General features: G+C 63.2%; 93 protein-coding genes and 1 tRNA gene. 28 read left to right on the top strand and 66 right to left on the bottom strand.

Annotation, left to right across the window (positions count from 1 at the left end):
* The 13 genes from VFF99_RS02430 to rfbB all read right to left on the bottom strand — a co-directional run.
* Positions 1-926: oligosaccharide flippase family protein (locus VFF99_RS02430; protein WP_325014648.1), on the bottom strand; the 926-nt coding region annotated here is incomplete at its 3' end.
* A gap of 21 nt (positions 927-947) precedes the next feature.
* Positions 948-2,135 (bottom strand): glycosyltransferase family 1 protein, encoded by a 1,188-nt coding sequence (locus tag VFF99_RS02425; RefSeq protein ID WP_325014646.1) that lies wholly within the window; start codon positions 2,133-2,135, stop codon positions 948-950.
* 8 nt (positions 2,136-2,143) lie between these two features.
* On the bottom strand, positions 2,144-2,998 hold the full coding sequence (locus VFF99_RS02420) for a glycosyltransferase family 2 protein (RefSeq protein WP_325014644.1): 855 nt from the start codon (positions 2,996-2,998) through the stop codon (positions 2,144-2,146).
* Positions 2,988-4,148 (bottom strand): glycosyltransferase family 1 protein, encoded by a 1,161-nt coding sequence (locus tag VFF99_RS02415; protein WP_325014642.1) that lies wholly within the window; start codon positions 4,146-4,148, stop codon positions 2,988-2,990. Before VFF99_RS02415 ends, VFF99_RS02420 begins: the two co-directional genes overlap by 11 nt.
* Before the next feature lie 49 nt (positions 4,149-4,197).
* Positions 4,198-5,139, bottom strand: a complete 942-nt coding sequence (locus VFF99_RS02410; protein ID WP_325014640.1) for an NAD-dependent epimerase/dehydratase family protein — start codon at positions 5,137-5,139, stop codon at positions 4,198-4,200.
* A complete protein-coding gene (gmd, locus tag VFF99_RS02405) occupies positions 5,123-6,166 on the bottom strand; it encodes a GDP-mannose 4,6-dehydratase (protein WP_325014638.1) in 1,044 nt (347 codons plus the stop codon). The genes VFF99_RS02410 and gmd overlap by 17 nt, the downstream gene beginning before the upstream one ends.
* A 190-nt stretch (positions 6,167-6,356) precedes the next feature.
* On the bottom strand, positions 6,357-7,646 hold the full coding sequence (locus VFF99_RS02400; protein ID WP_325014636.1) for an ABC transporter ATP-binding protein: 1,290 nt from the start codon (positions 7,644-7,646) through the stop codon (positions 6,357-6,359).
* A complete protein-coding gene (locus VFF99_RS02395) occupies positions 7,646-8,431 on the bottom strand; it encodes an ABC transporter permease (protein WP_325014634.1) in 786 nt (261 codons plus the stop codon). Before VFF99_RS02395 ends, VFF99_RS02400 begins: the two co-directional genes overlap by 1 nt.
* A gap of 11 nt (positions 8,432-8,442) precedes the next feature.
* Complete coding sequence (locus VFF99_RS02390) at positions 8,443-9,852, bottom strand: mannose-1-phosphate guanylyltransferase/mannose-6-phosphate isomerase (RefSeq protein ID WP_325014631.1); 1,410 nt, start codon at positions 9,850-9,852, stop codon at positions 8,443-8,445.
* A 61-nt stretch (positions 9,853-9,913) separates the two neighbouring features.
* Positions 9,914-10,795, bottom strand: coding sequence for a dTDP-4-dehydrorhamnose reductase (gene rfbD / locus VFF99_RS02385; RefSeq protein ID WP_325014629.1), 882 nt, complete (start codon positions 10,793-10,795; stop codon positions 9,914-9,916).
* On the bottom strand, positions 10,792-11,343 hold the full coding sequence (rfbC, locus tag VFF99_RS02380; protein WP_325014627.1) for a dTDP-4-dehydrorhamnose 3,5-epimerase: 552 nt from the start codon (positions 11,341-11,343) through the stop codon (positions 10,792-10,794). The genes rfbD and rfbC overlap by 4 nt, the downstream gene beginning before the upstream one ends.
* 1 nt (position 11,344) lies before the next feature.
* Positions 11,345-12,232, bottom strand: a complete 888-nt coding sequence (gene rfbA / locus VFF99_RS02375; RefSeq protein ID WP_325014625.1) for a glucose-1-phosphate thymidylyltransferase RfbA — start codon at positions 12,230-12,232, stop codon at positions 11,345-11,347.
* Positions 12,229-13,308, bottom strand: coding sequence for a dTDP-glucose 4,6-dehydratase (gene rfbB / locus VFF99_RS02370; RefSeq protein WP_325014623.1), 1,080 nt, complete (start codon positions 13,306-13,308; stop codon positions 12,229-12,231). Before rfbB ends, rfbA begins: the two co-directional genes overlap by 4 nt.
* Before the next feature lie 218 nt (positions 13,309-13,526).
* Between rfbB and VFF99_RS02365 the strand changes: the two genes are divergently transcribed.
* Positions 13,527-14,351: a symmetrical bis(5'-nucleosyl)-tetraphosphatase gene (locus VFF99_RS02365; RefSeq protein ID WP_325014621.1), complete on the top strand. Its 825-nt coding sequence runs from the start codon at positions 13,527-13,529 to the stop codon at positions 14,349-14,351.
* Here the strand turns inward: VFF99_RS02365 and VFF99_RS02360 are convergent.
* From VFF99_RS02360 to VFF99_RS02335, 6 genes are read right to left on the bottom strand one after another with little or no spacing between them, the layout of a single operon-like run.
* Positions 14,330-15,094 carry a lysophospholipid acyltransferase family protein gene (locus VFF99_RS02360; protein ID WP_325014619.1) on the bottom strand — a complete coding sequence of 255 codons (765 nt, stop codon included), beginning with the start codon at positions 15,092-15,094 and terminating at the stop codon, positions 14,330-14,332. The genes VFF99_RS02365 and VFF99_RS02360 overlap by 22 nt on opposite strands.
* A 5-nt stretch (positions 15,095-15,099) precedes the next feature.
* Positions 15,100-16,386, bottom strand: a complete 1,287-nt coding sequence (locus VFF99_RS02355; protein WP_325014617.1) for a dihydroorotase — start codon at positions 16,384-16,386, stop codon at positions 15,100-15,102.
* A gap of 3 nt (positions 16,387-16,389) precedes the next feature.
* Positions 16,390-17,349 carry an aspartate carbamoyltransferase catalytic subunit gene (locus VFF99_RS02350; RefSeq protein WP_325014615.1) on the bottom strand — a complete coding sequence of 320 codons (960 nt, stop codon included), beginning with the start codon at positions 17,347-17,349 and terminating at the stop codon, positions 16,390-16,392.
* Complete coding sequence (gene pyrR, locus VFF99_RS02345) at positions 17,342-17,848, bottom strand: bifunctional pyr operon transcriptional regulator/uracil phosphoribosyltransferase PyrR (protein WP_325014613.1); 507 nt, start codon at positions 17,846-17,848, stop codon at positions 17,342-17,344. Before pyrR ends, VFF99_RS02350 begins: the two co-directional genes overlap by 8 nt.
* Positions 17,835-18,224: a Holliday junction resolvase RuvX gene (gene ruvX / locus VFF99_RS02340; RefSeq protein WP_325014611.1), complete on the bottom strand. Its 390-nt coding sequence runs from the start codon at positions 18,222-18,224 to the stop codon at positions 17,835-17,837. Before ruvX ends, pyrR begins: the two co-directional genes overlap by 14 nt.
* Positions 18,225-18,227: 3 nt before the next feature.
* Entirely contained in the window at positions 18,228-18,893 is a 666-nt protein-coding gene (locus VFF99_RS02335; RefSeq protein WP_325014610.1) for a YqgE/AlgH family protein, read from the bottom strand.
* A gap of 86 nt (positions 18,894-18,979) precedes the next feature.
* On the opposite strand from VFF99_RS02335, the gene VFF99_RS02330 reads away from it, so the two are divergent.
* Entirely contained in the window at positions 18,980-20,449 is a 1,470-nt protein-coding gene (locus VFF99_RS02330) for a deoxyribodipyrimidine photo-lyase (protein ID WP_325014608.1), read from the top strand.
* 58 nt (positions 20,450-20,507) lie between these two features.
* Here the strand turns inward: VFF99_RS02330 and VFF99_RS02325 are convergent, their stop codons facing one another.
* From VFF99_RS02325 to VFF99_RS02300, 6 genes are all read right to left on the bottom strand, one after another.
* Complete coding sequence (locus VFF99_RS02325; protein ID WP_325014606.1) at positions 20,508-26,402, bottom strand: Hpt domain-containing protein; 5,895 nt, start codon at positions 26,400-26,402, stop codon at positions 20,508-20,510.
* A 101-nt stretch (positions 26,403-26,503) separates the two neighbouring features.
* Positions 26,504-28,819: a methyl-accepting chemotaxis protein gene (locus tag VFF99_RS02320; RefSeq protein ID WP_325014604.1), complete on the bottom strand. Its 2,316-nt coding sequence runs from the start codon at positions 28,817-28,819 to the stop codon at positions 26,504-26,506.
* Between the two features lie 54 nt (positions 28,820-28,873).
* Entirely contained in the window at positions 28,874-29,410 is a 537-nt protein-coding gene (locus tag VFF99_RS02315) for a chemotaxis protein CheW (RefSeq protein ID WP_325014602.1), read from the bottom strand.
* 48 nt (positions 29,411-29,458) lie between these two features.
* Positions 29,459-29,824 carry a response regulator transcription factor gene (locus tag VFF99_RS02310; RefSeq protein ID WP_325014600.1) on the bottom strand — a complete coding sequence of 122 codons (366 nt, stop codon included), beginning with the start codon at positions 29,822-29,824 and terminating at the stop codon, positions 29,459-29,461.
* 24 nt (positions 29,825-29,848) lie between these two features.
* Positions 29,849-30,250 carry a response regulator gene (locus tag VFF99_RS02305; protein ID WP_325014598.1) on the bottom strand — a complete coding sequence of 134 codons (402 nt, stop codon included), beginning with the start codon at positions 30,248-30,250 and terminating at the stop codon, positions 29,849-29,851.
* A 179-nt stretch (positions 30,251-30,429) separates the two neighbouring features.
* On the bottom strand, positions 30,430-30,582 hold the full coding sequence (locus VFF99_RS02300) for a rubredoxin (RefSeq protein ID WP_040042419.1): 153 nt from the start codon (positions 30,580-30,582) through the stop codon (positions 30,430-30,432).
* Between the two features lie 87 nt (positions 30,583-30,669).
* Between VFF99_RS02300 and VFF99_RS02295 the strand changes: the two genes are divergently transcribed.
* Positions 30,670-31,500, top strand: a complete 831-nt coding sequence (locus VFF99_RS02295; protein ID WP_325014597.1) for a hydroxymethylpyrimidine/phosphomethylpyrimidine kinase — start codon at positions 30,670-30,672, stop codon at positions 31,498-31,500.
* A gap of 25 nt (positions 31,501-31,525) precedes the next feature.
* Positions 31,526-32,809, top strand: a complete 1,284-nt coding sequence (hemL, locus tag VFF99_RS02290; RefSeq protein ID WP_325014595.1) for a glutamate-1-semialdehyde 2,1-aminomutase — start codon at positions 31,526-31,528, stop codon at positions 32,807-32,809.
* A 264-nt stretch (positions 32,810-33,073) separates the two neighbouring features.
* On the opposite strand, the gene corA is transcribed toward hemL, so the two are convergent.
* From corA to mpl, 10 genes are all read right to left on the bottom strand, one after another.
* A complete protein-coding gene (gene corA, locus VFF99_RS02285; RefSeq protein WP_325014593.1) occupies positions 33,074-34,039 on the bottom strand; it encodes a magnesium/cobalt transporter CorA in 966 nt (321 codons plus the stop codon).
* 18 nt (positions 34,040-34,057) lie between these two features.
* Positions 34,058-34,312, bottom strand: a complete 255-nt coding sequence (locus VFF99_RS02280) for a hypothetical protein (RefSeq protein ID WP_325014592.1) — start codon at positions 34,310-34,312, stop codon at positions 34,058-34,060.
* Between the two features lie 20 nt (positions 34,313-34,332).
* On the bottom strand, positions 34,333-34,737 hold the full coding sequence (locus VFF99_RS02275) for a DUF4124 domain-containing protein (RefSeq protein ID WP_325014590.1): 405 nt from the start codon (positions 34,735-34,737) through the stop codon (positions 34,333-34,335).
* Between the two features lie 22 nt (positions 34,738-34,759).
* Complete coding sequence (mtgA, locus tag VFF99_RS02270; protein WP_325014588.1) at positions 34,760-35,455, bottom strand: monofunctional biosynthetic peptidoglycan transglycosylase; 696 nt, start codon at positions 35,453-35,455, stop codon at positions 34,760-34,762.
* The gene (gene aroE, locus VFF99_RS02265) at positions 35,455-36,276 is read right to left on the bottom strand and encodes a shikimate dehydrogenase (RefSeq protein WP_325014587.1); all 822 of its coding nucleotides are present in this window, start codon (positions 36,274-36,276) and stop codon (positions 35,455-35,457) included. Before aroE ends, mtgA begins: the two co-directional genes overlap by 1 nt.
* On the bottom strand, positions 36,277-37,170 hold the full coding sequence (locus VFF99_RS02260) for a cell envelope integrity protein TolA (RefSeq protein WP_325014659.1): 894 nt from the start codon (positions 37,168-37,170) through the stop codon (positions 36,277-36,279).
* A gap of 73 nt (positions 37,171-37,243) precedes the next feature.
* Complete coding sequence (locus tag VFF99_RS02255) at positions 37,244-39,229, bottom strand: ribonuclease catalytic domain-containing protein (RefSeq protein ID WP_325014585.1); 1,986 nt, start codon at positions 39,227-39,229, stop codon at positions 37,244-37,246.
* On the bottom strand, positions 39,226-39,828 hold the full coding sequence (locus VFF99_RS02250) for a chorismate--pyruvate lyase family protein (RefSeq protein ID WP_414691492.1): 603 nt from the start codon (positions 39,826-39,828) through the stop codon (positions 39,226-39,228). The genes VFF99_RS02255 and VFF99_RS02250 overlap by 4 nt, the downstream gene beginning before the upstream one ends.
* Positions 39,825-40,406, bottom strand: a complete 582-nt coding sequence (locus VFF99_RS02245) for a YqiA/YcfP family alpha/beta fold hydrolase (RefSeq protein WP_325014583.1) — start codon at positions 40,404-40,406, stop codon at positions 39,825-39,827. Before VFF99_RS02245 ends, VFF99_RS02250 begins: the two co-directional genes overlap by 4 nt.
* The gene (mpl, locus tag VFF99_RS02240; RefSeq protein WP_325014581.1) at positions 40,406-41,773 is read right to left on the bottom strand and encodes a UDP-N-acetylmuramate:L-alanyl-gamma-D-glutamyl-meso-diaminopimelate ligase; all 1,368 of its coding nucleotides are present in this window, start codon (positions 41,771-41,773) and stop codon (positions 40,406-40,408) included. Before mpl ends, VFF99_RS02245 begins: the two co-directional genes overlap by 1 nt.
* A gap of 167 nt (positions 41,774-41,940) precedes the next feature.
* Here mpl and VFF99_RS02235 point away from each other — a divergent pair, with 167 nt between their 5' ends.
* From VFF99_RS02235 to VFF99_RS02195, 9 genes are all read left to right on the top strand, one after another.
* Positions 41,941-42,528 carry a hypothetical protein gene (locus VFF99_RS02235; protein WP_325014579.1) on the top strand — a complete coding sequence of 196 codons (588 nt, stop codon included), beginning with the start codon at positions 41,941-41,943 and terminating at the stop codon, positions 42,526-42,528.
* Positions 42,529-42,656: 128 nt separating this feature from the next.
* Positions 42,657-43,046 carry a TlpA disulfide reductase family protein gene (locus tag VFF99_RS02230; protein ID WP_325014577.1) on the top strand — a complete coding sequence of 130 codons (390 nt, stop codon included), beginning with the start codon at positions 42,657-42,659 and terminating at the stop codon, positions 43,044-43,046.
* A gap of 82 nt (positions 43,047-43,128) precedes the next feature.
* Positions 43,129-43,566, top strand: coding sequence for a type II 3-dehydroquinate dehydratase (aroQ, locus tag VFF99_RS02225; RefSeq protein WP_325014575.1), 438 nt, complete (start codon positions 43,129-43,131; stop codon positions 43,564-43,566).
* 80 nt (positions 43,567-43,646) lie between these two features.
* Positions 43,647-44,117, top strand: coding sequence for an acetyl-CoA carboxylase biotin carboxyl carrier protein (gene accB, locus VFF99_RS02220; protein WP_325014573.1), 471 nt, complete (start codon positions 43,647-43,649; stop codon positions 44,115-44,117).
* Positions 44,118-44,199: 82 nt separating this feature from the next.
* Positions 44,200-45,576 (top strand): acetyl-CoA carboxylase biotin carboxylase subunit, encoded by a 1,377-nt coding sequence (accC, locus tag VFF99_RS02215; protein ID WP_325014571.1) that lies wholly within the window; start codon positions 44,200-44,202, stop codon positions 45,574-45,576.
* A gap of 12 nt (positions 45,577-45,588) precedes the next feature.
* Complete coding sequence (gene prmA / locus VFF99_RS02210) at positions 45,589-46,494, top strand: 50S ribosomal protein L11 methyltransferase (RefSeq protein WP_325014569.1); 906 nt, start codon at positions 45,589-45,591, stop codon at positions 46,492-46,494.
* A gap of 5 nt (positions 46,495-46,499) precedes the next feature.
* Positions 46,500-47,648, top strand: a complete 1,149-nt coding sequence (locus VFF99_RS02205) for a DUF3426 domain-containing protein (protein WP_325014567.1) — start codon at positions 46,500-46,502, stop codon at positions 47,646-47,648.
* A gap of 77 nt (positions 47,649-47,725) precedes the next feature.
* Positions 47,726-48,658, top strand: a complete 933-nt coding sequence (locus VFF99_RS02200; RefSeq protein ID WP_325014565.1) for a carbohydrate kinase family protein — start codon at positions 47,726-47,728, stop codon at positions 48,656-48,658.
* 36 nt (positions 48,659-48,694) lie between these two features.
* Positions 48,695-49,153: a glycine zipper 2TM domain-containing protein gene (locus VFF99_RS02195; protein WP_325014563.1), complete on the top strand. Its 459-nt coding sequence runs from the start codon at positions 48,695-48,697 to the stop codon at positions 49,151-49,153.
* Positions 49,154-49,168: 15 nt separating this feature from the next.
* On the opposite strand, the gene VFF99_RS02190 is transcribed toward VFF99_RS02195, so the two are convergent.
* The 13 genes from VFF99_RS02190 to VFF99_RS02130 all read right to left on the bottom strand — a co-directional run bounded on the left by VFF99_RS02190 (position 49,169) and on the right by VFF99_RS02130 (position 63,908).
* The gene (locus VFF99_RS02190; RefSeq protein WP_325014561.1) at positions 49,169-49,477 is read right to left on the bottom strand and encodes a DUF167 domain-containing protein; all 309 of its coding nucleotides are present in this window, start codon (positions 49,475-49,477) and stop codon (positions 49,169-49,171) included.
* Positions 49,474-50,016, bottom strand: a complete 543-nt coding sequence (locus VFF99_RS02185) for a YggT family protein (RefSeq protein WP_325014559.1) — start codon at positions 50,014-50,016, stop codon at positions 49,474-49,476. Before VFF99_RS02185 ends, VFF99_RS02190 begins: the two co-directional genes overlap by 4 nt.
* Before the next feature lie 99 nt (positions 50,017-50,115).
* Positions 50,116-50,697 carry a histone H1-like DNA-binding protein gene (locus tag VFF99_RS02180; RefSeq protein WP_325014558.1) on the bottom strand — a complete coding sequence of 194 codons (582 nt, stop codon included), beginning with the start codon at positions 50,695-50,697 and terminating at the stop codon, positions 50,116-50,118.
* Between the two features lie 243 nt (positions 50,698-50,940).
* Positions 50,941-51,081 (bottom strand): hypothetical protein, encoded by a 141-nt coding sequence (locus tag VFF99_RS02175; RefSeq protein WP_325014556.1) that lies wholly within the window; start codon positions 51,079-51,081, stop codon positions 50,941-50,943.
* Between the two features lie 140 nt (positions 51,082-51,221).
* Positions 51,222-52,403: a ribonucleotide-diphosphate reductase subunit beta gene (locus VFF99_RS02170; protein ID WP_325014554.1), complete on the bottom strand. Its 1,182-nt coding sequence runs from the start codon at positions 52,401-52,403 to the stop codon at positions 51,222-51,224.
* A gap of 105 nt (positions 52,404-52,508) precedes the next feature.
* Positions 52,509-55,421 carry a ribonucleoside-diphosphate reductase subunit alpha gene (locus VFF99_RS02165; protein WP_325014552.1) on the bottom strand — a complete coding sequence of 971 codons (2,913 nt, stop codon included), beginning with the start codon at positions 55,419-55,421 and terminating at the stop codon, positions 52,509-52,511.
* A 356-nt stretch (positions 55,422-55,777) separates the two neighbouring features.
* Positions 55,778-56,380, bottom strand: a complete 603-nt coding sequence (gene ampD / locus VFF99_RS02160) for a 1,6-anhydro-N-acetylmuramyl-L-alanine amidase AmpD (protein WP_325014550.1) — start codon at positions 56,378-56,380, stop codon at positions 55,778-55,780.
* The gene (locus tag VFF99_RS02155) at positions 56,377-57,855 is read right to left on the bottom strand and encodes a sigma-54 dependent transcriptional regulator (protein ID WP_325014548.1); all 1,479 of its coding nucleotides are present in this window, start codon (positions 57,853-57,855) and stop codon (positions 56,377-56,379) included. The genes ampD and VFF99_RS02155 overlap by 4 nt, the downstream gene beginning before the upstream one ends.
* Positions 57,856-57,888: 33 nt before the next feature.
* Positions 57,889-59,565, bottom strand: coding sequence for a sensor histidine kinase (locus VFF99_RS02150; protein WP_414691493.1), 1,677 nt, complete (start codon positions 59,563-59,565; stop codon positions 57,889-57,891).
* A 22-nt stretch (positions 59,566-59,587) separates the two neighbouring features.
* The gene (locus VFF99_RS02145) at positions 59,588-59,836 is read right to left on the bottom strand and encodes a PP0621 family protein (RefSeq protein WP_325014546.1); all 249 of its coding nucleotides are present in this window, start codon (positions 59,834-59,836) and stop codon (positions 59,588-59,590) included.
* Positions 59,833-60,642: a cytochrome C assembly family protein gene (locus VFF99_RS02140; protein WP_325014544.1), complete on the bottom strand. Its 810-nt coding sequence runs from the start codon at positions 60,640-60,642 to the stop codon at positions 59,833-59,835. The genes VFF99_RS02145 and VFF99_RS02140 overlap by 4 nt, the downstream gene beginning before the upstream one ends.
* 94 nt (positions 60,643-60,736) lie before the next feature.
* Positions 60,737-62,059 (bottom strand): sigma-54 dependent transcriptional regulator, encoded by a 1,323-nt coding sequence (locus VFF99_RS02135; protein WP_325014542.1) that lies wholly within the window; start codon positions 62,057-62,059, stop codon positions 60,737-60,739.
* 4 nt (positions 62,060-62,063) lie between these two features.
* Positions 62,064-63,908 carry a sensor histidine kinase gene (locus tag VFF99_RS02130; protein ID WP_325014655.1) on the bottom strand — a complete coding sequence of 615 codons (1,845 nt, stop codon included), beginning with the start codon at positions 63,906-63,908 and terminating at the stop codon, positions 62,064-62,066.
* A 391-nt stretch (positions 63,909-64,299) separates the two neighbouring features.
* Between VFF99_RS02130 and ffh the strand changes: the two genes are divergently transcribed.
* Entirely contained in the window at positions 64,300-65,667 is a 1,368-nt protein-coding gene (ffh, locus tag VFF99_RS02125) for a signal recognition particle protein (protein WP_325014540.1), read from the top strand.
* Between the two features lie 416 nt (positions 65,668-66,083).
* Positions 66,084-66,620, top strand: a complete 537-nt coding sequence (locus VFF99_RS02120; protein ID WP_325014653.1) for an SWIB/MDM2 domain-containing protein — start codon at positions 66,084-66,086, stop codon at positions 66,618-66,620.
* A 75-nt stretch (positions 66,621-66,695) separates the two neighbouring features.
* Here VFF99_RS02120 and VFF99_RS02115 read toward each other — a convergent pair whose 3' ends face one another.
* Positions 66,696-67,265, bottom strand: a complete 570-nt coding sequence (locus tag VFF99_RS02115) for a lytic transglycosylase domain-containing protein (RefSeq protein ID WP_325014651.1) — start codon at positions 67,263-67,265, stop codon at positions 66,696-66,698.
* Positions 67,266-67,320: 55 nt separating this feature from the next.
* Positions 67,321-69,045, bottom strand: coding sequence for a proline--tRNA ligase (locus VFF99_RS02110; protein WP_325014538.1), 1,725 nt, complete (start codon positions 69,043-69,045; stop codon positions 67,321-67,323).
* A 198-nt stretch (positions 69,046-69,243) separates the two neighbouring features.
* Between VFF99_RS02110 and VFF99_RS02105 the strand changes: the two genes are divergently transcribed.
* Together VFF99_RS02105 and VFF99_RS02100 are read left to right on the top strand one after the other, a co-directional pair.
* Positions 69,244-69,828: an RNA pyrophosphohydrolase gene (locus VFF99_RS02105; protein WP_325014537.1), complete on the top strand. Its 585-nt coding sequence runs from the start codon at positions 69,244-69,246 to the stop codon at positions 69,826-69,828.
* Positions 69,828-70,367: a CNP1-like family protein gene (locus VFF99_RS02100; protein WP_325014535.1), complete on the top strand. Its 540-nt coding sequence runs from the start codon at positions 69,828-69,830 to the stop codon at positions 70,365-70,367. The genes VFF99_RS02105 and VFF99_RS02100 overlap by 1 nt, the downstream gene beginning before the upstream one ends.
* A 19-nt stretch (positions 70,368-70,386) precedes the next feature.
* On the opposite strand, the gene proB is transcribed toward VFF99_RS02100, so the two are convergent.
* The 4 genes from proB to rplU all read right to left on the bottom strand — a co-directional run bounded on the left by proB (position 70,387) and on the right by rplU (position 73,397).
* Positions 70,387-71,505: a glutamate 5-kinase gene (proB, locus tag VFF99_RS02095; RefSeq protein WP_325014533.1), complete on the bottom strand. Its 1,119-nt coding sequence runs from the start codon at positions 71,503-71,505 to the stop codon at positions 70,387-70,389.
* Between the two features lie 50 nt (positions 71,506-71,555).
* Positions 71,556-72,665: a GTPase ObgE gene (gene obgE / locus VFF99_RS02090; RefSeq protein ID WP_325014531.1), complete on the bottom strand. Its 1,110-nt coding sequence runs from the start codon at positions 72,663-72,665 to the stop codon at positions 71,556-71,558.
* A 125-nt stretch (positions 72,666-72,790) separates the two neighbouring features.
* Entirely contained in the window at positions 72,791-73,048 is a 258-nt protein-coding gene (rpmA, locus tag VFF99_RS02085) for a 50S ribosomal protein L27 (RefSeq protein WP_325014529.1), read from the bottom strand.
* A 37-nt stretch (positions 73,049-73,085) separates the two neighbouring features.
* Positions 73,086-73,397 (bottom strand): 50S ribosomal protein L21, encoded by a 312-nt coding sequence (gene rplU, locus VFF99_RS02080; protein WP_325014527.1) that lies wholly within the window; start codon positions 73,395-73,397, stop codon positions 73,086-73,088.
* 239 nt (positions 73,398-73,636) lie between these two features.
* On the opposite strand from rplU, the gene ispB reads away from it, so the two are divergent.
* From ispB to yacG, 9 genes are all read left to right on the top strand, one after another.
* Complete coding sequence (gene ispB / locus VFF99_RS02075) at positions 73,637-74,626, top strand: octaprenyl diphosphate synthase (RefSeq protein WP_325014525.1); 990 nt, start codon at positions 73,637-73,639, stop codon at positions 74,624-74,626.
* A gap of 43 nt (positions 74,627-74,669) precedes the next feature.
* Positions 74,670-74,746: transfer RNA gene (locus tag VFF99_RS02070), tRNA-Pro, on the top strand.
* A 64-nt stretch (positions 74,747-74,810) separates the two neighbouring features.
* A complete protein-coding gene (locus tag VFF99_RS02065) occupies positions 74,811-76,076 on the top strand; it encodes an HlyC/CorC family transporter (protein ID WP_325014523.1) in 1,266 nt (421 codons plus the stop codon).
* A 139-nt stretch (positions 76,077-76,215) separates the two neighbouring features.
* Positions 76,216-77,946: a type IV-A pilus assembly ATPase PilB gene (gene pilB / locus VFF99_RS02060; protein ID WP_325014521.1), complete on the top strand. Its 1,731-nt coding sequence runs from the start codon at positions 76,216-76,218 to the stop codon at positions 77,944-77,946.
* Between the two features lie 13 nt (positions 77,947-77,959).
* A complete protein-coding gene (locus tag VFF99_RS02055) occupies positions 77,960-79,189 on the top strand; it encodes a type II secretion system F family protein (protein ID WP_325014519.1) in 1,230 nt (409 codons plus the stop codon).
* A complete protein-coding gene (locus VFF99_RS02050) occupies positions 79,189-80,055 on the top strand; it encodes an A24 family peptidase (RefSeq protein WP_325014518.1) in 867 nt (288 codons plus the stop codon). Before VFF99_RS02055 ends, VFF99_RS02050 begins: the two co-directional genes overlap by 1 nt.
* 1 nt (position 80,056) lies before the next feature.
* The gene (gene coaE, locus VFF99_RS02045) at positions 80,057-80,674 is read left to right on the top strand and encodes a dephospho-CoA kinase (RefSeq protein WP_325014516.1); all 618 of its coding nucleotides are present in this window, start codon (positions 80,057-80,059) and stop codon (positions 80,672-80,674) included.
* A gap of 124 nt (positions 80,675-80,798) precedes the next feature.
* The gene (zapD, locus tag VFF99_RS02040; RefSeq protein ID WP_325014514.1) at positions 80,799-81,554 is read left to right on the top strand and encodes a cell division protein ZapD; all 756 of its coding nucleotides are present in this window, start codon (positions 80,799-80,801) and stop codon (positions 81,552-81,554) included.
* A gap of 8 nt (positions 81,555-81,562) precedes the next feature.
* The gene (yacG, locus tag VFF99_RS02035; RefSeq protein ID WP_325014511.1) at positions 81,563-81,748 is read left to right on the top strand and encodes a DNA gyrase inhibitor YacG; all 186 of its coding nucleotides are present in this window, start codon (positions 81,563-81,565) and stop codon (positions 81,746-81,748) included.
* 7 nt (positions 81,749-81,755) lie between these two features.
* On the opposite strand, the gene VFF99_RS02030 is transcribed toward yacG, so the two are convergent.
* The 10 genes from VFF99_RS02030 to nirB all read right to left on the bottom strand — a co-directional run bounded on the left by VFF99_RS02030 (position 81,756) and on the right by nirB (position 94,859).
* Positions 81,756-83,312 (bottom strand): sigma-54-dependent transcriptional regulator, encoded by a 1,557-nt coding sequence (locus VFF99_RS02030; RefSeq protein ID WP_325014509.1) that lies wholly within the window; start codon positions 83,310-83,312, stop codon positions 81,756-81,758.
* Positions 83,313-83,380: 68 nt separating this feature from the next.
* On the bottom strand, positions 83,381-83,911 hold the full coding sequence (locus VFF99_RS02025) for an Rrf2 family transcriptional regulator (protein WP_325014508.1): 531 nt from the start codon (positions 83,909-83,911) through the stop codon (positions 83,381-83,383).
* The gene (locus VFF99_RS02020; RefSeq protein ID WP_325014506.1) at positions 83,908-85,203 is read right to left on the bottom strand and encodes a D-amino acid dehydrogenase; all 1,296 of its coding nucleotides are present in this window, start codon (positions 85,201-85,203) and stop codon (positions 83,908-83,910) included. The genes VFF99_RS02025 and VFF99_RS02020 overlap by 4 nt, the downstream gene beginning before the upstream one ends.
* A 19-nt stretch (positions 85,204-85,222) precedes the next feature.
* Entirely contained in the window at positions 85,223-86,371 is a 1,149-nt protein-coding gene (gene alr, locus VFF99_RS02015; RefSeq protein ID WP_325014504.1) for an alanine racemase, read from the bottom strand.
* 263 nt (positions 86,372-86,634) lie between these two features.
* Positions 86,635-87,054 (bottom strand): NUDIX domain-containing protein, encoded by a 420-nt coding sequence (locus VFF99_RS02010; protein WP_325014502.1) that lies wholly within the window; start codon positions 87,052-87,054, stop codon positions 86,635-86,637.
* A 7-nt stretch (positions 87,055-87,061) separates the two neighbouring features.
* Positions 87,062-87,937, bottom strand: coding sequence for an ATP-binding protein (locus tag VFF99_RS02005; RefSeq protein WP_325014501.1), 876 nt, complete (start codon positions 87,935-87,937; stop codon positions 87,062-87,064).
* A gap of 10 nt (positions 87,938-87,947) precedes the next feature.
* Positions 87,948-89,186 (bottom strand): bifunctional glutamate N-acetyltransferase/amino-acid acetyltransferase ArgJ, encoded by a 1,239-nt coding sequence (argJ, locus tag VFF99_RS02000; RefSeq protein ID WP_325014499.1) that lies wholly within the window; start codon positions 89,184-89,186, stop codon positions 87,948-87,950.
* Between the two features lie 107 nt (positions 89,187-89,293).
* A complete protein-coding gene (locus tag VFF99_RS01995) occupies positions 89,294-92,062 on the bottom strand; it encodes a molybdopterin-dependent oxidoreductase (RefSeq protein ID WP_325014497.1) in 2,769 nt (922 codons plus the stop codon).
* Positions 92,059-92,412 (bottom strand): nitrite reductase small subunit NirD, encoded by a 354-nt coding sequence (gene nirD / locus VFF99_RS01990; RefSeq protein ID WP_325014495.1) that lies wholly within the window; start codon positions 92,410-92,412, stop codon positions 92,059-92,061. The genes VFF99_RS01995 and nirD overlap by 4 nt, the downstream gene beginning before the upstream one ends.
* A gap of 11 nt (positions 92,413-92,423) precedes the next feature.
* Positions 92,424-94,859, bottom strand: a complete 2,436-nt coding sequence (nirB, locus tag VFF99_RS01985; RefSeq protein ID WP_325014494.1) for a nitrite reductase large subunit NirB — start codon at positions 94,857-94,859, stop codon at positions 92,424-92,426.
* Positions 94,860-95,091: 232 nt separating this feature from the next.
* On the opposite strand from nirB, the gene VFF99_RS01980 reads away from it, so the two are divergent.
* Positions 95,092-96,306 (top strand): nitrate/nitrite transporter, encoded by a 1,215-nt coding sequence (locus VFF99_RS01980; protein ID WP_325014492.1) that lies wholly within the window; start codon positions 95,092-95,094, stop codon positions 96,304-96,306.
* A 90-nt stretch (positions 96,307-96,396) separates the two neighbouring features.
* Positions 96,397-98,100, top strand: a complete 1,704-nt coding sequence (locus VFF99_RS01975) for a bifunctional protein-serine/threonine kinase/phosphatase (RefSeq protein ID WP_325014490.1) — start codon at positions 96,397-96,399, stop codon at positions 98,098-98,100.
* A 52-nt stretch (positions 98,101-98,152) separates the two neighbouring features.
* Here VFF99_RS01975 and VFF99_RS01970 read toward each other — a convergent pair whose 3' ends face one another.
* Positions 98,153-98,968, bottom strand: coding sequence for an ABC transporter ATP-binding protein (locus VFF99_RS01970; RefSeq protein WP_325014488.1), 816 nt, complete (start codon positions 98,966-98,968; stop codon positions 98,153-98,155).
* A 10-nt stretch (positions 98,969-98,978) separates the two neighbouring features.
* Positions 98,979-99,686 carry a nitrate ABC transporter permease gene (ntrB, locus tag VFF99_RS01965; RefSeq protein WP_325014649.1) on the bottom strand — a complete coding sequence of 236 codons (708 nt, stop codon included), beginning with the start codon at positions 99,684-99,686 and terminating at the stop codon, positions 98,979-98,981.
* Between the last annotated feature and the right edge of the window lie 121 nt (positions 99,687-99,807).

Genomic DNA, 99,807 nt, shown 5'->3' with positions numbered 1-99,807 from the left:
GCCGAAATCAGGCGGATGCCGCGCTGGTACAGGGCCGCCAGCGGCACCTCGGTCCTGGCGTCGAGGTTGCCGGCAAACTTGGGAAACAGGACGCCGGCCAGGGCTGCCGGAATGACCATCGTGCGCAACAGCACTTCCTGCGAGGTGACATACCAGGCGACGGCGGCTGGGGACGCCAGGGCGGCCAGCACGAAACGGTCGGAGTACAGCATCAGCGGGCCGATGACATTGGAGACGGTGATCCAGCCGCCCTCCTGGAAGAACAGCCCCTGCCCGGCCAGCCTGGCCCGCACCGGCCCGACCAGGATGCCGCGCTCGGCCTGCAGGCAGGCCCACACATGCGCGGCAAGTGCGACGACCCGTCCGAGCACGATGCCGACGATCATGGCATCGAGCGTCGGCATGAGCAGGGCGGCCACCGCCGGGGCGGCATAGGTCCATGCGCCGAAGACGGTGCGCATGAGGTTGACCCGGGCAAAGCGATGCACGCCCTCCAGCGCGCCGCGCAGCCAGTTGGTGGCGAGCGTGACGGGGATGCCGAACGCGATCCAAGGCCAGCTTGCCGCCAGTTCGCGCCCCAGCTCCCCCTCCGGGAGATAAGCGCCGAATACTGCGCGCGCCGCAAGGAACAGTACGGTCATCGCCAGCAAGGCCGGCACCGCGCGCCACCAGAAAAAGCCGCGCAGGTCGAGCAGCTCCGCTTCAATCCGTCCCTGTTCCTTCGCTTGTGCGACGCGCCGCGTCACCACCCGGCTCAGCCCGAAATCCAGGAAGCTGAAATAACCGACCAGTGCCCACACCACGCCCAGCGCGCCCAGGCGCTCGACGCCGGCAAAGTGCGCAATCACGGGGACCGATACCAGCGCCACCGCCATCGGCAGCGTGTGTCCGAGCAGGTTGAAAATGAAAAAGCGCAAGGTGTGCATGGCGGCGCGCCTGTGCCCGTGTTACTCGTTCAACTGACCGAGCCGGGCCGCCGCCTCGCGCCGGCCGAGGAGGCGGCGATAGAAATCGAGGGAAATGGCGGTCGTGCTTTCCCAGGTGAATGCGCGGCTTTGCACCCGACCGCGCTCGGCCAGCTCTGCCCTCGCCTGCGCATCGGCGAGCAGGGATTGCATGGCATCGGCGATCTGGCCGACGTCGTTGGGATCGACCTGGATGGCACCCTTGCCTGCAACCTCGGGCATGGAGGAAATATTGCTCGTGATCGTCGGCACGCCGGCCGCCATGCCCTCCAGCACGGGGAGGCCGAATCCTTCGTAGAACGAGACGTAGGTGAACAGCAGCGCCGACTTGAGCAGCGCATGCTTTTCGGCTTCGTCCACGTAACCGGTCAGGACGATGCGTTCGCGCACCGGCGATGCATCGATGTAGGCCAGCAGGCTGTCATAGTCCCAGCCGAGCTTGCCGGCAATGACCAGCTTCAGCTCCGGATGGTTCGGGGCGCAGCGCTCGAATGCCTTCACCAGCCCGAGGATATTCTTCCGCGGCTCGATGGTGCCGACGTACAGGATGAAGCGGTCGAGCTGGAAGCGTTGCCGCAGTTCCTCGATCATGCGCGCATCCGCCGCTGCCTGCAGGCGTGCAAGATCGGCGCCGAGCGGAATCACGCAGCGCTGCGCCTCGCAGTGCGGGAAAAAGCGCATGAAGTCGTGCATGGTCGATTCGGAGATGAACAGCAATCCTTCGACCTTCGGCAGGCGCCGGATGAAGAACTGGAAGAACACCCGCTTAGCCGGCACATGCAGTTCGGGAAACAGGAAGAAGGACATGTCGCACACCGTCACGATGCGCTTGAAGCGGCCGAAGGACAGCAGCGGGAAGCTGTAGTGCAGCGAATGCGTGGCGCCGATGCCGCGGGTGATGGCGAGCACGGGCATGATCAGCTGCTCGAGCAGGACGCGGAACAGGAAGCGGCGGAACAGGCTTGCCTTCAGCACAATGGCGGTGGCGTTCGGGATGGCGCGCACGTCGCGGATGAGCGCGGCGTCGTCGTCGAGGACGAGGAAGCTGAGATGCGCCTCGCCGGCCTGCTCGCGCAGCCGTTGAACGTAGTTGACGGCGTAGATGCCGACGCCGGTGCGTTCGAGCGGGAGCTGGGTCAGGTCGATCAGCACGCTATCCACGCTATTCATTCCTCCTCCTACTTCCCGTCGGCCACGGGCGCGTGGTCGACCGCCTGCCGGGCGCCTTCGAGCGCGCGCAGCGCGGCACGGTTGACGGCCGCGCGTTCGGGATCGATGAACCAGCCCCACTTGTTGAAGTAGCGCACCGCCGAGCGGATGTGGCGCGTCAGCAGGATACTGCTCTTGTACGAGCCCTTCTGGTAGGCATGCGTGATCGATACCGCGGGGTAATAGACGGTGCGCGCCACGCGCCCCACGCGGCGCGACAGGTCCACATCTTCCAGGTACATGAAGTAGCGCTCGTCGAATCCGCCGGTCTTCTTCAGCACCGATGTCCGCAGGAACATGAAACAACCGGACAAGGCCGGCACTTGCATGGTCCGGTCGTAACCGCTGCGGCGCATCTCGTAGGTGTCGAGCCGGCCGCTGAGGCGGTACAGGGCCGGCACGAAGCGCCGCACCAGCAGGTCGCCCGGGTGCGGCAGCAATTTGCACAGATGCTGGCGGCGGCCGTCAGGATAGCGGATGTCGGGCATCACCAGGCCGGTATCGGGATGCGCTTCCATGTAGGCCAGCAGGCCGGGGATGACTTCGGGCCCGAAGCTGACGTCCGGGTTCACTACCATGTGGTAGGTCGATTCGGCGGCGATCGCTTCACGGATCGCGATATTGTGTGCGGCGCCGAAGCCCGGATTGTCGGGCCGGTGGATGTAGCGCGCGCCGTACTGTTGGGCCACAGCGGCGAGGCTGTCATCCCGGGAATTGTCGACCAGCGTGAGCGCGATGCCGGGTGTCGCGGAGATGCTGCGCAGCACGTCCGCGATCTGGTCAGGGGAATTGTGGTAACTCACCACCGAGCAGCTAATCGACATGGCTCATGATCTTCTTGTAAACCGCGATTGTCTCATGCGCAAACTTGCGCCAGGTGAAGGCGGTGGCGCGCACGCGTCCCGCATTCGCAAGACGGGTATGCAGGGCGTCATCTTCGATCAGCGCGCGCATGTGGCCGGCAATGCCGGCATCATCCATCGGCTCGACCAGGATGCCGGCTTCGCCCACCACTTCCGGCAACGACGCCCGGCGCGATGCAATCACGGGCACGCCGCAGGCCATGGCTTCCAGCGGCGGCAGGCCGAAGCCTTCGTACAGGGAAGGATAGGCGAACAGGCGCGCGCCGGAATACAGGGCCGGCAGCTCTGCCTGGTCCACATAGCCGAGCATCCGCACCTCGCCCCGCTCGATCATGTGCCGCAAGCCGTGCGAGAACTTGTCCATGCCCCAGCCGTTCATGCCGACGATGACGAGGGGCAAGCGCCGGCGCATGTCGTCCGGCAACCGAGCGAAGGCGGCGATAACGGTGGACAGGTTCTTGCGCGGCTCGAGGGTGCCGACGGTCAGGAGGTAATTGCCATAAGCCAGGCCGAACTTGTCGAGCACCGGCTGGCAGCGCGCTGCATCGAGCGGCGCGAATTCCGCGCCCACCCCGAGAAGGACGGTGGTGACCCGGTCGCCGGGCACGCCATAGTAGGACATCACTTCCTGGCGCACGAAGTCGGAATCGACCACGATATGCGACGCGTGCTCGACGACCCTGGGCATGAAGCGGTTCATTTCGCGCAGACGCTCGACCGGGTGGGTTTCCGGGTGGCGCACCCAGGACAGGTCGTGGATGGTCACGATGGATGGCCCCTTGAAGCGGTAGGCCAGGAAGGCCGGCTCGTGATACAGGTTGACCTTGTGCCGGCGCACGCCGGAGGAAAATCGTGTCTGCTTGAGAAAGCGGGTGATCAGGTGCGGATGCGGCATCATCCGCTTGATGGCATTGTTCAGCTCGCGCGCACCCGGCGCGGCAGCCGTGCGGATTTCCCTGTCCCAGGAAGTGCCGTAGAACAGCCAGGGCTTGTGCGGCAGGATTTGCTGCAGTTCGGTGATCAACCGATAGGTGTATTGTCCGACCCCCGTCAGGGGCGACAGGATCGGCACGGCATTGATGCCCACCCTTACACGGTTGAAGAGGTCCATTGTCGTTCTAATCGGTGCTCGCGGCCGCGCGGGCCGCATTCAGGTGTGTTCAGGCCGCGGTGCCGGCCTCGTACATCCAGCGCAGCGTTTCTTCCAGCGGAACGGGCTGCAGTCCGGGCACGAGCGCGCGCAGCCTGTCGGGCGAGCCGACCAGCGTCTTGACTTCCGACTGGCGCACGAAGGCAGGATTGACGCGCACGTCGATCTGGTAGCCGGCGATCTGCTGCATGGTGTCGAGGATAGCGCGCAGGGAAAACGGACGGCCGCTGCAGATATTGACGGTCTGCCCCGCGCAATCCTGTTCGAGCAGGCCGCGGTAGGCTTGCGCAACCATCCGCACGTCGGAGAAATCGCGCTCCACATCCAGGTTGCCCAGTTCGATGAGCGGTGCCCGCTGCACGAAATGGGACATGATCTTGGGCACCAGGAAGTGCGGCTCCTGTCCGACGCCGGTGTAATTGAACGGGCGCGTGATGACGATGGGCAGGCGGTCGTTCCAGGTTTTCACCATGAATTCCATGGCCAGCTTGCTCACCGCGTAATGGTTGACCGGCTGCGGCGGCTGCGATTCCGCAATCACGCCGGCCGTGGCGTTGCCATACACGTTGGCGCTGCTGGCGATGATCAGGCGGCGCGGCGACAGCTTCGCGTCGGCCATCGCCTGCAGCAGGTTCATGGTGCCGATGACGTTGACGCGATAGAAGGCATCCGCGTCGGCATGCTGCACGAAGCTGATCGCCGCCAGGTGGATCAGGTAGTCCGGACGCACGCGCTCCATCACGCGGCGGCAGTTGTCGGGCGAGGTGATGTCCAGCGTCACCTCGTGCGGACCGCGCGATCCGCCGACTACCGCACCGACCACCGTGTATCCCGCCGCTTCGAGCTCGGCGCGCACATACTTGCCGGTGAAGCCGTTGGCCCCGGTCAGCAGGACAGTGCCGCGCTGACCGGCAGCGGAGTTGGCCTTCGCTTGATCAGAAGGAGAAGCCACGCTCGTTTCTCCGCAGGTCAGCCTGTACCATCATCTGGCACAACTGCTCCAGCGTCGTTTTCGGCGCCCAGCCGAGTTTTTCCATCGCCTTGGCCGGGTTTCCGATCAGCAGGTCGACTTCCGCGGGACGATAGTACTTCGGATTCACGCGCACCAGGGTCTTGCCGGTAGCGGCGTCGACCGCCACTTCATCCTCGCCGCGTCCGCGCCATTCCAGCTGGTAGTCGGCGGCCTTGAAGGCCATCGAGACGAAGTCGCGCACCGTTTCGGTACGGTTGGTCGCCAGCACGAAGGTATCCGGTTCGTCGGCCTGCAGCATGCGCCACATGCCTTCCACGTATTCCTTCGCGTAGCCCCAGTCGCGCTTGGCGTCCATGTTGCCCAACTCCAGCACGTCGAGCTTGCCGAGGCGGATCTTGGCGACGGAATCGGTGATCTTGCGGGTGACGAATTCACGGCCGCGCAGCGGGGACTCGTGGTTGAACAGGATGCCGCTGCAACCGAAGATGTCGTAGGACTCGCGGTAGTTCACGGTGATCCAGTGCGCGTATAGCTTGGCCACACCGTACGGGCTGCGCGGATAGAACGGCGTCGACTCGATTTGCGGAATCGCCTGCACCTTGCCGAACATTTCCGAGGTCGATGCCTGATAGAAGCGCACCTTCGGATTGACGATGCGGATGGCTTCGAGCAGGTTCAGCGGGCCGATGCCGGTGATCTCGGCGGTCGTCACCGGCTGGTCGAACGACACGCCGACAAAGCTCTGCGCCGCGAGGTTGTACACCTCGGTGGCGCCGGTCGTCTGCAGCAGGCGGATGCTGGCGCTCAGGTCGGTGAGGTCGTACTCGACCAGATGCAGATTCGGGTCCTTGTCGATGCCGAGCTCTTCGATGCGCCAGAAGTTGACCGAGCTGGTGCGGCGATAGGTACCGTAGACCTTGTAGCCCTTCTTCAACAGGAGTTCGGCGAGGTAGGCGCCGTCCTGCCCGGTGATACCGGTGATGATCGCTGTCTTGGATGAAGTCATTTTCAGGTGAGGTTATGGTTGGATCTGGATTGGAAACCGGGTCCGGCGTGCTTCGCTTGCCCCGCGGGACGGCCGCGGAAGCATTCGCACAAATTAACGGATATAAATCTTTTGGTGATAATGGAAATCAAATTAGTTCAATAAACAACACAGCCGCGGACATGGGGCCAATCCCAGTTGCCGTGCGACACTATGCACCTCCGGCAACCGCCCGTACCTGGCCCGCATCTCCTGCACCCTCTGCGTTTTCCGCTGCCCGCTCGATCGCAATAGCCGGCGGAATCCACGCGCAGCCGACGAACTCCGGCTTGCTGAGGTTGGCGACGGTGAACACCAGTGCCAGGTCACGCCACTCGTAATTGTTGACGAGGTGGGTGTCCGTGCTCTCCAGGGCGGTGGCGATCGAATACGTGCCCGGGCCGAGGTTGAGCGGAAAATCGATGCGGTAGCTCAGGGTTTCGCCGGCCTTTACGTCAAATATGGGCTGCCTGGTCAGGTCGGTATTGGTGCCGTACACTGCCTGCCCCAGCCTGTCCTTGATCATGTAGCCGAGCACCAGGCGGGGAATGTCCTGGCGCACCAGCACATCCACCTGCAGCGTGACCGGCACGCCGACATCGAATACTTCCTGCGTCTCGCCGCGCGCATTGCGCAGTGCAATGCCGGTCACCGTCGCTTCGCCGGTCCCGGACAGCGTCTGCACCTTGCCATCCTCCAGTACCTGCTGCTGCAGGTTGAGATTGGCGTTTTCGCGCTCGGCCAAGCGGGCATTATAGTAGTCCATGACTTCTTCCGGCATGCCCTCCTTCACCAGGCGGCCGCCGTCGAGCAAGATGGCCCGGTTGCAGATCGACTGGATCGCATGCTTGTCGTGCGAGACGATGAGCAGGGTCGTGCCCGCCCTGCTGTAGGAACGGATGCGGTCGAAACTCTTGTGCTGGAAATAGGCGTCGCCGACCGAGAGGGCCTCGTCGACGATCAGCACGTCGGGGCGCTTCGCCGTGGCCACGCTGAACGCCAGGCGCATCTGCATGCCGCTGGAATAGACACGCACCGGCTGGTCGATGTATTCGCCGATCTCCGCGAAGGCTTCGATCTCGGGCATCAGCGCGGCGATCTCTTCCACGCTCATGCCCAGCAATTGTCCCGCCATGAACACGTTCTGCCGCCCGGTGAATTCGGGATGGAAGCCCATGCCCAGCTCCAGCAAGGCGGCAACGCGGCCGGTGATTTCCACGCTGCCGGTCGTCGGCTGGGTGGTCCCGGTGATCATCTTGAGCAAGGTGCTCTTGCCGGCGCCATTGATGCCGATGATGCCGACGGCTTCCCCCGGCTCCAGGCGGAAGCTGACGTCGCGCATCACCCACTTCAGGCGGTGGCGCGGCCCTGCGAAAGGGAGCACCCATTCGGCCAGGCGCGACCATCGGTTGTGGTATTGCTTGTATGCCTTGCCCAGGCCTTCAACACAAATGCGGCCCATTACAGTTCATCCACGATTTCACCAACGCGCTTGCGGAACATGCGGATGCCGACCACGCAAAAAAGTGCGGCGAGCAGCGCGGGAAACGCGAGGCTGTTCCAGTCCGGCCCTTTGGCGTGCACGAAAATATCCTGGTAGGCGGTCACCAGCGGCACCATCGGATTGAGATTGAAATAGGGAAGGATGGGCGCGGGCAGGATGGAGGCTGGATAGACGACCGGCGTCAGCCAGAACCAGAACTGCAGCAACACGCCGAAGAACTGACCTACATCACGAAAGAAAACATTCAGTACGCCCACAATGATACCAAGCCCGATTGCGAACGCGATCTGGATTAGCAAGACAGGAAAGACCGCCGCGAAGACTGTCCCCGGGAAGTTTCCGCTCACCAGCAGGAAAAGGACAAACAGGCCGAAGATGATGGCGAAGTTGATTCCTGCATTGAATACCACGATCACCGGCAGGCAGATGCGCGGGAAGCTGATCTTCTTGATCAGGTTGGCGTGTTCGAGGAACACGTTCTGCGCGCGGCTGACGATCTCGGCGAACAGTCCCCAGGTAAGCACCCCGGCACACAGGTAGATGCTGTACGCGAAGCCGCTGTCGACGCCCGGCAGCCGGGCGCGCATCACCTGCGAAAAGATGACCGTGTAGACCACGATCATCGCCAGCGGATTGAGGACCGTCCATGCTGCGCCCAACAGCGAATTCCGGTAGCGCGACTGGAACTCGCGCTTGACGCTGCCTGATATGAAGCCGCGATAGCTCCATATCGAGCGCAACATGCCTACTGCCATTATTTGACCCTGCCGTAGATATCTTCAAAGCGGACGATGTCGTCCTCGCCCAAATAGGAGCCGCATTGTACCTCTATCAGGGCCAGCTCCGTGTCGCCCACGTTGGTCAGGCGGTGCTTGTTCCCGGCCGGAATGTAGGTGGACTGGTTGGCTTCCAGCTGGATGGTCTGCTCGCCATTGACGACCTCGGCCTTGCCGGACACCACCACCCAGTGCTCGCTGCGATGATGGTGCATCTGCAGGGACAGCGATGCCCCGGGCTTGACGGCGATGCGCTTGATCTTGAAGCCCGGCGCATCCTGCAGCACGGTATACGTGCCCCAGGGGCGCGCCACGGTCTTGTGCGTCTTGTGCGCCTCGTGACCGGCGGCCTTCAGGCGGGCGACCACTTCGCGCACCTCCTGGCTCTTGGACTTGTCGGCGACCAGCAGCGCGTCCGGCGTGTCCACCACCAGGAGGTTGTCCAGGCCGATGATGGCGACGAGGCGGTCCTTGGTTTCGATGTGGGTATTGCGGCTGTCAATGACGATGGACTGGCAATTGTTGCTGGTATTGCCATTCGCGTCGGCGGGAATCGCTTCGGCGACCGCCTTCCACGCACCGATGTCGCTCCAATCGAAATCCCCCGGGATGACGGCGATGTTCTTCGCCTTTTCCATCACGGCGTAGTCGATGGAGATGTTGTCCAGCGAAGTGAATGCCGCCGGCAGTTCCATCTTGTCGCCTTCGGCCTTGGTGCTGCGCCAGACGTCGCGCGCCGCGGCAAGCAGCGTGGGATGGTAGGCCTCGAAGGCGTCGAGGATGGCGCTCGCCCGGAAGCAGAACATGCCGCTGTTCCACACGTAGTTACCCTGCTCGATGTACTTGCCCGCGGTGACCACATCCGGCTTTTCCACGAAGCGCTTCACGAGTTGCGCTTCGGCGCTGACCTTGTCGCCCATTTCGATGTAGCCGAAGCCGGTTTCCGGGCCGGTGGGCTTGATGCCGAACAGGACCAGGAAGCCGTCCTTGGCCAGGTTTTCCGCGTGGCGCACGGCGGTATAGAACGAAGGCGTGTCCTTGATCAGGTGGTCCGCCGGCAGGACGAGCATGCAGGCGTCGCTCTTCTGCTCCAGCGCCCACATGGCGGCCAGCGCGATGGCCGGGGCGGTGTTCCGTCCGCCCGGTTCGAGCAGGTACTGCGGCTTGACTTCCTGGCTTTCCAGCTCGTCGTGCGACAGGAAGTAGTAATCCCGGTTGGTCACGATCAGCGGCGGGGTGTTGCCGGATACGGCGAGCGCACGTTCATGGGTTTGCGTCAGCAGGCTCTTGCCGTCGCCGATGCGCATGAACGGCTTCGGATATGCCTCGCGCGATACCGGCCACAGACGGGTACCAGCACCGCCGGAAAGGATGATTGGAATCAACATGATGTGTTCTCGCAATGTTGGATTTTTCGGAATGGTTGTATTTGTTCGCAGCGCGACGTTGTCAGTCAAGGCACAGGCTTAATGCGTCGTCCCATTTGGGCAGCCCGCAGAATGTCTCCGTCAGCTTGCGGCAGGAAAGGACCGAATTGGCCGGCCTTCTCGCGGGTGTCGGGTAATCTTTCGTCCCGATGGGGACGACCGCCGGCTTCCGCTCGCAGGACCAGTGCGCCACGATCGCCTGCGCGAACCCGTGCCAGGTGGTCCGCCCCTGCGCCGTCAGGTGATAGAGTCCCGATTTCGATTGCCACAGGTCGAGGTCAATGCCGGCCCCCTGCTTTCCCGCGCCAAGCTTGGCGACGATATGGGCAGTCGTATCGGCAATGGTACGGCACCATGTGGGGGCGCCGTATTGATCATCGACAATTCGGAGTTCTTCACGCTCGGCCGCCAGGCGGCGCACGGTCAGCAGGAAATTGCGTCCGCGCTGGCCGTAGACCCAGCTTGTGCGCAGGATCAAATGCGGGGCGCCGCTGGCCTGCACGGCCTGCTCTCCGGCCAGTTTGGTGCGGCCGTAAACATTGAGCGGCATCGGCACGTCATCCTCGGTGTACGCGCCGTCCTTGTGGCCGTCGAACACGTAGTCGGTCGAGTAATGGATCACTGCCGCGCCCAGTTTCCGCGCTTCCTCCGCAATGATGCCGGGCGCCTCGCCGTTGATGCGCATGGCAATCTCGGGTTCGCTCTCCGCCTTGTCGACAGCCGTATAGGCGGCCGGATTGACGACCAGCGCGGGGCGCACTTCGCGCATCACCGCACGTATGGCATCGAAATCCGCCAGGTCCATCGCTTCCGCATTGACGGCTACGATCTCGCCGAGGCCTTGCAGGCTGCGCTGGAGCTCGTATCCCACCTGTCCGTCGCGGCCGGTCACGAGGATCTTCATTCGTACACCTCCGCATCGGCAAGCAAGGTTCCTTTCCGGTCCTTCTCGGACAGGACGGGTGCGCCGCTCAGGGGCCATTCAATGCCGATGGCCGGATCGTTCCACGCGATGCTGCGCTCGTATTCCGGCGCCCAGTAATCGGTGGTCTTGTACAGGAAATCGGCGGACTCGCCGGTGACGACGAACCCGTGGGCGAAGCCGGCGGGCACCCACATCTGCCGCTTGTTTTCGGCGGACAGGATGGTGCCGAACCATTTGCCGAAGGTCGGCGAGCTTCGGCGCAGGTCGACGGCGACGTCAAACACCTCGCCTGCAACGACCCGCACCAGCTTGCCCTGCGGCTGGCGCACCTGGTAGTGCAGTCCGCGCAGCACGTTTCTGGAGGAACGCGAGTGGTTATCCTGGACGAAGCGCACGGCCTCCGGCGCGCCAATGGCTTCCTGGAAGCGGCGCTCGTTGTAGCTTTCGACAAAGAAACCGCGCTCGTCGCCGAACACGCGCGGTTCGAGGACGAGAAGATCGGCGATGGGAGTCCGGACGATATTCATCTCAGAACACGCTGTCGGTAAGGATGCGCAGCAGGTATTGGCCGTATCCGCTCTTGCTCAGCGGATGCGCCAGTTTCTCGAGCTGCTCGGCCGAGATGTATTTCTTGCGGAAAGCGATCTCTTCAGGACAGGCGACCTTCAAGCCCTGCCGCCGCTCGATGGTGGCGATGAACTGGGCGGCATCCAGCAGCGATTCGTGCGTGCCGGTGTCCAGCCAGGCCATGCCCCGCCCCATCACCTCGACATTCAGGTCGCCGAGCCTGAGATAAGCCTGGTTGACGTCGGTGATTTCGAGCTCGCCGCGCGCCGAAGGCCTGATACCGGCGGCAATGTCGCACACCCGGTTGTCGTAGAAATACAGTCCGGTGACCGCATAATTCGATTTCGGCGCCAGCGGCTTTTCGACGATGCTCACTGCCCGCCGCTGCCGGTCGAATTCGACCACGCCATAGCGCTCGGGATCGTTCACATGGTAGGCGAACACCGTTGCGCCGAACTCCCGGCTATGCGCCATGCGCAGTTGCGCGTCGAAATCGTGACCGTAATAGATGTTGTCGCCGAGGATCAGCGCGGACGCCGCATCGCCGATGAATTCCCGCCCGATGATGAAGGCCTGTGCGAGGCCGTCCGGAGATGGCTGCACTGCATAGCGGATGCTGATGCCCCATTGGCTGCCGTCGCCGAGCAGGTCGGCGAATCGCGGGGTGTCCTGCGGTGTGGAGATGAGCAGGATGTCGCGCATGCCGGCCAGCATCAGCGTCGTCAGCGGATAGTAGATCATCGGCTTGTCGTACACCGGCAGCAATTGCTTCGATACCGATGTCGTCACCGGATACAGACGCGTGCCCGACCCGCCGGCGAGGATAATACCCTTGCGCTGCAGTGTCATGCTGCCCGCTCCTGCGCCGTGCCGCGGGCGCCGTAATTCTGCTCGACCCATTTGAGGTAGTCGCCGGACTGCACATTCCGCACCCAATCCTGGTGATCGAGGTACCACTGCACGGTCTTGCGGATGCCGGTCGAGAAAGTCTCCGCCGGTTTCCAGCCGAGTTCGCGTTCGATCTTGCGGGCGTCCATTGCGTAGCGGCGGTCATGGCCGGGACGGTCTGCCACGAAGGCGATCTGCGCCCGGTAGCTGCGGGATGCAGGTGCGAGTTCGTCGAGGATGTCGCACAGGGTGTGTACCACCTCCAGATTGCTCATCTCGTTCCAGCCGCCGATGTTATAGGTCTCGCCAAGGCGGCCATCCTGCAGCACCCTTCGCACGGCGCTGCAGTGGTCGCCCACATACAGCCAGTCCCGCACGTTCTTCCCGTCCCCGTAGACGGGGAGCGGCTTGCCGGCGAGGGCGTTGGCGACCATCAGCGGAATCAGCTTTTCAGGAAACTGGTACGGCCCGTAGTTGTTGGAACAGTTGGTCGTCAGCGTGGGCAGCCCGTACGTATGGCGATAGGCACGCACAAGATGGTCGGAAGCCGCCTTGGACGCGGAATACGGGCTGTTCGGCGCGTAGGCGGTCGTCTCGGTGAACGGCGGGTCCTGAGGGCCGAGCGAGCCGTACACTTCGTCGGTCGAGACGTGCAGGAAACGGAAGGAGTCCCGCTCCGCCCCGTTCAGGCTGGAGAAATAAGCACGCGCGGCTTCGAGCAGGACGAAGGTGCCGTTGACGTTGGTCGTGACGAAATCGCCGGGGCCGAGGATGGACCGGTCGACGTGGCTCTCGGCGGCAAAATGGACGATTGCGCGCGGCCGGTGGGTGCCGAGCAGCGCGGTCACCAGCGCGGCGTCGCAGATATCGCCGCGCACGAAGACATGACGCGCGTCCTGCTCAACCCCGCGCAGATTCTCGAGGTTGCCAGCGTAGGTCAGCTTGTCCAGGTTGACGACCGGTTCGTCTTTTCCTGCCAGCCAGCCGAGCACAAAGTTCGAGCCGATGAATCCGGCTCCGCCCGTCACAAATATCATTCAGGTATCCTGTACGCCACGACGAATCTCGCTAAACCTATGATTTTACTTGAAAAGTGTTAATGAATTTGTACGTGCTTTCAGGGGATTTGTATTTAAACAGGTATCGCCGCACGTAGCCGTAAGGATTTGTTACCCGCTCCGGAAGCACGGGAAGTTTCTTATAATGCGCGCTCAGCCCATTTCCATTGCCAAACGAATAATATTATCATTTTAGCATGACAATCTATGCCATCGGCGACCTACAGGGCTGCCAGTCCAAGCTTTCCGAACTGCTCGACCGCATCCGCGCCGAGTGCGCGGAGCCCAGATTTATCTTCCTCGGTGACGTGGTCAATCGCGGCCCGCATTCGCTCGCCACTTTAAGGCAAGTTCGCGAACTAGGCGATACCGCGAATATGGTACTCGGCAACCATGACCTGCACCTGCTTGCGGTGGCGCACGGCATCCGCAGGCCGCATCCGTCGGACACCCTCGACGACATCCTGCAGGCGCCCGACCGCGACGAACTGCTGGACTGGCTGCGCCGCCAGCCGATGGCCCTGCTCGAGGAGGGCAACCTCCTCGTGCATGCAGGCGTGCTGCCGCAATGGACGGCGCAGCAGACGATGGCGCTCGCAGGAGAAGTGGAAACCGTGCTGCGCGGGCCGGACTGGGTCGATTTCCTCCGCCAGATGTACGGCAACGAGCCGGCGCGATGGAATGACCGGCTGGAAGGCGCGGACCGCCTGCGCTGTATCGTGAATGCGCTGACCCGCATCCGCTTCTGTACGGCAGACGGTGCGATGGACCTCGCGGCATCGAAAGGTGTCGAAACCGCCCTGCCCGGCTACATGCCCTGGTTCGACGTACCCGGCCGCCGGACGGAAGACGTCACGGTGGTCATCGGCCACTGGTCGACGCTGGGACTGACGATACGTCCGAATCTGATCACGCTCGACACGGGCTGCCTGTGGGGCGGCAAGCTGACGGCGGTGCGTCTCGACAATCGTTCGGTACTCCAGGTGGACTGCCCGGAATATCAGCGGCCCGGCTCGATCTGATTCTCCACCAGGACGTCGCCGAGGACGGATGCAATAGCGGCGCGCGCGGCATCCGCCAGTTCACGGCGATGCGAGGCCTCGCTGGTGGCGATGGCGGGCAGAACCCTCAACTCCGCCGTCATGCCGCCGGCCTTCAGCACCGAAAAGATGCTCTGCACGAAGCTCATGTCGCCGACGAAATCGGCTGACGGGTGCAGACGGCCGTGTTTATCCAGGTAGCGCACCGCATACGGCTGCACCGGGACTTCCGCCTCGATCGCCGCCTCGAACAGGTTGGCATGGAAAGGCAGCAACGCGCCTTGCGGCGCAGTCGTCCCTTCCGGGAAAAAGGCGACGTGCTCCCCTGCATGCAGGCTTTCCACCAGACCCTGGTAGATGCGCCGCACGTCGCGCAGCTTGCCGCGCGCGATGAAAATCGTGCCCGTCTTTTCGCACAGCCAGCCGATGAGCGGCCAGCCGCGGATATCGGACTTGGCGACGAAGCGCGTGGGATGCAGGGAATTGATGACGAAAATGTCGAGCCACGACACATGGTTGGCCACCATCAGGGCACGCGGTGCGGGTTGCGCGTCCTGGTGATGCAGGATACGCACCCGCACGCCGCACAGCGCGACCAGCCGGATGGACCAGGCCTTGATGCGCGCGCGCCGCCCCGCCTCGTCGATCAGCGGAAACACCAGCGCACAGGTCGCCAGTCCGCGGAACAGGTGGATCAGGACACGCAGCAAGCGGATGGCCACCACGGCGATCAGCGCTCGAACGCGACGTGTCCCGAGACGATCGTCATCCTGACCTGACCGGTCAGCTCGTAGCCGAGGAAGGGCGTATGCTTGCCCTGGCTGGCGAGCGCTTTTGCATCCACCTTCCAGCGCGCCGACGGATCGACAATGCAGACATCGGCAACGCAGCCCGCTGCCAGACGTCCGCTGGCGAGCCCGGCGACGCGTGCCGCTTCCGAGGTCACCTTGGCAATTGCCTTGGCCAGCATCTGCGGCGAACTGTCGCGGCTATCCTCCACCCAGCGCAGCACCAGCGGCAGCAGCAGTTCCAGTCCGGTGGCGCCGGGCGAGGCTTCGCCGAACGGCAGCAGTTTTTCGTCATCGTCGACCGGTGTGTGGTCCGAGCAGATCACGTCGATGGTGCCGTCCATCAGCGCCTGGCGGATGGCATCGCGGTCGCGCTGGCTGCGCAGCGGCGGCGTCATGCGCGCGTTGGAGTCGAAGAAGCCGATATCCACGTCCGTCAGGTGCACATGGTGCGCGCCGACGTCGCAGGTGAGCGGCAAGCCTTCCTTCTTGGCCGCCCGGACGAGTTCGAGGCCGGCCGCCGACGAAAGCCGGCACAGGTGGACGCGCGCGCCGGTGGCCCGCATCAGTTCGAAGATGGTGTGCAGGGCAATGGTCTCCGCCGAAACCGGCACACCGGGCAGGCCGAGCCGGGAGGCAATCGGGCCGCTGTGCGCGATGCCGCCGCGGCCGAGGTGCGGGTCCTGCGGCCGCAGCCACACCGTGTAGCCGAAGGTGCTGGCGTACTGCATCGCCCGCTGCAGCACCGTGGTGTCGACAATCGCTTCCTCGGCCTGCGAAAAGCCGATGCAGCCGGCTTCGGTCAGTTCCGCCATTTCGGTCAGCGCCTGTCCCTTCAGCCCTACTGTCAGCGCGCCGAGCGGATACACGTGGGCCTGGTTCAGCCCCTTTGCACGGTGCTTGAGCATTTCGACCAGGCCGGGCTCGTCGAGCACCGGGTCGGTATCCGGCGGGCAGACGAGGCTGGTGACGCCGCCCTGCATGGCTGCCTGCATTTCCGATTCCAGCGTGGCCTTGTATTCGTAGCCCGGCTCGCGCAGGCGCGCGCTCAGGTCGACCAGACCGGGCATCACGATCATGCCGGTCGCATCGATGGTCTTGGTGGCGTTGAAGCCTTCCGGCGCCGTCCCTACGGCAAGCACCTTTCCTGCAGCGATGAACAAATCCTGTTGCGCATCGATACCGCTGGCCGGATCGATGAGGCGGCCATTCTTGATATGGAGTTTCATTGATTAATTTCCCGCCAAAATGCTCATCACCGCCATGCGCACCGCAATGCCGAAGGTCACCTGCGGCAGGATCACGGCCTGCGCACCGTCCGCCACCGCCGAGTCGATTTCGACGCCGCGGTTCATGGGACCGGGGTGCATCACGATGGCGTCCGGCTTTGCCAGTGCAAGGCGCTCGGGCGTCAGTCCGTAGCTCTTGAAGAATTCCTGCGCCGAGGGCAGCAGCGCGCCGGACATGCGCTCGTTCTGCAGGCGCAGCATGATGATGACGTCGACGCCCTTGAGGCCTTCGTTCATGTCATGGAAGACGCGCACGCCCATCTGCTCCAGCCCGCCGGGGAGCAGCGTGCGCGGGCCGATGGCGCGCACTTCGGGCACGCCCAGCGTGGTCATCGCATGGATGTCGGAGCGCGCGACGCGACTGTGCAGGATGTCGCCGACGATGGCCACCGTCAGGTTGGTGAAATCCTTCTTGTAGTGGCGGATGGTGTACATGTCGAGCAGCCCCTGGGTGGGGTGCGCATGCCGGCCGTCGCCGGCGTTCACGACGTGCACGTGCGGCTGGTTGGTGTCGATCAGGTGCTTGGCGATCAGGTAGGGCGCCCCGGACTGCGCGTGGCGCACGACGAACATGTCGGCGTGCATGGCCGCGAGGTTGTCGATGGTGTCGAGCAGGGATTCGCCCTTCGCGGTGCTCGATGCCGAGATGTTCAGGTTGATTACGTCGGCAGAGAGGCGCTTGGAGGCGATCTCGAAGGTCGTGCGCGTGCGGGTGGAGTTCTCGAAGAACAGGTTGAACACGCTCTTGCCGCGCATGAGCGGCACTTTCTTCACCTCGCGGTCGCTGACGCTGACGAAAGAGGAAGCGGTATCGAGGATATGGTTGATGACCGCTTTCGGCAGGCCTTCGATGGTGAGCAGATGCTGCAGCTCGCCGTGTTTGTTCAGTTGCGGGTTATGCATGGTCCACCGTGAGGGAGAATCGGCCGTCGTCGGCGCGGTGCAGCACGAGCTGCTGGTCATCGGACAGGTTCGCCGACTCGGCGACGAAATCGGCGGCGATCGGAAGTTCGCGGCCGCCGCGGTCGACCAGCGCCGCGAGCATGATCTTCGCGGGACGGCCGTAATCGAACAGTTCGTTGATGGCAGCGCGCGTGGTGCGGCCGGTATAGAGCACGTCATCCACCAGCAGGATGGTCGCGCCTTCCACCTCGAACGGGATCTGGGTCGGCTTGACTTCCGCGTGCAGCCCGCGCTCCGCATAGTCGTCGCGATAGAAGGACACGTCGATGAACCCCAGGCGGTCCTTGAGCTGCATCTCCTCGGCCAGGCGCTCGGCAAGCCAGGCCCCGCCGGAATAGATGCCGACGATGGCGACATGCTGCGCGTTGGCGAGGCCGCTCTTGACGCGGTCCGCAAGCGTCCTGTAAAGCGCTTCGGCGTCGAAATTAGGATTCGGCATAGTCATTGAAGTATTGTTGCAAAATTATTGCCGCGGACTGCGCATCCACCGCTTCCCCGCGCTTCTGCGCAATCACGGCTGAGGAATAGCGTTCGTCCACGAGTGCCGTCGCCACCCCGAACCTGCCGTTGAGCTGGTTGGCGAAGCGGCGGCAGCGGACCGTCATCTCATGCTCGGCGCCATCCGGATGCAGCGGCAGCCCGACCACGCAGCACGCAGGCCGCCACTCCTGGATGAGGGCGCCGATGGCGGCGAACCGGGCATCGTTGGTTTCTGCAGTGATGATGGAAAGTGGCTGCGCCTGCCGGATCAGGGTATTGCCGACTGCCACGCCGATGCGTTTCAGACCGAAGTCGAAACCGAGAACCGTTTCCACGTCTTATGCGTGCCCCGCTTCTCCTGCCAGCGTCATCGGATCGATGCCCAGCAGTTTCATGGCGGCGGCAAAGCGCTCCTCGACCGGCAGGTCGAAGATGATCGCCGGGTCGGCCCGGACGGTCAGCCAGCCGTTGCGCACGATTTCCTCTTCCAACTGTCCCGCGCTCCAGCCCGAGCAGCCCAGGCTCACCAGCAGGCGCTGCGGGCCTGTTCCGACGGCAACCGCTTCCAGCACATCCTTGGAAGTGGTCAGGGCGACGTCCTCGTTGACCTTCATCATCGATGTGTACGGACCGTGCGGCGAATGCAGCACGAAGCCGCGCTCCACCTGCACCGGGCCGCCGAACATCACCGGCTTTTTGTCGACCGGCACGCGGCCGGCCTCGATCTCCACGCTCAGGTCGATGCGGTCCAGCAGCAAGTCCAGCGTCATGTCCGTTGCCTTGTTGATGATGACGCCGAGCGCGCCTTCGTCATTGTGCTCGCACAGGTACACTACCGTGCCGCCGAAGATCGGATCGAGCATGGACGGCATGGCAATCAGGAAGTGGTCGGCGAGATTCAGCTGGGGCGACGGCGACTTGCCGGGCGACGCGGAAAAATCGGGAGTATCCTGGGTCGCGCCAGGTCTGGAAGAAAACGTGCGGGTCTTGCTTGGTTTCACCATAATGAGCATTTTAGCAGTTTTGGCAGGCCGCCCACCCGGGTCAGCACTTCAAAAGCCGAATTCCATCAATCGAATCAAGGTTCTGCATGCAAGGTTTCGACAAGACCCTCGTCTGGTTCCGCCGCGACCTGCGCGACTTCGACCATGCCGCGCTGCATCACGCGCTCGCGCGGAGCCGCAAAGTCTACTGCGCTTTTGTTTTTGACACGGAAATCCTCGATCGGCTCCCCCGGCGCGACCGGCGCCTGGCGTTCATCCATGCAGCCCTTGCCGAACTGGACACCGCCCTGCGCGCCGCCGGCGGGGGCCTGATCGTTCGCCACGCTCACGCGGTCGACGAGATCCCGCGCCTGGCAGAGGCATTGGGGGCAGATGCGGTTTTTGCCAATCACGACTACGAACCTTCGGCGGCGGCAAGGGATGTCGCAGTGGCAAGCCGCCTTTCGAAGGCGGGCCGCATTTGGCAGAGTTTCAAGGACCAAGTGATTTTCGAGCGCGACGAGGTTCTGTCGCAGTCCGGCAAACCTTTTTCGGTATTTACGCCGTACAAGAATGCCTGGCTGAAAGCGCTGCACGCGACGGAAGCGGCCAGCCTGCGTCCCTACCCTGCCGATCCGCTCCCGGGCCAGCTTGCCTTGCCGCCAGAGACGGCGAGCTTCCCCTCGCTCTCCGAGCTCGGCTTCGAGACCGTCGAACCGCCGCTGCCGGCAGGAATGTCGGGCGGACAGGCGCTGTTTGACGACTTCGCGGAAAGGATGGCCGACTACGATCGTGCACGCGACTACCCGGCGCTCAAGGGCCCGTCCTACCTGTCGGTCCACCTGCGCTTCGGCACGGTATCACTCCGCGGCCTGGTTCGCCGCGCCCTCGAAGAAATGCGCCTGGGAAGCGCCGGCGCTGCGACCTGGCTCAGTGAGCTCATCTGGCGCGACTTTTACTTCATGGTCCTGCACCACCATCCGCAAGTCGTCGACCACGCATTCAAGCCGGAATACGACGCGATCGAATGGGAATCCGGCCCGCATGCCGACGCGCTGTTCGAGGCCTGGTGCAGCGGCCGCACCGGGTATCCCCTGATCGACGCCGCCATGCTGCAACTCAACCAGACCGGCTACATGCACAACCGCCTGCGCATGGTGACGGCCAGTTTCCTGGTCAAGGATTTCGGCATCGACTGGCGCCGGGGCGAACGCTATTTCGCGGAAAAACTGAACGACTACGACCTGGCGGCCAACAACGGCGGCTGGCAGTGGGCAGCGTCGACGGGCTGCGATGCACAGCCTTACTTCCGCATTTTCAACCCGGTCACGCAATCGGAACGATTCGACCCGGAAGGCAAGTTCATCAAACGCTACTTGCCGGCACTGGCCGGCCTGCCGACGAAGAACTTGCATGCGCCTTGGCAAGCTCCGGCTGACGTTTTGCGGAGCGCCGGCATCGCTCTTGGCGAGCAGTATCCGTTGCCCGTCGTACAGCACGACGAAGCGCGCAAGCGCACGCTGGAGCGTTATGCCGTGGTGAAGAAAGCGAAACTTGCCGCCGGCGACGAAGACTGAGCCGGAAACAAAAAGGCCTGCGTTGCTACACAGGCCCTTTCGTGTTCAGGACTCCGGTTCAGCTGACTTGCGCTTCCTTCCCGACAAAACCTGCGATCAGCTTCAGCAGCTGGTCTTCCTGATAGGGTTTTCCGAGATATTCGTTGACGCCGATCTGCATCGCGTAGTTGCGATGCTTTTCCGCGGTCCGCGAAGTGATCATGACGATCGGGATATGCCGCGTCCTTTCATCGTCACGCACGTTGCGCGTCAGATCGAAGCCGTCCATGCGCGGCATTTCGATGTCGACCAACATCACCGCCGGCGTTACCGACTGCAATTGCTCCAGCGCATCCACGCCATCCTTGGCAAGCACCACCTGGTAGCCCTCGCGCGTCAGGAGGCGTTGCGTGACGCGCCGCACGGTGAGCGAATCGTCGACGACCATCACGATATCCTGCGTGCGCAGACCCTGGACCGGCGCAGAGGCCGGCGTGCCTGTGGCCATGTCGGCCACGGCGCCCATGCCTTCAGGCGCATCGGAAGCGATGATGCGCGGCGCACGGAGGTTCTCGTGGGCGGCGCGCTGTGCCAGCGGCACCGGGTTCAGGATGAGGACGATGTCGCCGGAGCCGAGCACCGTCGCGCCTGCCACGCCGATGAGACGCGCCAGCTGCGGGCCGATGTTCTTCACCACCACTTCACGGTTGCCGATGACTTCATCCACGTGCACCGCCACCCGCTCGTTGCCGCTCTTGAGGATCAGGAGCGGAGAGTAATGCTGCGACACCGGCGCCGCGGCCGAATCGCCGAGCAGAGCGGACAGGTAATGGATGGGCACGCGCTGTCCTTGCCACACCACCGCGCCATCGTTGTAGGCAGAGGCGAGCGCATTGGTCTTGAGCTGCTGTACCTGCTCGACCAGCACGGACGGCACCGCGAAGGTCTTGCCGCCGGTCGACAGCAGGACGACCTGCGTGACGGCGAGCGTCAGCGGCAGGTGGATCGTGAAATGCGTTCCCTTGCCCGCCTCGCTCCAGGTGGAGACGCGTCCGCCGAGTGCCGCGGCTTCCGAACGCACCACGTCCATGCCGACGCCGCGCCCGGCCAGTTCCGTGATTTCTTCCGCCGTCGAAAAGCCCGGGTGGAAAATCAGGTCGCTCACTTCCTCGTCGCTCATATCGCTGTCGTTGCTCAGCAGCCCGACGTGTCTGGCCTTGTCGCGGATGCGGCCGATGTTCAGGCCCTGTCCGTCATCCGAAAACTGGATCACGACCTCGTTGCCCTCCTGCCGGATTTCGACGAGGAGATCGCCGACTTCGTTCTTGCCGGCTGCGCGCCGCACTTCGCGGCTTTCGATGCCATGCACGATGGCATTGCGCAGCAGGTGTTCGAACGGGCCCGTCATGCGCTCCAGCACGCCGCGGTCGATTTCCACCGCGCTGCCGCGGATGTCGAGGTTGACGCGCTTGTCGACTTCCTTGGCCGCCTGGCGCGTCACGCGGAACAGGCGCTCGGAAATGCTTGCAAACTGCACCATCCGCACGCGCATCAGGTCTTGCTGCAGTTCGCGCGTCAGGCGGGCCTGCATGCCCAGGTCGTCGGAGGCGCTGTCCAGCGTCCGGCTCAGGTTCTGGTGCACCGATCCGACGTCGTTGACGCTCTCGGCCATCATGCGGGTGAGTTCCTGCAGGCGCGTGAAGCGGTCGAATTCCAGCGGATCGAATTCGCGGTCGCCGGCATGCGCCATGCGCGAGGCGATCTGCGTTTCCGCCTGCATTTCGATCTCGCGCAACTGGTCGCGCAGACGGGAAACATTCTCGGTCAGCTCGGTCAGCGATTGCTTCAGCGTGCCGACTTCGGTTTCCAGCTTGGACCGGGAAATCGAGACCTCGCCGGCCTGGTTCACGAGCCGGTCAAGAATGTCGGCGCGCACCCGGACCATCGGGACCGGCCCGGCGGGCGCGGCGACAGGGCGGGGCTGCGCCGGCATCGGCACGGCAGGTTTCCGATCCTGCAAGGGAATCAAAGGCGAAAGGACTACCGGTTGGGCCTGTGCCTCGCTGTCGTGGGCGGCTGGCCTCGCCTCGACTGGCGCCGGACTGGCAGCCTGCGGGTTCTGCAATTGCTCGAACATGTGCAGCGCCTGGTCATAGCGCACTTGCAAGTCCTCGATCGACGCCACCGAAGGCGCACCGAGGCGCATGATGTTCTCGATGCGCGTTTCCATGTCATGCAGATGCTGGCCGAGGCTCATCGCACCTGCCATGCGGGCGCTTCCCTTGAGCGTATGGAGCGAACGCAGCAGGGATTGCGCCGCCGCCAGCCGGGACGGGTCTTCCTGCCAGTCACGCAGTACGCCCGCCATCTGCGGCAGGATGTCACGCCCTTCCTCGAGGAATACCGGCAGAAGATCGGCGTCCAGTTCGTCCTTGAGCGCTAGCGCCGGGTCGATGGCCGAGTCGGGGTTTGCGTCCAGTACCGGGGTGCTGTAAGGAGCCTCCGGCTCGGGCGCGGCAGCGTCCTGCGTCACTGCGGCGGGTTCCTGCGGCATCACGTCTGCCGCCTGCTCCGGCTCCAGCCGCAGTTCGAACATGGGCTCACTAACCGCTTCGGCACCAGGCGAAGCTGGGATGGCCGGCGCTTCAGCCTCGGCTGCGCTCGCCGTATCTACCTGGGTCTGCGCGCGCAACTCGACATCCTGCCTCAGACCGGCAAGGATGCGCACGAACTCGGGCTGGTACACCGGCATCTCTCCGAGCGCGAAGCGTTGCAGCATCAACTTGATGCGTTCGACGCTTTGCTCCAGCGTGTCGAACTCATGCATCTCCAGGCGCACGGCGTTCCGCGACATGGACTGCAGGAAGAGCTCGAGCGCATGGGCGACTTCCTGGAGCGCCTTGAAGCCGACCGTTGCCGAACTGCCCGCCAGCGAGTGTGCAGCATGCACGCACTGGATGTTGACCTTGCGGTCCGGTTCGTGGCGCCATTCCGAGAAATCCTGCGCCAGGAGGCGGACGAGTTCGTCGGTCTCGGCGAGGTAGATGTTGTGCAGTGGAACGCTGATCTCGATGTCGCCGATACGCTTGACGTTGTCGTCGCGCCGCGTCTCGGGCGGATGCATGGTCGGGAAGTCGATGACATCGGCGATCTTCAAGACCGGTTCGGCAAACGGCGCAGGTTCCGGCACGATTTCTTCCGCGGCCGGCTCGGGCTGCATGTCGGCCGCGACCTCGAACATCGCAAGCTCGTCGTCACCCATGCGAATCTCTTCTGCCTGCGGCAGTTCGGCCACGGCCTCTTCGGGGATATCCGCTTCCTGCGCATCCTCCGGAGGTGCAGCGGCGAAATCCGGCATGGAATCCTCTGCCGGTGAAGCAGCCGACTCGGCCTGCGCCGTCGCTTCCGGTGCAGCGAAAATGGCGGTCTCGGCCTCTTGATAGGAGAACTGTCCGCCTGCCTTGACCTGCTCGGCGGCGCGCACGAGGGCATCCGGCGTCTGGCTGGACGTTCCCGTCAGCTTGAGGTTCTGTACCCACTCCCCCAGAATCTCGGCAGCCTTGTCCAAAAGTGCGTAGAGTTCGGCGTCGCCGCCGCGCGACTCGGACAGGCGCAGGTTGAGCACCTGCTCGATGCTCCAGGCGGCCTCGCCGAATGCAACGAGGCCCACCATGCGGCTGCTGCCCTTGAGCGTATGGAAGCAGCGGCGCAGCGTCGTGAGGTGCTCCTGGTTATGCGGCTGCATGCGCGATTCCGGCAACGTTTCGCGGACCGCACCAAGCACCTCCTCGGCTTCCGAGAGGAAAATCTCCAGCAGCTCCGCGTCGATGGCTTCGTCCGTCTCGGGCGCAACTACCGGCGGCAAGGGCTCGGCAGCCTGGACTGCGGGAACCGTCGCGGTAATGATCTGCGCGAGCGCTTCTTGCGATTCCGAGAAATCGGCGCGTTCGAGGATGTCGATGCCGGCACGGGCAAGGTCGTTAAGCTCGGGATTGTCGATCAAGGTCGCATCGAGCCTGATTTTTTCGAGCGATTCCTTCAGTTGTTCCTGCAAAAGCTGGTTGTCCGGTTCCGCCGTCAGTGACATCGCCAGCTCGGCCGACTGTTGCTGGTGGAATGCCAGTTCGTCCTCGACGGTCGGCAGCGCAGGCGCGGGCGCTTCCGGCTCCACGGGCGTGACCTCCGCCGGCGTGCTGCCGGCATCCACCACGACATCCATCTGGCCGTCGTTCTGCGCATCCTTCTCGATCAGGTGGGCGTGAAACGTGCCGGTGCTCTCGTCAAAGGCAAAGCGCTTTGCCGCGGTGCCGGTCGGCAGATGCAGGGATTCGATGAAGAAGCTGAGCGCACCGACGTTTTGCGCAACCCGCTGGAACGTTCCCTGCTCCGGTGCCTCCTCTTCATCCGCGTCGATGAAATGCTGGACGGCCGCACGCGTATGCTGGATGGTCCGGACGGCGTCGTCCTGGTCCAGCACCGCCAGCGCGCCTTCGATCTGGTGCAGGATGCCGTCGAGCTGGCCGAGCGTGTCCCGCTGCGATGGATCGCGGAAGTATTCGTCGAGCATCTTCTCGACCTGGCGCAGACTGGATTGCATTTCGCCGGCCAGCGCCGTCATGGTCTGCCGCTGCTGCGCTTCGCGCGACATGTCGTCCAGCCAGGGCGCGTTTTGCGCGGGCATCTCGCCGGAAACAACGGCCAGCAGGCGTGCCGTCATCGCATCGGCGCGCTCCGCGAAATTCTCGGGCAGGCGTGCGATGCGGCCCAGTGCATTCTCGACGAACAACAGGCCGGTGGCCATCTCCAGGCCGAGCATGTCGCCCGGCTTGGCGTGCGCGGCGTGGCGCGCAATACCCTTCAACTCCCGCAACAGCTTGGACAGCGGCGGCGAGTTCAGGCGTGTGCCGGCGTCGGCCAGCATATGCATCTCGTGTTCGAAGGAGTCCGCGAAACTGACATCGCCGCCGGCGATGCGGTTCCAGATATTCTTGGCCTGGGTGAGGCGCTCCTTGGCAGCGGCGAGCGCGTCCATGTCGATCTGGCCGTAACGCCTGGTGTCGTAATCCGGCGGCACGAGGCCGTCGAGCTGGTACACCTGGCGGATCTGTCTGGCGCGCGGAGATGGATCGGCCGTGCGGGCAATGAAGAACAGGGCATCGCGCAACAGGCGTTCCGCAATGCTCGGCGAACCCTGCGAGAGCCGGCGGATCTGGAGATTGATGCGCGCGAAGAGCTGCTTGACGTAAATCTCGTTCGGAATATGGCCGGCGGCCACTTCTTCCGCCAGCCCGTGCATGACCCACCAGAATGCGCGCGTCTGCTGGTTGCTCTGGACCCGTTCGATCTCCCCGATGATGTCGCGCATGGCTGCGGCATGGGCAAGCTCGGCTCCGCGCTCGGTGCTGCGCAGGAAGGGCAGCAGGGCTTTTTCGTAATGCTGCCGCATGACCATGTACTTTGACGGCCGCGCGGAACGCGCCTCATCCGCAGCGGGCAGCTGGGGACGGATCGCCAGGTTTGGAAAGAACAGGTCAGCGGGATGCACGCGCTCCGCGCCGCGCGCTTCCAGCAAGGCGCGGTAATAGGGGAACAGGCGGACCGGCTGGTGGGGCATGCCCGAGAGCAGCTCGTCGAGATATTCGATCAGGGCCTGGTAGCTGCCGTCGACGGCGACCGCCAGTTCCTTCGTCATCGCAAGCTGGCGGGTATCGACCCGCTCCAGCAGGTCTTCCACCGTTTCGGTGATGATCGCGATGCCGTCGACATCGACGATCTGCAGCGCGCCATGCGCCTGATGCAGGTAGGTTTTCGCCAGGCGCAGCGATGTCTGCTGCGCGTCGGCATCCTGGCCTGCTGCATCATGGAGAGCGGCCTTGGAGCGGTTGAGTGCTTCTCGGATTTCGCCGATCACCCAGGATAGCGGCCCGGTATCGAAACGGTCCGCCGTGGACTGGGCGGGAGAGGAGGTGGTCATGACAGCCTCGCGGTCAAATGGCGGCGTGCCGACACTGCGGCGCGCCGCCGGGCATTACTCTACTGGCAGGCCTTGCGGCCCGATTCCGGCAATGAACTTACTCAGGCCGTCACGCGGAAACGGGACACCGAGTTCTTGAGTTCCTCCGCCAGCTTGGACAGTTCGCGAATGGACTGCGCAGTCTGCTGCGTACCGATCTGCGTCTGCTCGGTCACGGTCAGGATGTTCTGGATACTCTGTGCCACGCCGTTGGCGGATGTCGCCTGCTGCTCGGTCGATGCGGAAATGCTTTGAATCAGTTCTGCGAGACGGTTCGACACGCTGCGGATCTCGGCCAGCGCTGCACCTGCCGCATCGGACAGTTTCGCGCCTTCCACCACGCCCTGCGTCGACTTTTCCATAGCGGCGACGGCGTCGTGCGTGTCGGTCTGAATGGTGCGGACCAGCGCGCCGATCTGCTTGGTCGCTTCACCGGAACGTTCCGCCAGCCGCTGCACTTCTTCCGCAACCACCGAGAAGCCACGGCCCGCTTCACCCGCGGAAGCCGCCTGGATCGCGGCGTTCAGTGCCAGCACGTTGGTCTGTTCGGTAATGTCGGAAATCAGTTCGGTGATTTCACCGATCTCCTGCGACGATTCGCCGAGGCGCTTGATTCGCTTCGAGGTTTCCTGGATCTGCTCGCGGATTTCGTTCATGCCCTTGATCGCGTCTTCCACCGCCCGGGCGCCCTGCTCCGCCGCAGCCACCGACTGGCGCGCCACCTCTGCGGATTCGTTCGCGGACTTCGACACGTCGGTAATCTGCGTCGCCATGTCGAGAACCGCCTGGCCGGTTTCCTGGATTTCGCGCGACTGCTTCTGGGATGCTTCGAGCAGTTCGTTGGAAATGTCCTGCGCCTGGTTGGATGCCGAGGTCACCTGTTCCGCCGTGCTCGTCACGCGGCTGACCAGTCCGCGGAGTTCTTCCACGGTGTAGTTCACCGAGTCGGCGATCGCACCGGTGATGTCTTCCGACACCGTTGCCTGGATCGTCAAGTCGCCGTCCGCAACTTCCTGCAATTCGTTCATCAGGCGCAGAATCGCCGCCTGGTTCTGGTCGTTAGCGCGCTTCGCCTCTTCTTCCTTCTGCAGTGCCAGCAGGCGCTGCTCGTCCGCTTCGCGGCGGCGCTGGTCCGCTTCCTTGGTGCGGTTGCGGCTGTCCTGCAGCAGCACCAGTGCAATGCCGACTGCGGCCACGACGGCGGCGACGGCGGCGGCCAGCATCAGCCAGAACGTCCAGTGCAGCGAGTCTTCCTCCGCACGGTAGGACTTCTGCAGGGCGGTGATGCGCTGCTTGAGGGTTTCGTTCTCCGCGAAGATGAGCTGCTCGGACTGCTTGGCGGCGATGAAGTTCTGGAGGTTGCCGAGGATGGTTCCCACCGACTGCTGGTATTCGGCGAACACGCTTTGCAGTTCGGTCAGCTTTTCACGGGTGTCCGCATCCTTGGTCGCCGTCAGGCGCAGCACGTCGCTGCCGTTCAGGAAGCCCTCGGTGATGTCGCGGAAGGTGTTGGTGTCCTTGCCCAGCAGGAAGGCGGTTTCGGGGTTCACGCCTTCGGAGGTCAGGAATTCGTTGGCGCTGCGGCCCAGGCGCTGGGTCAGCATGACCAGCTGGCCGGCGGCGGAAATCTCGCGAGGCGATGCGCCGCCCTGCGCCTTGAGCGTGGCGATCTGCTCGGTCAGTTCAAGGAGGACCGGGGACAGCGTGTTCAGCTTCTGCAGTGTCGTGCCGAAACCGGTCAGCTCCTTCTTCAGCTTCAGGATGGTATCCGCGGCCTTGTCGGAGTTCCCCCACACCTTCTGCGTCTCGGTGAGCATGACCGACATCTCGTCAGAGGGCGGCGCGATTTCGCGGCCCTGGTACTCGCCACCCTTGGACAGCACGGTCAGGTCGCGGTTGAATTCCTTGCGGCTCTCTTCCAGCTGCTTGAACGCCTCGAGGTTGCCCTGGATCGCGTTCGGTGCCGCCTTACCGATACGCTGCGAGTGCATCAGCGCGTCACCGGCAATTTGCGTCTGGGTGGAAGCCAGCGTCGAATGGTTGGTATTGAGCATCACGCCTACCACGCCAAGGACGATCGCGACGAGCAGGGTAAACAGCAGGGTGCGGACCTGTTGCTGCAGCGGCAGGTGGCCGATGAGCGGCAGCTTGATGTCGCCCGTCTTCTCGAGCGCGTCGCCGATGAAGGTTGCGTTCAGCGTGGATTCGGCGGACTGGGCGGGGCGTTCCCCGGCTGCCTGCGGATCTTGTGCCGCCATCGCCGGAGCAGCGTCCGGTTGCGGGACTGCAGCAACGACCGCAATGTCGATTGCAGGTCCGGCCACGTCAGCCGGCCCGTCGCTTTTTTCCTTGGCCAAGAAAGGTAGTTTGAACGCCATTACTGACTCTCCTCGTTATTCTGATTGTGTCGCAGGCAGATAGGTCGCTGGGTTTCAGATGCCCACGTGCAGGAACTGCGGGTCCTGCACGATTAATGAAAGGTCGAGTTCCGTCCAGACCTGGGACTCCCGATCGATGTATTGTCGTGCCGCCCACGGCGTTTTTTCGCGGTCTTGTTCATCCGCCTGGAGCGTCATTTCCGCCACGTTGCGCAAGCCCATCACGCGCGATACCAGCAAGCCGCTGTTGAATGAAAGCGCGGGGGCAAATGCGACGATGCGGCTCTCCTTGTCGACGGTCGTGGGCGCCATGCCGCAAAAGCGGGCGAGATCGATCACGCTGACGAGATTGCCGCGGATATTGGTCAGGCCCAGGAACCATTCCTGCGTCAGCGGCACCTCGGTGACCTGGCCGACGGAGACGATTTCACCGGCTTCCTGGAGATTCAGCAGCCAGCGCGTCTGTCCGATCATCACGCCAAGCTGGCTGGACTGGCTTGCCACGCCGCTCGCGGCCGCCTGCATGCGCTCCACCAGCTTTGTCTGGAATTCGCGCAGGCGGGTGCGGCGGCCGCCGCCGGCGTCAGTCAAAGCGGTTCCGGATGGGAGATCCAAGGATTGCCGGGTCATGGCGGGCACTTAGCCGAGCGCAGCGATCTTGGAGAGCAGTTCCTGGGGATCGACCGGCTTGACGATGTAGTCGCGCGCGCCTTGTCGCAATCCCCAGATGCGGTCGGTCTCCTGCCCCTTGCTGGTGCAGATGATGATGGGCACGTCCTGCGTCTCCGGATCACGGGCGATGGCGCGCGTGATCTGGAAACCGTTCTGGCCGGGCATGACGACGTCCATCAGGATGAGCTGTGGCTTGTCTGCCTTGACCTTCAGCAGGGCTTCTTCCCCGTTTTCGGCGGTGGAGACGGAAAAACCGTTTTTAACAAGAATGTCCGTCAGGAAATATCGCTCGGTCGGCGAATCGTCCACCACAAGAACTTTTTGTATGGGCATCTTGAACTTTCCAATCCTGAAAAATTACTTTGTAACAAGCTGGGTGGTGTACTCGCGGACAGTCTTCAGCAGGCTGTCCTTGGTGAATGGCTTGGTCAGGTAGGCGTCGGAGCCGACCATCGCCCCCCGGGCGCGGTCAAACAGGCCATCCTTGGACGAAAGCATGATGACGGGCGTAGCGTGAAATTTCGCGCTTTTCTTGATCAACGCACACGTTTGATAGCCGTCGAGACGCGGCATCAGGATGTCGCAGAAGATCAGCGCCGGCTTGTGATCGTTCATCTTGGCCAGGGCATCGAAGCCGTCGTCGGCAAGCACGACCTGGTAGCCGGCCTGGCCCAGGAAAATCTCGGCGGATCGACGAATCGTGCTGCTATCGTCGATCACCATGATTTTGAGGCTGGCGTTATCCGGGGATGTTGTCATGAAGTCAATCTCAGTAACCTTCCGCCCAATATACGACCCTAATGTAACAGAAAGCAAGATGCTTTATATCAACCTTCTGCCCAACCGAAAAGAGTCGTGGTTTTTCTGCGAAACTTACCAAAACTATAACATTGACGCGCGGAATTTTGCCAGCCGGATTTAGATATTTCTTTCTAGAATCAAATAGCTACCATCTCGAAGTCTTCCTTCCGGGCGCCGCACTCCGGACATGTCCAGTTCATCGGGACGTCCTCCCAGCGCGTTCCCGGTGCAATGCCCTCCTCCGGCAATCCGGCGGCTTCGTCATAGACCCAACCGCAGATCAAACACATCCAAGTCTTGAATTCCTCGTTATTACTCACAGTTGACTGCCCTTCAATCAAGTAAAATGCAAAGTCGATTATCTTAATCTACCCGCTGTGCAAAACCAAAATTCCCCGTTGATCCTGACGTTCGGCGCAACCGATCCGATCGGCGCGATGGGCATCCAGGCTGACCTCGCATCGTTTGCAGCAATGGGATGCCACGGACTGTCCGTCGTGACTTCCCTCCTGATTGCCGATACGGCCCGCGTGGAAGACGTGCAGGTGATCGATGCGGACTGGGTGGCCGACCAGGCCCGCGTGGTGCTGGAAGACATGCCGGTCGCCGCATTCAAGGTGGGCGCGATCGGCGGCATCGAGAACGTGACTGCAATCGCAGAGATCGTTTCCGACTATCCTGACATTCCGCTCGTCCTGGACCCGTTCCTGTCCGCCTTGCCCGACCAGGGGCCGGACAGCGAAGACCTGCTTTTCGCCATTCGCGAGCTCCTGATCCCCCAGACCACGCTGCTGCTTGCCTCGGCCGTCGAACTCTCCCGCCTTGCCGAAACCTGGCGCGAGCCGTCCGGGGACGAAACCTTGCCGATGGACGCCATGCATCTCATTGACTTGGGCTGCGAATACCTGTTCGTCACCGGCGCGCCGGGCGATGTGCACGGCGTGACCAATGCCCTGTTCGACGAATCCGGCATGCTGCGCAAGGATGACTGGCAGCGCCTCCCCGGCTCCTTCAGTGGGGCCGGTTCCACGCTGTCGGCAACCATCGCCGCCCTGCTCGCCAACGGCCTCGATGTGCCCGAAGCCGTATTCGAGGCGCAGGAATTCACCCACGCCGCGCTCGCCAACGCGCACCGCCTCGGCATGGGTAAACTCACCCCGGACCGCTACTTCTGGGCCAGGGAACCCGACCCGGCCTCCGATCAATAACCGAATAACCGTTTTTTCTTTTCGTATGACTTCCAAGAACGACACTCTGTTTGCCCGCGCACAGGTCAGCACGCCGGGCGGCGTCAACTCGCCGGTGCGCGCCTTCCGCTCGGTCGGCGGCACACCCCGCTTCATTACCCGTGCCGAGGGACCGTATTTCTGGGACGCGGACGACAAGCGCTACATCGATTACATCGGCTCCTGGGGCCCGGCGATCGTCGGCCATGCGCATCCCGCCGTCATCAAGGCGGTGCAGGAAGCCGCGGCGCGCGGACTGAGCTTCGGCGCACCGACCGAGGGAGAAATCGAGATGGCGGAAGAAATCTGCCGCATCCTTCCCTCGGTGGAGCAGGTGCGCCTGGTGTCGAGCGGCACCGAAGCCGCCATGAGTGCGCTGCGCCTTGCACGCGGCGCGACCGGGCGCGACAAGATCATCAAGTTCGAAGGCTGCTACCACGGCCACGCGGACTCCATGCTGGTGAAGGCAGGCAGCGGCCTGCTGACCTTCGGCAATCCGACTTCCGCCGGCGTGCCTGAGGATTTCGCCAAGCACACGCTGGTGCTCGACTACAACAACGCGCAGCAGCTTGAAGACACCTTCGCCAAGCTGGGCAACGAGATTGCCTGCGTGATCGTCGAACCGGTCGCGGGCAACATGAACCTCGTGCGCGCAACGCCGGAATTCCTGCAAGCGATGCGCAGGCTCTGCACGCAGCACGGTGCCGTGCTGATTTTCGACGAAGTGATGTGCGGCTTCCGCGTCGGCCTCGGCGGCGCCCAAAAACTGTACGGCATCACGCCGGACCTGACGGTGATGGGCAAGGTGATCGGCGGCGGCATGCCGGTCGCGGCCTTCGGCGGACGCAAGGACTTGATGAAATTCCTCGCGCCGCTCGGGCCGGTGTACCAGGCGGGCACACTGTCGGGTAATCCGGTCGCGGTTGCTGCGGGCATGAGCACGCTCAGGATCATCCAGCAGCCGGGCTTCTACGAAGCCTTGACGGCGCAGACGAACAAGCTGGTGCAGGGCCTGTCGGATGCGGCGAAGGATGCCGGCGTTGCCTTCTGCGCCGATGCTGTGGGCGGCATGTTCGGCCTGTATTTCGGCGAACGCGTGCCGGGCAGCTATGCGGAGATCATGACTTGCAACAAGGAGAAGTTCAACGCCTTCTTCCATGCGATGCTCGACCTTGGCGTGTATCTCGCGCCGTCCGCGTTCGAAGCCGGGTTTGTGTCGGCGGCGCATGACGACGGGGTGATCGACGCGACGATTGAAGCGGCGCGCAAGGCGTTTGCGGGCGTTCGCTGAGGCGCTGTTTAACGCCGCTGGATCCCGGCCTTCGCGGGGATGACGGGGTGAGAGGGGGCGGGGAGACGATTGTCGGTGCCCGCATGCGAGCGGAGCTGGTCGCGCACACCTCACCCCTCCCCCGTCATTCCGGCGAAGGCCGGAATCCAGTGTCGTTTACTCGAAGAATGGACAGTGCTCGCGCATCGAACGCCACTGGATCCCGGCCTTCGCCGGGATGACAACGCAATCTCCAATCGCGCTACGCGCTCTTGGACATCATCGTCACTTCAACCAGCCACGCTTGCGGAAGTAGAGGAACGGCGCTACCGCGCTCACGAGCATCAGGCCGAGGGAGAACGGATACCCGAACGACCAGTTCAGTTCCGGCAGGATGTTGAAGTTCATGCCGTAGATGCTGGCGATCAGCGTCGGTGGCAGGAAGGCAACCGAGGCCACCGAGAAGATCTTGATGATCTTGTTCTGGTTGATGTTGATGAAGCCGACGGTGGCGTCCATCAGGAAGTTGATCTTGTCGAACAGGAAGGCGGTGTGGCCGTCGAGCGATTCGATGTCACGCAGGATCTGCCGCGCTTCCTCGAACTGCTCCGCGTTCAGCAGGCGTCCGCGCATCAGGAAGCTGACCGCGCGGCGGGTATCCATCATGTTGCGGCGGATACGGCCGTTCAAGTCTTCCTCCTGTGCGATCGCATTGAGCGCGTCGGCAGCGTCCTGGTCGGTGAGTTCTTTCTGCAGCACGCGGCGGCTGACGTCTTCCAGGCTCTGGTAAATCCCCTCCAGCGCGTCCGCGGAATACTCGGCATCGGTCGCATACAGGTCGAGCAGCACATCCTTGTAGTCGGCGATGGAGCCGGGACGCGAGCGCGCACGCATGCGCACGAGGCGGAACACCGGCAGGTCGTCGTTATGGACGGAGAACAGCATGTTCTTGGCCAGGATGAACGCCACGGTGACGACGCGCGAGGGGCCGTCATCCTCTTCCAGCAGGAAGTCGGTGCGCAGGTGCAGGTCGCCATTTTCCGCTTCGTAATAACGCGCGGACGCCTCGATATCCTTGACCTCATCCTCGCCGGGCAGCGTCACGCCATAGATACTCTTGACCCAAGCGCGCTCCTCGTCGTTCGGATCGGTCAGGTCGACCCAGACCGGCGCCACATTTTCCAGGTCGTTGCGGGACTCGATGTTGACCTGGTTCAGGCGGCCGTTCTGCAAGACGAAAACATTAATCATGAGCTCTCCCGGCTGCATTCATGTTGTAAATGCAGCCATCCCCTCGCCGGTAGCGAGGGGTCGATTCAATTCAGGGAACGCGGCCATGAATTCGGCCTGGTCGCGCCGCCCACCAATGCGTTTGGCGAGAGGCGCAGGAGGGTGTTGCCGCCGCAGCGCTATCTCGCCGATCCACCGTTCGATGACGGTCGACTGTGTGTACTGGGACTCCCCAAGACGGGTCTCCGAAGACGAAAACAGCGCAAGTGTACTGATATCGATGGCGGCAGGCAAGCAGCAAGTCCTGCCCAAAATCAACGGTTGACGGCCTTGTCGATCAGCTTGTCGCGCATGCTCGGCGCCCCCTCCGCCTCGGGCGTGGACACGACCGGCACCTTGGGTGCTTCAAATCCCTTGCTGTCGTGGATCGACACTTTCTGGCTGGTCGGGTTGGCCTTGTCGCATTCGACGTTGGAATAGACGGTCTTGCCGTCGATGATGCATTTGCGGATCGGCGGCGCCTCGGTCTTCGCAACATTCTGCTGCGTCTGCTGGACGGCCTGCGCGACATCGGTCTTCGTCAGTTTTTTCCACGCTTCCGCAAAGTAATTGCGTTCGTAACGGGCGGACATCAGCCCCACCATCCCCGCCAGCGCCACCAATCCCACGACAACCGCGGTCCACAACAGGCTCAACCCCTTCTGGTGATTCAACTGCATGACATCTCCCTTGTTATTGGTTTTACGGCAGATCGGCCGCCCCCATGCGGCGCAGAATCAGTTCGGTGCGGCGCTGCAGGTAGGCCGAACCGCGGTTCTTGTCGTAGAAGCGCGGACGGGGCAGCATGACGGCGAGCCTCGCCGCCTGCGCCGGCCCCAGCTGGGCCGCGGAAACCCCGTAGTAGTGCTGGGCCGCCGCCTCGGCGCCAAACACGCCGACACCCCATTCCACCACATTCAGGTAAATCTCGAAAATGCGCTCCTTGTCCAACATGTATTCGAGCATGTAGGTGATCGCAACCTCCTGCGCCTTGCGCAGGTAACTGCGTTCGCCGGACAGGAACAGGTTTTTCGCGAGCTGCTGCGTGATGGTGGAACCCCCTGCCACGACCTTGCCCTTCTTCAGGTTCTTTTCGTAGGCCTTCTGCATGGCTTCCCAGTCCACGCCTTCATGCTCCGAGAAGTTGGAATCCTCGGCAGCAATGATGGCGCGCTTCAGGTGGTTCGAGATCCGGTTGTACGGCACCCACTTGTGCTTGAGCCGCACATTCGGATCCTTTTCGCGCAGGACGGCAAGCTGGCGGTCCATGAAACTGGTCGAGGACGGGTTGTGGTCTTTCCACCACCAGATCTGGGCCGCGAAGTACAGCTGCATCACCAGCACGATGGCGATGGGTGCGAGCACAAGCCACAGCAATAACTTGCGCAGGAATTTCATCAGAGCCGCGCGCGCAATTCCGCGTAGACAGGCACGGTATCCGGCCGGACGCCGCGCCACAGGAAGAAGGCTTCCGCCGCCTGTTCCACCAGCATGCCGAGGCCGTCGCGCACCGCGGCGCCGTGCGAGGCGGCGAAGCGCATGAAGACTGTCGGCTCCTTCGCATACATCATGTCGTAGGCGAAGGCCGTGCCGCCGAAAACAGACGCCGGCACGGGCGGCAGGTCGTCCGCCAGGCTGGCCGAGGTGGCATTGATGATGATGTCGAAAGCGCCGTCGATGCCCTCGAAGCTGCTGGCGGAAACGCGGGCATGCTGCGAAAACTGCGATGCCAGTTCCGTCGCCCTGGAGACCGTGCGATTGGCAATGACCAGCTCTGCCGGCTGCTGGTCGAGAACAGGGAGGATCACGCCGCGTGCCGCGCCGCCGGCACCGAGCAGGAGAACTCTCTTGTCGCGCATGGCAACGCCGGCATTGCGGATGATATCGGTCACCATGCCGATGCCGTCGGTGTTGTCGCCCGTGATCCGGTCCACCTCGAACTTCAGGGTATTGACTGCGCCGGCCGCCTGGGCGCGCGGCGTCAGTTCGGTGGCGAGCGCATGCGCTTCCAGCTTGAACGGGACGGTGACATTGGCGCCTTTGCCACCCGCGCCGATAAAGTTGTGCACGGCCTGTCCGAAACCGTCCAGCGGCGCGAGCAGCCGCTCGTACACGATGTGCTGCCCGGTTTGCGCGGCAAAGCGCGCATGGATGTCCGGCGACTTGCTGTGCGCAATCGGGTTGCCGATGACGACGTAGCGGTCGGGTGCGGCGCTCACTCAGCCACCTCCCTGCATCACTGCTTCCACCCCCTCGTCGCGGGTGAACTTGAAGCGGGTCGTCATCACCCAGACGTCATCGCGGTCGGAGGAACGCATCTTCTTGTCGAACGCGCCGAAGGGCGCAGCACGGCGCACGATCCGGCGCGCAGCTTCGTCCAGCGCGGGATTGCCGGAGGTGCGCTCGATCACGATGCCTTCGTCGCGATCCCTGGTGTAGATTTTCCCATCCTGGAAAATCGAGATCGACATCGTTAGTTCGCCGTAGATCTTCTTGCCGTCCTTCTGCGGGAAGTTGAGGGTGCCGACGTCTTCGATCTTCTTGCGCACGCTGTCGAAGTACATCGCGTACCCGACCTCGCGGGTGCTCGGCGAGATGAAGGTTTTACGCGGGCGCTTGTTCTCGTCTTCGATACGCTTGGAGATCTCGGCTTCGCGGCGGAGGATTTCCCGCGCGTTCTCGAGCGCGTCGCCCATGTCCGCCTGCGTCGGTGTTTCCTTCGGCTTGACGTGGTCCTTGACCGGCGGCGCGGCCTGGGCGTTTTTCTTGTTCAGTTGCGCCAGCATGCGCTGCTGGCGCTCGAGTTCATCGATGCGGCGCTGGATGGCTTTCATGCCCTCGCCATCTTCGGCCCGCCGCATGTCGGGCAGGGGCGACTTGGAACGGCCGGCTTCGGCATTGCCGCCGCCATCGAGATTGGCCTGCGCCAGCGCCTCGGCCTTGATCGGCTTGCGGTCGTGCTTGGCATTGACGAGGATGACCTCCAGCCCGGGGTCCATCGGCTTGAACTTGAAGGTATCCGGCGGCGCGAACCGCACTGCCAGCATCGCGCCGTGCAAGAGGATCGACGCCGCGACAGCGATGGACAACGTGCGGTTTTCAAAAAGGAGCATCACGCGGAAACGGGCTAGCGGTTGCGAACGCCTTGAATTTTACGATAAACCTCGCCGCAAATCGGCCAAGTTTTCATTCTTGTGCCGATTCCGCATTCGCCTCGGTTTCGGCAATGGCAATTTCGTCATCTTCGATCACCGCGGCCTCGGTTTCGGCGGTCGCCGTTGTCACTTCGATCAGGCGCGCCTCCACCGTCAGGTCGACCTCGTCCCAGCGGATCAGGTCGAGCCGGACCTGGGTGCCGCGCGCCGCCTGCGGCATGCCCGGCAGGCGGATGATGAGCGGGATGTCGACCAGGCGCAGCACTTCATCCTTGAGGACGACGGCGTTCACCTGCCGTGCATTTTCCTGGGCCAGCCAGCGCAGGCACCAGTAGCGTTCCATGCCGGACTGGAAGTCGGCATAGGCGGCATAGGCGGCGTCGAAGGCCGAGACGATGGCGAACAGGTCCGCATCTTTCGGCTTGAACGGCGCGACCAGCGGCGCGGTCACGCCGTGCTCCGCGCAGGCCAGGATCTGCCACTGGTTGACTAGGTCGGTGTAGCGGCGCAGCGGCGAGGTGCTCCAGGCGTACTGGTCCACGCCGAGGCCCTGGTGCGGCGCGGCGTGGGTAACCATGCGCACCTGCATCTTGGCGGCCCAGCCCCCGCCTCCGCCGCCCTGGCTGCGGTAAATGCCGGGGACGCCGTGGTCGTGCATCAGCTTGCCCCAGGTGCTGTTGGCGAAGATCATCAGCTCGGCGACGATCTTGTCCAGCGGCGCGCCGCGTTTGCGGCGGACGATACTCACCACGTCGTTTTCGACATAGAAGTTGAAATCGACGCGGTTGGCCTGTTCCGGTTTCAGGCCGAAGCTCTCGCGCTTGGCCATGCGCCCGCGTTCGAGCACCTGCGCCCACTGCCAGAGCAGTTCGATGTCGGCCTTGTGCGGATAATCGCCAGTGCCGGCGTTGAGGTTTTCCTCGGTCACCACGTCGTCGAGATCGTTATGACGCAGGTTGGCCGCGATTGGCACCGCCTCGGCGCGGGTCTCGGTGGACACCACGGTCCAGGTTGCGGGATCCAGCGTCGCGTAAAGCGAGAGTGCCGGGCAAGTCCGTCCCTCGGCCAAGGTGAAGGCCTCAACCAGCTCATCCGGCAGCATGGTGATCTTATCGCCCGGCATGTAGACCGTGGAGAGGCGCTGGCGCGCGATGGCGTCGAGGGCATCGTTGCGCTTGATGCCAAGGCCGGGCGCGGCGATGTGGATGCCGACCCGCAACTTGCCGTCGGGGAGGTGGACGACCGAAAGCGCGTCGTCGATCTCGGTGGTGGTCACATCGTCGATCGAGAAGGCCTGGACATCCGCAACGGGGAGCGAATCGACTGCCGGGATCGGCACGGCCGGGAAGCGCGTGCCTTTCGGGAAGTATTCGAACAGGAACTTCGACAGATGCAGCTCCTTTGGGGAAGTGATGCCGCCCGTGGCAAGCATGAGCCGCTGCGGCGACGTCTGCATCGCCGCGGCCGCTTCATCCAGCGCCTTGTACTCGATACTGTTTTTGTCCGGCTTGAACAACAGCTGCATCACGATCGGTTTGAACGCGTCGGGAAGCTGGTTGGCCTTGAGCTGTTCGACGTACTGCGCCTGCACGATCGCCTGCTGCTTTTTCTTTTCGATGCCGGCCAGCGCCGCCTTGAGCGAAGCCTCGGGCGCGGCCTTGTAGCGGCCCTTGCCCTTCTTGTAAAAGTAGATCGGCGAGTTGTGCAGCTTCAGCAACAGGCCGGCAGCTTCGTGCGGCTTCGGTTCGTGGCCGAAATATTCGCTACCGAGCTCGGCATAGCCGAACTCATCCTGGCCGGCGACTTCCCACAGGAAGTCGAGGTCGACCTCATCCGCGATCGCCTTCGCGTCGCTCAGCAATTGCGCGGGATCGGGCGAAGCGAACTGGAACAGGATGTCGCGCGCCTTGACCTTGGTCCGCTTGCCGGTCTGCATTTCGACCTGGTAAGCCTCGCCTTGCTGGGACAGTACGGTACCGGCCTTGAAGTCGCCGGATTCCTCAAAAAATAAATTCATCGATTGCCAAGCCTGTCAGCTGAATTGGGTTGCGTGCGCGGCGCCTTGAGTTCCGCGATCGCAGGCAGGAAGAGTTCTGTCACGAGCAGCACGCCATTCCTGCGGCGGTACAAGCAGCGCCGTGCGAAAAGCGGCGCGGCGAATTCATCGTTTCCGAGAGCGGCGCGGGCGCGCTCGACGAGCGGATGCTGGGCCCGCAGGCGCGCATACTGCAGCCGGCCGCGCAGCACCTTCGGATCGCCGAACAGCGTGGTGCCGAGCGAGCGTTCGCCGAGCGTGCCGAAAAACGGCCAGTCGGAAGTGGTGGCGCTGAGCGGCACGATCGTGTGCGCAAACACGACCGGACGGCCGTCGCATTGCAGCAGCACTTCGCGCTCCTGCACGTGGCTGCGGCGCCGCAGCTCCACCATCTCCGCTTCATCGGTCAGGCACAAACCGCGCTCCTGGCGCAGGCGCCGCACGCGGAAATGCTCGCTGCGCGCCATCAGTTTGCGGGTCAGCGACATCGTGTCGGTCAGCCAGCCGCGCATTTCGCGCGTCGGGTTGACGCCGTTGACGTGCGCGACCCAGCGCGCGTGCCCTACCGCGAACGGCTTCACGCAGAGTCTCCCGGCCGGACACCGCAGAACGCGAGCACCTCATCGAGGTACTGCGCAAACTCCGAAATGCCGTGGTCGCTGCCTTCGATGATGTGCTGCCGCGCGCCGGGGTAATGCGCCGTCATCTCGCGCCAATCGAGCACTTCATCGCCGGTTGCGGCGACCAGGAAGTAGCGTTCCGGGCGCGTAATGCGGCCGACAGCCAGCGCCTTCAATTCCTCGATGTACTCGCGCTTGAACTCGAAGGGCGCATCCGTGTGGTAAGCGGTTGTCACCCCGACGTATTTTTCGAGGTCGCGCGGCGGTTTGACCGCCGGGTTGAGCAACACCGCGCGGCAGCCGAACTTTTCGGCAAGCCAGGTCGCATAGTAGCCTCCCAGGGAGGAGCCGACCACGGTCGCACGCTCCCCGTGCGGCGCGATCAGTTGCTCGGCGAGCGCAATCGCTTCACGCGGGGAAGCAGGCAGCTGCGGGCACTGATATTCCGCCGCCCTGCCGAGGGCCGCCATGCGCTCTTCGATCAAGCGTGCCTTGAACGACAGCGGCGAAGAACGGAAACCGTGCAGGTAGAGAATCATTATGCAAGCGCGTCCAGGATCTTCTGGTGGACGCCGCCGAAACCGCCGTTGCTCATGACCAGCACATGATCACCCGGTTGCGCCGCCTTCACGATCGCCTGCACCAGCGTGTCGAGGTCGTCGTAGGCGCCTGCCTTCGCGCCCAGCGGCGCCAGCACTTCGCCCAGGTTCCAGCCGAGCGCATCCTTGCCGGATTTCGCGCCGTAGCCGAACACCAGGTCGGCGTCGGACAGGCTGCCCGGCAAAGCTTCCTTCATGGTGCCGAGTTTCATGGTATTCGAGCGCGGCTCCAGCACGGCGAGAATACGCTGGGTGCCGATCTTCTTGCGCAATCCGCCCACGGTCGTCGCAATTGCCGTCGGATGGTGCGCGAAATCGTCATACACGGTGATGTTGTTTACCGTGCCGCGCACTTCCATGCGCCGTTTCACGCTCTCGAAGCGGGACAGTGCCTCGATCGCCACGGAAGGCGGCACGCCGACATGGCGCGCAGCTGCGATCGACGCCAGCGCATTGAGCCGGTTGTGTTCGCCGGTCAGCGCCCACTCCACCTTTCCCTGCATCTCCCCCTTGAAACGGACGTCGAAGCTGCCGTCCTCGTATTCCTGCAGCGACCAGCCTTCTTCCGCGCCGAACCACTCGGCCTCGCTCCAGCAGCCGCGGGCAATCACGCGGCGCAGCGATTCCTCGCGCCCGTTGACCACCAGCCGGCCGACGTTCGGCACTGTCCGCACCAGATGATGGAACTGGGTTTCGATCGCGCCGAGGTCCGGGAAGATATCGGCGTGATCGTATTCCAGGTTGTTCAGGATCGCGGTCTTCGGCCGGTAATGGACAAACTTGCTGCGCTTGTCGAAGAAGGCGGTGTCGTATTCGTCGGCCTCGATCACGAAGAAACTGGAATCGCCACCCTTGCCCGACAGGCGCGCCGAGATGCCGAAGTTCATGGGCACGCCGCCGATCAGGAAGCCCGGGTCGTAACCGGCATGCTCCAGGATCCAGGCCAGCATCGACGAGGTGGTCGTCTTGCCGTGCGTGCCGGCCACCGCCAGCACCCATTTATTAGAGAGGATATGTTCGCCGATCCACTGCGGGCCCGAGGTGTATGCCAGGCCGCGGTTGAGGATTTCCTCCATCAGCGGATTGCCGCGCGAGACGACGTTGCCGATGACGAAGAGGTCCGGTTTCAGATCGATCTGCTCCGGACCGAAGCCTTCGGTCAGTTCGATGCCCTGCGCCTGCAGCTGGGTGCTCATCGGCGGATAGACATTCGCATCGCAACCGGTGACCTTATGTCCGGCTTCCTTGGCCAGCACCGCGAGTCCGCCCATGAAGGTGCCGCAGATGCCGAGAATATGGATGTGCATTGTGTTGTTTCAAAATGAATAAAAAACACTGACTGAATTCCGCCGCAACAGGTCAAATACCGTGCAGGCTGCCGAATTCGCAGAACCCGGCATTTTACCCGACCCGCGGTCTCGCGCCGTACAGAGTATCATCGAGTCCCATGAGCAATTTCACCACCAATACCGAGATGCTGCGCGCCGAGATCGCCGCCGCCGCAGCGCGCCTGATTGCCGAAGACGGTGCGGACTACGCCACCGCCAAGAAGAAAGCGGCCAGGCAAGTGCTGGGCAACGCGAAGGTTCGCGGCGAGATCATGCCGGATAACGCGCAGATCGAAGAAGAAGTACGTGTATACAATGAACTCTTTTTCGCCGACACCCAGCCGGCGCGCCTGCTGCACCTGCGCAAGCTGGCGGTGCGGCTGATGGACGACCTCGCCCGCTTTTCCCCCTACCTGACCGGCGCGGTCCTGAATGGGACAGCAGGAGAGCACTCGGATATCCATCTGCAGCTCTTCGCCGAGAGCGCAAAGGATGTCGAGATTTTCCTTCTTAACAAGAATGTGGAATTCGAGGTCTCGGAAACCGCCCACTTCAGCGGCCGCGGTGACGCGGTCGAGACGGTCAGTTTCATGTGGCACGGGGAAGGCGTGCACCTCGCCCTTTATGAGACGGACGACCTGCGCGGCGCCGTCAAACCCGGGGCGGACGGACGGCCCGGACGTGCAAATGGTGAGGCAGTACGGGCATTGATTGCGGAATCAGAGCAAAAATGAAGAAAAATACGATTCTTTTCGGCGGCGTTGCAATCCTGTTTGCCGCATTGGGCATTTTTTACGCAGACCGGAAGCTTTCGCCGGGCCCGGCACAAGCTTCTGCTGTCAGCACACTTCTGTCGCAATCCATGAAGGATGCCAACGGGCAGGAGCAGGTGCTCGGCCAGTGGAAGGAGCATGCCCTGGTGGTGAATTTCTGGGCGACGTGGTGCGCGCCCTGCGTCGACGAAATGCCGGAGTTATCCGACTTGCAACGGGAAATTTCCGCCCAAAAAATCCAGATCCTCGGCATTGGCATCGATTCTGCTTCCAACATCGCCGAATTCGCCAAGAAATACAGCATCAGCTATCCGCTGTACGTCGGCGGAGTCAATGGCACCGAACTGTCGCGCCAGCTGGGCAACCAGGGCGGCGGCCTGCCCTTTACGGTTGTAATCGGACGTGACGGACAGGTAAAAAAGACCTTCCTCGGCCGCCTGAAAATGGATGACTTGCGGAAATCCCTTAGCGGACTGTAGCCGCGAAAGCATCTTTTCCCTTGCCAGTCAGAATCATTTGACGGCAAAATGCGGCATCCTCGGCAAACGGAGTCGTAACTCCATGGCAAAAAAACTTCTTCTGGTCAATGGCCCGAACCTGAACCTGCTGGGCATACGTGAACCAGAGGTGTACGGCTCGACGACGCTGGCCGATGTTGAACAAGCTGCGAGCGCGCAAGCGGCCGCGGCGGGCGCTGCCATTGCCTGTTTTCAAAGCAATCATGAAGGCGCCCTGATCGACCGCATCCAGGCCGCCAGGAACGAGGGTGTGGACGCGATCGTCGTCAACCCCGGCGGACTGACCCATACCAGCGTCGCCTTGCGCGATGCGTTGGCGGGCGTCGCCATTCCGTTTGTCGAAGTACATATCTCCAATATCCACAAGCGCGAAAGCTTCCGGCATCACTCCTACCTGTCCGGAATCGCCGTCGGCGTGATCTGCGGACTGGGTGTCGAAGGATACCGCGCCGCGATCGAGTTTGCGCTCAAAAAACTGTAATTTTCATTATCTCGCCGCAACAAACTTATAATTGCGGCGATTTCAATTGCAACAAGCATATAAAACTGAGGGATTTCAATATGGATCTACGAAAACTCAAGACGCTGATCGACCTCGTCGCCGAATCAGACATCGCCGAGCTGGAAGTCACCGAAGGCGAAAGCAAAGTCCGTATCGTCAAATCCTCCGGCACGCCGCAGAACCAGGTCGTCATGATGCCGCAGTCCATGCCGCAGACCGTGTCGGCACCGGCCGCCGCTCCGGTGGGCACACCCGCAGCCGCACCTGCTGCACCTGCCGCCCCGGCCGAACCGGAAGGCCACGTCGTGAAGTCGCCGATGGTCGGCACCTTCTATCGCGCTTCCGCTCCCGGCAACCCGCCCTTCGTCGAAGTCGGCGCAACGGTCAAGGAAGGCGACACGCTCTGCATCATCGAAGCAATGAAGCTTCTCAATGAGATCGACGCCGACGTTTCCGGCGTGGTCAAGCAAGTCCTGGTGGAGAATGGCCAGCCCGTCGAATTCGGCCAACCGCTGTTTGTGATCGGTTAAGCAGTGCGCATGCGGCATGGCTGTCCATGCCGCGCACTCCGAACAATTCCCAGAACGTCACAAGCAAGCCATCCCATCTGCCATGTTTGAAAAAATTCTGATCGCCAACCGCGGTGAAATCGCCCTGCGTATCCAGCGCGCCTGCCGCGAAATGGGCATCAAAACCGTGGTCGTCCACTCCGAGGCCGACCGCGAAGCGAAATACGTGAAGCTCGCCGACGAGTCCGTCTGCATCGGCCCCGCGCCGTCGTCGATGAGCTACCTGAATATGCCCGCCATCATCAGCGCGGCAGAAGTGACCGACGCCGAAGCGATCCATCCCGGCTACGGCTTCCTCTCCGAAAACGCCGACTTCGCCGAGCGCGTCGAGAAATCCGGCTTCGTCTTCATCGGCCCGCGTCCGGAATCGATCCGCATGATGGGCGACAAGGTCTCGGCCAAGCACGCCATGATCAAGGCCGGCGTGCCTTGCGTGCCCGGCTCGGACGGCGCGCTGCCGGAAGACCCGAAGGAAATCATCCGCATTGCCCGCAAGGTCGGCTACCCGGTCATCATCAAGGCGGCGGGCGGCGGCGGCGGCCGCGGCATGCGCGTCGTGCACACCGAAGCCGCGCTGCTCAATGCCGTCACCATGACCAAGACGGAGGCCGGCGCAGCATTCGGCAATCCGGAAGTCTATATGGAGAAATACCTGGAGAATCCGCGGCACGTGGAAATCCAGGTGCTGGCCGACGAATTCAAGAACGCCGTCTGGCTGGGCGAGCGCGACTGCTCGATGCAGCGCCGCCACCAGAAAGTGATCGAGGAAGCGCCGGCGCCCGGCATTCCGCGCAAGCTGATCGAACGCATCGGCGACCGCTGCGCCGAAGCCTGCCGCAAGATCGGTTACCGCGGTGCGGGCACCTTCGAGTTCTTGTATGAAAACGGCGAGTTCTACTTCATCGAGATGAACACCCGTATCCAGGTGGAGCATCCGGTGACGGAAATGATCACCGGCGTCGACCTGGTACAGGAACAGATTCGCGTCGCGGCCGGCGAGAAGCTGCGTTTCCGCCAGCGCGACATCGAACTGTCGGGCCATGCGATCGAGTGCCGCATCAATGCCGAAGACCCGTTCAAGTTCACTCCGTCGCCAGGCAGGATCGTCGCATGGCATCCGCCGGGCGGTCCCGGCATCCGCGTCGATTCGCATGCCTACGCCGGTTACTTCGTCCCGCCCACCTACGACTCGATGGTCGGCAAGGTGATTGCCTACGGCGCCACGCGCGAGCAGGCGATCCGCCGCATGCAGATCGCCTTGTCCGAAATGGTGGTCGAAGGCATCCTGACCAACATCCCGCTGCACCGCGAACTGATGGTGGACGCGCGCTTCATCGAAGGCGGCACCAACATCCATTACCTGGAGCAAAAGCTGGCGGACAAGCCGGATCTGCCCAAGGGCGCGAAGGCTGCAAAGTAAGAAGGCAATATCATGAGCTGGACCGAAATCGTCATTGAAGTTGCGCGTGATCACGCGGAGGCGCTGTCCGATGCACTGATGGAAGCGGGCGCACTGTCGGTTTCGGTCGAAGACGCCGACGAAGGCACCGAGGCCGAAAAGCCCTTGTTCGGCGAGCCGGGCATGGAGCCGACCGAAGCGGCGTGGGACCACAGCCGCGTGGTGGCGCTGGCCGACGAGCACGCCGACTTCGCCGCCATCGTCGCCGCCGCCTCCGCCGAATGCGGCATTGCCGTTCCGCCGTATTCCCTGCGTGCCGTGGCCGAACAGGATTGGGTCAGGCTGACCCAATCGCAGTTCGAACCCATCCATATCGGCAAGAATATCTGGGTGGTGCCGAGCTGGCACGACGCGCCCGACCCTGACGCACTGGTCCTCGAGCTCGACCCCGGCCTCGCATTCGGCACCGGCAGCCATCCCACTACGCGCCTGTGCATGGAGTGGCTGGAAGCCCATCCGCCGCAAGGGTCGGTGCTGGACTACGGCTGCGGCTCCGGCATCCTTGCGATGGTCGCGGAGAAACTGGGCGGCAAGCCGGTGTGCGGCGTGGACATCGATCCGCAGGCGATCGAATCGGCGCGCTACAACAGTGAGCGCAACCGCTGCGAAATCGACTATTATCTGCCGGAAGAATTCTCCACCCACTCGCCGCGGAAGACCTTCGATATCGTGGTTGCGAACATCCTTTCCAGCCCGCTCAAACTGATGGCGCCGATGCTGTCGTCGCGCGTCGCACCCGGCGGATGGCTGGTCCTGTCGGGCGTCCTGGAACGGCAGGCCGACGAAGTCGCGGCGGCCTATGCCCCCTTCATCAAGCTGACGGTCTGGGCCGAACGTGAAGGATGGGTGGCTCTCGCAGGTCAATCCGCCGCCACCTGACCGTAATGGCGCTCGCTACCCAGTGCCCTCATTGCCATACGACATTCCGGGTCGCGCATGACCAACTGAAGCTGCGCGCGGGCCTCGTGCGCTGCGGCGCCTGCAAGCAAATCTTCAACGGCATCGAAAACCTGCTGCGTCCCGAAGATCTCGAGCAGCAGGCTCCGAAGGCCCCCGCCCCCGAACCGAAGCCTTCACCCGCCCCGGCGCCGGAGGAAAAGGCCCAGCCTTTGCCGAGCGTGGATTTCGACCTCGGCGACCTCAGCGATCTCGATCCCGAACCTGAGCCTCGGCCCAGCCCGCGTCCCGTCGAACGGCCTTTCCCCGACTCTTCCGACACCACCCTGGCCGAAGCCGAGCGTGAAGAACTCGAAGCCGCCGGCCCCGCCACACCGGAACCGAAAGACGATCCGCTGCTGCGCATGACCCTGATGGATTTCGCGCACGACCGCCGCGAACCTGTCGTCGAGGACAATGCGCAAGGGGCCGATCCCGAAACCGCCATCGAGCACGATCCGATCGACCAGGCAATCGACGACCTCGAAAGCAAACCATGGCGGCGCGAACAGGATGAAGCGGCCCAGTCCGAAGGGGATGCCCTGGACCAGGCCGAGGCAGCGGACTATGAATTGCCGGGCTTCGTGAAGCAGGCCCGCCGCAAGCAGCGCATCGGACACGCGCTGCGCATCTTCATGCTCACCGCATCCGTTTTCCTGCTGCTTGGCCTGCTCGGCCAGGGCACCTATGTCTTCCGCGACCAGATTGCCGCCTGGATTCCCCAGTCCAAGCCTTTGCTCGATGAAGCGTGCGCGCGCATCGGCTGCCAGGTCGGGCTGCCGGCGCACATCGAATCGGTGTCCGTCGAGTCCAGCGAACTGCAAACCCTGGCCGCCGATTCGAACACCTTCGCGCTGACCGTCCTGCTGCGCAACCACGGTGCGACCGCGCAGTCATGGCCGAACATCGAGCTGACGCTCAACGACAACAATGAAAAGCCCCTTGCGCGCCGGGTGTTCCTGCCCCGCGAATACCTTGCGGAGCCGTCGGACGCGAGGAAAGGTTTTTCAGCGCATTCCGAGCAGCCGGTGAAGATCCATTTTGAACTGGCGCAACTCAAGGCATCGGGATACCGGGTTTACGTCTTCTATCCGTAATACACTTCGGGGTTCACGATTCCCGGAACCGGCAGCGCCGGGCAAAATAACTTCCCATCTCAACCAGGCAGGCAAACATGACATCCCTAATCTGCGGCTCGCTCGCATACGACAACATCATGCAATTTGGCGGACGCTTCTCCGAAGCGCTGCTGGCCGACCAGCTCCACAAGATCAACGTGGCCTTCCTGGTGCCGGAGCTGCGACGTGAATTCGGGGGTTGCGCCGGCAATATCGCCTACAACCTCAGGTTGCTCGAGGGCGACCCCTTGATCATGGGAACCATCGGCCACGACGGCGGCCCTTACCTTGAGCGCCTGGACCAGTTGGAGATCTCGCGCCGCTGCGTGCGGACGATCGACAGCACCTACACCGCGCAAGCCTTCATCACGACCGACGTCAACGGCAACCAGATCACCGCATTCCATCCCGGCGCGATGACCCTGTCGCACCAGAACAAGGTAGCGGACGCCGGCGCGGTCAAGCTGGCGATCGTCGCCCCGGATGGGCGGGACGGGATGCTGCAGCATGCGGTCGACTGCGTGGATCTCAACATCCCCTTCATCTTCGACCCGGGCCAGGGCTTGCCGATGTTCAACGGGGGCGAACTGGAGCACTTCATTGAACTGGCAACTTATGTGGCGGTCAATGATTATGAAGCGGAACTCTTGACCGGACGCACCAACCTCACGCTCGACCAGATTGCCAAGCGCGTGTCCGCTTTGATCGTCACCCGTGGCGAGCAAGGCGCGGAGATTTTCAGCGACGGTCAGCGCATCGAGATCCCGTGCGTGCAGGCGGACCAGGTGGTCGACCCGACCGGCTGCGGAGACGCCTTCCGTGCCGGCCTGCTCTACGGGATCACCAACGGCATGGATTGGGCGACCACAGGCCGCCTGGCCAGTCTGATGGGCTCGATCAAGATCGCGCAGCAGGGCGGCCAGAACCACAGGCCGAGCCGGCAGGAAATCGAGGACCGCTTCCAGAAGGCGTTCGGCTACCGCTTCTGATAGCCCTGCAGCCTTGGACCTTGTACGGGAGGCTTCATGCGTTTGCGTTCACCACTTTCTGCAGCAGCACTGGCAATCGCCTTGCTTTCCGGATGCGCATCCGCTCCTCCCCCCGCGGTGATGTCGACTGAAGGCAGCACTGTCGTACAAACCGGGCGCGTGACCCAGGTACGCGATGTGACGGTACGCGGCGGACGGACTTCCGGCGTAGGCTCGTTCATCGGCACCATTGTGGGAGGCGTGGCAGGCAGCAAGATAGGCAGCGGCAACGGCAGTACCGCTGCCGGGATCGGCGGCGCCATCGCCGGCGGCATGGCGGGCCAGCGCGCGGAAGAAGCCGGCAAGGTCAACGCCTCGACAGAGCTGACAGTCCTGCTCGACAACGGGGAAAACAGAGTCTACAGGGTTGATGCCGGTGAGCCGTTTCGGACCGGCGATACGGTCAGGGTGACGACCGTGAACGGCGTGTCGAAGGTTGCCCGCCTGGTTAACTGACGGGCGGCGTCCGCATCAACCGCCCTGCACCATCAACACACTCTTGACGCGTTCGGGCGTGATGCCCGGCGCGGACACTTCAATCACTTTCCGTTTGCTGGTATGGCCGTGGGTGATCGCCACGGCGCTCTTCGGCACGGACAGCATGTCGGCCAGAAAGCGGACCAAAGCCTCGTTGGCCTTGCCTTCGATCGGCTGCGCCTGCAAGCGGATCTTCAGCACGTCGTCCAGCACGCCGGTCACTTCGCTCTTCTTGGCATTGGGTGTGATCTGCACCGAGATCCTGATGCCGACGGCAACCGCGGTACACCAGTCGCGCGTCATGCGAGCGACATCACCATCTGGGTCACGAGCATCAGGCCGATACGCAGCAGGATGAACAGGACGAGCGGGGAAAGATCGATGTTGCCGATCAAGGGAACGACGCGGCGCAGCGGGCGCAGCAGCGGATCGTTCAGCGCCCGGATGAAGGGAGCGAGCGGCGCGTGCGGATTGACCCAGCTGAAGATCACCTCGATGATCAGCAGGCCCATGAAGCCGTAGAACACCCATTCGAAGAAGCGCAGCAGCGACAGCAGCAGCAGGGCCTGCGGATGGAAGCGTGACATCACAGCCAGGTTGATTGCGACGGCGATGACGATCACCAGCACGGCGGCAATCAGGCTCGCCCAGTCGTAACCGCCCACGCCGGGAAGCACGCGGCGCATCGGCCGCACCAGCCAATCCGTCAGCTGGAACGTGAATTGTCCGAGTGCAGCCGGTGGCCGCACGCGCACGACCTGCATCCAGAAACGCAGGAGCAGCACGCCGCCGAGAACGGCCGCGACGGTATCGACAATCAACGTGAGGATGCTGTTCAGCACTATCTGATCTCCAGAATGAAAAAAGCCCGTCGTGCGGCAGGTGCCACACCACGGGCATTTTGCCTGAACTTAATCAGGCATCCAAGCAAAGCTCGGCTATTACGGACGGGTGCCGGTCGGGAACGGCCAAGCCGCTGCCGGATTCAGCACAGTCTTCACAGCAGGCGCTGCTGCAGCTGCGGGCTTGGCAGCCGGCTTCTTGGCTGCTGCGGCCTTCTTCGGAGCTGCTGCCTTCTTCGGCGCTGCAGCCTTCTTGGGAGCTGCCGCCTTTTTGGCTGCAGGCTTCTTCGCTGCCGCGGCCTTCTTGGGAGCTGCGGCCTTCTTGGCTGCAGGCTTCTTCGCTGCTGCGGCCTTCTTCGGCGCTGCTGCCTTCTTGGCTACCGGCTTCTTGGCTGCGGCCTTCTTCGGCGCTGCTGCCTTCTTCGCGACGGCCTTCTTGGCGACGGCCTTCTTTGCTACCGGCTTCTTGGCTGCTGCTGCTTTCTTCGCTACCGGCTTCTTGGCTGCTGCCGCCTTCTTCGCCACCGGCTTCTTGGCTGCTGCCGCCTTCTTCGCTACCGGCTTCTTGGCTGCTGCTGCCTTCTTCGGAGCTGCTGCTTTCTTGGCTGCAGGCTTCTTCGCTGCTGCCGGCTTCTTCGCCGCGGCTGCTTTCTTAGCAGCGGGTTTCTTTGCTGTTGCCATTTGTTTCTCCTTCACGTGATGAGAAAGTTCAAACTACGAGGTTGGAAACCCGCATCGACCATCGCGATGATCCACGCGGATTATTCATCGGTACAAGCAAGCTTCTGCTTGCACTAATGAATTCGGCACCAGCTGAACTGCTGCATCACCTCATCCATGCAGCACTTCAGCCTCATTTGGTTGCGCCTCTCTTCTTCAGATCACCGCCGCGCGTCGGCAGTGACGGAGGTCGTGGTCGCGCGCTCAGAAGGCGCTGCGAACCTCGCAGCCAAAAAAAACGCCGGCAGCAAAGCCGGCGTGGGAATACAGTTTCTGAAAACCCAACAGGTTTTTCAAAGAAAAAGCCGCCTTGCCCGACAAGGTCGGGCACAGCGGCTGAATCACAGAAGATCGAATCGTTCGTCTACTGTCCATTAAGTTCGGTTGTAGCCTCTCGGTTTTGCAGTCTCATCCCGCTTACCGATGGCGAGTCGACTGCTGTCTCTCCATCCGCCCGATGCGTTGGACGCGGGGTCGGTTCTTGTTCATTCCCAGTTCAGCGCACCGCCGGTCTGGTATTCGATCACCCGTGTCTCGAAGAAGTTGCGCTCCTTCTTCAGATCGATCATCTCGCTCATCCACGGGAAGGGATTCTCTTCCTGCGGGAACAGCGGATCGAGACCGATCTGCTGCGCGCGGCGATTCGCGATGAACCGCAGGTACCCTTTGAACATCGGAGCGTTCAATCCGAGTACTCCACGCGGCATTGTATCCTCTGCGTAGCGATATTCCAACTCTACTGCACGTAAAAACAACGCTTTGATCTCCTCGCGAAATTCAGCAGTCCACAGATGCGGGTTCTCGAGCTTGATCGTGTTGATGAGATCGATCCCGAAATTGCAGTGCATCGATTCGTCGCGCAGGATGTACTGGTACTGCTCCGCTGCGCCCATCATCTTGTTCTGACGGCCGAGCGCGAGGATCTGCGTGAAGCCCACATAGAAGAACAAACCTTCCATCAGGCATGCAAACACGATGAGCGAGCGCAGCAGGGTCTGGTCTGCCTCGAGGGTGCCGGTCTTGAATTCCGGATTGGTCAGCACATCGATGAAGGGGATCAGGAACTCATCCTTGTCGCGGATCGATGCGACCTCGTGGTACGCATTGAAGATCTCACCTTCGTCCAGGCCCAGCGACTCGACGATGTACTGGTAGGCGTGGGTGTGGATTGCCTCCTCGAATGCCTGGCGCAGCAGGTACTGGCGGCACTCCGGCGCAGTGATGTGACGGTAGGTGCCGAGCACGATGTTGTTGGCGGCGAGCGAATCGGCGGTGACGAAGAAGCCGAGGTTGCGCTTGATGATGCGGCGCTCGTCCTCGGTCAGGCCGTTCGGGTTCTTCCACAGTTCGATGTCGCGCTGCATGTTGATTTCCTGCGGCATCCAGTGGTTCGCGCAGCCGGCGAGATACTTGTCCCAGGCCCACTTGTACTTGAACGGGACGAGCTGGTTGACGTCGGTCTGGCCGTTGATGATGCGCTTGTCGGCGGCATTGACGCGGCGGGTTTCGGCACCGGGGGCGGCTTGCGGTTTGGTGACCAGTGCCGGGTTCAGTGCGACGTCGGCGGGGTTGGCGCGCAGGACCGAGGGCGTCACGCCGGCGAGCGCCGGTTGCGGAGCTTGAGCGGGTTTCGCGGCCGGGTTTACTTCGTCATCCCAACTTAGCATGGCTGATCTTCCTTACAGAGGTATTGTAGTTGTCGTTGCGTGTTGTTCAAGGAAACGGCGCGGCGACATGGCCGCGCCGTTCATGTGCCGGAGGTTAAGCGCGCTTTACTGGCAGGCTTCGCACTCTTCGAAGCCGGCGTCGCCAGGACGCAGCGTGCACACCGGACCGGCAACTTCGGTCGGGATGGACATCGCCGGTTCGGCTGCCGCGGCTGTCGCTGCCGTGCCCATGTTGGCGGACACCGCATTGAGCGCGCCGGCCTTGGTGGTCGACTTCTCCGCGTGGGTGGCACCGATGGTGCGCAGGTAGTAGGTGGTCTTCAGGCCGCGCAGCCAGGCGAGCTTGTAGGTCTCGTCGAGCTTCTTGCCGGAGGCGCCAGCCATATAGATATTGAGCGATTGCGCCTGGTCAATCCACTTCTGACGGCGCGAGGCGGCTTCCACCAGCCACTTCGGATCGACTTCGAACGCGGTGGCGTAGATGTCGCGCAGGTCTTGCGGAATGCGGTCGATCTTGGCCAGGCTGCCGTCGAAGTACTTCAGATCGGCAACCATCACCTCGTCCCACAGACCGCGTGCCTTGAGGTCGCGCACCAGATTCTCGTTGATCTCGGTAAACTCGCCCGACAGGTTCGACTTCACATACAGGTTCTGATAGGTCGGCTCGATGCAGGCGGACACGTCGATGATGTTGGAGATGGTCGCCGTCGGCGCGATCGCCACGCAGTTCGAGTTGCGCATGCCGTGCGTCTTGATGCGGTCGCGCAGTGCGCTCCAGTCCATCGATTCCGAGGTGTCGACTTCCAGGTAGCCGCCGCGCTCTTCGGCCAGCAGCTTCAGGGAATCCTGCGGCAGGATGCCGCGATCCCACAGCGAACCGCGATAGGAGCTGTAACGGCCGCGCTCTTCCGCCAGTTCGGTCGATGCCCAGTAGGCGTAATAGCAGACGGCTTCCATCGAGCGGTCGGCGAACTCCACCGCTTCCATCGAGGCATAGGGCACGCGCATCATGTGCAGGCAGTCCTGGAAGCCCATGATGCCCATGCCGACCGGACGGTGGCGCAAGTTGGAGTCGCGCGCTTTCTTGACGGCGTAATAGTTAATATCAATCACGTTGTCCAGCATGCGCATCGCGGTGCGGATGGTCTTCTGCAGCTTGGCGTGGTCGAGCTTGCCATCCTTCATGTGGGCAGGCAGGTTGACCGAGCCGAGGTTACAGACCGCGATTTCGGAATCGTTGGTATTCAGCGTGATTTCGGTGCACAGGTTGGAGCTGTGGACGACGCCGACATGCTGCTGCGGGGAACGGATGTTGCACGGGTCCTTGAAGGTGATCCAGGGATGGCCGGTCTCGAACAGCATGGACAGCATCTTGCGCCACAGGTCGATGGCCTGGACCTTCTTGAACAGCTTGAGCTCGCCGCGGGCGGCCTTGGCTTCATAGCCGGTGTAGGCTTCCTCGAAGGCGCGGCCGAACTTGTCGTGCAGGTCGGGGACGTCCGACGGCGAGAACAGGGTCCACTCGCCCTTCTCCATCACGCGCTTCATGAACAGGTCGGGAATCCAGTTCGCGGTGTTCATGTCGTGCGTGCGGCGGCGGTCGTCGCCGGTGTTCTTGCGCAGGTCGAGGAATTCCTCGATGTCCATGTGCCAGGTTTCCAGGTAGGCACAGACGGCTCCCTTGCGCTTGCCGCCCTGGTTCACCGCGACGGCGGTATCGTTGACCACCTTCAGGAACGGCACCACACCCTGGGACTTGCCGTTGGTGCCCTTGATATGCGCACCGAGCGCGCGCACCGGGGTCCAGTCGTTGCCCAGGCCGCCGGCGAACTTGGCCAGCAGCGCGTTTTCCTTGATGGCTTCATAGATGCCTTCCAGGTCGTCGGACACGGTGGTCAGGTAGCAGGACGACAGCTGCGAGCGCTGGGTGCCGGAGTTGAACAGCGTCGGCGTCGAGCTCATGAAGTCGAAGGACGACAGCAGGTTGTAGAACTCGATGGCGCGCGCTTCGCGGTCGATTTCATTGAGGGCGAGGCCCATCGCGACCCGCATGTAGAAAGCCTGCGGCATTTCGATGCGCGTGCCCTGGATGTGCAGGAAGTAGCGGTCGTACAGGGTCTGCAGGCCGAGGTAGCCGAACTGCAGGTCGCGTTCCGGCTTGATCGCTTCGGCGAGCTTCTTCAGGTCGAACTGGGAGAGCTTGTCGTCCAGCAGGTCGGCCGCGATGCCCTTCTTGATGAATTTCGGGAAGTAATCGATATAGTGCTGCTGCGCGTCGGCCTGGGCGACTTCCTGTCCGAACACTTCCTTGCGGATGGTGTGCATCAGGAGACGGGCGGTGACCTTGCTGTAGGCCGGGTCCTTTTCCATCAGCGCGCGGGCGGCCAGGATGGCGGACTTGTGCAGCTCTTCGACGGGTACGCCGTCGTACAGGTTCTTGACGGTCTCGGACAGGATCGCTTCGGCATCCACATGCTTCTCGAGGCCGACACAGGCGGCGGTGATCAGGCCGCGCACCTGCGCGAGGTCGAGCGGGCGGCTCTGGCCGTTTTCAGTGACGTGCAGCTGAGGCACTTCCACTCCCTTGGTCGCTTGCTGCTGCGCACGTTCTTCCATGCGCTTGGCGCGATACAGGACGTAGGCGCGGGCGACGTCATGTTCGCCGGAGCGCATCAGGGCCAGTTCGACCTGGTCCTGGACATCTTCGATATGGAAGGTGCCGCCCGCCGGCTGGCGGCGCACCAGCGCGGCGACCACGCCGGCGGTGAGCTGCTCGACCAGTTCGCGCACGCGCGCGGAGGCGGCGCCCTGTCCGCCGTTTACGGCGAGGAAGGCCTTGGTCATGGCGATGGAGATCTTCGACGGCTCGAAACCGACGACCGCGCCGTTGCGGCGGATGATCTTGTAATCACCGAGGCTGACGGAAAGCGTTGCGGGAGTTTCGGCGGCGGTCGCAGCAGGAGTGACCAGGCCGAACTCGGTGGGGGACTTCAGGGTAATTTCTTGGGACGTGTGCATCTAGCCTCCTTCGTCAGTAGGTGCCCGCAGCTATTCAGCCGCTTATTTATGTTTATTAATTAGAACGCCGGGTCATGCCCGGGTTCACGTACTGCAGATGACGCGCGCGGCAAGCAGGACATCCGCCACATCGCCACGTCGCGCATCCAGGGGCTGAGCTGTTCAGGACTCGCCCGCCAACACAGATTTACACTGAGGTTACAAGCCGAACAGCCCACTCAGGGGGAATCGCAGCACCACTATATCTAGTGGTGAACGCTGCGACTGAAACTAATTCTAGTGTCAGGTCTGGGAGAGCGCAATATCTTTTTTTATTGATCTGCAACAATTTTTAAGGGCTGAGCCCGTTGACTTTTTCAGTCGGCCATGAAAGGGAAGCGTGGGATCGAAGCCGCCTGCACTCCCCGCCCTTTTTGAATCAAGGACTTGCGAAAGTGAGGCCAGTCGAAGAACGGGCCGGGGTCGGTCTTGCGGCCGGGGGCGATATGTTCATGACCTGCAACGTCGGCCAGAGGATAGCGCTCGCACAGCGCGAGCGTGAGCGAGGAAAGGGAATCGTACTGTCGCGGATCGAAGGGCTCGAAGTCTGTGCCTTCGACTTCGATCCCGATGGAGAAGTCATTGCAGCGTTCGCGCCCGCAGAAGGTGGACGCGCCGGCATGCCAGGCCCGGTCGTTCGCGGAGACGAACTGCATCACCTCGCCTTCACGACGGATGAGGAAGTGCGCCGACACGCGCAGCGCGCGCAACTGGTCGAAGTAGGGATGGGCGTCGCAATCGAGCCGGTTGCAGAACAGGTCTTCGATATAGGGGCCGCCGAACTGTCCGGGCGGCAGGCTGATGTTGTGGATCACCAGCAGACTGACGGGCGCCCCCTCGGCACGGGCATCAAAATTCGGCGATGGCAGGCGCTGCGTGTCGGCCGCCCAGCCGTCTTCACCCAGTTGGAATCGCATCATGTGTCGGGCTCGTGGATGTCCAGCCGCTGCATCCGGTAGCGCAGCTGGCGGAAGCTGATGCCCAGCAGTTCGGCGGCCTGCGTGCGGTTGAAATGGGTCTTCGCCAGTGCGCGGCGGATGATCTCGCGTTCGACGTCGTCGAGATAATCCGGCAGCGAGTGCGGCAGTTCGCCTTCGGGAAGGACCGGCATCGGCGCCGGCGCGCGGAGCGGCACCGGTTCCGGCGCCGCAGCCGCAACTGTGACTGCGGCCGCAGCGGCTTCCTGCGGTGCCGCGGGCGGAAAATAGGCCGGGGGTGCCGGCTGCTCGACAGGAATGGCGCCGCCTTTGAGTGCGAGGTCGGCGACTGCGATGACGCCATCGTTGGCAAAGGCGAGCGCACGCTCGAGAATGTTTTCCAGTTCCCGCACATTCCCCGGGAACGAGTAGGCCTTCAATGCCTCGAGCGCCTCCGGCGACAGGACTGCCCTGGAGTCCGGCGCGGCGAGCCGTTCGAGAAGGACGTCGGCCAGCAGGCCGATATCGTCGCGCCGTTCGCGCAGCGGCGGCAGGCGCAGTTCGATCACGTTCAGCCGGTAATACAAGTCCTGCCGGAAACGCCCCTTTTCGACACACTCCGCGAGATTCTGGTGGGTGGCGCTGACGATGCGCACATCGACGGGTTCCTCGACCGTCGCGCCGACCTTGCGCACGCGGCGCTCCTGGATGGCGCGCAAGAGCTTGACCTGCATCTGCAGCGGCAGGTCGGCCACCTCGTCGAGCATCAGCGTGCCGCCGTTGGCGGCCTGGAAGAAGCCGTCCCTGTCTTCGTTGGCGCCCGTGAACGCACCCTTCCTGTAGCCGAAGAATTCGGCTTCCATCAATGCCTCGGGAATGGCGCCGCAATTGACGGCGATGAAGGGCTTGTCGGCGCGTCCGCTGTGCGCGTGGATGTCGCGTGCCGCCAGCTCCTTGCCGCTCCCCGACTCGCCGGTAATTGCGACCGGCGCCATGCTCCGCGCAAGCCTGACGATCTGCGCGCGCAGATCCTGGATCACGGGCGACTGCCCGGTAAGACGCGAGGGGGCGGGGACCGAGTGACAGGCCTGGCCTGCCGCGTCTTCCGCCTTGTGCATGCGCAGGGCTGCCTGCACCAGCAGGCGCAGCTGGTCCAGCCCGACCGGCTTGGAGAGATAGTCGAAAGCGCCGGCTTTGAGCGCCGCCACCGCATTGTCGGCGCTGCCGAATGCGGTAATGACGGCGATCGGCGTGTTGCGGCAGGTGCTGGCGACTTCGCGCACCAGTTCAATCCCGATGCCGTCCGGCAGGCGCATGTCGGTCAGCACGAGTGCATATTCCGACTGCTCCAGCCGGGCCCGCGCGGCAGACAGGGATTCGGCGCAGTCGACGTCCAGGCCCATCTTCATTAGCGTAATGTCTAGCAGTTCACGCAGGTCGGCCTCATCGTCGACGACCAGGATACGGGGTGCGGTCATGGGGCGGCTCAGTTCCTTCGGCTTACATGGTGCTCAGTTGCGGACGGCAAAGCTGATGACGAAGCGTCCACTCGGTTCATCGTCTTCATCGCCAGACATTCCCATGCGGTATTCGTAATCCAGCATTGCACCGTTATTCAAGCACAATTCGCGCGCCACGTAGAGCCCCAGCCCGGTGCCCTTGCTCGACGTCGTATAGAACGGTTCGAACAGGTGCGCCCGGATTTCCGGGGTGATGGCCGGGCCGTCGTCCTGAACGTGCAGTTCGGGCCTGCCGGGCTGCGGAGAGACGACTTCGAGGCGGATGCTGCCGTTATCGCCGCTGGCATAGCGCAGCGCGTTCGACAGCAGGTTGACGACGACTTCACGCAAATGCAGGGGATCGAAACGCACGCTGATGCCTGCCATGTTGCCCTGCCTGATCACCCCCGGCGGTACGCCGTGGCTCTCCACGAATTCTTCGATGAGCTCGGCCAGAAAGGGGCCGAGCTCCAGCGGCTCGCTGTGCGTCTGGGCCTTGCGCGAGAGCTTGAGGATGTCCTCGATCATGCGGTTGAGGCGAATGACGTTGTCGCCGACAATGTTCAGGAGGCGCTCCTGGGTCGGTTCGACAGTGTCTTCCTTGAGCAGCGATGCGGCGTGCGCGATGGCCGACAGCGGATTGCGCACCTCATGCGCAATGCTTGCGGTCAGCCGGCCCATCGATGCCAGCTTGAGTTGCTGCGCCTGGTTTTCGATTTCGGTCACGTCCTGTACGAAAATCAGGCTGCGGTCTTCGACCAGCCGGGGCGTTTCGACTTTCCCGAAACGCAACTTCACGTGGGTGACGAACTCGCGCCGGTGCTCGCGTTGTCCGGAACCGACGGTATCGCCCGGCTTGATCACTATATAGGTGGACGGATCGGTTTCATCGCGCTCACGGTTGCGCCACGCAAAGAACGCGTCGGCGATCGGCATCAGCGCGGGAAAATCGGTCAGCCTGCATCCCGGCTTGCCATCCGGGATCGACAGGCCAAGCATGCGGCCCGCTGCCGGATTCCCGGCAAACACTTCGCTATCCGGCCCGACCACCAGGATGCCGTCCCCCATGTCGGCAATGATCATGCGGTTGATCGCTTCCTGCACCTGCAGTTCATTTCCGCGCTGGGCAGCGAGGTTTTCCTGCTTGATCAGCTTGGCCGCGAGGCGGTTGATGACGAAAATCGCAGCGAAGAAGGCGGCCCCGTACAGGCCGGCGCGCGAGGGGGACGCGCTGTCCATCGAATGCAACAGCTGATACCCGCTTTCCGACAGCATGATCAGAGTCACGACCGAGACGAAGAACAGCGCGAGGACCAGCGGCGCCAGCACAGCAGCGCCGGCCAGCGGAAAAAGGAACAGGATGGCCAGTCCGCTACGTGCGCCGCCGGCCGCCACATACAGCAGGGAAATGGCGCCGATGTCGACCATGAGCTGGACCAGCAGCTGGAAGATGAACTGGCGTTGCCAGTACACCGCCGACAGGGCAAAGACCACGCCCAGCACGCCGTAGGCGACGAAGAGCTCCCAGCTGTCGGTCAGCTCGACCGCCTCTGCGCCGCGGATTGCATTGAAGCCGAAATAGACCAGCAGCACGACGGCGATCACGATGCGCGTGACGCAGAAAGTCTGGAGCGTGCGCCAGAAGGTTTCGCGCGTTTCACGCGTCACATTGGCCCGGGCGGCTTGCATCATGTGCTTGCGGCGGGCCGTTTCATGCGGCGGTGTCAGGGGAAGAATGCCGCAGGCGATGTTCTTCGCAGCAGAAGTGGATGCCGGACGGCAGGGTGACGGCTTCCGACGCCGGGAAATACGTGCCGCAGTGCGCGCAGCGCAACATGGATTCCACCGCCGGACGGGCCGGCTCCGCGTTGTCGCGCGGCGCCTGCACGCGCTGCTTCTTGGCATGGGTCAGCCAGATCACGATGGCGGCTGCGACCAGCACCCATAGCAGGATCTTCATGCAAGGCCCCGGTGCAGGACCACTTCCATCACGAAGCGGGTGCCGACGTAAGCCAGCAGCAGGGTCGCGAAACCGGTCAGCGTAAAGCGCAGCGCGGTCTTGCCGCGCCAGCCGCGCCAGAAGCGTCCGGCGAGCAGCGCACCGAACAAGACCCAGGACAGCATCGTGAAGACTGTCTTGTGGTCCCACTTGAAGGCGGTGCCGAACAATTGTTCGGAAAACACGATGCCCGACAGCACGGTCAGGGTGAGCAGCGAAAAACCAAATGCGATCAGGCGGAACAGCAGCTTTTCCATCGTGAGCAGCGCGGGCAGGCGGTCGATGGCAAGGTCGAGCAGGCCGCTCTTGGCGGCGCCGGGATGCGCATGCAGGCGCGACTCCTGCAGCGCCATCAGCACCGCATGGAAAGCGGCGATGGTCAGGGTGCTGTAGGCGAGGATGGCAATCGCGACATGCCAGGGGAACAAGGCCGACTTGCCCTCCAGCGGGACCACGCTGCCCGGGAACAGGACCGGCAGGATCACCGCGAGCGCCGCGGTGGGCAGGACCAGCACGCGCAGGCCGTCGAGCGTCAGGTTGCGGTTTTCAAGCCAGTAGGCGGCAACCGAGATCCACAAGGTCGCCGACAGCATGATCGCGAAGCCGATGCGCAGCGAGCCGGGGCCGACCATGTCAACCCAGAGTGCACCGCCGTGCAGCAGCCAGCCGGCCGCCGTGCCGGCGGAGATCGCGACGCGTTGCCGGGATGGCAAAATTCCGCAGGTCGCGTACAGCAGCGCCGCCAGGACGAAGAAATAAGTATGCATTGACGGAAGGGTTGGTGAGCAGACCCTGAGTTTACACCATGTCTGCCCGCGTCCGATGCGGCGGGAACATGCCAGCGCCGGCGCTGCAGCTTCGTCAATCCGCCGCTCTGCCGGACGACAACTGGTACTTTTTCAACTTGTCGTACAGGGTCTTTTTGGGTATCCCGAGCCGGTCGGCCGCGGCGGCCACGTTGCCGTCGTGCGCTGCCAGCGCGTCGGCGATCAGCGCGCGCTCGTAGGCATCCACCCGCTGCGGCAGGCTGTCTCCGCCCTGCTCCGCCGGCGCCGGCTGGAACCCGGCCACGCCGAGCACCAGGCGGTCGGCAAAGTTGCGTAGTTCCCTGACATTGCCGGGCCAGTCCCGCGCCTGCCACTCCGCCATCTGCGCCGCGCTCCACTGTGGCACCGGGCGCTGGTAGCGCAGTGCTGCGCCCTGGACGAAATGGGCGAGCAGGAGCGGAATATCCTCGCGCCTGTCGGCCAGCCGCGGCAGGTCGATGCCCACCACCCCGATACGGTAGTACAGGTCCTCGCGGAAGCCGCCCTGCGCGCTCAGCTGGAGCAAGTCCGACTTGCTGGCGGCGATGATGCGGCAGTCCACCTGGATCGATTCGTTGCCGCCCAGCCTTTCCAGGCGGCGCTCCTGCAGCACGCGCAGCAGCTTGACCTGCAGGGCAAGCGGCATGCTCTCGATTTCATCGAGGAAAACGGTGCCGCCGTGCGCATATTCCAGCTTGCCGATACGGCGCTTCTGCGCACTGGTGAAGGCGCCGGCCTCATGGCCGAAGATCTCGCTTTCGAACACGCTTTCCGGCAGCGCGGCGCAATTGATCGCGACAAAAGGGCCTTTCCGGCCGCTCGCGCCGTGCAGGTGCCGTGCCACCACTTCCTTGCCGGTCCCGGTCTGGCCGTTGATCAGGACATCCGCTGCGGTCGGGCCGACCGAACGGATCAGGGTGCGGACATGTTCAATCGCGGGCGATTGCCCGATCAGCGCCGGCATGTCCGGATGGGACGCCCAGGCTGCTTTCAGCTGCCGGTTCTCCATCACCAGCCGCCGCTTTTCCTGGGCGCGGCGGACGGTTTCGGTCAGCCGCTCGGCGGCAAACGGCTTTTCGATGAAATCGTAGGCACCGGCCCGCATCGCATCGACCGCCATGCTGACATCGCCGTGGCCGGTGACCACAATGACCGGGAGCTCCGGGTCGCAGGCCACGGTCTCGGCCAGAAGCGCCAGCCCGGATTGCCCCGGGAGGCGCACATCGGTCACGACCACGCCGCCGAACCCGGCGTGCAGCCAGGAACGGGCCTGCTCGGCGCTTTCACAGGCGCGCACCTCGAATCCGCCCAGCTCGAGCGTCTGCGCGGTCGCCATGCGCACCGCCTGTTCATCCTCCACGAGGAGGACCTGTCCCATTGTTTCATGCGCTGGCAAGCGTGCCTCCTTCCCTGTTTGACGCCGTTGCCGCCATTGCCGCCATTGCCGCGGCCGGCAGGCGCACCACGAATTCCGCTCCGCCGCCGGCGTGGTTCTGCGCGGTCAATTGTCCGTTCATGGCCTGCACGATCGAAGACGATATCGCCAGTCCGAGCCCCAGTCCCTTGCCCGATGCCTTGGTGGTGAAGAAAGGCTCGAACAGGTGCGGCGCCACCTGCTCAGGAATGCCGTCGCCGCTGTCGCGGATGCGCACCACCGCGTCCTCGCCTTCGCGTTCGAGGATTACCTCAACCTTGCGCACGGCGGCGCATTCAACGGCGTCCAGGGCATTGCGCAGCAGGTTGATCAGTACCTGTTCCGTGCGCACGGCATCGCCGAGGACTTGCGCCGGCGCCCGGACATCCAGTGCGAACTGCACGCCGTGGCGCCGGAAATCGCTCTCGAGCAGGAGGGCGGAAGCCTGGGCTGCCTGGGCCAGGTCGACCGTCGACACTGTCTCGTGGCTCTTGCGCGCAAAGCCCTTGAGCTGCCCGATGATGGCACCCATGCGCGCGCTCGCGGCGCTGATATGCGCCAGGTTCTCGCTCGCCTTGTCGCCTTGTCCGCGTGCAAGAAAGGTCACGGCATTGTCTGCAAAGGCGCGGATGGCGGCCAGCGGCTGGTTCAACTCGTGGGTCACGCCGGCGGCCATCTGCCCCAGCATCGCCAGCTTGCCGGCCTGCACCAGCTCGTTCTGCGTCGTGCGCAGCAGCTGTTCCGCTTCCTGCAGCTTGACGTACTTGGCTTCCAGCCGCTGGTTGGCATCGAGCAGTTCCTGGGTGCGCTGGGCGATCTTCCGCTCGAGTTCCTCCGTCGCGCGCTGCAGCGCCTTGCGCGACGCCACCCGTTCCTCCAGGCGCCGCCGGCGTTGCTGCAGGGCCCACCAGGAAATTCCGGCAATGGCCATCAGCAGCGCCGCGGCGATGGCCGCCAGCGCCGCGGAACGCTGGACCCGCGTCTGGGAAGGAAACAGCATCAGTTGCCAGCCGAGCCGCCCGGCCGGCTTGGCAAGGTGCTCGCCCCATCCCGCCTGGTCGGCCTTCGGCAGGGAAGTAATCGGATGGATGCCGAGCCCGGCATATTGCAAGGTGCCGTCGAGGATCTTCCGCTCCTTTTCGTCGAGCGGGCGCATGCTGTGGTAGCGCCATGCCGGCCGGTTGCTGAGAAAGACCACGCCGCTGGCATCGGCAAGCGCAATCGGGACGTCGCTGCTGCCCCACGTCTGTTCGAATTCGGCGAGGCTGATCTTGACGGTGATCACGCCGATCGGTTGTGCCGGCTTGGGTCTGTCCAGCGCATAGACCGGCTGAGAGATGAAATAGCCCGGTTCGCTGGTGGTGTTGCCGATCCCGTAGAACCGTCCGGCGCGCCCTGCCATGGCGTCGCGGAAGTACGGCCGGAAGGCGAAGTTCTTGCCGACGAAGCTGAAGGGCTGGTCCCAGTTGCTCGACGCCAGGGTCAGGCCGCTGCGGTCCATCAGGTAGATCGCGCTGACCTTGGCCTGGCGCTGGACCGACTGCAAGGTCAGGTTGAGCCGCTGGATGAGGTCGCGGTTGCCGGGATTGGCGACGGCGCTGGGCACATCCGGATGGTAGGCCAGGGTGAATGGCAGGGTCTCGAACTTTTCCAGCACCGATTCCAGGTCAAGCGCAATGATTTGCAACTGACGGTCGCCGGCGGCGTGGATGTCCGCCCGTGCGCGGTGCGCCGCCAGCAGGTAGACGACGAGGATCACGGCCAGCGCGCACGCCGCGGCAAGACTGATGAGTGCTGATCGTTTGCTGGACATGCCGGGTTCCGTTTCGTCCTCGCGGAGATGGATGTGGGACGTAATATTACCCGCGGCGAACATTTGCGTGTCGTCGGCAAGGCTGCGGACCGCCATGGATTTTCCTCGAATGATCCTGTTAAAGGGAACCGGCGGGCTTGCAGCCGGTCAACGAAGTGCGGTGCATGCAGCGTCTGTGCCAATCGGCGCGCAGCGCCCGCACCCCTGATTTCGCGTCCCGCCGGTGCGCGCACGACGCGAAAACCCGCACATGTCCTTGCGGCCTTTTGCGGATTTCCGCTCCGCCCCTGCAGACGGGGAACGAAGGCCGCATCGGGTAAAATGACGGCTGTCCCAGCGGCCACGCACCCCATACCGGCCCTACTCCCCTTTTCTTGACACATCATCATCCATGCTCGACAACCTGACCCAAAGACTGGCGAAAGTCGTCAAAACGATGCGCGGCGAAGCGCGCCTGACCGAGTCCAACACCGCTGAAATGCTGCGCGAAGTCCGCCTCGCCCTGCTCGAGGCCGACGTCGCCCTGCCCGCCGTGCGCGAATTCATCTCCAAGGTGAAGGAAAAGGCGTTGGGCGAGGAAGTCATCGGCTCCCTCACCCCCGGCCAGGCCCTGGTCGGCGTGGTGCAGCGCGAGTTGGCCTCCCTCATGGGCGCCGACCTCGGCCCCGAAGCGACCCAGCTCAACTTCGCCACGCAGCCCCCGGCAATCATCCTGATGGCCGGCCTGCAGGGCGCGGGCAAGACCACCACCGTCGGCAAGCTCGCGAAGTACCTGAAGGAGCAGAAAAAGAAGAAGGTGCTGACCGTCTCCGCCGACGTCTATCGCCCTGCCGCCATCGGCCAGTTGCAGACCGTCACCGGCCAGGTCGGCGCCGACTTCTTCCCCTCGTCGCCCGAGGACAAGCCGGTCGACATCGCCGTGGCTGCGCTGGACTACGCGAAGAAGCACTACCACGACGTGCTGATCGTCGATACCGCCGGCCGTCTGGGTATCGATGAAGCGATGATGCAGGAGATTGCCGCCCTGCATGCCGCCCTGAAACCGATCGAGACCCTGTTCGTGGTCGACGCCATGCTCGGCCAGGATGCGATCAATACCGCCAAGGCCTTCAACGATGCGCTGCCGCTGACCGGCGTGGTGCTGACCAAGCTCGACGGCGACTCGCGCGGGGGCGCGGCCCTCTCGGTACGCCACGTCACGGGCAAGCCGGTCAAGTTTGCCGGCGTGGCCGAGAAGCTCGACGGCCTGGAAGCCTTCGATCCGCAGCGCATGGCCAACCGCATCCTGGGCATGGGCGACATCCTCGCCCTGGTCGAGGAAGCCCGCAAAGGCGTGGACATCGAGGCGGCCAAGGACCTTGCCGACAAGATCAAGGGCGGGGGCAAGTTCGACCTGAACGACTTCAAGGCCCAGTTGAGCCAGATGAAGAAGATGGGCGGACTCTCCGGCCTGCTCGACAAGCTGCCGGCCCAGCTGCAGCAGGCGGCGGGCAATGCCGACATGAGCCAGGCGGAGAAGCAGGTGCGCCGCATGGAGGGCATCATCAATGCGATGACGCCGCAGGAGCGCGCCAAGCCGGACCTGATCAAGGCGTCCCGCAAGCGCCGCATTGCAGCAGGCGCAGGCGTGCAGGTGCAGGAAGTCAACCGCATGCTGTCCCAGTTCGAGCAGATGCAGTCGATGATGAAGAAGCTCAAGGGCGGCGGCATGATGAAAATGATGCGCGGCATGAAGGGCATGCTGCCCGGCATGCGCTGATTTTCCCTCTGCAGGGACGCTTCCCTGCTCCTGCAGAGCCACTCTCCTCTCCGTCTCCCGCCATGGGAAAAAGCGCACTCCGCAGCGCCTTCAATCGACACTCCCTACGAACATCCTTCCAAGCAGAGAGCCAATACCAGCAAGGCTCTCCGCCTCTTCTCCCTCTATGGAGCGATGCCTCTCGTCGCGCCTTTCAGCTCTCTCAAGAGAGGCAAACGAAGCGCTCCCAGAGGGAAATCGATACGCGCATAGAGGGACAAACCCCCTTTTCCCCTATGAAGAACGCGTGGCATGGAGCAGACAAATTCATGCCAAAACGATCAAAAAACACTTGCATCCCTATGAAAACCGCACCACTATTAGCGGTGCGTGATTTGACGCAATTTCCCAACACATTCTGTGAAGGAGGCTCGAAGATGGCAACAGCCAAGAAACCCGCGGCCAAGGCAGCCGCCAAGAAGCCCGCTGCGAAGAAACCTGCAGCCAAGGCAGCAGCTAAGCCCGCAGCAAAGAAGGCAGCTCCGGCCAAGAAGGCAGCAGCTAAGCCCGCAGCAAAGAAAGCAGCTCCGGCCAAGAAGGCAGCAGCCAAGCCGGTAGCGAAGAAGGCAGCAGCAAAGCCGGCAGCAAAGAAGGCCGCTCCGGCAAAGAAGGTCGCCGCCAAGAAGCCGGCAGCCAAGAAGGTAGCAAAGCCGAAGACCCCGCGTAAGCCGAACGCAGCGTTCATGAAGCCGATGACGCCGTCCGCTACCCTGGGTGCAGTGATCGGTGCAAATCCGCTGCCGCGCACTGAAGTGACGAAGAAGGTCTGGGACTACATCAAGAAGAACAAGCTGCAGGACCAGGCTAACAAGCGCATGATCAATGCGGACGACAAACTCAAAGCTGTGTTTGGCGGAAAGAAGCAAGTGTCGATGTTCGAAATGACCAAACTCATTTCCAATCACCTGCAATAACGTGTCTTTCCGAAGGCCAAACAAAAACGCCCGCATCGCGCGGGCGTTTTTGTTTTTGGCCTCCGGGCATCCTTCCTATCGCGTGAATTCCCACTGCTTCCAGGCCGAGAGCACCGCGTTGGGGTACTCCGGGCGGCCGCGGCTGCCGTTGTAGCGGCCCAGGGCGAGGAACAGGTTGCCGTTCTCCATATCGAGGTAGAGCCGCAGGATGGAGCAGCCGTAGCGCAGGTTAGTCTGCATGTGGAACAGCTTGCGCCGATCGCCATCACCGATGACGCGCGTCCAGAAGGGCATGACCTGCATGTAGCCGTGGGCGCCGACCGGCGACACCGCATATTTGCGGAAGGCGGATTCGACCTGGATCAGGCCGAGCACGAGCGCGGGATCGAGCCCGGCACGCCTGGCCTCGTACCAGGTTGTCTCGAGGAATTCGCGCCTGACCTGCAAGTCCGGGAGGCGCTTCTTCAGGCGGGTCGACATCTCGCCCAGCCAGTGCAGATACCGGATGCGCTCGTCGATGTTGACGAACTGCGGCTTGGGCGGACGGGAATCGGCGATGGCATTGGCAAGCGCAAGGCGAACCCCGTCCGCCAGCGCCTCTTCCTTCTGTTTGCCGGCGTGCGCCGTTATCGCACACGCCAGCATGGCGGCAAGCACGCCGCCCTGTACCGCTCGCAACTTCACCCTTGACCCGGCTTCCTCAGGCCGCGAGGCGTGCCTTGACAAAGCCAGCCATCTCGGCGACAGGAACGGACGTGGCTTCGGTGTCGCGGCGTCCCTGGTATTCCAGCTTGCCGTCCTTCAGGCCACGGTCGCCGATCACTACGCGATGCGGCACGCCGATCAGCTCCCAGTCGGCAAACATGGCGCCCGGGCGCTCGCCGCGGTCGTCCAGGATCACATCCACGCCGGCCGCCAGCAGCGCGTCGTACAGCTTGTCGGTCTCTGCCTTCACCGCCTCGCTGCGGTCGTAACCCATCGGGCACAGCACCACCTGGAACGGTGCGATCGCGGCCGGCCAGATGATGCCCTTCTCATCGAAGTTCTGCTCGATCGCCGCACCCAGAATACGGGTCACGCCGATGCCGTAGCAGCCCATCTGCATGAGCTGCGGCTTGCCGGTTTCATCCAGGTAGGTCGCCTTCATGTCCTCGGAATAGCGGGTCCCGAGCTGGAACACGTGACCGACCTCGATGCCGCGCTGGATGGCCAGCTCGCCCTTGCCGTCCGGCGAAGGATCGCCGGCGACGACGTTGCGGATGTCGGCGACGATGGGTTCCGGGATGTCGCGGCCCCAGTTGGCCCCGGTGTAGTGGTAGTCCTCGTCATTGGCGCCGCAGACGAAATCATTCATGTTGGCCACGGTGCGGTCGGCGACCACCTTGACCGGCTTCTTCGTGCCGATCGGGCCGAGATAGCCGGGCTTGGTACCGAAGTATTCGACGATCTCGCTCTCAGTGGCGAAACGGAACGTGGAAAGGCCGGGTACCTTGCTGACCTTGACCTCGTTCAGGTCATGGTCGCCGCGCAGGAGCAGCAGCCAGATTTCGGACGCCGCGCCTTCCTTGTCGACCGCCAGCACCAGCGACTTGATGGTCTGCGCCAGCGGCAGCTTGAGCAGTTCGGCCACGTCTTCGCACTTGGCCTTGCCCGGCGTGGGCGTCTTCTCCAGCGCCTGGGTCGGTGCGCCGCGCGACGGAATGAGGGAAACCGCTTCCGCCGCTTCCATGTTTGCCGCGTAATCGGAATTCGGGCAGTAGACCAGCGCGTCTTCTCCAGTGTCGGCGATGACGTGGAATTCATGCGAACCGGAGCCGCCGATGGCGCCGTTGTCGGCCGCGACCGCGCGGAACTGCAGGCCGAAGCGGTTGAAGATGGCGACATAAGCGTCGTACATGACCTTGTACGACTTCTGCATGCCGTCCACGTCGCGGTCGAAGGAATACGCGTCCTTCATCGTGAATTCACGGCCGCGCATCAGGCCGAAGCGCGGGCGGCGCTCGTCGCGGAACTTGGTCTGGATGTGGTACAGGTTGACGGGCAGCTGGCGGTAGGACTTGATCTCGGTGCGGATGACGTCGGTGATCACTTCCTCGGAGGTCGGCTGGATCGCATAGTCACGGCCGTGACGGTCCTTGACCCGCATCAGTTCCGGACCCATCTTGTCCCAGCGTCCGGTCTCCTGCCACAGCTCGGCGGGCTGCACCACCGGCATCAACAGCTCGACGGCGCCGGCACGGTTCATTTCCTCGCGAATGATGTTCTCCACCTTGCGTATGACCCGCAGGCCCATGGGCATGTAGGTGTAGATGCCCGAACCGAGGCGTTTGATCATCCCCGCGCGCATCATCAGCTTATGACTGACGATTTCTGCGTCCGAGGGGGCTTCCTTGAGTGTGGAAATAAAAAAACGGGATGCGCGCATGGCGGTAATTCTTTTTAAAAAGAGAGAGTTATAATCGATCTCAATTTTAAAGGATTAGCTGGCTGATGCATCCTTTCCCGACACATTTGATTCACGCCGGTGCCCGTTCAGCGGCCCCGGATGATGGCTGCGTGTAGTCACGCGTGCAAAATTGTAACGATGAGGATCGTCTAGCCGCAGAAAGTTTTGAGGTGCAACATGCTGGATCGTGAAGGCTTCCGCCCGAACGTCGGCATCATCCTGCTGAACGCCAATAACGAGGTTTGGTGGGGCAAGCGGGTGCGGGAACATTCCTGGCAGTTTCCGCAAGGCGGCATCAAGTTCGGCGAAACGCCCGAACAGGCGATGTATCGGGAGCTCGAAGAAGAAGTCGGCCTGAAGGCCGAGCACGTGAAGATCATCGGCCGCACACGCGACTGGCTGCGTTATGAAGTCCCGGACCGCTTCATCAAGCGCGAGGTGCGCGGGCATTATCGCGGCCAGAAGCAGATCTGGTTCCTGCTGCGCATGATCGGCCGCGACTGTGACATCAACCTGCGCGTCACCGACCATCCGGAATTCGACGCATGGCGCTGGCACAATTACTGGGTGCCGCTCGATGTGGTCATCGAATTCAAGCGCGACGTGTACCAGAAGGCGCTGCAGGAACTGTCGCGCTTCCTCACGCGTCCGTCGGGCGGCAGTGCGCAGCGCAACGGCGCCCGCTACCTCAGGCAGAACCATAGCGCACGCAGCACGGGGAACACTCAGCCTGCCGCGGCCAAACCGAAGACCGAAAGCTGATGGCACACACACCCTACTCCATCGCTGCCGCCGCGGCCGCCCTGCTGGCGTTTGCGGTGACGGCACACGCGCAGTCACGTTTCGAAGAGGATTTCGACGACAAGGAAAAGCCCTGGCAGGAAATCGCGGTACAACTGCCGCAGGCGCCGAAGCAGGAAGACCTGGCGTCGTTCTATGTGAGCGCGACGGCGACGCAATCGTTTGCGGTCGACACCAAGTCAGTGAGCGTCGGCACGGACGGCGTGATCCGCTACTCGCTGGTTGCGATCAGCGAGGCCGGTGCGAAGAATGTCAGCTATGAAGGCATCCGCTGCGCCACCTATGAACGGAAGCTGTATGCGTTCGGGCGTTCGGACGGCAGCTGGTCGCGCTCGCGCAAGGACCAGTGGGAACGGATCCCGGCCAATGCCATGAACCGTCAGCATGCCGCCCTGGCAAAGGATTTCTTCTGCGAGGAAAAGTCGATTGCGGGGACGGCTGACGATATCGTCCGGCGGCTTCGCCAGAACCGCCCTCTCAGCCCGCAAGGTACGCGCTGACCGGAGCCGGTCCGGCCCCTTAGAGCAGGACCATATTGTCCCGGTGGACCAGTTCCGGCTCTTCCACAAATCCGAGGATGGACAGAATTTCGGTTGACGGACGGCGCATGATGCGCCGCGCATCCGAACTCGAGTAATTGCTGATGCCGCGCGCGACGGGACGGCCCGTCTCGTCGGTGCAAGTAACGACGTCACCGCGCCCGAACTCGCCGGCCACTTCGATGACGCCGATCGGGAGCAGAGACTTTCCTTCCGCCGTCAGCTTCTGCACCGCGCCCGCATCCAGCACGACCTTGCCTGCTGTCTGCAGGTGGTCCGCCATCCATTGCTTGCGCGCGGTCAGTTGCGCCGTTTGGGCGACCAGCTGGGTACCGATCGATTCGCCCGCGGCCAGGCGCACCAGGACTTGATCTTCCCTGCCCCAGGCAATGACCGTATGCGCACCGGAAGTGGCAGCCCTGCGCGCCGCAAGAATCTTGGTCAGCATGCCGCCGCGGCCGATCCCCGTGCCCGCGCCGCCTGCCATCGCTTCCAGCGCGGGGTCGCCCGCCATTGCCTCGCGCACGAGGGTAGCCGCGGGGTCCTTGCGCGGATCGGCGGTGAACAGGCCCTTCTGGTCGGTGAGGATGATCAGGGCGTCGCCCTCGATCAGGTTGGCGACCAGCGCGCCGAGGGTGTCGTTGTCGCCGAATTTGATCTCGTCGGTCACCACCGTGTCGTTCTCGTTGATGATGGGGACCACGCCGAGGTTCAGGAGCGTGAAAAGGGTGGAACGCGCATTCAGGTAGCGCTCGCGGTCAGCCAGGTCGGCGTGGGTCAGCAGGACTTGCGCGGTGCGCAGGTTGTGGTGGCGGAAGCTGGTCTCATAGATCTGCGCCAGGCCCATCTGGCCGACGGCCGCGCACGCCTGCAATTCATGCACCCCGGTGGGACGCTTGTCGAATCCGAGCCGCTGCATGCCTTCCGCAATGGCGCCCGAGCTGACCAGCACGACCTGCTTGCCGAGGGAGCGGAGCTGGGCGATCTGCTCCGCCCATTTCGCGATGGCGGCATTGTCGAGCCCCTTGCCGTCGTTGGTCACGAGCGAGGAGCCGACCTTGATGATGAGGCGCTTGGCCTTTTGAATGACGGAATTCATTGTTTTTTATCTGAAACCGCCATCATGCCAGAGGATGGCGTGCGCTGTCGTTAGTCGATGACCTTGAAGCGCGGGTCGTCAGGATCGATCGACACGATGCCACGCGCCTCTTCCGCCATTTTCGTTTCCTCGGCGCGATGCTCCTGCTGGCGCTGCTCGGCAAGGTAGTCGTAAATGGCGTGGATCAGGTCTTCGCATCCTTCGCGCGTCAGTGCGGAAATCTCGAACACCGGCCCTTTCCAGCCGAAACGCTTGATGAAATCCTTGACGCGTTTCTGGCGCTCGTCGGCCGGCACCACGTCCAGCTTGTTGAGGACCAGCCAGCGCGGCTTGTCGTACAGCGATTCATCGTACTTCTTCAGTTCCTTGACGATCGCCTTCGCCTCCTTCACCGGATCGATCTTGTCGTCGAACGGTGCGAGGTCGACGATGTGCAGCAGCACCCGTGTGCGCTGCAGGTGGCGCAGGAACTGGTGGCCGAGACCGGCGCCTTCCGCCGCACCTTCGATCAGGCCCGGAATGTCAGCGATGACGAAACTCTTCTCATGGCTCACGCGCACCACCCCGAGGTTCGGGTGCAGCGTGGTGAAGGGATAGTCCGCGATCTTCGGACGCGCATTCGACACGGCCGTGATGAACGTCGACTTGCCCGCGTTGGGCATGCCCAGCAGGCCGACATCCGCCAGCACCTTCAGCTCCAGCTTCAGCTCGCGGCGTTCGCCCGGCTTGCCGTCGGTTTTCTGGCGCGGTGCGCGGTTGGTGGATGATTTGAAGTGGATGTTGCCCCAGCCGCCTTCGCCGCCCTTGGCCAGCATCACGCGCTGGCCATGCTCGGTCAGGTCGGCGATGATCTCGCCGGTGTTCATATCGCTGATCAGCGTACCCACCGGCATGCGCAGCTCGATATCGTCCGCGCCCTTGCCGTAGCAGTCGGAACCGCGGCCGTTTTCGCCGTTGCGTGCCTTGTGCAGCTTGGAGTAGCGGTAATCCACCAGGGTGTTGATGTTGCGGTCGGCGGTCGCCCAGATGCTGCCGCCCTTGCCGCCGTCCCCGCCGTCCGGGCCGCCGAACGGCCGGAATTTTTCGCGGCAAAACGACGCGACGCCGTTACCGCCGTCACCAGCAATGACTTCAATTTTTGCTTCGTCGATGAACTTCATGTTTTGCCGCCGAAAATGGCGTTGAAAAAGGATGGAAAAAATGATGCCGCAAACTAAAAAGGCCCTACCGTCGGCAGAGCCTTTTAGTGGAAGGCTTTCGCCTTTGCTGCGATGTCAGGTCCGCATTACGCCGGGACGACGATCACGGTGTGACGCTGCAGCGGGCCCTTGGTGGTGAACTGCACCTTGCCGTCGATCAGGGCGAACAGGGTGTGGTCCTTGCCCATGCCGACGTTCTCGCCAGCGTGGACGCGGGTGCCGCGCTGACGCACGATGATGCCGCCCGCATTGATAGCCTGGCCGCCGTAAACCTTGACGCCCAGTCGTTTCGACTCGGAATCGCGACCGTTGCGCGTAGTGCCGCCGCCTTTTTTGTGTGCCATTTCAGACTCCTTGGTATCCGGTTTGTTCGATCAGGAATTAAGCGTTGATCGAGACGATCTGCAGTTCGGTGTAGTTCTGGCGATGGCCCTGACGCTTCTGGTAGTGCTTGCGGCGGCGCATCTTGAAAATCTTCACCTTGTCGTGGCGACCGTGCGCCACTACCGTAGCCTGGACCTTGGCACCTTCGACCAGCGGAGCACCGAACTTGATGCTGTCGCCAGCGCCCACTGCGAGCACTTGATCGAGAGTGATTTCGGAACCAATGTCAGCCGGTATCTGTTCTACTTTAAGTTTTTCGCCAGCAGCAACCTTGTACTGTTTGCCGCCGGTTTTTATGACCGCGTACATGTGAAACCTCATCGAATGATTGTGAATGAACTTTTTCCCCCGCTTCGCCTATTTACACCACGCCGAATCAGGAAAACTCCTAATTATACATGGACTTAGCGCGACGGTCAAAACCCGGTTGCGGATCTTTCCGGACATGCCGGACTGGCATTGGCACTACGGCAACTCCCATATCCATGGCGGAAGTACAGGCTTGTCGTCGTATAATTCACAAAATTCACGTTATTCGCAGGTTTATCTTGTCTGCCGCCCTCCAACCCGCTTCCCAGAACACCATCATCCAGCCGATCAGCGCCGACATGGACGCCGTCAACACGGTGATCCGCCGCCAACTGTATTCGGAAGTCCCCCTGGTCAACCAGATCGCCGAATACATCATCAGCGCGGGAGGCAAGCGCATCCGGCCGGTCCTGGTGCTGCTGATGGCCAACGCCTACGGCTACAAGGGCAGCCACCACCATGAGCTCGCGGCGGTGGTCGAGTTCATCCATACGGCGACCCTGCTGCACGACGACGTCGTCGACGAATCCTCGCTGCGGCGGGGCCGCAAGACCGCCAATGCCCTGTTCGGCAATGCGGCGTCGGTCCTGGTCGGCGACTTCGTCTACTCGCGGGCGTTCCAGATGATGGTCGCGGTGAAGAACATGCGCGTGATGCAGATCCTGGCCGATGCGACCAACGTGATCGCCGAAGGCGAAGTGCTGCAGTTGCTGAACATGCACGACCCGGACGTGACTGAAGAGCGCTATCTGCAAGTCATCCGCTCCAAGACGGCGAAACTGTTCGAGGCAGCCGCCCAGCTTGGCGCCTTGATCGCGGGCGCACCGGAAGATGGCATCGAGGCGGCGGCCGAATACGGCCGCTCCATTGGCACAGCATTCCAGCTGGTCGACGACGTGCTGGACTATTCCGGCAATGCGGCCGATATCGGCAAGAACGTTGGCGATGACCTGCGCGAAGGCAAACCCACCCTGCCGCTGATCTACCTGATGCAGAACGGCACGCCGACGCAGCGCGATCTGGTCCGCGCCTGCATCGAGACTGGAGACGAACAGCATTTCGACGAGGTCTTGAACGCGATCACTGGTTCCGGCGCGCTGGAATACACGATGCAGGCAGCCGAAAAAGCCGCCGCGCGCGCGGCAAATGCAATTTCGTCGATGCCGGGTAGCGTTTTCAAGGATTCTCTGCTACAATTATGCGCTTTCGCAGTTCATCGCAATCACTAGCTTCGCGTGAAGCCGTTTTCGTGATTCCGCGGTGACACCGCATCGGGGTGTAGCTTAGCCTGGTAGAGCGCTACGTTCGGGACGTAGAGGCCGGAGGTTCGAATCCTCTCACCCCGACCAGTTTTGCATATACAAACTTCCAATATGCAAACTTCCAATATGCAGATTTCCACACGGTGACCCTTTGGATGCCGTTCCCATATGGGCCCAGATCCTCGGGCTCGTCCTGCTTTTACTCGTCTCAGGTTTTTTTTCAATATCGGAAACAGCGATGATGGCCTTGAGCCGCTATCGCATCCGGCATCTTGCGTCCGCCGGCAACCGTCGCGCCACGCTTGTCCTCAACCTGCTTGAACAGACCGAGCGCCTTCTCGGGGTGATCCTCCTCGGCAACAACCTGGTCAATACGGCGACCTCGGCCCTGGCGGCCACTTTCGCAATCCATTATTTCGGCGAGAGCCAGTATGCGCTGGCCATTGCATCGACCGCCGTCGCCTTCGCGATCATCATCTTCGCCGAGCTGACGCCGAAGGTGATCGGCGCCACCTATCCCGAACGGATCGCTCTGCTGATTGCGCCCGTGCTGCGCCTGCTGACGATTGTGATGAGCCCGGTCGTCTGGGTCACGAACCTGGTCGTCAAACGCCTGCTGCGCTTGATGCGCGTGCCGGAAAAGCCGGGAGAAAGCGCCATCTCGGCGGAAGAATTGCGGAGCATCGTGCTCGAAGGCGGCAACTTCATCCCGCAAAAGCACAAGAGCATCCTGCTCAACCTGTTCGGGCTGGAAGAGATTTCGGTGGAAGACGTGATGACGCCGCGCGCGCAGATCGAGGCGCTCAACCTCGCCGTGCCGGTGGAGGAAATCGTGCACCAGCTCACGACCTGCTACCACAACAAGCTCCCGGTGTACGAGGGCGAGATCAACCGCGTGGTGGGCATCCTCCACGTGCGCAAGGCGATGGCCCTGTTCAACCATGAGGAAGAGCTGACGGTCGACCACTTTCGCCAGTTGCTGACACCGCCCTATTTCATCCCCCAGGACACCGGGGTTTTCACGCAGCTGCAGTATTTCCAGGAAAACCATGAGCGCCTGGGCATCATCGTCGACGAGTATGGCGAGGTGCAGGGCCTGGTAACACTGGAAGACATCATCGAAGAGATGATCGGGGAGTTCACCACCTCCATGCCGGGCGCCTCGCGCGCGGACGGCTTCGCATGGGACGAACGCGGCGAATGCCTGCTCGAAGGGGCCACTCCCCTGCGCGAGATCAACAAGCACCTCGGCCTGGATCTCCCCCTCGACGGCCCGAAAACACTCAACGGACTGCTGCTGGAAGAGCTGCGCGACATCCCGGAAGCCAACGTCAGCGTGAAGATGAAGGGCTGCGTGGTCGAAACCGTCCAGTCGCAGGGACAGGCGATCAAGGTCGTCAAGCTGATTCGCACCTGATGCCGCCGGACCGTTTCAGCCGCGTCACACTCTGGCTGAATCATCGTAACAGTTTGTCACAATATCTTTACAAATCAGATGCCTATAGGCATCATCTAATGCAACTTGGACGATTGTGACCCAAATTTTGGCTGACTAAATGGCGGCGGTTCTTCCCAACCAGGCGACTAGCTCGACGATGTCCGGCCTTGCACGCGCATTGGTGCAGGCTGGCCGGCTGTCCGCGCAGCAGGCCGAGGCCTTGCATAAGCAGTCCCTCGCCGAGAAGCTGCCCTTCATCGACGTCCTGCTCGGCAGCGCCAGCATCGACGCCCGTTCGCTCGCGGCATTCTGCTCCGAGACCTTCGGTTATCCGATCGTCGATATCTCCGCCTTCAACCAGAGCTTCCTTCCCGAGAACGTCATCGATGCGAAGCTGATGCAGAAGGAGCGCGTGATCGCACTGGCGAAGCGGGGAAACAAGATTTCGGTCGCCATTTCCGACCCCACCAATACCCATTCGCTCGACCAGATCAAGTTCCAGACCGAACTGTCGGTCGAACCGGTGATCGTTGAACATCCGGTGCTGGTCCAGCTGATCGAAAAGCTCAGCCAGAGCGCCGAACAGCACCTTGACGAACTGATCGGCGACGATTCGGACATCGACTTCGGCGACGAAGACATGCCGGCCGCGGCGCAAGCCGATGCCGTCAGCGCCGACATCGACGATGCCCCGGTGGTGCGCTTCCTGCAGAAGATCCTGCTCGACGCGATCAACATGGGCGCATCGGACTTGCACTTCGAGCCCTTCGAAAAGTTTTACCGGATACGCTTCCGCATCGACGGCGTGCTGCGCGAGATCGCCCAGCCGCCGCTGGCAATCAAGGAAAAGCTGGCCTCGCGCATCAAGGTCATTTCCAAGCTGGACATCTCGGAAAAGCGCGTGCCTCAGGACGGCCGCATGAAGCTGGTCGTCTCCAAGAACAAGGCCATCGATTTCCGCGTCAGCACCTTGCCCACCCTGTTCGGCGAAAAGATCGTGATGCGTATTCTCGATCCGTCGCAGGCGCAGCTCGGCATCGACGCGCTGGGTTACGATCCCGACCAGAAGGAATTGCTGCTCAAGGCCATCGAACGGCCTTACGGCATGGTGCTGGTGACCGGCCCGACCGGCTCGGGCAAGACGGTGTCGCTGTACACCTGCCTGAATATCCTGAACAAGCCCGGCATCAACATCTCGACCGCCGAGGACCCGGCGGAAATCAACCTGCCCGGCGTGAACCAGGTCAATGTGAACGACCGCGCGGGCCTGACCTTCGCCGCAGCGCTGAAAGCCTTCCTGCGCCAGGATCCGGACATCATCATGGTCGGCGAAATCCGCGATCTCGAAACCGCCGACATCGCCATCAAGGCGGCGCAGACCGGCCACATGGTGTTCTCGACCCTGCATACCAACGATGCGCCGTCCACGCTGACCCGCCTGATGAACATGGGGGTCGCGCCCTTCAACATCGCCTCGTCGGTGATCATGATTACCGCGCAGCGCCTCGCGCGCCGCCTGTGCACCTGCAAGCAGCCGGTGGTGATACCGGACGAGGCGCTGGTCGAGGCGGGCTTCAGGGAAGAAGAGCTGGACGGCACCTGGATGCCGTACAAGGCGGTCGGCTGCGACCGCTGCAACGGCAGCGGATACAAGGGACGCGTCGGCATCTATCAGATCATGCCGATCTCGGAAGACATCGAACGCATCATCCTGGCCCACGGCACAGCGCTGGAAATCGAGCAGCAGGCCAAGCGCGACGGCGTCAAGACGCTGCGGGAATCCGGCCTGGTCAAGGTAAAGGCCGGTTTGACCAGTCTCGAGGAAGTGCTCGGCTGTACCAATCTATAGATAGGGGAAGCACATGGCCACTGCCAGCAAATCCGCGGCAAACGCTGCGGTCAAGGAAGTCATCTATGCGTGGGAGGGCAAGGACAAGTCTGGCAAGATCGTCAAGGGCGAGCTGCGGGCCGGCAGCGAAACCATCGTCAACGTTACGCTGCGCCGTCAGGGCATCCTCGTCACCAAGGTCAAGAAGAAATCCTTCACCTCGGGCAGAAAGATCACCGACGCCGACATCACCCTCTTTACCCGGCAGCTGGCAACGATGATGAAGGCCGGGGTGCCGCTGCTGCAATCCTTCGACATCGTGGGCAAGGGTCACGCGAACCCATCCGTGGCCAAGCTGCTGCAGGACATCCGTACCGACATCGAGACGGGCAGCAGCCTGAACCAGGCCTTCCGCAAGTTTCCCCGCTACTTCGACAACCTGTTCTGCAACCTGGTCGCCGCCGGCGAGCAGGCCGGTATCCTGGAAGACTTGTTGACGCGCCTTGCGGTCTACAAGGAAAAGACGCAGGCGATCAAGGGCAAGATCAAGTCCGCCCTGTTCTACCCGATTTCCGTGCTCGTCGTGGCGTTCGTGGTGACCACCGTGATCATGATCTGGGTGGTGCCCGCTTTCAAGCAGGTCTTCACATCCTTCGGCGCCGACCTGCCGGCGCCGACACTGTTCGTCATGGCAGTGTCGGACGCCTTCGTCGCCTACTGGTACATCATCTTCGGCACGATTTTCGGCAGCCTGTACCTGTTCTTCCAGGCCTGGCGCAGGTCGCCCAAGGTGCAGCGCTTCATGGACAAGGCACTGCTGCAGGCACCCATCTTCGGCCCGGTGATCCGCAAGGCGACGATTGCGCGCTGGACCCGTACGCTGGCCACCATGTTCGCCGCCGGCGTGCCGCTGGTGGAATCCCTGGATTCGGTCGGCGGCGCGTCCGGCAACGCCATCTACATGGAAGCCACCAAGCGCATCCAGACCGAGGTCAGCACCGGTACCAGCCTGACCACCTCGATGCAAAGCTCCGGCGTGTTCCCGAACATGGTGACGCAGATGGTTGCCATCGGCGAGGAATCCGGCGCGCTTGACCAGATGCTCAGCAAGGTTGCCGACTTCTACGAACAGGAAGTCGACGATGCCGTCGAGTCGCTCTCGAGCCTGATGGAACCGCTGATCATGGCTATCCTCGGCGTGCTGATCGGCGGCCTCGTGGTGGCGATGTATCTCCCGATCTTCAAACTGGGTGCCGTTGTCTGATGCTCGAACTGCTCCTCTCCGCACCTCCGGCCAGCCCGCTGCCGGCCGCCACCGCCGCGCTGTTCGGCCTGATGATCGGCAGCTTCCTGAATGTGGTGATCCACCGGCTGCCGCGCATGATGCAGCGCGAGTCCGACAATTACGTCGCGCAGGAAAGCGGCAAGGAACCGCCGCACACCGACCGCTACAACCTGATGGTCCCGCGCTCGGCCTGCCCGCATTGCGGCCACCGCATCGGGGCACTGGAAAACATCCCGGTCATCAGCTACCTCTTCCTCGGCGGAAAATGCCGCAAGTGCAAGGCGCCGATCTCGATCCGCTATCCCCTGGTCGAACTGCTGACCGGGATCCTGTCTGCGCTGCTCGTCTGGCGCTTCGGCACCGGCCTGGCCGGCCTGTCGACGCTGCTGTTCGCCTACCTGCTGATCGCGATGACCTTCATCGACGCCGATACCCAGCTGCTGCCCGACGACCTGACCTTGCCGATGCTGTGGTGCGGCCTGCTGGTCAACCTGAACGGCACATTCGTCCCGCTGCACGAAGCCGTCATCGGCGCCGCGGCCGGCTACCTGAGCCTGTGGACGGTCTACTGGCTGTTCAAGCTGGCGACCGGCAAGGAAGGCATGGGCTACGGCGACTTCAAGCTGCTCGCCGCGCTCGGCGCCTGGCTGGGATGGAAGATGCTGCCGATTATCATCCTGCTGTCATCGGCGGTGGGCGCGGTGGTCGGCATCGCCCTCATCCTGCTCGCCCGGGCCGGACGCCACAATCCGATCCCGTTCGGCCCCTACCTGGCGGCGGCCGGCCTGATTGCCCTCCTCTACGGCAAACAGCTGGCGCAGACTTACCTCGGCTTTGCGGTCTGACATGGGCGCACGTCGGTTTACGGTCGGCCTCACGGGTGGAATCGGCAGCGGCAAGACAACGGTGGCCGATATGCTGGCCGCGCGCGGCGCGAGCGTGATCGATACCGACCAGATTGCCCACGCGCTGACCGCGCCGGGCGGAGCGGCAATCCCGGAAATCCGCGCCCAGTTCGGCGATGCCTTCCTGACGCCGGAGGGCGCCATGGACAGGGCGAAAATGCGCGCTTATGTATTTGCCGAACCCGCAGCAAAAGCGCGGCTGGAGGCGATCCTGCATCCCCTCATCCGCATCGAGACCGAGCGGGCAGCCGAAGCGGCAAGCGGCGCCTATGTCGTGTTCGCCGTGCCGCTGCTGGTCGAGTCGGGCTCCTGGAAGCAGCGCGTCTCGCGCGTGCTGGTTGTCGACTGCGCCGAAGAGACGCAGGTGCGGCGCGTGATGAGCCGCAGCGGGCTTCCCGAGCAGCAGATCCGCGCCATCATGGCGGCGCAGGTCTCGAGACAGGAGCGGCTGGCGGCAGCCGACGACGTGATCGACAATGACGGCGACGTGATGGCACTGGTGCCGCAGGTCGACAAAATCCACGCGCTGTATACTGCATTGTCGGCTTCGGACGGCTGAAGGAAGGGCAACACCTCCGTGGCGGGCGATTTGCCTCGTCTGCAATATTTGTATTTTTCTATGGGTTCGTTCAGAATCACGTAATTGTTTCCAGCCCAACCTTTATTGCTAAAGGGACGCCACTTTGATCATTTACGAATACCCTTTCAATGAGCGTATTCGCACTCTGCTGCGGCTGGAAGATCTTTACGACAAGTTCATCTTTTTCCTGCACCAGGAACATCCGCAGCAACACCACGTCGCTCTTGCCACGATCTTCGAAATGCTCGAGGTCGCGGGCCGTGCCGACCTGAAATCGGACCTGCTGCAGGAACTCGAACGCCAGAAGCAGACGCTGCTCGGTTTCAAGTCCAATCCGAATGTCGCTTCCGACCAGCTCGACAAAGTCCTGTCGGATGTGGACCGCAGCCTTGCCGCCTTGATGAATTCGCAGGGCAAGACCGGCCAGAACATCCGCGACAACGAGTGGCTGATGAGCATCCGCGGGCGCACCATCATCCCCGGCGGCGCCTGCGAGTTCGACCTGCCGTCCTATTACGCCTGGCAGCAGCGCGCGCCTCAACAGCGCTTCAACGACATTTACGGCTGGTTCACCCCGATGGTCCCGCTGTTCGACGCCATCAGCCTCGTGCTGCGTCTGCTGCGTGAATCGGGTCGCTCGACGAAAACCATCGCCAAGGCCGGCAGCTACCAGCAAATGCTGCAGGGCAAGGCATACCAGATGGTTCGCCTGGGCATCGACGAGGCGCTGGGTGCGATCCCGGAGATCTCGGCCAACAAGTACATGTTGTGGGTGCGATTCACCTCCCAGGATGGCGACATGAAGCCGAAGTCGTTCGAGAACGATGTGCCTTTCGAACTGGCCCTGTGTAACTTTTGAGGTGTGTGATGGCGACCGTGGTTGATTGCCCGACGTGCGGCAAAAAGGTCGAATGGACCGAAGCGAACAAGTACCGGCCCTTCTGTTCCGAGCGATGCAAGCAGATCGATCTCGGCGCGTGGGCGGAGGAGAAATACAGCATCCCCGCAGTCAATCCGCCGAAAGACCTGGACGACGGCGACCTGCCCCACTGATTCCGCTCTACCGGTTCGAACCCGGTATCCCGTATTTCCGCAGCTTGTTCGCGATCATCGTGTGCGAAGTCTTCAGCCGAGCGGCGAGCTTGCGGCTGGAGGGATACTGCGGATAGAGGCGCTCCAGCACCGCGCGCTCGTAGGATTCCATCGCGCTCTCCCAATCCTGCCCCTCATGGCCGTTGCCGGCCGCATCCGCCGTCATGATGCTGCCTTCGGCAAGGTCGAGGTCGGCGGCGTCGAGCACCTTCTTGTCGCTCATCGTGATCGCCCGGAACACCACGTTCTGCAATTGCCGCACATTCCCCGGCCAGCGGTTGGCCACCAGTGCCGCGCAGGCTTCGGCGCTCAGCCGGCAGATCGGCTTTTGCGCCTGCGCGCAGGCGCGCTCGATGAAGTGGCGCGCCAGCAGCAGGATATCGTCCGGCCGCTCGCGCAGGGCCGGCACTTCGAGGTGCAGAACGTTCAGGCGGTAGAACAGGTCCTCGCGGAAGGCGCCCTCGGCCACCATCTTGCTCAGGTTGCGATGAGTGGCGCTGATGATGCGCACATTGACCTTGATTTCGCGGTCGCTGCCGATGCGCCGGAACTTGCCGTCGTTCAGGAAACGCAGCAGCTTGGCCTGCAGGTAAAGCGACATTTCCCCGATTTCATCGAGGAAGACGGTGCCGCCGTCGGCCATTTCGATCAGGCCCGGCTTACCGCCGCGCTGCGCGCCCGTAAACGCGCCCGAGACGTAACCGAACAATTCGCTCTCCGCCAGGCTTTCGGGAAGCGCGGCGCAATTGAGCGCAAGAAAAGGCGCGCTGCTGCGCGGGCTGGCCGCGTGGCAGGCCTGGGCCACTAGCTCCTTGCCGGTGCCGGTTTCACCCGCGATCAGGAGCGGCGCATCGACCACGGCGACGCGTGCGGCACGCGCCTTGAGCGCACGTATCGGTTCGGATTCACCGATGATCGCCTCGAAGCCGCCGCCTCCGTGCTGCAACGCATGGATGCGCCCGCCCAGGCGGCGTGGCGCATGCAGCGTGATCACGCCGCCGATGGTCTGGCCGAGGGCCGAGTTGATCGGTTCCGAAACCGGGGCCACTTCCAGCAGGAAGGGCTGGCCGTGCAGGCGCACCTCGCGCGAGGGCGCGTGGAATCCGTTCTCCAGCAGCTCGGCCTGCAGGCCGGTATCGCCGAACAGCTCGTCGAGCGCCTTGCCATGCAGGTCGCTCTCGCTCGTATCGGCAACGGCCGCGGCGGCGGCATTGGCGGTCACGATCCTGCCGTTCGCATCGACCGCCATCACCGGATCGGCCAGCGCCGCCATCAGGGTGTCCAGGTGCAGGCGGCGGCGGGCGCCGGGCAAGACGTCGACCACCTTGACGTCCAGCACGCCGGATACGCGCAAGAAATCGGCGCGCAGCGGAGGCAGCAGGCTTTCCGTCAGCTCCGGGATGTCGATGAACACGTCGGAGGAGTCGACCTCCACCGCGACCACGTTCATGTTGCGGCGGGCCAGCACGGCGAGGATTTCGTGCGCAATGCCTACACGGTCGGCAAACTGGACGTCGATACGCATGGTCGTATTCTGGGAAGAGCAACGGGTATGGAGCCCACTTTACCCGTACGCCATGCGGGCGACAATAGTCAGACGGGTTCCGCGATATAGGTGCGCGCGGAATAGCCGAAAGGATGGGCGCCGCCGGAGGCGCGCACTGCCTTCAGGCGGCCGAGGTCGAAGGCCTGCAGATGCTGCAGCACGACCTGGTTGATCGACATGGTCGCCTGCATCAGCAGCAGGTCGACGCTTTGCTGGGAAGCCGTGCGCGTCTCTTCGGATGCCGGTTCCGGCTTCCTGCGGCGCACTTCGGCACTGGCCACGCTGCGGAACACGTCCGCCAGCGTGATGGTGCCGAGCGGCGACGCGCAAAACCACGCATCGCGCACCTTGTCGTCCTGGCCGAGCAGGCCGGACTGGTGCAGGCTGCCCAGCAGAGCGCGCACAGTGCGCACGCTCTGCCCGAGCGATTCCGCCAGCGCCGCCGTCGTCACCGCCTTCGGGTTGGCGATGACGATGCGGGCCAGCAGTTCGATGGCCATGGAAAACCGTGCATGCAGCTGCCGGTCGCCGAAGAGGAACTCCGGGATGCCGGGCGTCTCCATGGCACGCGCGTTCATGCACGCACCTCTTGCGGAACGACGATCGGACGGTTGGTCTTGCCGTAGCGGTCCATGAACAGTCCCTCCATATCGATTTCCGGGCGCTTGCCCGAGACGAGGTCGGCCAGCACGCGGCCGGCGCCGCAGGCCATGGTCCAGCCCAGCGTGCCGTGGCCGGTGTTGAGGAAAAGGTTGCGGTAAGGGGTCGGGCCCATCACCGGCGTGCCGTCCGGCGTCATCGGGCGCAGGCCGCACCAGAATTCCGCCTTCGCCACATCGCCGCCCTTCGGGAACAGGTCGACCACCGAGTGCTCCAGGGTTTCGCGGCGGGCATTGCGCAGCGTCAGGTCGTAGCCGGAGATCTCCGCCGTGCCGCCGACGCGGATACGGTCGCCGAGGCGGGTGATCGCGACCTTGTAGGTTTCATCCATGATCGTCGATTCCGGCGCATGCGCGGCATCGTGGATCGGCACGGTGATCGAATACCCCTTGATCGGATACACCGGGACGCGGATGCCGACCTCGCGCAGCAGCAGCGGCGAATAGCTGCCGAGCGCCAGCACGTAGCTGTCGGCCTTCAGGTCGCCTTCGGAGGTGCGGATGCCGGTGATCTTGCGCTCGTCGGCCAGCAGGCGCTGGATAGCCACGCCGTACTTGAAGGTGACGCCGGCCCGCTCCGCCATCGACGCGAGCTGCTGCGTGAACTTGAAGCAGTCGCCGGTTTCGTCGTTCGGCAAGCGCAGCGCGCCGACGAACTTGTCGCGCACATGGGCGAGCGCCGGCTCGACGCGCACGCAGCCGGCCGGGTCCAGCACCTCGTAGGGAACGCCGTAGCGCTGCAGCACGGCAATGTCGCTGGCGGATGCGTCGAGCTGCTTTTGCGTGCGGAACAGTTGCAGCGTGCCCTGGGTGCGGTGGTCGTAGCTGATGCCGGTGGCGTCGCGCAGCGCGATCAGGCAGTCGCGGCTGTACTCAGCCAGGCGCACCATGCGGCCCTTGTTGATTTCGTAGCGCGAGGCGGTGCAGTTGAGCAGCATCTGGAACACCCAGCGCCACATGTCGGGATCGGTGCCGGGACGGATGACCAGCGGGCTGTGACGCATCATCAACCACTTCAAGGCCTTGACCGGGATGCCGGGCGCGGCCCAGGGTGCGGAATAACCGGGAGAGACCTCGCCGGCATTCGCATAGCTGGTCTCCAGGCCAGCCGCCGGCTGGCGGTCGATCACCGTGACCTCGTGGCCTTGCTGTGCCAGGTAGTAAGCCGATGCGGTACCGATCACACCGCTTCCCAATACGATTACTTTCACGATAGTCCCTCTGTCAGTGTCAAATGTTCAGTTCGAATGCTTCCCGCACTTGTGCAGCGGGCTGTTCGTCGACGTACTCGCGGTGATAGCGGCCGCCGAGGCTGGTCAGGATTTCATAGGCGATGGTTCCGGCTTGCGCCGCCACCTCATCCACCGGCTGCGCCGCGGAAATGAGGTCGACGAAAGCGCCGGCATGCATGCGCTCCGGCGGCACCTCGGTCACGTCGAGCGCGAAGGTATCCATCGATACATTGCCGACGACAGGAACGCGCACGTCGCCGGCAAGCGCATAACCTCTGCCGCTGAGGCTGCGCAGCCAGCCGTCCGCATAGCCCGCGGCGATCGTCGCGATCCTGCGCTGCCCTGCCGCGCGATAGGTGGCGCCGTAGCCGACGCACTCGCCGCGCTCAATGACGCGGGTCTGGATCACCTTCGCCTGCAGCGTGACGACCGGCGCCATCGGATTGGGAGCGCCGTCGATGGGTGCGATCCCGTAGAGCGCCGCGCCGGGGCGGACAAGGTCGAAGTGGTATTCCGGGCCGAGAAAGATCCCGGACGAGTTGGCGAAACTGGCGCGGGAACGCGGCAAGATCCGGCGCAGCGCGTGGAATGCTTCGAGCTGCGCGCCGTTCATCGGATGCTCCTGGCGCTCGGCGCAGGCGAGGTGGCTCATCAGGAAACGCAGTTCGATGCCGCGCAGGAAATCCGGGTTGTCGAGCCAGTTGCCGACCTCCATCCGCGACAGCCCGAGGCGCGACATGCCGGTGTCCACCTGTACCACCGCCGGCAGATGGCGTCCGGCGACACGCGCGGCCTGGCGCCAGCCGGCAACCTGAGCGGCGCTGTTGAGCACGGGAATCAGGTGGTGTTCGATGAATTCCGGTTCGGCGTCGGGGAGCGGGCCGTGCAGCACGAAGATGTCTGCGTCGGCGGGAAGATGCGGCCGCAGCGCGATGCCTTCATCCAGGTGGGCGACAAAGAAGTGACGGCAGCCTTCGGCAGCAAGCGCCTGCGCGACGGGAATCGCGCCGAGGCCGTAGGCATCCGCCTTCACGGCGGCGCCGCACTGGGCGCCGGCGGCGAGGGAACGCAGCAGGCGATAGTTGCGGCTCAGCGCGCCCAAGTCGATCGTGAGTACCGCCCCGGCCTGTTTTTCCCTGTCCGCCATTGTCCCCTCTGTCCGTGTCGTTGACCGCAGGGCGAGCCTGTACCGGTCAGTTTTCGTAACGGTTCAGCAACTGGCGTGCCAGAAGAATTAATCCAATTAATTCAAGGACTTAGTAGATTCTCTGGCTGAGTGGGGCAGCATCAAGCGTACACAAAAATGTACACCGAATGTGTCACCCAGCATTAATTCCTTGAAAAATAAGGCCTTTTCTTGGGGCTGGCGCGTGTACAAAAATATGTACAGTGTATTGAAATGAATACGGACTAGGCAGCACCGCAGCCATAGCGTACCTTGTCCAGCCATTTGATGAGTGGGATCGTGGCCGGCAACAGCGGTTCCACGCCCAGCGTACCCTGCCAGGCGAATGCCTGCCCCTCCAGGCTTTGCGGCTCGCCCGACCATTCGCGGCTGATGTAGAAATGCAGTCGCACATGGGCATGCGGATAGACATGCTCGACCCCGCACCACGGCTCGGCGGACAGCACCTGCACGCCCAGCTCTTCCACGAATTCGCGCTTGAGCGCGGCGAGGATGTCCTCGCCCGGCTCCACCTTGCCGCCGGGGAATTCCCAGTAGCCGGCGTAGGGCTTGCCTTCAGGGCGCTGGCCGAGCAGCACGTCGCCGTTGGGCTTCATGAGGATGCCGACGGCGACGTCAATGGGTGCGGCGGAAGCGGATGACATGCGCGCCTTACTGCCGGACCTTGCCGGCATGGTCCTTGGCGAATTGCCATGCGACCCGCCCCGAACGCGAACCCCGCTGCAGTGCCCAGCGCAATGCGTCGGCGCGCGCCTCCTCGATCTGCGCGGCATTGCAGCCGAAATGACGCAGCCAGTGCGCCACGATATCGAGGTAATCGTCCTGCTTGAACGGATAGAAGGACACCCACAGGCCGAAGCGCTCGGACAGCGAAATCTTTTCCTCCACCGTCTCGCCGGGATGCAGGTCGCCGTCCTCGGTATGCACGTAGCTCGCATTGTCGGACATGCGTTCCGGCATCAGGTGGCGGCGGTTGGAGGTGGCGTAGATCAGCACGTTGTCCGACTGCGCGGTGAGGCCGCCGTCGAGCGCCACCTTCAGTGCCTTGTAGCCGCCCTCGCCCTCTTCGAAGGACAGGTCGTCGCAAAAGATCACGAAACGCTCGGGCCGCCCGGCGACGAGCTCGACGATGTCCGGCAGGTCGCACAGGTCATCCTTGTCCACCTCGATCAGGCGCAATCCCTGCGCGGCGTACTGGTTCAGGCATGCCTTGATCAGCGAGGACTTGCCCGTGCCGCGCGCGCCGGTCAGCAAGACGTTGTTGGCCGGCCGGCCTTCGACGAACTGCCGGGTGTTCTGCTCGATCTGCTGCTTTTGCGGCTCGATGTTGTGCAGATCGGAAAACGCGATGCGTGCCACATGGGCGACCGGCTGCAGGTAACCGCGGCTGCCCTTGCCGCCGGGCTTGCGCCAGCGGAAGGCATGGGAGGCTTCCCAGTCAATGTTGCGCGCCGCATGCGGAAGGAAGGCTTCGATGCGCGTGAGCAGCGCTTCGGCGCGCTCGAGGAATTGGTCGAGTTGCGTCATGTCGAGAATGTCAGGAACGGTAGTCGGCGTTGATGCTCACGTACTCGTGCGAGAAATCGCAGGTCCAGATGGTGGCGGCGGCATTGCCGCGCGCGAGCTTGACGCGGATGGTGATCTCGCTCTGCTTCATCACGCGCTGGCCATCCTCTTCCTTGTAGTCGGGATTGCGGCCGCCGTTCTTCGCCACCCACACATCGTCGAGGTAGAGGTTGATCTTGCTGACATCCAGGTCGTCCACGCCGGCATAACCGATCGCGGCGAGAATGCGGCCGAGGTTGGGGTCGGATGCATAGAAGGCGGTCTTCACCAGCGGCGAATGGCCGATGGAATAGGCGATCTGGCGGCATTCCTCGACCGAGGCGCCGTCTTCGACGGTGATGGTCATGAACTTGGTCGCGCCTTCGCCGTCGCGCACGATCATCTGCGCCAGTTCCTGCGAGATGGACGTCACGGCGGCGGCCAGTTCCGCGTACTCCGGCGAGGCGGCGTCATTCACTTCCAGCTCGCCGGCGCCGGTCGCCACGACCACGAAGGAATCGTTGGTCGAGGTATCGCCGTCGATGGTGATGCAGTTGAAGGACTTGTCGGCCGCATCCTTCACCATGCGGTCCAGCACCGGCTGCGCCACCTTCGCATCCATCGCGAGGTAGCCGAGCATGGTCGCCATGTTCGGCTTGATCATGCCGGCGCCCTTGCTGATGCCGGTCAGGGTGACCGACTTGCCGGCGATCGTCACCGTGCGCGAGGCCGCCTTGGGCTGGGTGTCGGTGGTCATGATCGCTTCGGCGGCGCTGTACCAGTTGTCGGCCTTGAGATTGGCGACGGCGGGCGGCAGGCCGGCCTTGAGCCTGTCCATCGGCAGCTGCTCCAGGATCACGCCGGTCGAGAACGGCAGGACTTGCGCCGGGGCGCAGCCCAGCAGCGCGGCCAATGCCTCGCAGGTTGCCTGGGCGTTGGCCATGCCGAGTTCGCCGGTGCCCGCGTTCGCATTGCCGGTATTGATCACCAGTGCGCGAATCGTGTTGCCCGATGCACGCGCCCCTTCCAGGTGCGCCTTGCACACCTGCACCGGCGCCGCACAGAAGCGGTTCTTCGTGAACACGCCGGATACGGTGGCGGTCGGCGCCAGACGCATGACCAGCACGTCCTTGCGGTTGGCTTTGCGGATGCCGGCTTCTGCGAAACCCAGTTCGATGCCTGCGACAGGCTTCAGGTTGGCGGCAATGGGAAGGGGAAGGTTGACGGCCATGACGTTCGCTTGGGTTGAGTGACGGAAAAGAGGAACGCTATTTTAAACCGTCATGGGCAGGCACGCTCCGTTGCATGGGGTGCAACGGAGTGCATCTGGCGAGGCCGTCAGGCAGCGGCGCGGGTGGAGGGCGTCTGGTGCAGGATGATCTTCTTCAGTTCCGGCACGCAGGAGCCGCAGTTGCTGCCGCATTTCAGCTTTCCCTGGAGGGCGGCGAGCGCAGCCTCCGGCGTGCCGCGGTTGATCCAGTCGTGCTTCACCAGCGCCTCGTTGATTTCCGTTTCGGCAATGTTGAAGCAATTGCAGACGATGCGGCCGCGCGCCTTGAAGCCTTGCGGCGCCTTTGCCGACGGCATCAGCAGCAGGCGGCCCAGCGAAGCCACCGGTTGCTCACCCTCCAGGTATTCCTTCAGCCAATGCTCGGCGGAGGTATCGCCGGCGAGCGCCACCGCCGCCAGCCTGCCCTCGCGCACCAGGATATGGCGCGCATTGCCGCGGCGCGCATCGTCGTAACGCAGCACCTCGGCGCCGTCGATGCCGAACAGGCGCTCGATCTCATTCACCAGCGCGGCCTGGCCGGGGTAGTCGTCGGCCGCGCGGAACAGCACGCCGGTCTTGTTCCTGCCGAACAGGGTGCACGACGCATAGCTGAAGCGCCGCATGAAGGGCCGCATGGCGAGCTGGAGCGCCAGCGCCTTGTCCTGATCCACCCAGCCGAACGCCAGGAAGCGCCACGGCAGTTCTGCCTTCAGGATCTTGACGGCGGCATGCTTCAGTTCCGGTTGCTTGGAGCTGGGGCAAAACGCTGGCAATGTCAGCGCGTTGACGCCGCAGGCGCCCCGGCCGGACACATATTCATCGCCCCAGTGCATGCCGATGAACACCTGGCCGGCGCGCATGTCGTCGCTCGCCATTGCCGGGAGGATTTGCGTACCGCGCCTGCTGGTGACGTGCACCAGGTCGCCATCGGCAAGCATGCGCCGGTCCATGTCGATCCTCGGCAGCATCACCGCCGGCTCGGGCGCATGCGAAAAGAGCTGGGCCACGGTGCCGGTGCGGCTCATGCCGTGCCACTGGTCGCGCAGGCGGCCGGTGTTCAGGTGGAAGGGAAAGCGGGCGTCGACCGGCTCCGCTACCGGCTGGTACACGGTGTTGACGAATCGCGCCTTGCCGCTCGCAGTCGGGAACACGCCGTCTTCATACAGGCGCTTCCTGCCTGCCGTCGCGCCTTCCGGGAACGGCCACTGCTGCGGCCCCTGCTCTTCCAGGATGCGGTAGGACAGGCCGGTGATGTCGAGGTCGCGCCCGCGCGTGGATTCGCGGTGTTCGTTCCAGATCTCTTCGGTGCCGGCATAGGGGAAAAGCGTCCTGTCCCTGTCCATCAGCATCTCAAGGCGGCGGGCAAACCCGATCACGATCTCCCAGTCATGCCGCGTCTCCGCCGGCTTGGGCAGCACCGGCTGGAAGCGGGTGATGCGGCGCTCGGAATTGGTGACCGTGCCTTCCTTCTCGCCCCAGGTGGTGGCCGGCAACAGCACATCGGCGAAATCGACCGTGGCGCTGGTCTTGTAGGCTTCCTGCACGATCACCAGCTCGGCTTTCTCCAGCGCTTCACGCACCAGCTTCTGGTCGGGCAGCGACTGCGCCGGGTTGGTGCAGGCAATCCACAGGATCTTGATCTCGCCGGCGCGCACGGCCTCGAACATCTCCACCGCAGTCTTGCCCGGCGTGGCCGGCACGTCGTCGACGCCCCACAGCTGCGCCACCTCGGCGCGATGTGCCGCATTGGACAGCTCACGGTGCGCCGACAACAGGTTCGCCAGTCCGCCGACCTCGCGCCCGCCCATGGCATTCGGCTGCCCGGTCAGAGAGAACGGCCCCGCACCCGGCTTGCCGATCTGCCCCGTCGCAAGGTGAAGGTTGATCAGCGCGGCATTCTTCGCCGTGCCGGAAGCGGACTGGTTCAGACCCTGGCAGTACAGCGAGAGCGCCGCCTTCGACTCGCCGAACCAGCGCGCCGCGGTGACCAGGTCTTCCTCGCTGATGCCGCAGGTTTCGGCGACGAACTTCGGCGTGTACTCGCGCACGGTGCGCTTCAGTTCATCGAAGCCTTCGGTGTGGGCATCGATGTATGCCTCATCGATCCAGCCTTCCCACAGGCAGAGATGCAGCATGCCGTTGAACAGCGCCACGTCGGTGCCCGGCAGGATGGGCAGGTAGAGGTCGGCGTCGCGGGCGGTGTCGGTGCGGCGTGGATCGGCGACGATCATCTTCAGTGCGCGATTCTTCGTGCGCGCCTCCTCGATGCGTCGGTAGAGGATGGGATGCGCATACGCGGTATTCGAGCCGGCGATGAAGATGAGGTCGGCGTGGTCCACATCTTCATAGCATGCCGGCGGTGCATCGGCGCCCAGCGTCTGCTTGTAGCCGGCCACCGCGCTCGACATGCAAAGGCGGGAGTTGGTATCGATATTGTTGGTGCCGACCAGCCCCTTGGAAAGCTTGTTGAAGACGTAATAGTCTTCGGTCAGCAACTGCCCGGAAATGTAGAAGCCCACGCTGTCCGGGCCGTGCTCGCGGATCGTGCTGGCGAACTTCTTCGCCATGAAATCCAGTACGCCGTCCCAGCTTGCCCGTTCACGCCGTGCACCGTGCGCCACCCGCATCTCGGGATGCAGCGCGCGCGCCTGCTGCTGCAGCAGCGGATCGGCGGCGAGGTGCAGCGTGCTGCCCTTGGTGCAGAGCCTGCCGAAGTTGGCAGGATGGTCAGGGTCGCCGCGCACGCCGGTGATCCTTTCGCCATCGCTCTCGACGATGACGCCGCAGCCTACGCCGCAATAGCAGCAGGTCGTCTTTGTTTCGCGCAATGCATTCATTCAGTGGTGACCTCGATCGCCAGTGTGCTCAATTCCTCGGCATCGAGAAAGACCGTGCCTTCTTCTACCTTGACGCTGAAGCGTTGCGTACAGCCTTCGTCCGGGCTGAGCGCGCAACCGGAATCGAGCTGGATGTTCCAGTTGTGCAATGGGCAGGCGACGCGCTCGCCGAACACGATGCCTTGCGACAGCGGGCCGCCCTTGTGCGGGCAGCGATCGAGCAAGGCGAAGATCTTGTCTTCGCTGCTGCGGAAGATCGCCACGTCGGGCTTCGCTGCCCGCCGGACCACGCGTGCGCCGAGCGCGGGAATGTCTGCGACCTTGCAAACGGCTTTCCATTGTTGCGTCATGTTGTTCCCTTTCATGCGAGCGGAGCGAACTGGCGGGTATCGACCCGGGCCTTCTCGTGTTCGTGCCACGGATCGGGCTCGCCGTCGAGCGAGAACAGCAGGCGCTGGTAGAGCGCCTTGCGGTTTTCCGCATCCTCCAGCACGTTCTTCTTCACATGGTCGAGACCCACGCGCGCGATGTAATGCACGGTGCGTTCGAGATACCAGCCTTCCTCGCGATAGAGCTGCAGGAAGGCGCCGGCATACTCCAGCACTTCCTCGTGCGTCTTCAGCTTCACGAAGAAATGCGCGACCTCGGTCTTGATGCCGCCGTTGCCGCCGACATAAATCTCCCAGCCCGAATCGACACCGATCACGCCCACATCCTTGATGCCGGACTCCGCACAGTTGCGCGGGCAGCCCGACACGGCCAGCTTCACCTTGTGCGGCGCATACATGCGCCACAGCATGCGTTCGAGCTGCTTGCCCATCTCCGTCGAATCCTGCGTGCCGAAACGGCACCATTCCGAACCGACGCAGGTCTTCACCGTGCGCAGCGCCTTCGCATACGCATGGCCCGACGGCATGCCCAACTCCTGCCACACCGCCGGCAAGTCTTCCTTCTTCACGCCGAGCAGGTCGATGCGCTGCCCGCCGGTGACCTTGACGGTCGGGATGCGGAACTTATCGACCACATCGGCAATGCGGCGCAGCTCGGACGAACTGGTTTCCCCGCCCCACATGCGCGGCACGACCGAGTAGGTGCCGTCCTTCTGGATATTGGCGTGCGCGCGTTCGTTGATGAAGCGCGATTGCGGATCGTCCCTGGCCTCATGCGGCCAGGTGGAGATCAGGTAATAGTTCAGCGCCGGGCGGCAGGTGGCGCAGCCGTCCGGCGTACGCCACTCCATGAAGGCCATCGTATCGGCGATCGTCAGCAACTTGTTGGCCTTGATCGCGTCGCGCACTTGCTGGTGGGTGTTATCGGTGCAGGCGCACACCGGCTTGGCCTTGCTGGAGGTGGAGTAGTCACCGCCGGCGGTGGCCATGATGATCTGCTCGACGAGGCCGGTGCAGGAACCGCAGGATGCCGATGCCTTGGTGTGCTTGCGCACATCCTCCAGCGTAAACAGCCCCTTCTCCTTGATCGCCGTGACGATGGCGCCCTTGCAGACACCGTTGCAGCCGCAGACTTCGGCATCGTCCGGCATGGCCGCCGCTTTGGTGAAACCTTCATGACCGGTATCGCCCGGCCTGCCGGTATTCGATTCGCCGAACATCAGCGTGTCGCGCATCTCGGTGATGTCCCGGCCCTCGCGCAGCAGCTTGAAATACCAGCTGCCGTCCACCGTATCGCCGTACAGGCAGGCGCCGACCAGCTTGTTTTCCTTGATGACCAGTTTCTTGTACACGCCGCCGATGGGATCGGACAGCACGATTTCCTCCGTTCCTTCCCCGCCCATGAACTCGCCGGCGGAGAACAGGTCGATGCCCGTCACTTTCAGCTTGGTCGAGGTGACCGAGCCCTGGTAGCGGCCGATGCCGAAGTTGGCGAGGTGGTTGGCGCACACCTTCGCCATCTCGAACAGCGGCGCGACGAGGCCGTAGGCGGTGCCGCGATGGTTCACGCATTCGCCTACCGCATAGATGCGCGGGTCGTAGGTCTGCATCGTGTCGTTGACGACGATGCCGCGGTTGCAGAACAGGCCGGCCGATTCGGCCAGCACAGTGTTCGGGCGGATGCCGACGGCCATCACGACCAGTTCGGCCGGGATCTCCAGCCCATCGGTGAAGCGGATCGCTTTCACGTTTCCGCTGTCGTCACCGACGATCTCCTTCGTATTCTTGTCGAGCAGGAACTTGAGGCCGCGGTCTTCCAGCGACTTCTGCAGCAGCTTGCCGGCGGTCGGGTCAAGCTGGCGCTCCATCAGCCACGCGGGCAGGTGCACGACGGTGACATCCATGCCACGCAGCTTCAAGCCGTTGGCCGCTTCCAGCCCGAGCAGGCCGCCGCCGATCACCACCGCATGCTTGTGCACGCCGGCGGCTTGGATCATGGCATTGGTGTCCTGGATGTCGCGGTAGGCGATAACGCCCTTCAAGTCCTTGCCCGGCACCGGCAGGATGAAAGGCGTGGAGCCGGTCGCCAGCAGGAGCCGGTCATATTCGGCGGTGGTGCCGTCTTCCGCGATGACGAGGCGGCGCACGCGGTCGATCTTCGCGATCTTCTTGCGGAGGTGGAGGGTGATGCCGTTCTGCGCATACCAGTCCACATCATTGAGCATGATGTCCTTGATGGTCTGTTCGCCGGCGAGCACCGGCGACAGCAGGATGCGGTTGTAGTTGGCGTAGGGCTCGGCGCCGAAAACGGTGACATCGTAGATGTCCGGCGCGATCTTGAGCAGTTCCTCGAGCGTGCGCACACCGGCCATGCCGTTACCGACCATGACTAACTTCAGCTTCTTCATTAAAGCTCCTTCTCCACGCGGCTTCGCCTTTGAAGCCGGACAAAATGATCCCGGCAGATTCTTAGCAAGAGCGGTGCCAATGCAGAAACAACGCAAATGCACCGCGATGAAGACAAAACCGCACCGCCGCAGTGCGGCATGCACCCGATTGAGAGCGAGGTGATGCATGAAAGCGCGTGGCATGCGGATTGCATTGTGCGCAGCCATTCCAACTTTGGTGCAAAGGAGCATCATGAAAACGACGTCGTTTTGGAAGGCGGGCCACACGCCGACCCTGCTCGCTTCCTTTTTCTATTTCGACCTGAGCTTCATGGTCTGGGTGCTGCTCGGGCCGCTCGCCGTGCAGATCTCGAAAGACCTCGCGCTCACGCCCGCCCAGAAGGGACTGATGGTGGCCACGCCGCTGCTCGCCGGTGCGCTGCTGCGCATCGTGATGGGCGTGCTGGTCGACCACCTCAAGCCCAAGAAAGCCGGCGCCATCGGACAGCTGATCGTGATCGCCGCGCTCGCCTGGGCATGGCTGGGGCAGTTGAACACCTACGACAGCATGCTTACGCTGGGCATCCTGCTCGGCGTCGCCGGCGCGGCCTTCGCCGTCGCGCTGCCGCTCGCCTCGCGCTGGTATCCGCCCGAGCACCAGGGCACGGCGCTGGGCATCGCCGGCGCGGGCAACTCCGGCACTGCATTCGCCGCGCTGTTCGCGCCCTCCCTCGCCGTCGCCTTCGGCTGGCAGAATGTGTTTGGCTGGTGCCTGATCCCGCTGGGCGTCGCCTTCGTCGTCTACATGGTCTTCGCCAAGGATGCGCCGGGCGCGCCGCCGCCCAAGGCCATGGTCGAATACCTGCACGTCCTCAAGGACAAGGATGCGTGGTGGTTCATGTTTTTCTACAGCGTGACCTTCGGCGGCTTCTCCGGCCTGGCCTCGTCGCTGTCGATCTACTTCAACACCGAGTACGGCCTGTCGCCGGTCACCGCCGGCTACTTCACTGCGGCATGCGTGTTCGCCGGCTCGCTGGTGCGACCGGTGGGCGGCATCGTCGCCGATCGCATTGGCGGCATCAAGACGCTGTCGCTGATGTATGTGCTGGCCGGACTGTTCCTGTTCATCGCCAGCACCGGCCTGCAGTCCTACGGTCTCGCGCTCGTGGTGTTCGTGCTGGCGATGCTCGCGCTCGGCACCGGCAACGGCGCGGTGTTCCAGCTCGTCCCGCAGCGCTTCCGCAAGGAGATTGGCGTGATGACCGGGCTGGTAGGCATGGCCGGCGGCATCGGCGGTTTCTATCTTGCGTCCAGCCTCGGCTACTCGAAGCAGGTCACCGGCAGCTACCAGCTCGGCCTGACCATGTTCGCGGCATTGGCCGTGACGGCGCTCGTCGGCCTGACCGCCGTCAAGGGACGCTGGCGCACCACCTGGGGCAGCGCCGCGATGACCACGGCGAAGATCTGAACCCGGAAATTGAGTAACATGGACGGCGGAGGCGGCGGACAATCATCCCCGCCTCTGCCGTTTTTTCATCTGCGCCGCCGGGAACCTAACATGCCACTATCCGTCAGCATCGGCCATTCGACACGCGCCGGCCTGCGCGAGCGCAACGAGGATTTCGTCGGCATGGTCACGCCCACCGGGCCGGAACTGTCCACCAAGGGCCTGATTGCCGCGATTGCCGACGGCGTCTCCGGGAACGAAGGCGGGCGCGAAGCTTCCGAGTACACCGTGCGCGGCCTGCTGGCCGACTATTACGCCACGCCCGATACCTGGCCGGTCACGCATGCCCTCGACAAGGTCATCAAGTCCATCAACAGCTGGGTGCAGAAGCAGGGCTCGGTGCGGCCCGAGCTGGCGGGGATGGCCACCACCCTGACCGCCGTCGTCCTGCGCGGCAACTGCTACTACTTTTCCCATGTCGGCGACACCCGGCTCTACCTGCTCCGGGCGGGCGTACTGACCCGGCTGACCACAGACCATGTGTGGGACCGGCCCGAGATGCAGCATGTGCTCACGCGCGCGGTCGGCCTCGACACCCGGCTTGCGATCGACCATGGCATGGGCGAGCTGCGCGAGCGGGATGTCATGCTGCTCGCGTCCGACGGCATCTGGGCCGGCATGACCGAGTACGACATCACGCATGCCTTGTCCAAGGTGGCAATGGGCGGAACCGACGTTTCCTCCTGCGCCGACACGCTCGTCAACGCCGCACTCGCCGCCGGTTCCCCCGACAATTGCAGCGCCGTGGTGCTGCGCGTAGACCACCTGCCGGATGAAAACCTGCGGGATGCGCTGTCGGTGTCAGCGCAGCTGCCGGTGCCGCCCAGGCTGAAGCCGGGGCAGACGATAGACGGATACCGGGTGGAAGCCGTCATCCACAGCTCGCAGGCGACGCTGCTGTACCGCGTGCTCGATCCGAAGACCCAGCGCCAGCTCGTGCTCAAGACCCTGCATCCGGACCGCGCCAACGACCCGCACGAACGCTCCGCCTTCGCCCACGAAGAGTGGCTGGCCAAGCGCGTGGTCGCCCGCTTCTTCCCGCAGGTGATCACGCCGGAGCAAAAGAATTTCCTGTACTACCTCAGCACCTGGCACGAAGGCGAGACGCTGCAGCAGAAGCTGGATGTGGGCGCGCATTTCACGGCGCCGGAAACGGTGGCCATCGGCGAAAAGCTGGTGCGCGCGGTCGGCGCCCTGCATCGGCGCAGCATCATCCATCGCGACATCAAGCCGGGCAATGTGCATCTCGGTACGGACGGCGAGCTGCGCCTGCTCGATCTCGGGGTCGCGATTTCGGGGCTGGAAGAAGAAGACGCGGTGGAGGCACCGCAAGCCGGCACACCCTCCTTCCTGGCGCCCGAGCAGTTCGACAGCGCGCCGCCTTCGCGCCAGACGGATGTCTATGCCGCCGGCGTCACGCTGTACCTCATGCTCACCCGCCACTATCCCTACGGCGAGATCGAACCTTTCCAGCGCCCGCGCTTCACGGAGCCGGCCCTGCCGAGCCGGTATCGTCCGGAGATTCCTCTGTGGCTCGAAAACGTGCTGCTGCGCGCGGTGGCGCGCGACCCGGCCGACCGCTTCGAGACGGCGGAAGAATTCCTGCTCGCGCTGGAACGCGGTGCCAGCAACCCGCCGGCGCCGCGCATGTCCGCACCGCTGGCCAAACGCGATCCGGTCGCCCTGTGGAAGGCTGCGGCAACCGTCTCCATCGTGCTCAATCTTTTGCTGCTCTACCTCGTCGTCGCGCGCTGAAACGGCAGCGGGGGCCGAAGCCCCCGCCACCGCCCTCCCTCGTTGTACGTTTTCAGGCTGCTTCCTTGATTGCCGCCGGATGCGCCTGCCGGTGATACAGGAATTCCAGCACCGCGCTGCGGTACTCGATGTACAACGGGTCGTGCGCCAGGGCCACGCGGTCGCGCGGGCGATCGAGGCGCACATGCACGATGTCGCCGATGGTCGCCGCGGGGCCGTTGGTCATCATCACGATACGGTCGGACAGCAGCACCGCTTCATCCACGTCGTGCGTCACCATGACCACGGTGGATTCGGTTTTGGCCACGATCTTCAGCAGTTCGTCCTGCAGGTGGGCGCGCGTCAGCGCATCGAGCGCGCCGAAGGGTTCATCCATCAGCAGCACCTTCGGCTCCATCGACAGCGCCCGGGCAATGCCGACGCGTTGCTTCATGCCGCCGGAGATTTCATGCGGCCGCTTCTGCTCCGCGTGGCCGAGGCCGACCAGGGCCAGTGCCGCCTTCGTGCGTTCCTTCAATTTGGCCTTGCCTTCGGCCGCACCGAACACGCGCTCGACGGCGAGGTAGACGTTCTCGTAGCAGGTCAGCCAGGGCAGCAGCGAATGGTTCTGGAACACGACGGCGCGCTCCGGTCCGGGACCGGCGATCTCGCGGTTGGCGCATAGAAGCGTGCCCTCGGTCGCGTTCAGCAGGCCGGCGATCAGGTTCAAGAGGGTCGATTTGCCGCAGCCGGAGTGGCCGATCAGCGTGACGAACTCGCCCTTTTTCACGTTTAGGTTGATGTCGCGCAGCGCGTGGAAGCTGCCCTTGGCGGTGTGGAACACCATTTCCGCTTTCTGGATCTCGATGAACTTGCTTGTGTTATCCATGACAGGCTCCTCAGTTGCGCACTTCTTCATAGGTGAATGCCTTGGCGATGGCGACCAGCGCCTGCTCCAGCAACAAACCGACCACGCCGATCACGACGATGGCGATGATGATGTGCGGCACGTTCAGGTTGTTCCACTCATCCCAGACCCAGAAGCCGATGCCCACACCGCCAGTCAGCATTTCGGCGGCGACGATCACCAGCCAGGCGGTGCCGATCGCCAGCCGCACGCCGGTCAGCATGTAGGGCAGCACCGACGGGAACAGGATCTTGGTGACGATCTTCCACTCCGACAGGTTGAGCACCTTGGCCACATTCATGTAATCCTGCGGCACGCGCTGCACGCCGACCGCGGTGTTGATGATCATCGGCCAGATCGAACAGATGAAGATCGCCCAAATCGAAGCCGGATTGGCAGCCTTGAATACCAGCAGGCCGATCGGCAGCCAGGCCAGCGGCGAAACCGGCTTGAGAATGCTGATCAAGGGGTTGAACATGCTGGACAAAAACTTGAAGCGTCCGATCAGGAAGCCCAGCGGAATGCCGACGGCGGCCGCAGCGCCGAAGCCGAATGCAACGCGTTTCAAAGATGCCAGTATATTCCAGCCTATTCCCTGGTCATTCGGGCCGTTGCTGTAGAAGGGATCGGAAAATACATTGAGGGCCGCCTCATAGGTTGCGGAAGGCGATGGAAAGCCATCGCTTTTCATTGCCACCATTTCCCATATCAGGCCGAGCAAGGCTAGGCCCAGTGCCGGCGGCACAACAGCAGCGAAGAAGCTGCGTACTATGGCTTTAAGCCGCTCCTTTTTAATGACGCCTGCAGATTTGGCGTTTACG

Source organism: Noviherbaspirillum sp. (genome assembly GCF_035654295.1).
Classification (GTDB): Bacteria; Pseudomonadota; Gammaproteobacteria; order Burkholderiales; family Burkholderiaceae_D; genus Noviherbaspirillum.
Note: the sequence above shows the minus strand (reverse complement) of the source record. Positions and strands in the feature narration are given on the sequence as shown.

What these genes read in the sequence shown, in the direction of transcription:
- VFF99_RS02365 (WP_325014621.1), top strand. Translation starts at nt 13,527, where the DNA reads ATGACAATCTATGCCATCGGCGACCTACAGGGCTGCCAGTCCAAGCTT.
- obgE (WP_325014531.1), bottom strand. Translation starts at nt 72,665, where the DNA reads ATGAAGTTCATCGACGAAGCAAAAATTGAAGTCATTGCTGGTGACGGC.
- VFF99_RS02105 (WP_325014537.1), top strand. Translation starts at nt 69,244, where the DNA reads ATGCTGGATCGTGAAGGCTTCCGCCCGAACGTCGGCATCATCCTGCTG.
- VFF99_RS02350 (WP_325014615.1), bottom strand. Translation starts at nt 17,349, where the DNA reads ATGCATAACCCGCAACTGAACAAACACGGCGAGCTGCAGCATCTGCTC.
- VFF99_RS02205 (WP_325014567.1), top strand. Translation starts at nt 46,500, where the DNA reads ATGGCGCTCGCTACCCAGTGCCCTCATTGCCATACGACATTCCGGGTC.
- VFF99_RS02390 (WP_325014631.1), bottom strand. Translation starts at nt 9,852, where the DNA reads ATGTTGATTCCAATCATCCTTTCCGGCGGTGCTGGTACCCGTCTGTGG.
- VFF99_RS02145 (WP_325014546.1), bottom strand. Translation starts at nt 59,836, where the DNA reads ATGAAGATCCTGCTATGGGTGCTGGTCGCAGCCGCCATCGTGATCTGG.
- VFF99_RS02255 (WP_325014585.1), bottom strand. Translation starts at nt 39,229, where the DNA reads ATGAATTTATTTTTTGAGGAATCCGGCGACTTCAAGGCCGGTACCGTA.
- VFF99_RS01980 (WP_325014492.1), top strand. Translation starts at nt 95,092, where the DNA reads ATGAAAACGACGTCGTTTTGGAAGGCGGGCCACACGCCGACCCTGCTC.
- VFF99_RS02150 (WP_414691493.1), bottom strand. Translation starts at nt 59,565, where the DNA reads ATGCAAGCCGCCCGGGCCAATGTGACGCGTGAAACGCGCGAAACCTTC.
- VFF99_RS01995 (WP_325014497.1), bottom strand. Translation starts at nt 92,062, where the DNA reads ATGAATGCATTGCGCGAAACAAAGACGACCTGCTGCTATTGCGGCGTA.
- ntrB (WP_325014649.1), bottom strand. Translation starts at nt 99,686, where the DNA reads ATGGTGGCAATGAAAAGCGATGGCTTTCCATCGCCTTCCGCAACCTAT.
- VFF99_RS01970 (WP_325014488.1), bottom strand. Translation starts at nt 98,968, where the DNA reads ATGGATAACACAAGCAAGTTCATCGAGATCCAGAAAGCGGAAATGGTG.
- VFF99_RS02310 (WP_325014600.1), bottom strand. Translation starts at nt 29,824, where the DNA reads ATGCCCATACAAAAAGTTCTTGTGGTGGACGATTCGCCGACCGAGCGA.
- VFF99_RS02155 (WP_325014548.1), bottom strand. Translation starts at nt 57,855, where the DNA reads ATGACCGCACCCCGTATCCTGGTCGTCGACGATGAGGCCGACCTGCGT.
- rplU (WP_325014527.1), bottom strand. Translation starts at nt 73,397, where the DNA reads ATGTACGCGGTCATAAAAACCGGCGGCAAACAGTACAAGGTTGCTGCT.
- VFF99_RS02355 (WP_325014617.1), bottom strand. Translation starts at nt 16,386, where the DNA reads ATGAAACTCCATATCAAGAATGGCCGCCTCATCGATCCGGCCAGCGGT.
- VFF99_RS02190 (WP_325014561.1), bottom strand. Translation starts at nt 49,477, where the DNA reads ATGACGCGCGACTGGTGTACCGCGGTTGCCGTCGGCATCAGGATCTCG.
- VFF99_RS02415 (WP_325014642.1), bottom strand. Translation starts at nt 4,148, where the DNA reads ATGGACCTCTTCAACCGTGTAAGGGTGGGCATCAATGCCGTGCCGATC.
- VFF99_RS02115 (WP_325014651.1), bottom strand. Translation starts at nt 67,265, where the DNA reads ATGCTGGCGTGTGCGATAACGGCGCACGCCGGCAAACAGAAGGAAGAG.
- VFF99_RS02425 (WP_325014646.1), bottom strand. Translation starts at nt 2,135, where the DNA reads ATGAATAGCGTGGATAGCGTGCTGATCGACCTGACCCAGCTCCCGCTC.
- hemL (WP_325014595.1), top strand. Translation starts at nt 31,526, where the DNA reads ATGACTTCCAAGAACGACACTCTGTTTGCCCGCGCACAGGTCAGCACG.
- alr (WP_325014504.1), bottom strand. Translation starts at nt 86,371, where the DNA reads ATGGCGGACAGGGAAAAACAGGCCGGGGCGGTACTCACGATCGACTTG.
- VFF99_RS02260 (WP_325014659.1), bottom strand. Translation starts at nt 37,170, where the DNA reads ATGCTCCTTTTTGAAAACCGCACGTTGTCCATCGCTGTCGCGGCGTCG.
- gmd (WP_325014638.1), bottom strand. Translation starts at nt 6,166, where the DNA reads ATGACTTCATCCAAGACAGCGATCATCACCGGTATCACCGGGCAGGAC.
- VFF99_RS02325 (WP_325014606.1), bottom strand. Translation starts at nt 26,402, where the DNA reads ATGACCACCTCCTCTCCCGCCCAGTCCACGGCGGACCGTTTCGATACC.
- VFF99_RS02100 (WP_325014535.1), top strand. Translation starts at nt 69,828, where the DNA reads ATGGCACACACACCCTACTCCATCGCTGCCGCCGCGGCCGCCCTGCTG.
- prmA (WP_325014569.1), top strand. Translation starts at nt 45,589, where the DNA reads ATGAGCTGGACCGAAATCGTCATTGAAGTTGCGCGTGATCACGCGGAG.
- VFF99_RS02055 (WP_325014519.1), top strand. Translation starts at nt 77,960, where the DNA reads ATGGCCACTGCCAGCAAATCCGCGGCAAACGCTGCGGTCAAGGAAGTC.
- VFF99_RS02005 (WP_325014501.1), bottom strand. Translation starts at nt 87,937, where the DNA reads ATGACGCAACTCGACCAATTCCTCGAGCGCGCCGAAGCGCTGCTCACG.
- ampD (WP_325014550.1), bottom strand. Translation starts at nt 56,380, where the DNA reads ATGATGCGATTCCAACTGGGTGAAGACGGCTGGGCGGCCGACACGCAG.
- VFF99_RS02335 (WP_325014610.1), bottom strand. Translation starts at nt 18,893, where the DNA reads ATGGTGAAACCAAGCAAGACCCGCACGTTTTCTTCCAGACCTGGCGCG.
- rfbC (WP_325014627.1), bottom strand. Translation starts at nt 11,343, where the DNA reads ATGAATATCGTCCGGACTCCCATCGCCGATCTTCTCGTCCTCGAACCG.
- VFF99_RS02300 (WP_040042419.1), bottom strand. Translation starts at nt 30,582, where the DNA reads ATGTGTTTGATCTGCGGTTGGGTCTATGACGAAGCCGCCGGATTGCCG.
- VFF99_RS01975 (WP_325014490.1), top strand. Translation starts at nt 96,397, where the DNA reads ATGCCACTATCCGTCAGCATCGGCCATTCGACACGCGCCGGCCTGCGC.
- VFF99_RS02170 (WP_325014554.1), bottom strand. Translation starts at nt 52,403, where the DNA reads ATGCTAAGTTGGGATGACGAAGTAAACCCGGCCGCGAAACCCGCTCAA.
- VFF99_RS02030 (WP_325014509.1), bottom strand. Translation starts at nt 83,312, where the DNA reads ATGCGTATCGACGTCCAGTTTGCCGACCGTGTAGGCATTGCGCACGAA.
- corA (WP_325014593.1), bottom strand. Translation starts at nt 34,039, where the DNA reads ATGATTAATGTTTTCGTCTTGCAGAACGGCCGCCTGAACCAGGTCAAC.
- VFF99_RS02165 (WP_325014552.1), bottom strand. Translation starts at nt 55,421, where the DNA reads ATGCACACGTCCCAAGAAATTACCCTGAAGTCCCCCACCGAGTTCGGC.
- coaE (WP_325014516.1), top strand. Translation starts at nt 80,057, where the DNA reads ATGGGCGCACGTCGGTTTACGGTCGGCCTCACGGGTGGAATCGGCAGC.
- VFF99_RS02245 (WP_325014583.1), bottom strand. Translation starts at nt 40,406, where the DNA reads ATGATTCTCTACCTGCACGGTTTCCGTTCTTCGCCGCTGTCGTTCAAG.
- VFF99_RS02120 (WP_325014653.1), top strand. Translation starts at nt 66,084, where the DNA reads ATGGCAACAGCCAAGAAACCCGCGGCCAAGGCAGCCGCCAAGAAGCCC.
- rpmA (WP_325014529.1), bottom strand. Translation starts at nt 73,048, where the DNA reads ATGGCACACAAAAAAGGCGGCGGCACTACGCGCAACGGTCGCGATTCC.
- VFF99_RS02025 (WP_325014508.1), bottom strand. Translation starts at nt 83,911, where the DNA reads ATGAACGCGCGTGCCATGGAGACGCCCGGCATCCCGGAGTTCCTCTTC.
- accB (WP_325014573.1), top strand. Translation starts at nt 43,647, where the DNA reads ATGGATCTACGAAAACTCAAGACGCTGATCGACCTCGTCGCCGAATCA.
- pilB (WP_325014521.1), top strand. Translation starts at nt 76,216, where the DNA reads ATGGCGGCGGTTCTTCCCAACCAGGCGACTAGCTCGACGATGTCCGGC.
- VFF99_RS02135 (WP_325014542.1), bottom strand. Translation starts at nt 62,059, where the DNA reads ATGGGACAGGTCCTCCTCGTGGAGGATGAACAGGCGGTGCGCATGGCG.
- argJ (WP_325014499.1), bottom strand. Translation starts at nt 89,186, where the DNA reads ATGGCCGTCAACCTTCCCCTTCCCATTGCCGCCAACCTGAAGCCTGTC.
- VFF99_RS02195 (WP_325014563.1), top strand. Translation starts at nt 48,695, where the DNA reads ATGCGTTTGCGTTCACCACTTTCTGCAGCAGCACTGGCAATCGCCTTG.
- VFF99_RS02320 (WP_325014604.1), bottom strand. Translation starts at nt 28,819, where the DNA reads ATGGCGTTCAAACTACCTTTCTTGGCCAAGGAAAAAAGCGACGGGCCG.
- yacG (WP_325014511.1), top strand. Translation starts at nt 81,563, where the DNA reads ATGGCGACCGTGGTTGATTGCCCGACGTGCGGCAAAAAGGTCGAATGG.
- nirB (WP_325014494.1), bottom strand. Translation starts at nt 94,859, where the DNA reads ATGAAGAAGCTGAAGTTAGTCATGGTCGGTAACGGCATGGCCGGTGTG.
- proB (WP_325014533.1), bottom strand. Translation starts at nt 71,505, where the DNA reads ATGAATTCCGTCATTCAAAAGGCCAAGCGCCTCATCATCAAGGTCGGC.
- VFF99_RS02420 (WP_325014644.1), bottom strand. Translation starts at nt 2,998, where the DNA reads ATGTCGATTAGCTGCTCGGTGGTGAGTTACCACAATTCCCCTGACCAG.
- rfbB (WP_325014623.1), bottom strand. Translation starts at nt 13,308, where the DNA reads ATGATATTTGTGACGGGCGGAGCCGGATTCATCGGCTCGAACTTTGTG.
- VFF99_RS02200 (WP_325014565.1), top strand. Translation starts at nt 47,726, where the DNA reads ATGACATCCCTAATCTGCGGCTCGCTCGCATACGACAACATCATGCAA.
- VFF99_RS02395 (WP_325014634.1), bottom strand. Translation starts at nt 8,431, where the DNA reads ATGTTGCGCTCGATATGGAGCTATCGCGGCTTCATATCAGGCAGCGTC.
- VFF99_RS02230 (WP_325014577.1), top strand. Translation starts at nt 42,657, where the DNA reads ATGAAGGATGCCAACGGGCAGGAGCAGGTGCTCGGCCAGTGGAAGGAG.
- mpl (WP_325014581.1), bottom strand. Translation starts at nt 41,773, where the DNA reads ATGCACATCCATATTCTCGGCATCTGCGGCACCTTCATGGGCGGACTC.
- mtgA (WP_325014588.1), bottom strand. Translation starts at nt 35,455, where the DNA reads ATGAAATTCCTGCGCAAGTTATTGCTGTGGCTTGTGCTCGCACCCATC.
- VFF99_RS02110 (WP_325014538.1), bottom strand. Translation starts at nt 69,045, where the DNA reads ATGCGCGCATCCCGTTTTTTTATTTCCACACTCAAGGAAGCCCCCTCG.
- rfbA (WP_325014625.1), bottom strand. Translation starts at nt 12,232, where the DNA reads ATGACACTGCAGCGCAAGGGTATTATCCTCGCCGGCGGGTCGGGCACG.
- VFF99_RS02010 (WP_325014502.1), bottom strand. Translation starts at nt 87,054, where the DNA reads ATGTCATCCGCTTCCGCCGCACCCATTGACGTCGCCGTCGGCATCCTC.
- pyrR (WP_325014613.1), bottom strand. Translation starts at nt 17,848, where the DNA reads ATGCCGAATCCTAATTTCGACGCCGAAGCGCTTTACAGGACGCTTGCG.
- accC (WP_325014571.1), top strand. Translation starts at nt 44,200, where the DNA reads ATGTTTGAAAAAATTCTGATCGCCAACCGCGGTGAAATCGCCCTGCGT.
- aroQ (WP_325014575.1), top strand. Translation starts at nt 43,129, where the DNA reads ATGGCAAAAAAACTTCTTCTGGTCAATGGCCCGAACCTGAACCTGCTG.
- VFF99_RS02130 (WP_325014655.1), bottom strand. Translation starts at nt 63,908, where the DNA reads ATGTCCAGCAAACGATCAGCACTCATCAGTCTTGCCGCGGCGTGCGCG.
- VFF99_RS02050 (WP_325014518.1), top strand. Translation starts at nt 79,189, where the DNA reads ATGCTCGAACTGCTCCTCTCCGCACCTCCGGCCAGCCCGCTGCCGGCC.
- VFF99_RS02305 (WP_325014598.1), bottom strand. Translation starts at nt 30,250, where the DNA reads ATGACAACATCCCCGGATAACGCCAGCCTCAAAATCATGGTGATCGAC.
- VFF99_RS02235 (WP_325014579.1), top strand. Translation starts at nt 41,941, where the DNA reads ATGCTGCGCGCCGAGATCGCCGCCGCCGCAGCGCGCCTGATTGCCGAA.
- VFF99_RS02400 (WP_325014636.1), bottom strand. Translation starts at nt 7,646, where the DNA reads ATGGGCCGCATTTGTGTTGAAGGCCTGGGCAAGGCATACAAGCAATAC.
- VFF99_RS02275 (WP_325014590.1), bottom strand. Translation starts at nt 34,737, where the DNA reads ATGCAGTTGAATCACCAGAAGGGGTTGAGCCTGTTGTGGACCGCGGTT.
- VFF99_RS02140 (WP_325014544.1), bottom strand. Translation starts at nt 60,642, where the DNA reads ATGCATACTTATTTCTTCGTCCTGGCGGCGCTGCTGTACGCGACCTGC.
- VFF99_RS02180 (WP_325014558.1), bottom strand. Translation starts at nt 50,697, where the DNA reads ATGGCAACAGCAAAGAAACCCGCTGCTAAGAAAGCAGCCGCGGCGAAG.
- nirD (WP_325014495.1), bottom strand. Translation starts at nt 92,412, where the DNA reads ATGACGCAACAATGGAAAGCCGTTTGCAAGGTCGCAGACATTCCCGCG.
- rfbD (WP_325014629.1), bottom strand. Translation starts at nt 10,795, where the DNA reads ATGAAGATCCTCGTGACCGGCCGCGACGGACAGGTGGGATACGAGCTC.
- VFF99_RS02330 (WP_325014608.1), top strand. Translation starts at nt 18,980, where the DNA reads ATGCAAGGTTTCGACAAGACCCTCGTCTGGTTCCGCCGCGACCTGCGC.
- ffh (WP_325014540.1), top strand. Translation starts at nt 64,300, where the DNA reads ATGCTCGACAACCTGACCCAAAGACTGGCGAAAGTCGTCAAAACGATG.